General features: G+C 59.9%; 109 protein-coding genes, 4 tRNA genes and 1 riboswitch (2 of these 114 cut by a window edge). Of the genes, 72 read left to right on the top strand and 41 right to left on the bottom strand.

What is annotated here, in order from left to right; genetic code table 11:
* A protein-coding gene (locus tag BLR16_RS22960; protein WP_003434388.1) for a DMT family transporter crosses the window boundary here: on the top strand, positions 1-229 show its final stretch. The gene continues 731 nt to the left of window position 1, outside the view; 229 of the gene's 960 nt are visible here — the last part of the coding sequence; the start codon falls outside the window, past its left edge; the stop codon is at positions 227-229.
* A 20-nt stretch (positions 230-249) separates the two neighbouring features.
* Here the strand turns inward: BLR16_RS22960 and BLR16_RS22955 are convergent, their stop codons facing one another.
* Both BLR16_RS22955 and BLR16_RS22950 read right to left on the bottom strand, forming a co-directional pair.
* Positions 250-864: an NAD(P)H-dependent oxidoreductase gene (locus BLR16_RS22955; RefSeq protein WP_003369682.1), complete on the bottom strand. Its 615-nt coding sequence runs from the start codon at positions 862-864 to the stop codon at positions 250-252.
* A complete protein-coding gene (locus BLR16_RS22950; RefSeq protein WP_003434389.1) occupies positions 857-2,251 on the bottom strand; it encodes a class II fumarate hydratase in 1,395 nt (464 codons plus the stop codon). Before BLR16_RS22950 ends, BLR16_RS22955 begins: the two co-directional genes overlap by 8 nt.
* A 169-nt stretch (positions 2,252-2,420) precedes the next feature.
* Between BLR16_RS22950 and BLR16_RS22945 the strand changes: the two genes are divergently transcribed.
* From BLR16_RS22945 to BLR16_RS22915, 7 genes are all read left to right on the top strand, one after another.
* The gene (locus BLR16_RS22945; RefSeq protein WP_003314637.1) at positions 2,421-2,948 is read left to right on the top strand and encodes a DUF2059 domain-containing protein; all 528 of its coding nucleotides are present in this window, start codon (positions 2,421-2,423) and stop codon (positions 2,946-2,948) included.
* 15 nt (positions 2,949-2,963) lie between these two features.
* Complete coding sequence (locus BLR16_RS22940; protein WP_003369688.1) at positions 2,964-3,257, top strand: BolA family protein; 294 nt, start codon at positions 2,964-2,966, stop codon at positions 3,255-3,257.
* Positions 3,258-3,430: 173 nt separating this feature from the next.
* Positions 3,431-4,384, top strand: a complete 954-nt coding sequence (locus BLR16_RS22935; protein ID WP_003369690.1) for an oxygen-dependent tRNA uridine(34) hydroxylase TrhO — start codon at positions 3,431-3,433, stop codon at positions 4,382-4,384.
* A 3-nt stretch (positions 4,385-4,387) separates the two neighbouring features.
* Positions 4,388-5,020, top strand: a complete 633-nt coding sequence (locus BLR16_RS22930) for a DsbA family protein (protein ID WP_003434392.1) — start codon at positions 4,388-4,390, stop codon at positions 5,018-5,020.
* Positions 5,013-6,839, top strand: coding sequence for an ABC transporter ATP-binding protein (locus BLR16_RS22925; protein ID WP_003369696.1), 1,827 nt, complete (start codon positions 5,013-5,015; stop codon positions 6,837-6,839). Before BLR16_RS22930 ends, BLR16_RS22925 begins: the two co-directional genes overlap by 8 nt.
* 123 nt (positions 6,840-6,962) lie before the next feature.
* On the top strand, positions 6,963-9,425 hold the full coding sequence (locus tag BLR16_RS22920; RefSeq protein ID WP_003369698.1) for an EAL domain-containing protein: 2,463 nt from the start codon (positions 6,963-6,965) through the stop codon (positions 9,423-9,425).
* A 30-nt stretch (positions 9,426-9,455) separates the two neighbouring features.
* Complete coding sequence (locus BLR16_RS22915) at positions 9,456-10,238, top strand: iron-containing redox enzyme family protein (RefSeq protein ID WP_003369700.1); 783 nt, start codon at positions 9,456-9,458, stop codon at positions 10,236-10,238.
* Between the two features lie 26 nt (positions 10,239-10,264).
* Here the strand turns inward: BLR16_RS22915 and BLR16_RS22910 are convergent, their stop codons facing one another.
* The 5 genes from BLR16_RS22910 to BLR16_RS22890 form a co-directional block, all read right to left on the bottom strand.
* Positions 10,265-11,191, bottom strand: coding sequence for a GGDEF domain-containing protein (locus BLR16_RS22910; RefSeq protein ID WP_003369702.1), 927 nt, complete (start codon positions 11,189-11,191; stop codon positions 10,265-10,267).
* A 207-nt stretch (positions 11,192-11,398) separates the two neighbouring features.
* Entirely contained in the window at positions 11,399-12,139 is a 741-nt protein-coding gene (locus tag BLR16_RS22905) for a YciK family oxidoreductase (RefSeq protein ID WP_074808932.1), read from the bottom strand.
* Positions 12,140-12,151: 12 nt separating this feature from the next.
* Complete coding sequence (gene mupP / locus BLR16_RS22900; protein ID WP_003434396.1) at positions 12,152-12,823, bottom strand: N-acetylmuramic acid 6-phosphate phosphatase MupP; 672 nt, start codon at positions 12,821-12,823, stop codon at positions 12,152-12,154.
* A 3-nt stretch (positions 12,824-12,826) separates the two neighbouring features.
* Entirely contained in the window at positions 12,827-13,525 is a 699-nt protein-coding gene (ubiG, locus tag BLR16_RS22895) for a bifunctional 2-polyprenyl-6-hydroxyphenol methylase/3-demethylubiquinol 3-O-methyltransferase UbiG (RefSeq protein WP_074808930.1), read from the bottom strand.
* 85 nt (positions 13,526-13,610) lie between these two features.
* A complete protein-coding gene (locus tag BLR16_RS22890; RefSeq protein WP_003434399.1) occupies positions 13,611-14,942 on the bottom strand; it encodes a TRZ/ATZ family hydrolase in 1,332 nt (443 codons plus the stop codon).
* Between the two features lie 120 nt (positions 14,943-15,062).
* Between BLR16_RS22890 and mtnA the strand changes: the two genes are divergently transcribed.
* The 14 genes from mtnA to BLR16_RS22820 all read left to right on the top strand — a co-directional run bounded on the left by mtnA (position 15,063) and on the right by BLR16_RS22820 (position 33,310).
* Complete coding sequence (gene mtnA, locus BLR16_RS22885) at positions 15,063-16,139, top strand: S-methyl-5-thioribose-1-phosphate isomerase (RefSeq protein ID WP_003434400.1); 1,077 nt, start codon at positions 15,063-15,065, stop codon at positions 16,137-16,139.
* Positions 16,140-16,443: 304 nt separating this feature from the next.
* A complete protein-coding gene (gene gyrA, locus BLR16_RS22880; protein WP_074808929.1) occupies positions 16,444-19,230 on the top strand; it encodes a DNA gyrase subunit A in 2,787 nt (928 codons plus the stop codon).
* 204 nt (positions 19,231-19,434) lie between these two features.
* On the top strand, positions 19,435-20,520 hold the full coding sequence (serC, locus tag BLR16_RS22875; protein WP_003369720.1) for a 3-phosphoserine/phosphohydroxythreonine transaminase: 1,086 nt from the start codon (positions 19,435-19,437) through the stop codon (positions 20,518-20,520).
* Positions 20,520-21,614, top strand: a complete 1,095-nt coding sequence (pheA, locus tag BLR16_RS22870; RefSeq protein WP_003369723.1) for a prephenate dehydratase — start codon at positions 20,520-20,522, stop codon at positions 21,612-21,614. Before serC ends, pheA begins: the two co-directional genes overlap by 1 nt.
* Positions 21,615-21,671: 57 nt before the next feature.
* The gene (locus BLR16_RS22865; protein ID WP_044309742.1) at positions 21,672-23,276 is read left to right on the top strand and encodes a prephenate dehydrogenase/arogenate dehydrogenase family protein; all 1,605 of its coding nucleotides are present in this window, start codon (positions 21,672-21,674) and stop codon (positions 23,274-23,276) included.
* Complete coding sequence (cmk, locus tag BLR16_RS22860; RefSeq protein WP_002554563.1) at positions 23,273-23,962, top strand: (d)CMP kinase; 690 nt, start codon at positions 23,273-23,275, stop codon at positions 23,960-23,962. The genes BLR16_RS22865 and cmk overlap by 4 nt, the downstream gene beginning before the upstream one ends.
* Positions 23,963-24,083: 121 nt before the next feature.
* A complete protein-coding gene (gene rpsA, locus BLR16_RS22855; RefSeq protein WP_002554562.1) occupies positions 24,084-25,775 on the top strand; it encodes a 30S ribosomal protein S1 in 1,692 nt (563 codons plus the stop codon).
* 322 nt (positions 25,776-26,097) lie between these two features.
* The gene (ihfB, locus tag BLR16_RS22850) at positions 26,098-26,394 is read left to right on the top strand and encodes an integration host factor subunit beta (protein ID WP_003369729.1); all 297 of its coding nucleotides are present in this window, start codon (positions 26,098-26,100) and stop codon (positions 26,392-26,394) included.
* Positions 26,395-26,418: 24 nt separating this feature from the next.
* Complete coding sequence (locus tag BLR16_RS22845; RefSeq protein ID WP_003369732.1) at positions 26,419-26,661, top strand: lipopolysaccharide assembly protein LapA domain-containing protein; 243 nt, start codon at positions 26,419-26,421, stop codon at positions 26,659-26,661.
* 413 nt (positions 26,662-27,074) lie between these two features.
* Positions 27,075-28,508 carry an MBL fold metallo-hydrolase RNA specificity domain-containing protein gene (locus BLR16_RS22840; RefSeq protein ID WP_058417422.1) on the top strand — a complete coding sequence of 478 codons (1,434 nt, stop codon included), beginning with the start codon at positions 27,075-27,077 and terminating at the stop codon, positions 28,506-28,508.
* Between the two features lie 198 nt (positions 28,509-28,706).
* Positions 28,707-29,687: a UDP-glucose 4-epimerase family protein gene (locus tag BLR16_RS22835; protein ID WP_072364836.1), complete on the top strand. Its 981-nt coding sequence runs from the start codon at positions 28,707-28,709 to the stop codon at positions 29,685-29,687.
* Positions 29,680-30,690: an MraY family glycosyltransferase gene (locus tag BLR16_RS22830; RefSeq protein WP_074808925.1), complete on the top strand. Its 1,011-nt coding sequence runs from the start codon at positions 29,680-29,682 to the stop codon at positions 30,688-30,690. Before BLR16_RS22835 ends, BLR16_RS22830 begins: the two co-directional genes overlap by 8 nt.
* 104 nt (positions 30,691-30,794) lie before the next feature.
* The gene (locus tag BLR16_RS22825; RefSeq protein WP_003434424.1) at positions 30,795-32,789 is read left to right on the top strand and encodes a polysaccharide biosynthesis protein; all 1,995 of its coding nucleotides are present in this window, start codon (positions 30,795-30,797) and stop codon (positions 32,787-32,789) included.
* Between the two features lie 158 nt (positions 32,790-32,947).
* Positions 32,948-33,310: a ComEA family DNA-binding protein gene (locus BLR16_RS22820; protein WP_003369742.1), complete on the top strand. Its 363-nt coding sequence runs from the start codon at positions 32,948-32,950 to the stop codon at positions 33,308-33,310.
* A 102-nt stretch (positions 33,311-33,412) separates the two neighbouring features.
* On the opposite strand, the gene BLR16_RS22815 is transcribed toward BLR16_RS22820, so the two are convergent.
* Together BLR16_RS22815 and BLR16_RS22810 are read right to left on the bottom strand one after the other, a co-directional pair.
* Positions 33,413-33,982, bottom strand: coding sequence for a TetR/AcrR family transcriptional regulator (locus tag BLR16_RS22815; protein WP_003369744.1), 570 nt, complete (start codon positions 33,980-33,982; stop codon positions 33,413-33,415).
* Positions 33,983-34,102: 120 nt separating this feature from the next.
* The gene (locus tag BLR16_RS22810; RefSeq protein WP_074808923.1) at positions 34,103-34,894 is read right to left on the bottom strand and encodes a TlpA disulfide reductase family protein; all 792 of its coding nucleotides are present in this window, start codon (positions 34,892-34,894) and stop codon (positions 34,103-34,105) included.
* Between the two features lie 415 nt (positions 34,895-35,309).
* On the opposite strand from BLR16_RS22810, the gene BLR16_RS22805 reads away from it, so the two are divergent.
* Positions 35,310-36,587 carry an aromatic amino acid transport family protein gene (locus tag BLR16_RS22805; RefSeq protein ID WP_003369750.1) on the top strand — a complete coding sequence of 426 codons (1,278 nt, stop codon included), beginning with the start codon at positions 35,310-35,312 and terminating at the stop codon, positions 36,585-36,587.
* Positions 36,588-36,659: 72 nt separating this feature from the next.
* Here BLR16_RS22805 and BLR16_RS22800 read toward each other — a convergent pair whose 3' ends face one another.
* The 3 genes from BLR16_RS22800 to BLR16_RS22790 all read right to left on the bottom strand — a co-directional run bounded on the left by BLR16_RS22800 (position 36,660) and on the right by BLR16_RS22790 (position 37,874).
* Positions 36,660-36,866: a hypothetical protein gene (locus BLR16_RS22800; protein ID WP_002554553.1), complete on the bottom strand. Its 207-nt coding sequence runs from the start codon at positions 36,864-36,866 to the stop codon at positions 36,660-36,662.
* 123 nt (positions 36,867-36,989) lie between these two features.
* Positions 36,990-37,472 carry a GreA/GreB family elongation factor gene (locus tag BLR16_RS22795; protein ID WP_003369752.1) on the bottom strand — a complete coding sequence of 161 codons (483 nt, stop codon included), beginning with the start codon at positions 37,470-37,472 and terminating at the stop codon, positions 36,990-36,992.
* 3 nt (positions 37,473-37,475) lie between these two features.
* Positions 37,476-37,874: a hypothetical protein gene (locus tag BLR16_RS22790; protein ID WP_074808922.1), complete on the bottom strand. Its 399-nt coding sequence runs from the start codon at positions 37,872-37,874 to the stop codon at positions 37,476-37,478.
* 159 nt (positions 37,875-38,033) lie between these two features.
* Between BLR16_RS22790 and earP the strand changes: the two genes are divergently transcribed.
* Together earP and BLR16_RS22780 are read left to right on the top strand one after the other, a co-directional pair.
* Positions 38,034-39,170, top strand: coding sequence for an elongation factor P maturation arginine rhamnosyltransferase EarP (gene earP / locus BLR16_RS22785; RefSeq protein ID WP_074808918.1), 1,137 nt, complete (start codon positions 38,034-38,036; stop codon positions 39,168-39,170).
* A gap of 99 nt (positions 39,171-39,269) precedes the next feature.
* A complete protein-coding gene (locus tag BLR16_RS22780) occupies positions 39,270-39,839 on the top strand; it encodes an elongation factor P (protein ID WP_002554550.1) in 570 nt (189 codons plus the stop codon).
* A gap of 102 nt (positions 39,840-39,941) precedes the next feature.
* On the opposite strand, the gene BLR16_RS22775 is transcribed toward BLR16_RS22780, so the two are convergent.
* Both BLR16_RS22775 and BLR16_RS22770 read right to left on the bottom strand, forming a co-directional pair.
* Complete coding sequence (locus BLR16_RS22775; protein WP_074808917.1) at positions 39,942-40,361, bottom strand: organic hydroperoxide resistance protein; 420 nt, start codon at positions 40,359-40,361, stop codon at positions 39,942-39,944.
* Between the two features lie 212 nt (positions 40,362-40,573).
* Positions 40,574-41,047, bottom strand: a complete 474-nt coding sequence (locus tag BLR16_RS22770) for a MarR family winged helix-turn-helix transcriptional regulator (RefSeq protein ID WP_074808915.1) — start codon at positions 41,045-41,047, stop codon at positions 40,574-40,576.
* 188 nt (positions 41,048-41,235) lie between these two features.
* On the opposite strand from BLR16_RS22770, the gene BLR16_RS22765 reads away from it, so the two are divergent.
* Positions 41,236-41,982, top strand: a complete 747-nt coding sequence (locus tag BLR16_RS22765) for a sulfite exporter TauE/SafE family protein (RefSeq protein ID WP_042930760.1) — start codon at positions 41,236-41,238, stop codon at positions 41,980-41,982.
* Here the strand turns inward: BLR16_RS22765 and BLR16_RS22760 are convergent.
* The gene (locus BLR16_RS22760; RefSeq protein WP_206734971.1) at positions 41,972-42,826 is read right to left on the bottom strand and encodes a LysR family transcriptional regulator; all 855 of its coding nucleotides are present in this window, start codon (positions 42,824-42,826) and stop codon (positions 41,972-41,974) included. The genes BLR16_RS22765 and BLR16_RS22760 overlap by 11 nt on opposite strands.
* Positions 42,827-42,920: 94 nt before the next feature.
* On the opposite strand from BLR16_RS22760, the gene BLR16_RS22755 reads away from it, so the two are divergent.
* Complete coding sequence (locus BLR16_RS22755; RefSeq protein WP_065349388.1) at positions 42,921-43,154, top strand: DUF1127 domain-containing protein; 234 nt, start codon at positions 42,921-42,923, stop codon at positions 43,152-43,154.
* 27 nt (positions 43,155-43,181) lie between these two features.
* Here BLR16_RS22755 and BLR16_RS22750 read toward each other — a convergent pair whose 3' ends face one another.
* Positions 43,182-44,528 carry a class II 3-deoxy-7-phosphoheptulonate synthase gene (locus tag BLR16_RS22750; protein WP_003434448.1) on the bottom strand — a complete coding sequence of 449 codons (1,347 nt, stop codon included), beginning with the start codon at positions 44,526-44,528 and terminating at the stop codon, positions 43,182-43,184.
* Positions 44,529-44,697: 169 nt separating this feature from the next.
* Here BLR16_RS22750 and BLR16_RS22745 point away from each other — a divergent pair, with 169 nt between their 5' ends.
* On the top strand, positions 44,698-45,459 hold the full coding sequence (locus tag BLR16_RS22745; protein ID WP_003369776.1) for a spermidine synthase: 762 nt from the start codon (positions 44,698-44,700) through the stop codon (positions 45,457-45,459).
* A gap of 420 nt (positions 45,460-45,879) precedes the next feature.
* Entirely contained in the window at positions 45,880-47,586 is a 1,707-nt protein-coding gene (locus BLR16_RS22735) for a DEAD/DEAH box helicase (protein WP_170846046.1), read from the top strand.
* A 90-nt stretch (positions 47,587-47,676) separates the two neighbouring features.
* Here BLR16_RS22735 and BLR16_RS22730 read toward each other — a convergent pair whose 3' ends face one another.
* Positions 47,677-48,444, bottom strand: a complete 768-nt coding sequence (locus BLR16_RS22730; protein WP_072364847.1) for a DODA-type extradiol aromatic ring-opening family dioxygenase — start codon at positions 48,442-48,444, stop codon at positions 47,677-47,679.
* Positions 48,445-48,545: 101 nt separating this feature from the next.
* Between BLR16_RS22730 and BLR16_RS22725 the strand changes: the two genes are divergently transcribed.
* Entirely contained in the window at positions 48,546-49,202 is a 657-nt protein-coding gene (locus BLR16_RS22725) for a thiopurine S-methyltransferase (RefSeq protein WP_074808909.1), read from the top strand.
* A gap of 430 nt (positions 49,203-49,632) precedes the next feature.
* On the opposite strand, the gene htpX is transcribed toward BLR16_RS22725, so the two are convergent.
* Together htpX and BLR16_RS22705 are read right to left on the bottom strand one after the other, a co-directional pair.
* Complete coding sequence (gene htpX / locus BLR16_RS22710; protein WP_003369784.1) at positions 49,633-50,520, bottom strand: protease HtpX; 888 nt, start codon at positions 50,518-50,520, stop codon at positions 49,633-49,635.
* A 265-nt stretch (positions 50,521-50,785) separates the two neighbouring features.
* On the bottom strand, positions 50,786-51,997 hold the full coding sequence (locus BLR16_RS22705) for a pyridoxal phosphate-dependent aminotransferase (protein WP_003314686.1): 1,212 nt from the start codon (positions 51,995-51,997) through the stop codon (positions 50,786-50,788).
* Positions 51,998-52,185: 188 nt separating this feature from the next.
* Between BLR16_RS22705 and msrB the strand changes: the two genes are divergently transcribed.
* Together msrB and BLR16_RS22695 are read left to right on the top strand one after the other, a co-directional pair.
* Positions 52,186-52,581: a peptide-methionine (R)-S-oxide reductase MsrB gene (msrB, locus tag BLR16_RS22700; RefSeq protein ID WP_003434456.1), complete on the top strand. Its 396-nt coding sequence runs from the start codon at positions 52,186-52,188 to the stop codon at positions 52,579-52,581.
* Between the two features lie 57 nt (positions 52,582-52,638).
* Complete coding sequence (locus BLR16_RS22695; protein WP_003369788.1) at positions 52,639-53,124, top strand: glutathione peroxidase; 486 nt, start codon at positions 52,639-52,641, stop codon at positions 53,122-53,124.
* Positions 53,125-53,128: 4 nt separating this feature from the next.
* Here the strand turns inward: BLR16_RS22695 and BLR16_RS22690 are convergent, their stop codons facing one another.
* Positions 53,129-55,480 carry a hybrid sensor histidine kinase/response regulator gene (locus BLR16_RS22690; protein WP_003369790.1) on the bottom strand — a complete coding sequence of 784 codons (2,352 nt, stop codon included), beginning with the start codon at positions 55,478-55,480 and terminating at the stop codon, positions 53,129-53,131.
* An 85-nt stretch (positions 55,481-55,565) separates the two neighbouring features.
* On the opposite strand from BLR16_RS22690, the gene BLR16_RS22685 reads away from it, so the two are divergent.
* Together BLR16_RS22685 and BLR16_RS22680 are read left to right on the top strand one after the other, a co-directional pair.
* Positions 55,566-56,456 (top strand): ATP-binding protein, encoded by an 891-nt coding sequence (locus BLR16_RS22685; RefSeq protein ID WP_003418057.1) that lies wholly within the window; start codon positions 55,566-55,568, stop codon positions 56,454-56,456.
* Positions 56,453-56,935, top strand: a complete 483-nt coding sequence (locus tag BLR16_RS22680) for a GAF domain-containing protein (RefSeq protein ID WP_003369796.1) — start codon at positions 56,453-56,455, stop codon at positions 56,933-56,935. Before BLR16_RS22685 ends, BLR16_RS22680 begins: the two co-directional genes overlap by 4 nt.
* 55 nt (positions 56,936-56,990) lie before the next feature.
* Here BLR16_RS22680 and BLR16_RS22675 read toward each other — a convergent pair whose 3' ends face one another.
* On the bottom strand, positions 56,991-57,749 hold the full coding sequence (locus BLR16_RS22675; RefSeq protein WP_054081671.1) for a hypothetical protein: 759 nt from the start codon (positions 57,747-57,749) through the stop codon (positions 56,991-56,993).
* A 304-nt stretch (positions 57,750-58,053) separates the two neighbouring features.
* Here BLR16_RS22675 and BLR16_RS22670 point away from each other — a divergent pair.
* From BLR16_RS22670 to BLR16_RS22655, 4 genes are all read left to right on the top strand, one after another.
* Positions 58,054-58,129, top strand: a tRNA-Glu gene (locus BLR16_RS22670).
* Positions 58,130-58,131: 2 nt separating this feature from the next.
* Positions 58,132-58,207 (top strand) — tRNA-Gly (locus BLR16_RS22665).
* A gap of 100 nt (positions 58,208-58,307) precedes the next feature.
* Positions 58,308-58,383: transfer RNA gene (locus BLR16_RS22660), tRNA-Glu, on the top strand.
* A 4-nt stretch (positions 58,384-58,387) separates the two neighbouring features.
* A tRNA-Gly gene (locus BLR16_RS22655) sits at positions 58,388-58,463 on the top strand.
* 110 nt (positions 58,464-58,573) lie between these two features.
* On the opposite strand, the gene BLR16_RS22650 is transcribed toward BLR16_RS22655, so the two are convergent.
* Positions 58,574-59,302 (bottom strand): pirin family protein, encoded by a 729-nt coding sequence (locus BLR16_RS22650; protein WP_003369800.1) that lies wholly within the window; start codon positions 59,300-59,302, stop codon positions 58,574-58,576.
* 183 nt (positions 59,303-59,485) lie between these two features.
* Here BLR16_RS22650 and BLR16_RS22645 point away from each other — a divergent pair, with 183 nt between their 5' ends.
* From BLR16_RS22645 to BLR16_RS22635, 3 genes are all read left to right on the top strand, one after another.
* Positions 59,486-60,394: a LysR family transcriptional regulator gene (locus BLR16_RS22645; RefSeq protein ID WP_044309954.1), complete on the top strand. Its 909-nt coding sequence runs from the start codon at positions 59,486-59,488 to the stop codon at positions 60,392-60,394.
* A gap of 117 nt (positions 60,395-60,511) precedes the next feature.
* Entirely contained in the window at positions 60,512-61,504 is a 993-nt protein-coding gene (locus BLR16_RS22640) for an ABC transporter substrate-binding protein (RefSeq protein ID WP_170846045.1), read from the top strand.
* Positions 61,505-61,543: 39 nt separating this feature from the next.
* Positions 61,544-63,814, top strand: a complete 2,271-nt coding sequence (locus tag BLR16_RS22635) for a molybdopterin guanine dinucleotide-containing S/N-oxide reductase (protein ID WP_074808906.1) — start codon at positions 61,544-61,546, stop codon at positions 63,812-63,814.
* 7 nt (positions 63,815-63,821) lie between these two features.
* Here BLR16_RS22635 and BLR16_RS22630 read toward each other — a convergent pair whose 3' ends face one another.
* From BLR16_RS22630 to BLR16_RS22615, 4 genes are all read right to left on the bottom strand, one after another.
* Positions 63,822-65,015: an acyl-CoA dehydrogenase family protein gene (locus tag BLR16_RS22630; protein ID WP_074808905.1), complete on the bottom strand. Its 1,194-nt coding sequence runs from the start codon at positions 65,013-65,015 to the stop codon at positions 63,822-63,824.
* A 21-nt stretch (positions 65,016-65,036) separates the two neighbouring features.
* Entirely contained in the window at positions 65,037-66,026 is a 990-nt protein-coding gene (locus BLR16_RS22625; protein WP_003434486.1) for an ABC transporter substrate-binding protein, read from the bottom strand.
* Between the two features lie 86 nt (positions 66,027-66,112).
* The gene (locus BLR16_RS22620) at positions 66,113-67,696 is read right to left on the bottom strand and encodes a rhodanese-related sulfurtransferase (protein WP_072364861.1); all 1,584 of its coding nucleotides are present in this window, start codon (positions 67,694-67,696) and stop codon (positions 66,113-66,115) included.
* Positions 67,693-68,301, bottom strand: a complete 609-nt coding sequence (locus tag BLR16_RS22615; RefSeq protein ID WP_161437939.1) for a cysteine dioxygenase family protein — start codon at positions 68,299-68,301, stop codon at positions 67,693-67,695. The genes BLR16_RS22620 and BLR16_RS22615 overlap by 4 nt, the downstream gene beginning before the upstream one ends.
* A 207-nt stretch (positions 68,302-68,508) precedes the next feature.
* Here BLR16_RS22615 and BLR16_RS22610 point away from each other — a divergent pair, with 207 nt between their 5' ends.
* Positions 68,509-69,414 carry a LysR family transcriptional regulator gene (locus tag BLR16_RS22610; RefSeq protein WP_074808901.1) on the top strand — a complete coding sequence of 302 codons (906 nt, stop codon included), beginning with the start codon at positions 68,509-68,511 and terminating at the stop codon, positions 69,412-69,414.
* Positions 69,415-69,479: 65 nt separating this feature from the next.
* Here the strand turns inward: BLR16_RS22610 and BLR16_RS22605 are convergent, their stop codons facing one another.
* Positions 69,480-70,568 (bottom strand): LLM class flavin-dependent oxidoreductase, encoded by a 1,089-nt coding sequence (locus BLR16_RS22605; RefSeq protein WP_003434496.1) that lies wholly within the window; start codon positions 70,566-70,568, stop codon positions 69,480-69,482.
* A 257-nt stretch (positions 70,569-70,825) separates the two neighbouring features.
* On the opposite strand from BLR16_RS22605, the gene BLR16_RS22600 reads away from it, so the two are divergent.
* The 4 genes from BLR16_RS22600 (at position 70,826) to BLR16_RS22585 (ending at position 73,780) form a co-directional block, all read left to right on the top strand.
* Positions 70,826-71,683, top strand: coding sequence for an ABC transporter permease (locus BLR16_RS22600; RefSeq protein ID WP_058417437.1), 858 nt, complete (start codon positions 70,826-70,828; stop codon positions 71,681-71,683).
* Positions 71,684-71,687: 4 nt separating this feature from the next.
* Positions 71,688-72,512 (top strand): ABC transporter ATP-binding protein, encoded by an 825-nt coding sequence (locus BLR16_RS22595; RefSeq protein ID WP_058417438.1) that lies wholly within the window; start codon positions 71,688-71,690, stop codon positions 72,510-72,512.
* A 51-nt stretch (positions 72,513-72,563) separates the two neighbouring features.
* Positions 72,564-72,866 (top strand): Rdx family protein, encoded by a 303-nt coding sequence (locus BLR16_RS22590; RefSeq protein WP_003434512.1) that lies wholly within the window; start codon positions 72,564-72,566, stop codon positions 72,864-72,866.
* A 92-nt stretch (positions 72,867-72,958) separates the two neighbouring features.
* A complete protein-coding gene (locus tag BLR16_RS22585) occupies positions 72,959-73,780 on the top strand; it encodes a UDP-2,3-diacylglucosamine diphosphatase (RefSeq protein WP_003342638.1) in 822 nt (273 codons plus the stop codon).
* A 10-nt stretch (positions 73,781-73,790) separates the two neighbouring features.
* Here BLR16_RS22585 and BLR16_RS22580 read toward each other — a convergent pair whose 3' ends face one another.
* Positions 73,791-74,102, bottom strand: coding sequence for an Mpo1-like protein (locus BLR16_RS22580; RefSeq protein WP_003393857.1), 312 nt, complete (start codon positions 74,100-74,102; stop codon positions 73,791-73,793).
* A 191-nt stretch (positions 74,103-74,293) separates the two neighbouring features.
* Positions 74,294-75,748 (bottom strand): TrkH family potassium uptake protein, encoded by a 1,455-nt coding sequence (locus BLR16_RS22575; protein WP_003369828.1) that lies wholly within the window; start codon positions 75,746-75,748, stop codon positions 74,294-74,296.
* A gap of 173 nt (positions 75,749-75,921) precedes the next feature.
* Here BLR16_RS22575 and BLR16_RS22570 point away from each other — a divergent pair, with 173 nt between their 5' ends.
* The gene (locus BLR16_RS22570; protein ID WP_003369830.1) at positions 75,922-76,482 is read left to right on the top strand and encodes a nitroreductase family protein; all 561 of its coding nucleotides are present in this window, start codon (positions 75,922-75,924) and stop codon (positions 76,480-76,482) included.
* Here BLR16_RS22570 and BLR16_RS22565 read toward each other — a convergent pair whose 3' ends face one another.
* The 6 genes from BLR16_RS22565 to BLR16_RS22535 form a co-directional block, all read right to left on the bottom strand.
* Positions 76,483-77,832 (bottom strand): sensor histidine kinase, encoded by a 1,350-nt coding sequence (locus BLR16_RS22565; protein WP_074808898.1) that lies wholly within the window; start codon positions 77,830-77,832, stop codon positions 76,483-76,485.
* 86 nt (positions 77,833-77,918) lie between these two features.
* Entirely contained in the window at positions 77,919-78,398 is a 480-nt protein-coding gene (locus BLR16_RS22555; RefSeq protein WP_074808896.1) for an LTXXQ domain-containing protein, read from the bottom strand.
* Positions 78,399-78,584: 186 nt separating this feature from the next.
* Positions 78,585-79,262, bottom strand: coding sequence for a response regulator transcription factor (locus BLR16_RS22550; RefSeq protein ID WP_003434516.1), 678 nt, complete (start codon positions 79,260-79,262; stop codon positions 78,585-78,587).
* Between the two features lie 7 nt (positions 79,263-79,269).
* Positions 79,270-79,683: an SH3 domain-containing protein gene (locus BLR16_RS22545; RefSeq protein ID WP_054080870.1), complete on the bottom strand. Its 414-nt coding sequence runs from the start codon at positions 79,681-79,683 to the stop codon at positions 79,270-79,272.
* A gap of 146 nt (positions 79,684-79,829) precedes the next feature.
* A complete protein-coding gene (locus BLR16_RS22540; protein ID WP_003369841.1) occupies positions 79,830-80,129 on the bottom strand; it encodes a YciI family protein in 300 nt (99 codons plus the stop codon).
* Between the two features lies 1 nt (position 80,130).
* Positions 80,131-80,727 carry a septation protein A gene (locus BLR16_RS22535; RefSeq protein ID WP_063314180.1) on the bottom strand — a complete coding sequence of 199 codons (597 nt, stop codon included), beginning with the start codon at positions 80,725-80,727 and terminating at the stop codon, positions 80,131-80,133.
* Positions 80,728-80,792: 65 nt separating this feature from the next.
* Between BLR16_RS22535 and BLR16_RS22530 the strand changes: the two genes are divergently transcribed.
* From BLR16_RS22530 to arfB, 8 genes are all read left to right on the top strand, one after another.
* The gene (locus tag BLR16_RS22530) at positions 80,793-81,656 is read left to right on the top strand and encodes a PHP domain-containing protein (protein WP_003434521.1); all 864 of its coding nucleotides are present in this window, start codon (positions 80,793-80,795) and stop codon (positions 81,654-81,656) included.
* 13 nt (positions 81,657-81,669) lie between these two features.
* Positions 81,670-82,299: an L-threonylcarbamoyladenylate synthase gene (locus BLR16_RS22525; protein WP_003434523.1), complete on the top strand. Its 630-nt coding sequence runs from the start codon at positions 81,670-81,672 to the stop codon at positions 82,297-82,299.
* A 119-nt stretch (positions 82,300-82,418) separates the two neighbouring features.
* Positions 82,419-83,117: a segregation and condensation protein A gene (locus tag BLR16_RS22520; protein WP_170846047.1), complete on the top strand. Its 699-nt coding sequence runs from the start codon at positions 82,419-82,421 to the stop codon at positions 83,115-83,117.
* A 15-nt stretch (positions 83,118-83,132) separates the two neighbouring features.
* Positions 83,133-83,900: an SMC-Scp complex subunit ScpB gene (gene scpB, locus BLR16_RS22515; protein ID WP_003404130.1), complete on the top strand. Its 768-nt coding sequence runs from the start codon at positions 83,133-83,135 to the stop codon at positions 83,898-83,900.
* 304 nt (positions 83,901-84,204) lie between these two features.
* Complete coding sequence (locus BLR16_RS22510) at positions 84,205-84,396, top strand: DUF1289 domain-containing protein (RefSeq protein ID WP_002554453.1); 192 nt, start codon at positions 84,205-84,207, stop codon at positions 84,394-84,396.
* Positions 84,397-84,580: 184 nt separating this feature from the next.
* The gene (gene rluB, locus BLR16_RS22505) at positions 84,581-85,810 is read left to right on the top strand and encodes a 23S rRNA pseudouridine(2605) synthase RluB (protein ID WP_003314721.1); all 1,230 of its coding nucleotides are present in this window, start codon (positions 84,581-84,583) and stop codon (positions 85,808-85,810) included.
* 271 nt (positions 85,811-86,081) lie between these two features.
* Positions 86,082-87,491, top strand: coding sequence for an amino acid permease (locus BLR16_RS22495; protein WP_054080874.1), 1,410 nt, complete (start codon positions 86,082-86,084; stop codon positions 87,489-87,491).
* 31 nt (positions 87,492-87,522) lie between these two features.
* Complete coding sequence (gene arfB, locus BLR16_RS22490; RefSeq protein WP_003314723.1) at positions 87,523-87,936, top strand: alternative ribosome rescue aminoacyl-tRNA hydrolase ArfB; 414 nt, start codon at positions 87,523-87,525, stop codon at positions 87,934-87,936.
* A gap of 232 nt (positions 87,937-88,168) precedes the next feature.
* Here the strand turns inward: arfB and BLR16_RS22485 are convergent, their stop codons facing one another.
* The 4 genes from BLR16_RS22485 to phhA all read right to left on the bottom strand — a co-directional run bounded on the left by BLR16_RS22485 (position 88,169) and on the right by phhA (position 91,331).
* Positions 88,169-89,371 (bottom strand): MFS transporter, encoded by a 1,203-nt coding sequence (locus BLR16_RS22485; RefSeq protein WP_054080875.1) that lies wholly within the window; start codon positions 89,369-89,371, stop codon positions 88,169-88,171.
* Between the two features lie 137 nt (positions 89,372-89,508).
* The gene (locus BLR16_RS22480; RefSeq protein WP_092194487.1) at positions 89,509-89,688 is read right to left on the bottom strand and encodes a hypothetical protein; all 180 of its coding nucleotides are present in this window, start codon (positions 89,686-89,688) and stop codon (positions 89,509-89,511) included.
* A 453-nt stretch (positions 89,689-90,141) separates the two neighbouring features.
* Positions 90,142-90,498: a 4a-hydroxytetrahydrobiopterin dehydratase gene (locus tag BLR16_RS22475; protein ID WP_003369864.1), complete on the bottom strand. Its 357-nt coding sequence runs from the start codon at positions 90,496-90,498 to the stop codon at positions 90,142-90,144.
* Between the two features lie 35 nt (positions 90,499-90,533).
* Entirely contained in the window at positions 90,534-91,331 is a 798-nt protein-coding gene (phhA, locus tag BLR16_RS22470) for a phenylalanine 4-monooxygenase (protein ID WP_054080877.1), read from the bottom strand.
* 265 nt (positions 91,332-91,596) lie between these two features.
* Between phhA and BLR16_RS22465 the strand changes: the two genes are divergently transcribed.
* A complete protein-coding gene (locus BLR16_RS22465) occupies positions 91,597-93,174 on the top strand; it encodes a sigma-54-dependent transcriptional regulator (protein WP_054080878.1) in 1,578 nt (525 codons plus the stop codon).
* 97 nt (positions 93,175-93,271) lie between these two features.
* Here the strand turns inward: BLR16_RS22465 and BLR16_RS22460 are convergent, their stop codons facing one another.
* Positions 93,272-93,538 carry a DUF2790 domain-containing protein gene (locus BLR16_RS22460; protein ID WP_032609668.1) on the bottom strand — a complete coding sequence of 89 codons (267 nt, stop codon included), beginning with the start codon at positions 93,536-93,538 and terminating at the stop codon, positions 93,272-93,274.
* A gap of 342 nt (positions 93,539-93,880) precedes the next feature.
* Here BLR16_RS22460 and acs point away from each other — a divergent pair, with 342 nt between their 5' ends.
* The 14 genes from acs (at position 93,881) to astE (ending at position 109,577) form a co-directional block, all read left to right on the top strand.
* Complete coding sequence (gene acs / locus BLR16_RS22455) at positions 93,881-95,836, top strand: acetate--CoA ligase (RefSeq protein ID WP_003434545.1); 1,956 nt, start codon at positions 93,881-93,883, stop codon at positions 95,834-95,836.
* Positions 95,837-96,367: 531 nt separating this feature from the next.
* Positions 96,368-97,144, top strand: a complete 777-nt coding sequence (locus BLR16_RS22450) for an ABC transporter substrate-binding protein (RefSeq protein ID WP_003434548.1) — start codon at positions 96,368-96,370, stop codon at positions 97,142-97,144.
* Between the two features lie 84 nt (positions 97,145-97,228).
* A complete protein-coding gene (locus BLR16_RS22445; RefSeq protein WP_003369874.1) occupies positions 97,229-97,918 on the top strand; it encodes an ABC transporter permease in 690 nt (229 codons plus the stop codon).
* Positions 97,915-98,613 carry an ABC transporter permease gene (locus BLR16_RS22440; protein WP_003314733.1) on the top strand — a complete coding sequence of 233 codons (699 nt, stop codon included), beginning with the start codon at positions 97,915-97,917 and terminating at the stop codon, positions 98,611-98,613. Before BLR16_RS22445 ends, BLR16_RS22440 begins: the two co-directional genes overlap by 4 nt.
* Before the next feature lies 1 nt (position 98,614).
* Positions 98,615-99,727, top strand: coding sequence for a succinylglutamate desuccinylase/aspartoacylase family protein (locus tag BLR16_RS22435; protein WP_003434558.1), 1,113 nt, complete (start codon positions 98,615-98,617; stop codon positions 99,725-99,727).
* A 22-nt stretch (positions 99,728-99,749) separates the two neighbouring features.
* Positions 99,750-100,514 carry an ABC transporter ATP-binding protein gene (locus tag BLR16_RS22430; RefSeq protein ID WP_003434561.1) on the top strand — a complete coding sequence of 255 codons (765 nt, stop codon included), beginning with the start codon at positions 99,750-99,752 and terminating at the stop codon, positions 100,512-100,514.
* A gap of 135 nt (positions 100,515-100,649) precedes the next feature.
* Positions 100,650-101,642 (top strand): transcriptional regulator ArgR, encoded by a 993-nt coding sequence (gene argR, locus BLR16_RS22425; protein WP_161437938.1) that lies wholly within the window; start codon positions 100,650-100,652, stop codon positions 101,640-101,642.
* 236 nt (positions 101,643-101,878) lie between these two features.
* Positions 101,879-103,096, top strand: coding sequence for an aspartate aminotransferase family protein (locus BLR16_RS22415; protein ID WP_004416903.1), 1,218 nt, complete (start codon positions 101,879-101,881; stop codon positions 103,094-103,096).
* 133 nt (positions 103,097-103,229) lie between these two features.
* Positions 103,230-104,261: an arginine/ornithine succinyltransferase subunit alpha gene (aruF, locus tag BLR16_RS22410; protein WP_003369882.1), complete on the top strand. Its 1,032-nt coding sequence runs from the start codon at positions 103,230-103,232 to the stop codon at positions 104,259-104,261.
* Positions 104,262-104,324: 63 nt separating this feature from the next.
* Positions 104,325-105,350: an arginine N-succinyltransferase gene (gene astA, locus BLR16_RS22405; RefSeq protein WP_044309931.1), complete on the top strand. Its 1,026-nt coding sequence runs from the start codon at positions 104,325-104,327 to the stop codon at positions 105,348-105,350.
* Positions 105,347-106,816, top strand: coding sequence for a succinylglutamate-semialdehyde dehydrogenase (astD, locus tag BLR16_RS22400; RefSeq protein ID WP_161437937.1), 1,470 nt, complete (start codon positions 105,347-105,349; stop codon positions 106,814-106,816). Before astA ends, astD begins: the two co-directional genes overlap by 4 nt.
* Before the next feature lie 46 nt (positions 106,817-106,862).
* Positions 106,863-108,209, top strand: coding sequence for an N-succinylarginine dihydrolase (gene astB / locus BLR16_RS22395; protein ID WP_003434576.1), 1,347 nt, complete (start codon positions 106,863-106,865; stop codon positions 108,207-108,209).
* A 61-nt stretch (positions 108,210-108,270) separates the two neighbouring features.
* Positions 108,271-108,558, top strand: coding sequence for a hypothetical protein (locus tag BLR16_RS22390; RefSeq protein ID WP_003314741.1), 288 nt, complete (start codon positions 108,271-108,273; stop codon positions 108,556-108,558).
* A gap of 11 nt (positions 108,559-108,569) precedes the next feature.
* On the top strand, positions 108,570-109,577 hold the full coding sequence (gene astE / locus BLR16_RS22385; protein ID WP_058397094.1) for a succinylglutamate desuccinylase: 1,008 nt from the start codon (positions 108,570-108,572) through the stop codon (positions 109,575-109,577).
* Positions 109,578-109,683: 106 nt separating this feature from the next.
* Here the strand turns inward: astE and BLR16_RS22380 are convergent, their stop codons facing one another.
* On the bottom strand, positions 109,684-110,196 hold the full coding sequence (locus BLR16_RS22380; RefSeq protein ID WP_003369893.1) for a 6,7-dimethyl-8-ribityllumazine synthase: 513 nt from the start codon (positions 110,194-110,196) through the stop codon (positions 109,684-109,686).
* A 126-nt stretch (positions 110,197-110,322) separates the two neighbouring features.
* A riboswitch (FMN riboswitch) is annotated at positions 110,323-110,488 on the bottom strand.
* Positions 110,489-110,700: 212 nt separating this feature from the next.
* Between BLR16_RS22380 and ltaE the strand changes: the two genes are divergently transcribed.
* Positions 110,701-111,705, top strand: coding sequence for a low-specificity L-threonine aldolase (gene ltaE, locus BLR16_RS22375; RefSeq protein WP_060708062.1), 1,005 nt, complete (start codon positions 110,701-110,703; stop codon positions 111,703-111,705).
* Between the two features lie 144 nt (positions 111,706-111,849).
* Positions 111,850-112,070, top strand: partial view of an alanine--tRNA ligase gene (alaS, locus tag BLR16_RS22370; RefSeq protein ID WP_074808886.1) — the beginning only. 2,404 nt of this gene lie beyond the right edge of the window; 221 of the gene's 2,625 nt are visible here — the first part of the coding sequence; it begins with the start codon at positions 111,850-111,852; the stop codon falls past the right edge of the window.

The following is a 112,070-nucleotide window of genomic DNA, read 5'->3' as shown; positions in this document are numbered from 1 at the left end:
CTGGGAGGCCTCGCGGGTCAGTGCGACGCTCGCGCTGACGCCCTTGGTCACACTGACCGCCGTGGCGGTTGCCGCCTGGCTGTGGCCGGATTACGTGCAGGCTGAAGAGTTGAACATGCTGGGTTATGGCGGTGCGCTGCTGGTGGTGGCCGGATCGGCGCTGACCGCGCTTGGCCCCTCGCTGGTCGCCGGGCTTAGGGCCCGCAAGGCGCGGCTGGCGCAGGCCTGACTTGCGGGTGGTGGGGCAGATCAGCGTCTGCCCAGCCCCTGCGCCTGAATAATCCACTCCTGACGCTGCTGTTCGCTGGCGCTGTGTACCGGGGCAAACTCGGTCAGACGTTTGGTCTTTATCCCGCAAAAGCCGAGTATGGTCCGCACCATCTGCCGGTGAGCCGGCGCGCCGTATATCCAGTGAAAGTAGCGTGGCGGCGTGTCCATGGCGACCATCAGCTCCGCCGTCCGGCCTCGGAGCAGCTCATTGGATGAATGCTTGCGACCATGCACCTTGAACGCAAAACCGGGTGTCAGCACCCGGTCGAAAAAGCCCGTCAGTAATGCCGGCAAACCGCCCCACCAGACCGGATAGACGAAGACCAGATGCTCGGCCCAGTGGATCTGGCGCTGGGCTTCGAGCAGGTCGGGCTCAAGTGTCTGAGTCTGATCGTAGCCGTTGTGCAGAATCGGATCGAAGTCCAGTTCGCCGAGCTTGATAACCCGCACTACATGCCCTTCGCCCCGTGCCGTCTGCGCATACGCGTCACCCAGCGCGTGGCAGAAACTGATGGCCTTCGGCGTGCCGTAGACCATCAGGATTCGTTTGCCATTGCCCTCCAGAGGCGTTGCGCCGCTTCTGGCATCAGCCATTACTGCCTGCCTCGAGCATTTTGTCCGGCCGCACCCAGGCGTCGAACTCTTCATCGGTCAGGTAGCCGAGGGCCAATGCCGCTTCGCGCAGGGTCAGCCCCTCGGTGTAGGCTTTCTTGGCAATCTGCGCCGACTTGTCATAGCCGATATGCGGATTGAGTGCGGTGACCAGCATCAGGCCGCGCTCCAGGTGTTCAGCCATTTTTTCGCCATCCGGCTCCATGCCCGCGATGCAGTGCTCGTTGAAATTGCTGCAGCCATCGGCCAGCAGGCGAATCGACTGCAGAATGTTATGAATGATCACCGGTTTGTACACGTTGAGTTGCAGGTGACCCTGACTGGCGGCGAAACCGATGGTCACGTCGTTGCCCATGACCTGGCAGGCCAGCATCGACAAAGCCTCGCACTGGGTCGGGTTGACCTTGCCGGGCATGATCGAACTGCCGGGCTCGTTGGCGGGCAGTCTGACTTCTGCCAGCCCTGCACGCGGGCCTGAGCCCAGCAGGCGCAGGTCGTTGGCAATCTTCATCAACGTACCGGCCAGCGTCTTCAGTGCGCCGGACAGCGCTGCGAGCGGCTCATGACCGGCCAGCGCGGCGAACTTGTTGGGCGCCGTGACGAACGGCAGACCGGAGAGGGCGGCGAGTTCTGCGGCAATGGCCTCGGCAAAGCCCTTGGGCGCATTGAGTCCGGTGCCGACTGCTGTCCCGCCCTGAGCCAGCTCGTAAACGGCAGGCAGGGCGGCGCGAATGGCTTTTTCCGCGTAATCGAGTTGCGCGACAAACCCGGACAGCTCCTGACCGAAGGTGATCGGCGTTGCGTCCATCATGTGCGTGCGCCCGGTCTTGACCAGCTTCATGTGCCGCGCGGCCTGTTCGGCCAGCCCGCTGGACAATTCGGCGATGGCGGGCAGCAGCTGCGCCTTGACCGCCTGAGCTGTGGCGATGTGCATGGCTGTCGGGAAGCAGTCATTGGAGCTTTGCGAGCGATTGACATGGTCGTTGGGGTGGACCGGCGACTTGCCGCCACGACCCTGGCCAGCCAGTTCGTTGGCGCGGCCTGCGATCACCTCGTTGACGTTCATGTTGCTTTGCGTGCCACTGCCGGTCTGCCAGACCACCAGCGGAAACTGCGCGTCATGCTGACCATCGAGCACTTCATCGGCGGCCTGTTCGATCAGGCGGGCGATGTCGGCAGGCAAGTCGCCATTTCGATCGTTGACACGTGCTGCGGCTTTCTTGATCAGGGTCAGCGCGTGCAGGACGGGCAACGGCATTCGCTGGTCGCCAATCGCAAAATTGATCAGTGAGCGTTGGGTCTGCGCGCCCCAGTAGGCATCTTCGGGGACTTCGATCGGGCCAATGCTATCGGTTTCGGTGCGGCTCACTGGTCTTACTCCTTTAAGTGCGTTGCAGGGTTAGGTGTCCATATGCCCACAGGGTTCCCGCGCAGTGCTTTTTAACCGCTGGGTGAACCGGGGGTTGAGCCAAAAGCCCAGATAAGCGCAGAATGGTCGGCCCTGGGGTAATGCCTCGTTTGCTAGATAAGGAAACTCGATGACCCGTCTTCGTGCCATTTGTACCGCGGTAGCCCTGGTCTGTGCCAGCGGCCAGGTCTTCGCCGACACCGCCAGTCACAACGCGAGCGCCGAAACGTTCCTGAAGCTTGCCAACGCCGATCGCCTGGGCGCTCCGGTCTACGCTCAGGTTCAGCAGATGTTCGCTCAGCGTTTTGCTGAAACCAAGGCACCTGCATCGAAAAAAGCCCTGCTTGAAACCTATCAGGCCAAGGCCAACACCGCTCTGGACCAAGCCATTGGCTGGAACAAGCTCAAGCCCGAGATGGTCAAGCTGTACACCGCCAACTTCACCGAAAGCGAGCTGAAGGATCTGGTTGCGTTCTACCAGTCGCCACTGGGCAAGAAAGTGATGACCAAGATGCCTGAGCTGGCTCAGCAGTCGGCCCAACTGACCCAGAGCAAGCTGGAAAGCGCTGTTCCGGTCGTCAACAAGCTGCTGGCTGACATGACTGCCGAACTGGAACCTGCCAAGGCAGCTGCTCCGGCTCCGGCCAAAAAGCCCTGACAGGCGATTTCCATCATGACCATGCAACAACGAATCGAGTCGGCGCTTGCGCTGCTGCAACCGCATCATCTGCAAGTGCTCGACGAGAGTCATATGCACAGTCGTGGCCAGCAGACCCATTACAAGGCTGTTCTGGTCAGTGATCAGTTTCAGGGCTTGAACTCGGTCAAGCGGCATCAGAAGGTCTACGCCACGCTGGGCCCGCTCATGGGCGAGTTTCATGCGCTGGCGTTGCACACTTACACGCCTGAAGAATGGTCGAAGGTCGGTGCAGCGCCTGCTTCGCCGACCTGCGCCGGCGGGCACTGATCAGGGCTTTTTACTGATCCGACCCCCTTGCCGGGGGCGATTGCCCCGCCGAGCTGTCTGCTGTACTCCGGTTTTTGCTAGAATCCGCACCGCGCCGCCTGGCCGGTGCGTTTTTTTGGTCCGCAATTTTTTACCCGGTAGGCCCTTTGCGAGGGTCGCCACTGGAGAGATACATGACTCAAGAGCCGATGACTCAGCCGATCGTCGTGGCCGCGCTGTACAAGTTCGTCACCCTCAGCGATTACGTGCAGCTGCGCGAGCCGCTGTTGCAGGCGATGGTCGACAATGGCATCAAGGGCACGTTGTTGATCGCCGACGAGGGCATCAACGGCACCGTGTCCGGCAGCCGCGAAGGCATCGATGGTTTGATGGCGTGGTTGAAGAACGACCCGCGTCTGATCGACATCGATCACAAGGAATCCTACTGCGACGAGCAGCCGTTCTATCGCACCAAGGTCAAACTCAAGAAAGAGATCGTGACCCTTGGTGTCGAAGGCGTCGACCCGAACAAGAGCGTCGGTACTTACGTCGAGCCCAAGGACTGGAACGACCTGATCAGCGATCCCGAAGTGCTGCTGATCGATACTCGCAACGATTACGAAGTCTCGATCGGCACCTTTGAGGGCGCCATCGATCCGAAGACCACGTCGTTTCGAGAGTTCCCGGAATACATCAAGGCGCATTTCGACCCGGCAGTACACAAGAAGGTCGCTATGTTCTGTACCGGCGGCATCCGTTGCGAAAAAGCCTCGAGTTACATGCTTGGCGAAGGCTTCGAAGAGGTCTATCACCTCAAGGGCGGCATTCTCAAGTACCTGGAAGAGGTCCCCGAGCAGGAAAGTCACTGGCGCGGCGAGTGTTTCGTGTTCGACAATCGGGTCACGGTGCGTCATGACCTGACCGAAGGCGATTATGATCAGTGCCACGCGTGTCGCACGCCCATCAGTGCCGAGGACCGCGCCAGCGAGCATTACTCGCCTGGCGTCAGTTGCCCGCATTGCTGGGATTCGCTGAGCGAGAAGACGCGACGTAGCGCCATCGACCGGCAAAAGCAGATCGAACTGGCCAAGGCACGTAACCAGCCTCATCCGATCGGTCGCAACTATCGTTTACCCTCCGAGGCCTGAGCCATGTCTGCCCGCCTGATCTATGTCATGGACCCGATGTGCTCCTGGTGCTGGGGCTTCGCCCCGGTTGCCGACGCGTTGGTGCAACAGGCTCGGGCGGCGGGTGTGCCGCTGCATCTGGTCATGGGCGGTCTGCGCTCCGAAGGTGCTGCGCTGGAGCCGGCCAAGCGTCGTTACATTCTTGAGCACTGGCAGGCGGTCGAAGAGGCCACCGGCCAGCCGTTTCTTCGTGAAGGTGCGCTGCCGGAAGGGTTTGTCTATGACACCACACCCGCTTGTCTGGCCGTCACTGCAGCGAGGCAGCTGGACCCTGACCGCGCCTGGGCACTGGTCGGGCTCATTCAGCGTGCTTTCTACAGCGAGGCCCGGGACGTGACGCGTCCGTCAGTGCTGGCCGAACTCGCCGAGCAGACAGGGCTGTCGCGTCAGGCATTTGCCGATGAGTTCGAAAGTCCGCAGCGGCAGGCGGCCACCGCCGCCGATTTCGCCTGGGCACAGGATCTGGGCATCGCCGGCTTCCCCACCCTGCTGGCCGAGCGCAACGGTCAGTTGGCGCTGCTGACCAACGGTTATCAGCCACTGAGCAGCCTTTCGCCCTTGCTGGGTCGATGGCTGGAGCGTGCAGCCAGTGCATGATGAAGTGCCTGAGGCTGCCCGACAGTCGCACACCACGCGCAGCGATGCGCTGAGCTGGGCCGAGATCCGTCGTCTCGCCCTGCGGCATAAAAAAGCCCTGTGGCTGGCCAATGGTGTCGCAGTGCTGGCCACGCTGTGCAGCGTGCCTATCCCGTTGCTGCTGCCGTTGCTGGTCGACGAGGTGTTGCTGGGCCGTGGCGATGCTGCGCTCAAGGTCATGGATCACTTGCTGCCTGGCAACTGGCAAAAGGCGGCGGGCTACATTGGTCTGATGCTGTCGTTGACACTGGTGCTGCGGGTCGGGGCGCTGGTGTTCAACGTGCTGCAGGCGCGGCTGTTCGCCGGGCTGGCCAAGGACATCGTCTATCGTATCCGGCTGCGGCTGATCGAACGGCTCAAGCGTATTTCCCTGCGTGAATACGAAAGCCTGGGCAGTGGCACGGTGACCACACACCTGGTCACCGATCTGGATACGCTGGACAAGTTCGTCGGTGAAACCCTCAGTCGTCTTCTGGTGGCCACGCTGACGCTGGCAGGCACTGCAGGCATTCTGATGTGGATGCACTGGAAGCTGGCGCTGCTGATCATGCTGTTCAACCCGCTGGTCATCCTGCTCACGGTGAAACTGGGCAAGCGTGTCAAGCACCTCAAGAAGCTGGAGAACGACAGTACGTCGCGGTTCACCCAGGCACTGAGCGAGACGCTGGATGCGATTCAGGAAGTTCGGGCGGGTAACAGACAAGGCTTCTTTCTGGGACGCCTGGGCGTACGTGCGCAGGAAGTGCGTGATTACGCGATCAATTCACAATGGAAAAGCGACGCCTCGGGCCGTGCCAGCGGGCTGCTGTTCCAGTTCGGTATCGATATCTTCCGCGCCGCAGCAATGCTTACCGTGCTGTTCTCGGACCTGTCCATCGGGCAGATGCTCGCGGTGTTCAGCTACCTGTGGTTCATGATGACGCCAGTCGAGCAATTGCTGAACCTGCAATACGCCTACTATGCGGCAGGCGCTGCCCTGACACGCGTCAATGAGTTACTGGCGCGCGCCGACGAGCCGCAATATGCCGGCGGTACTGATCCGTTCGAGGGTAAGGAAACCGTCGGGGTCGAAGTGCGTGGCCTGACTTTCGGTTATGGCGAAGACCTGGTCCTGGACCAGTTGAACCTGAACATCGCGCCGGGAGAAAAGGTCGCCATTGTCGGTGCCAGTGGTGGCGGCAAGAGCACGTTGGTGCAGTTGCTGCTGGGGCTCTATACAGCGCGCACCGGGGTGATCCGTTTTGGCGGTGTCAGCCAGCAGGATATCGGCCTGGAAACCGTGCGCGAGAACGTCGCCGTGGTACTGCAGCATCCGGCGCTGTTCAATGACACCGTGCGCGCCAACCTGACCATGGGCCGCGACTGCAGCGATGAAGCCTGCTGGCGTGCGCTGGAAGTTGCGCAACTCGATTCTGCGATCCGCGATCTGCCACAAGGTCTGGACAGCGTGGTCGGACGCTCCGGGGTCAGAATGTCGGGTGGCCAGCGCCAGCGCATGGCTATCGCGCGCATGGTGCTGTCCGACCCCAAAGTAGTGATCCTCGATGAGGCCACCTCGGCGCTGGACGCTGCCACCGAATACAACCTGCATCAGGCGCTCGCACGTTTTCTGCGCAGTCGCACGACGCTGATCATTGCCCACCGCCTCTCGGCCGTGAAGCAGGCCGACCGGGTACTGGTGTTCGATGGCGGGCGTATTGTGGAAGATGGTGACCATCAGCAGTTGATTGCCGATGGAGGTCTGTACGCCAAACTGTACGGACATTTGCAACAAATCTGATGCGCGAAGCCTCTATCAGCGCACAGGTTGGCTCGATTGCGGGAGAATCACCTGCCATCATGGGCGAATTTAGCCTAGTCTCTGCGCTAGACGTTTATTCAGGCATGTGGTGACGTGAAACCCATGAAGCAACCATGGATCTTCTCCAAGCCCCGTCTGTTGGGCATCGTATGGCCTTTCATTGCCGTCGCGCTGTTTCAGGCGTTGCTGGGATGCGTCAGTCTCTACACCATGTCTGCCGTGCGCAGCTATGTGGCGGGGGAGAGTCTCTGGTCCAAGGGGCAGAAGGACGCCATCCACTACTTGAGCCTGTACGCCAACCGGCATGATGAGCGTGACTACCTCAAGTATCAAAAAGCCTTTTCCGTCCCCCAGGGCGGCCATGCGCTGCGCAAGGCTCTCGATCAGCCCAATCCGTCCCTGGCCGAGGCCAGAAGTGGAATCATTCAGGGCGGCAATCACCCGGATGACGTAAACGGCATCATCTGGATGTACCTGAATTTCCACAACTTCAGTTTCATGAAGCAGGTCATTCATTTCTGGGAAGTGGGTGACGGCTACCTCATGCAGCTCGACGAACTGGCCCGGCGCATCCATGAGCGGGTTGGGCAGGGCGCTGTGAGCGCCGCCGAAGTCGATCAATGGCGCGAGCAGATCAATGTCATCAATGAAGGCGTAACGCCTGCTGCGCGAGCGTTCAGTGATGCGCTGGGCGAAGGCTCCAGACTGATTCTCAACCTGTTGATAGCGGTCAACCTGGTCACCGCTGTGGTATTGATTCTTCTGGCGCTGCTGCGTGTGCGTCGTCTGATCGTCCAGCGACGTGTGTTTGCCGATGCCCTGCAACTCGAAAAGGAGCGCGCGCAGATCACGCTGGAGTCCATCGGCGACGGCGTGATCACTATCGATGTGGCCGGCGCCATCGTCTACATGAACCCCGCCGCCGAGGGTCTTACCCACTGGAAAAGCACTCAGGCCAGCGGGCTTCCGCTGGCTGCGCTGTTCAATCTGCTGGATGAAAACGATCAGAAGGACCAGTCAACGCTGGTCGAGCAGATCATCACCGGCAAGCTCAAGGGCGGCAGCGCCAACAGCAAGCTGATCCAGCGGCTTGATGGCAGCACGGTGCCGGTCGCGCTGGTCGGCACGCCGATCTACACCGAAGGCGTGATCAGTGGTGCGGTGCTGGTGTTGCATGACATGACCCAGGAGCAGCAATACATCGCCGATCTGTCGTGGCAGGCTGCCCATGATCCGCTGACGGGCTTGGTCAACCGCAGTGAATTCGAACGCCGCTTGCAGCGAGTGCTCGACGAAGACTGCGGTCAGGGCCGCAGCCACTGCCTGATGTTTCTCGATCTGGATCAGTTCAAGCTGGTCAATGATACCGGTGGCCATGCGGCGGGTGATGAACTGCTGCGTCAGCTGTGCCGGGCCTTGCCGCAGGGCTTGCGTGACGGGGATACGCTGGCCCGGCTGGGAGGTGACGAGTTCGGTGTTTTGCTGGTTGATTGTCCCGCCGAAACAGCGCTGGATATTGCCGAGGCGTTGCGCGAGGTGGTGCAGCATCTGCATTTCATGTGGAAAGGTCGGCCATTCATGACTACCGTCAGTATTGGCCTGGTGCACCTCGGCGACACGCCTGCTTCTCTGGAGGGTTCATTGTCTGCCGCTGACATGGCCTGTTATATGGCCAAGGAAAGGGGGCGCAATCGGGTTCAGGCCTACAGTGTGGATGATCTCACGCTGTCGATGCGTTTCGGCGAAATGGCCTGGATACAGCGGCTGCACATGGCAATGGACGAGAATCGCTTTTGTCTTTACGCGCAGGAAATCGCGTCGATAAAGGGCGAAGTGGGCGAGGTGAGGCACATTGAAATCCTCTTGCGTCTGCGCGATGAGTCTGGGCGAATGGTCGTACCGGACAATTTCATTCCGGCCGCCGAGCGCTACGGACTCATGACCACGCTGGATCGCTGGGTGGTACACAATGTGTTCAAAGTCATAGCCCAGTGCCAGAGTGATGATCGGCATCAGGTACCGCAGGCACTATGTGCTATAAATTTGTCTGGATCGAGTATCGGTGATGATACGTTCCTCGAATATTTGAAACAGCAATTCAGCACGTTTGCCGTGTCGCCCGGGATGATCTGCTTCGAGATCACCGAGACCAGTGCGATTGCCGACCTGCAAAGTGCGATCAGATTCATCAACGAGTTGAAGGGATTGGGGTGTCAGTTTTCCCTTGATGATTTCTGCTCGGGTATGTCGTCTTTTGCCTATCTCAAGCACCTGCCGGTGGATTTCCTGAAGATTGATGGCAGTTTTGTAAAGGACATGCTCGATAACCCGATCAACAAGGCGATGGTCGAGGTGATCAATAACATCGGCCATGTCATGGGCAAACGCACCATTGCAGAGTACGTTGAAACGCCGCAGATCGAATCTGCATTGCAGGAAATGGGCGTGGATTTTGCACAGGGCTATCTGATTTCCCGCCCTGAATTGTTCACTTGCGAGAGTCTTTATATTCAGCCCGTACGGCCTGACCCCCTGATGTTCGGCGCGCCAGGAACGCTACGTTAATCAGTTGAAACCCTCATAAGGAGATACCCAGTGATCGACGCTTTCGATAGAACCGGTCCGCTCATGGAAGCCAGCAGTTATCCGGCCTGGGCGCAGCAGTTGATCAAGGATTGCAGCGCTGCAAAAGCACGCGTGGTCGAGCACGAGTTGTACCAGCAGATGCGTGACGCGAAGTTGAGTCCGCAGATCATGCGCCACTACCTGATCGGCGGCTGGCCAGTGGTCGAGCAATTCGCGGTGTACATGGCCAAGAACCTCACCAAGACCCGCTTCGGTCGTCACCCTGGTGAGGACATGGCACGCCGCTGGCTGATGCGCAATATCCGAGTCGAACTCAATCACGCCGACTACTGGGTCAACTGGTGTGCGGCCCATGGCGTGACGCTTGAGGACTTGCATGATCAGCGGGTAGCGCCCGAGTTGCATGCGCTGAGCCATTGGTGCTGGCAGACCAGCTCGTCGGATTCGCTGGCTGTGGCGATGGCGGCTACCAACTATGCCATTGAAGGGGCGACCGGCGAATGGTCGGCCGTGGTCTGCTCCAGCGGTGTATACGCCGAAGCGTTTCCTGAAGAGACCCGCAAGAAAGCCATGAAGTGGCTCAAGATGCATGCACAGTATGACGACGCGCACCCTTGGGAGGCGCTCGAGATCATTTGTACGTTGGTGGGTAACAAGCCGAGTGTGCAATTGCAGGCCGAGCTGCGTCAGGCCGTTACCAAAAGCTACGACTACATGTACCTGTTTCTTGAGCGTTGCATGCAGCTGGACAGGGTCAAGCCGCGAGGACGTGTTGCCGCGCTGGAGGCGTAGGGGCGGGCGAGAAGGCAGGAAGAGTGCTAGCTGGCCATGGCGATACGATTGCGGCCTTCGCGTTTGGCGACGTACAGGGCATTATCGGCACGGCGCAGCAGGCTGTCGGCTGTTTCAGTCGGCAGCAGTGTCGAGCAACCCAGGCTGACGGTCATGGTCAAGGCCGGGCTGAGCTCGCGAAACTCGAGGTTTCGCACGGCCTGGCACAGCCGCTGACCAATCAGTTCAGCGGACTCTGCGCCAGTGTTGGACAGAATCACCACGAACTCTTCACCGCCATAGCGGAATACCCGATCAATATTGCGCAGTTGCGCCTTCAGGCTCTGCGCGACAGTCTTTAGCACATCGTCGCCGGTGTGATGACCGTACTCATCATTCACTTTCTTGAAGTGGTCGATATCCAGCATCAGCAAGGACAGGGGCTGTTTGTGGCGACGTGAAATCTCGATTTCACGGGCCAGGCCCTGATCCATGGCGATGCGGTTGCCGGTGCTGGTCAGTGGGTCACGCAGGGCAGTCTGTGTGGCAATGCGGTACAGCAGCGCATTCAGCAGCGGGTACACCAGGCAGACCAGCAGCGACTCAAGGTCGCTCAGTTGTCGGGTGTCGAATGGCCTGGCGCCCTGAAACTCCAGTTCGCCGATGCACTTGCCTTCATGACGCAGATGAAAACTGGCGCTGTCGGATGACATCTCGCCCAGACGCAGATGCAAGTCGCTCTCGATATGCCGATACATCAAGCCGCTCAATGGCAGGAAGCGTTGTACGCCCTGAAAAAACAGGGTCAGTATCCGCTCGGCTTCCAGACTGGTCTGCAGTTGTCGCCCAAGCTGATAGACCAGCTCGGGCAGTGACGGGGGTGGAAGTACTGCGTCAGGTCGATTTCTAAAACCGAGGCGTTGCAGTTCAGCCGTATCGAAGTCGATTGCATGGGTCTGGGTAGGAAAATTCATCTCTTCGCTCCTCAGCACATATTGCTGGCTTGGCTGGGTTAGAGGGGACGTGGTGCCATTCGGTTCATTTTTGGCCAGACTTATTAAAATCAGTGGTTTAGCTGACGCCATCTCTCTGACAGTGGCGCCGGATCGGCAATTCCTTGACTTGGAAAGCCGCTCGAAACAGCCTTTTTGACGGTTTTCCGTCACAACGGCCTTCTCCCTTCACTGGGCATTCAACGCCTGTCCGTTGATGCCTTTGCTGTCCGGCCCCATCAGGTACAGATACACCGGCATGATAGCTTCTGGCGTCGGATTATTCTGCGGATTTTCATCCGGGTAGGCCTGTGCGCGCATGCCGGTGCGGGTTGCGCCGGGGTTGATGCTGTTGGCGCGGACCGTACTGACGCCTTCCAGCTCGTCAGCGAGGGTTTGCATCAAGCCTTCGGTGGCAAACTTCGACACCCCGTAAGCTCCCCACTGTGCGCGTCCCTTGCGGCCCACGCTGCTGGAGGTGAAGGCTATCGATGCATCCGTCGAACGCTGCAGCAGGGGCAGCAGTGCCTGGGTGAGCATGAAGGTAGCATTGACGTTGACGTGCATGACCTGCATGAAGTCTTCGCCTGGCAGGTGTTCCACTGAAGTGCGCGGTCCGATGATCGAGGCGTTGTGCAGCAGCCCGTCCAGATGGCCGACCGTGCGCTCGACCATGGTCGCCAAGTCGTGATACTGCGCTGGGTCGGCGCTTTCCAGATCGAAGGGTATGACCAGTGGCTGCAGGTGACCTGCTGCCTTTATCTCGTCATGGACCTGAGCCAGGCTGGCCTCGGTCCTACCCAGCAGCAGGACAGTGGCGCCATGTGCTGCGTAGGTTTTGGCGGCTGCGGCACCGATGCCGCGAGCGGCGCCAGTGACCAGAATGACCCGGCCCTCGAGGAGTTCCGGGTGCGCGGAGTAATCAAACATGTAAAGCCTCGTTCAGCAGCTGCACAGAGCGTTATCCAGCACTTTGCGCAATTCCAGCGGATGATCGACCACCACGTCGGCACCCCAATGATCGGGGTTGTCGTCGGGGTGAATATAGCCGTAGCGCACGGCGGCGGTTTTTGTGCCGGCGTCGCGTCCGGACTCGATGTCGCGCAGGTCGTCGCCTACGAACAGAACGCTGGCCGGGTCGAGGTCAAGCATCCGGCAGGCCAGAATCATCGGCTCCGGGTGTGGCTTGCTGTGCGTGACATGGTCAGGGCAGATCAGCAGCGCCGAGCGTTCCGCCAGGCCGAGCCGCTCCATGATGGGCTGGGCGAATCGCACCGGCTTGTTGGTGACCACGCCCCAGATCAGACCCGCCTTCTCGATGTCGGTCAGCAGTTCGTCCATGCCGTCGAACAGTTTGCTGTGAACGGCGCAGTCACGCTGATAGCGCTCCAGAAACTCCAGGCGCAATGCCTCGAATTGTGGATCTTCAGGGGGCATTGCAAAGGTGGCCGCCACCATGGCTCTGGCACCGCCGGAAACTTCGTCACGGATCAGTTTGTCCGGTACTGCAGGCAGGTTGCGGTCGGCAAGCATTGCCTGGGCAATGGCGATGAAGTCCGGTGCGGTGTCGAGCAGGGTGCCGTCCATGTCGAATAAAACCGCTCTCAGGCGCATCTTTCATGCCTCCCGCAGGGTCTGGATCATGTAGTTGACGCCGACGTCGGAGGTCAGCTTGTAATGCTTGGTCAGCGGATTGTAGGTCAGGCCGATAACGTCCTTGACTTGCAGACCGGCGTCACGGCTCCAGGCGCCCAACTCGGAAGGGCGGATGAATTTCTTGAAATCGTGGGTGCCACGTGGCAGCAGATTGAGGATGTATTCGGCGCCGACCACGGCGAACAGGTACGCTTTCGGGTTGCGGTTGATGGTCGAGAAGAACACCTGGCCGCCTGGCTTGACCATGCGGTAGCAGGCGCGGATCACCGAGGAGGGGTCCGGCACGTGCTCGAGCATTTCCAGGCAGGTCACCACATCGTACTGCTCGGGCATTTCTTCGGCCATGTCCTCGGCGGTGATCTGCCGATACTCGACGCTGACACCCGATTCGAGCTGATGCAGTTGTGCGACGGCCAGAGGCGCTTCGCCCATGTCGATGCCGGTCACCGTTGCGCCGCGCAGGGCCATCGCCTCGCTGAGAATGCCGCCGCCGCAGCCGACGTCGAGCACCTTCTTGCCTACCAGGCCGACACGCTCGTCGATCCAGTTGACGCGCAGCGGGTTGATGTCATGCAGCGGCTTGAATTCGCTTTCGCGGTCCCACCAGCGATGGGCCAGGGCCTCGAATTTAGCGATTTCTGCGCGGTCGACGTTGCTCATGGGTGTCCCTCTTGAACTCAAAATTCTTTTTCATCAGTCAGGCTTATAGATAAGCCTGACTGGCATGTGTTCGGTCCGAATCGAATTATTCGGCTTTACCGGAAATACGCTGGCCCCACGCAATCGCGGTGTCGCGCAGTGCGGGTTCATCCATGCGAGTCAGCCGGCGAGCGTCGAGCAACTGCTTGCCGGCCACCCAGACATGGCTCACGCAATCGCGGCCAGTGGCATATATAAGCTGCGATACCGGGTCGTAGATCGGTTGCTGGGCCAGACCCGACAGGTCGAACGCGACCATGTCCGCCGCCTTGCCGATCTCCAGCGAGCCGGTCTCGGCCTGAATACCCAGGGCGCGAGCGCCGTTCAGCGTCGCCATGCGCAGCGCGCGGTGTGCGTCCAGCGCCGTGGCCGAGCCGGCAACAGCCTTGGCCAGCAAGGCGGCGGTGCGGGTTTCGCCGAGCAGGTCCAGGTCATTGTTGCTGGCGGCACCGTCGGTGCCTACCGCAACGTTCACACCGGCCTGCCACAATCGTTCGACCGGGCAGAAACCGCTGGCCAGCTTGAGATTGGATTCGGGGCAATGAATGACGTTGGTATTGCTTTCCACCAGCAGGGCCAGATCGTCGTCGCTGATCTGCGTCATGTGCACGGCCTGGAAGCGCGGCCCGAGCATACCCAGCCGGTTGAGGCGGGCGAGGGGGCGTTCCTGGCGCTGTTCGACAGCCTGCTCGACTTCAAATGCGGTCTCGTGGACGTGCATCTGGATCATGGCGTCCAGCTCGTCGGCGATCACCCGGACCTTCTCCAGGTTTTCGTCGCCCACGGTGTAGGGCGCATGCGGGCCAAAGGCGATCTTGATGCGTGGATGATGAGCGAGGTCGTTGAACAGTTCGATGCCGTTGTGCAGGGCTTCAGCCGTGGTGTGGGCACCTGGAATCGGAAAATCCAGCACCGGGACGGTGATCTGCGCGCGCATGCCGCTGGCGTGGACACGTTCGGCGGCCACCTTGGGGTAGAAATACATGTCGGAGAAACAGGTGATGCCGCCCTTGAGCTGCTCGGCGATGGCCAGGTCTGTGCCGTCACGCACGAAGTCTTCATCGACCCACTTGCCTTCGGCGGGCCAGATGTGGTCCTGCAGCCAGGTCATCAGTGGCAGGTCGTCGGCCAGCCCGCGAAACAGCGTCATCGCCGCATGGCCGTGGGCGTTGATCAGGCCGGGGCTGAGCAGCATGCCGGGCAGTTCCTGCACCTGCACGGCGTTTTGCCGCAGCGCTTCGGCGCGTGGACCGATATAGACGATACAGCCATCGCGGATGCCGATGCCGTGGTCCTTGAGCACGACGCCTGCGGGCTCGACCGGCACCAGCCAGGCGGGCAGGAGCAAAAGGTCGAGCGGTGCTGTAGCGTTCGGCATGAGAAGGTTTCCATCGTTTATTACGTTGATGACGAAGTATACCCGAGCGTCTTCGCAGGCGGCTCGCTATAATCAGCGGCTTTTGATGCTGGGTTTCGGATGTTCAAGATGGAGTTGGCGATGCGCGATCGACTGTTGGCTGCGGAGAAGGTTAAGGCCATCGATTGGCGGGACGACGCTCTGTACCTGCTGGACCAGCGGGTACTGCCGTTCGAGGAAGTCTGGCACCGCTATACCACCGCCGAGGGAGTCGCCGAAGCGATTCGCACGATGGTCGTGCGCGGGGCTCCGGCTATCGGCATCAGTGCCGCCTATGGTGCGGTGCTGGGCGCACGTGCGCGTATTGCGCAAGGTGGAGACTGGTATCCGGCGCTGGAAGAGGACATGCAGTTGCTGGCCGATTCGCGCCCGACTGCAGTGAACCTGTTCTGGGCGCTGAACCGGATGCGTGATCGTCTGATGCGCGTGAAGGACGGCGATGACCCGCTGGCGGCCCTCGAGGCCGAAGCCGTGGCGATTCACCTGAGCGACCGCGAGGCCAATCTGACCATGGCGCAGCTGGGCGCCGACCTGATCCGCAAGCACCAGGGCAATCTGCAGACGGTGCTCACCCACTGCAATACCGGGGCGCTGGCCACGGGCGGCTTCGGCACGGCGCTGGGCGTGATTCGTGCGGCGCATCTGGAAGGCATGATCGAACGGGTCTACGCCGACGAAACCCGGCCCTGGCTGCAGGGCTCGCGGCTTACCGCATGGGAGCTGGCCAACGAGGGCATCCCGGTGACGCTGAACGCAGATTCCGCCGCCGCGCACCTGATGCGCACCAAGGGCATCACCTGGGTCATCGTCGGCGCCGACCGCATCACGGCCAACGGCGACGTGGCGAACAAGATCGGCACCTATCAGCTCGCCGTTGCCGCCATGCATCACGGGGTGCGCTTCATGGTGGTCGCGCCGAGTTCGACCATCGACATGGAAATGGCCAGTGGCGACGACATCATCATTGAAGAGCGCGACGGCCGCGAATTGCTCGAAGTGGGCGGCCAGCGGGTCGGCGCCGAGGTCGAGGCTTTCAATCCGGTATTCGATGTGACGCCGGCAGACCTGATCGACGCCATCGTGACCGAAAAGGGTATTGTCGAGCGTCCCGATACCGCGCGCATGGCTCAATTGATGAGCCGCAAACACCTTCACTGAGGCCGGCAGGCCCACCCCATCGCCGCTGTGCAATGCGGCTGGACGGGCCTGTAAGCCTTTCTCAGGCGTGTTATGCGTGTGCGGCTCGCTTTCAGCGCCTGCAAAGGATGTGAGCGCCTCGGCGATTGTGGTAATATCCGGCGGTTATCGGGGACACTGATTGTGGTCGCCCATGCTGCGTAGATTCATGGCATAACTCGTTGATTTGTCGTAAGTCGCTGCCCTGCACATGCTGGCAGCGGCGAGCTTCGTATACCCCGAATGGGTTTGCGAGGTTTCACCAGAAAAAGGAATCAGGCTTCTCATGGGCGAACTGGCCAAAGAAATCCTCCCGGTCAATATCGAAGACGAGCTGAAGCAGTCCTACCTCGACTACGCAATGAGCGTAATCGTCGGTCGCGCACTGCCCGATGCACGCGATGGCTTGAAGCCCGTGCACCGGCGCGTGTTGTTCGCAATGAGCGAGCTGGGTAACGACTGGAACAAGCCGTACAAGAAATCCGCCCGTGTGGTTGGTGACGTGATCGGTAAGTATCACCCGCACGGCGACACGGCGGTGTACGACACCATCGTTCGTATGGCTCAGCCATTCTCGCTGCGCTACCTGCTGGTAGACGGTCAGGGCAACTTCGGTTCGGTCGACGGCGACAACGCCGCCGCCATGCGATACACCGAAGTGCGTATGACCAAGCTGGCGCACGAGTTGCTGGCCGACCTGCACAAGGAAACCGTGGACTGGGTGCCGAACTACGACGGCACCGAGATGATCCCGGCGGTCATGCCGACCCGTATTCCCAACCTGCTGGTCAACGGTTCCAGCGGTATCGCCGTGGGCATGGCGACCAACATTCCGCCGCACAACCTCGGTGAAGTCATCGACGGCTGCCTGGCGCTGATCGACAACCCCGAGTTGACGGTCGACGAGTTGATGCAATACATCCCCGGCCCGGATTTCCCGACGGCGGCGATCATCAACGGTCGCGCTGGCATCATCGAGGCCTATCGCACAGGCCGCGGACGCATTTACATGCGTGCCCGCTCCATCGTCGAAGACATCGACAAGGTTGGCGGTCGCCAGCAGATCGTCATCACCGAGCTGCCTTACCAGCTGAACAAGGCGCGTCTGATCGAGAAGATCGCCGAGCTGGTCAAGGAAAAGAAACTCGAAGGCATCACCGAACTGCGCGACGAGTCCGACAAGGACGGTATGCGCGTGGTCATCGAGCTGCGTCGTGGCGAAGTGCCTGAGGTTATCCTCAACAACCTGTATGCCCAGACCCAGCTGCAAAGCGTTTTCGGCATCAACATCGTTGCCCTGATCGACGGTCGCCCGCGCATCCTGAACCTCAAGGACCTGCTGGAAGCCTTTGTTCGTCACCGCCGCGAAGTGGTGACCCGTCGTACCGTGTTCGAACTGCGCAAGGCGCGCGAACGTGGCCACATCCTTGAAGGTCAGGCGGTTGCGCTGTCCAACATCGACCCGGTCATCGCCCTCATCAAGGCATCACCGACACCTGCCGAAGCCAAGGAAGCGCTGATCAAGACGCCTTGGGAGTCGAGCGCAGTGGTCGAGATGGTCGAGCGTGCCGGTGCCGATTCGTGCCGCCCCGAGAACCTCGATCCGCAATACGGTCTGCGTGAAGGCAAGTACTTCCTGTCGCCGGAACAGGCTCAGGCCATTCTGGAACTGCGTCTGCACCGCCTGACCGGTCTGGAACACGAGAAGCTGCTGGGCGAGTACCAGGAAATCCTCAATCAGATCGGCGAGCTGATCCGCATCCTCAACAGCGCGACGCGCCTGATGGAAGTGATCCGCGAAGAGCTGGAACTGATCCGCTCCGAATACGGCGATGCCCGTCGCACCGAAATTCTCGATGCGCGTCTGGACCTGACGCTGGGTGACCTGATCACCGAAGAAGAGCGCGTGGTCACCATTTCCCACGGCGGTTATGCCAAGACTCAGCCACTGGCGGTCTATCAGGCTCAGCGTCGTGGCGGCAAGGGCAAGTCGGCCACCGGCATCAAGGATGAGGACTACATCGCTCACCTGCTGGTCGCCAACAGCCACACCACGCTGCTGATGTTCTCCAGCAAGGGCAAGGTCTACTGGCTCAAGACCTACGAGATTCCGGAAGCGTCGCGCGCTGCCCGTGGTCGTCCGCTGGTCAACCTGTTGCCGTTGAGCGACGGCGAATACATCACCACCATGCTGCCGGTCGATCTCGAAGCCATGCGCAAGCGTGCCGATGAAGAAGGCGAGGCCCTGGAAGGCGAGCTGGACGACGCGGAAAACAGCAGCGAGACCGAAGAGGAGCGCAAGGCCCGTATCAAGGCTGCCGACAAGAAGAAGGCTCCGTTCATCTTCATGTCCACCGCCAACGGTACTGTCAAGAAGACCCCACTGGTTGCATTCAGCCGTCAGCGCAGCTCGGGCCTCATCGCCCTTGAGCTGGACGAGGGCGACATCCTGATCTCTGCGGCCATTACCGATGGCGAGCAGGAAATCATGCTGTTCTCCGACGGTGGCAAGGTGACCCGCTTCAAGGAATCCGACGTGCGCGCCATGGGCCGTACCGCTCGCGGTGTTCGTGGCATGCGTCTGCCAGAAGGGCAAAAGCTGATTTCGATGCTGATCCCGGAAGAGGGCAGCCAGATTCTGACCGCTTCCGAGCGCGGCTACGGCAAGCGTACGGCCATCTCCGAGTTCCCCGAGTACAAGCGTGGTGGTCAGGGCGTCATCGCCATGGTCAGCAACGAGCGTAACGGCCGTCTGGTCGGTGCGGTTCAAGTGCTCGACGGCGAAGAAATCATGCTGATTTCCGACCAGGGCACGCTGGTTCGTACCCGCGTCGGCGAAGTCTCCAGTCTGGGTCGTAACACCCAGGGCGTTACCCTGATCAAGCTGGCCAGCGACGAGAAGCTGGTCGGTCTGGAGCGTGTTCAGGAGCCGTCGGAAGCCGAAGGCGAAGAGCTTGAAGGCGAAGAAGTTATCGATGGCGTGATCGTCGATGCCGCTGAAGCTGAAGTGGACGATGCCGGTGAAGACCTGCAGGCAGATGCTGCGTCAGACGAAGACGAACCACAGAACTAAGCGGTAACGTAAATCAGGTAAGGGCTGGCTCGTCTGTGCATGCATCTGCATTCCAGGCAAGTCCAGCCCTTGCGGTATTCGGCCAGCCCTGCGGCCGGAGCAAGATTCCCGCAAGGAGCTGCCAGTCGCTGCGGCGTCTGTCTGCTCGTGGCAAGCAACCAGAAACAAGCGCGTACAGACCCAACGTATTTGACGAGAGTGGATATGAGCAAGCGAGCCTTTAACTTCTGCGCAGGTCCTGCTGCGCTTCCTGAAGCTGTTCTGCTGCGTGCCCAGGCGGAACTCCTCGACTGGCACGGCAAAGGCCTTTCCGTCATGGAAATGAGCCACCGCAGTGATGAGTTCGTCTCCATTGCCACCAAGGCCGAGCAGGATCTGCGTGACCTGCTGTCCATTCCTTCGAATTACAAGGTGTTGTTCCTGCAAGGCGGTGCCAGCCAGCAGTTCGCCCAGATTGCGCTGAACCTGCTGCCTGAAAACGGCAAGGCCGATTACATCGACACCGGCATCTGGTCGCAGAAGGCTATCGACGAGGCGTCACGCTATGGCGCAATCAACGTCGCGGCCAGCGCCAAGGCCTACGATTACTTTGCCATTCCCGGCCAGAACGAGTGGAAGCTGTCCAAGGACGCGGCTTACGTCCACTACGCGCCGAACGAAACCATTGGCGGTCTGGAATTCAACTGGATTCCGGACACCGGCGACGTTCCGCTGGTTGCCGACATGTCTTCGGACATCCTCTCGCGTCCAGTGGACATCTCGCGTTTCGGCATGATCTACGCTGGCGCCCAGAAGAACATCGGCCCCAGCGGCATCGTGGTGGTGATCATTCGCGAAGACCTGCTGGGCCGCGCGCGCTCGCTGTGCCCGACCATGCTCGACTACAAGGTCGCTGCCGACAATGGCTCGATGTACAACACGCCGCCGACCCTGGCCTGGTACCTGTCCGGGCTGGTCTTCGAATGGCTGAAAGAGCAGGGCGGTGTCGAAGCGATCGGCAAGCGCAACGAAATCAAACAGCGCGCGCTCTATGACTTCATCGACGCCAGCGAGCTGTACAGCAACCCGATCAACAAGCCTGATCGTTCGTGGATGAACGTACCGTTCCGTCTGGCTGACGATCGTCTCGACAAACCGTTCCTGGCCGGTGCCGATGCAAACGGCCTGCTCAACCTCAAGGGCCATCGCTCGGTAGGCGGCATGCGTGCATCCATCTACAACGCGATCGATATCAACGCCATCAACGCGCTGGTGGCCTACATGAAAGACTTCGAGAAGGAGCACGGCTGATGTCCGAGCAAGAACTCAAGGCGCTTCGCGTCCGTATCGACAGCCTCGATGAAAAGGTTCTGGAACTGATCAGCGAGCGTGCCCGCTGTGCCCAGGAAGTGGCCAGGGTCAAGATGTCCTCGCTGGCGGAAGGCGAAGTGCCTGTGTTCTACCGTCCGGAGCGCGAAGCTGCGGTGCTCAGGCGAGTCATGGACCGCAATCGTGGTCCGTTGAGCAACGAAGAGATGGCGCGTCTGTTCCGCGAAATCATGTCTTCCTGCCTCGCATTGGAGCAGCCGCTCAAGGTCGCCTATCTCGGGCCTGAGGGGACGTTCACCCAGGCCGCGGCGATGAAGCATTTCGGTCACGCCGTCATCAGTCTGCCGATGGCTGCAATTGACGAAGTGTTCCGCGAAGTGGTCGCTGGTGCCGTGAATTTCGGTGTGGTTCCGGTGGAAAACTCCACCGAAGGCGCGGTCAATCACACCCTCGACAGCTTTCTCGAACACGACATGGTGATCTGCGGCGAAGTCGAACTGCGCATTCACCACCATCTGCTGGTGGGCGAAAGCACCAAGACGGAAAGCATCACGCGCATTTATTCCCATGCCCAGTCACTGGCCCAGTGCCGTAAATGGCTGGATGCCCATTACCCGAATGTCGAGCGCGTCGCCGTTGCCAGCAACGCCGAAGCCGCCAAGCGGGTCAAGGGCGAGTGGAACTCGGCGGCCATCGCTGGCGATATGGCGGCAGGTCTGTATGGCCTGACCCGTCTGGCGGAAAAGATCGAAGATCGTCCGGACAACTCCACACGCTTTCTCATTATCGGCAATCAGGAAGTCCCGCCGACCGGCGATGACAAGACCTCGATCATTGTGTCGATGAGCAACAAGCCGGGCGCGCTGCACGAGTTGCTGGTGCCGTTCCACGAGAATGGCCTGGACCTGACGCGTATCGAGACCCGTCCTTCGCGCAGTGGCAAGTGGACCTACGTGTTCTTCATCGACTTCGTCGGCCATCACAAGGATCCGCTGGTCAAGGCCGTGCTGGAGCAAATCAGCAGCGAAGCCGTGGCCTTGAAGGTGTTGGGTTCCTACCCGAAGGCGGTTCTCTGAAGGTGCGGTCCATGATTCGTTTGTTTTTTACCTTGGCAGGCTGTCAGGTGTGTTCGCGTGGTTGATGTGATTGCAGAACAGTCGGTACGGCCCGTGATCGGTCGTCTGGTGGTTGTCGGGCTCGGGCTGATCGGCGGTTCCTTTGCCAAGGGTGTGCGTGAAAGCGGCCTGTGCCGCGAGGTAGTCGGCGTCGACCTTGACCCGCAGTCGCGACACCTGGCGGTCGAGCTGGGGGTTGTGGACCGTTGCGAGGCAGACCTTGCCACCGCTTGCCGTGGCGCTGATGTGATTCAGCTGGCGGTGCCGATACTGGCAATGGAAAAGCTGCTTGCCCTGCTGGCACCGATCGATCTGGGTCATGCCATTCTGACCGATGTCGGCAGCGCCAAAGGCAATGTGGTGAGGGCTGCGCGTCAGGCGTTCGGGCACATGCCGTCGCGCTTCGTGCCCGGCCATCCGATTGCCGGTTCCGAGCAGAGCGGCGTCGAGGCCTCCAATGCGGCGCTGTTTCGTCGCCATAAGGTCATTCTCACGCCGCTGGCTGAAACCGATCCTCACGCGGTGGCGATTGTCGACCAGTTGTGGTCAGCCCTGGGGGCCGATGTCGAGCACATGCAGGTCGAGCGCCACGACGAGGTGCTGGCTGCCACCAGCCATCTGCCGCACCTGCTGGCATTCGGTCTGGTCGATTCGCTGGCCAAGCGCAATGAAAACCTGGACATATTCAGGTATGCAGCAGGCGGGTTTCGTGACTTCACGCGCATCGCAGGCAGCGATCCGACCATGTGGCATGACATTTTCATGGCCAATCGTGATGCCGTACTGCGCACTCTGGACAGCTTTCGCACCGATCTCGACGCCTTGCGCGACGCTGTGGATGCTGGCGACGGCGCGCAGTTGATGGACGTATTTACCCGTGCGCGCGCAGCGAGGGAGCACTTCGGCAGAATCCTCGCCAGCCGTGCCCGTGTCGACACCGCACCCGGCGAGCCTCGTGCCATTCACGGCGGGTCTGCGGAGGGTGTCAGTCATCGCATCAAGGGGCCGGTGGATGTGACGTCTGCGGTGCTGTTCATGGTCGCGACGTCGATCAGTGAAGGCTGCGACCTGTTGCTGGAGGACGTTCCCGTCAGTTCATCGTGCGAGGGTGCAATCGATATTTTGCGCCTGATGGGCGGCGATATCGTGCTGCAGAACGTCCGCAAACTGGCGGGTGAAACGGTCGCTGATCTGCACGTTCGCTCGACCCGGCTCAAAGGCGCTGACATCCCCGAAGCGCTGGTGCCGCTGGCACTGAATGCATTTCCGGTGCTTCTGGTTGCCGCAGCCTGTGCAGAAGGGCGTACCATTCTGCGCGGCGCGCAGGCCCTGCAAGCCGATGAGTCGGAGTGCGTCAGGCTGATGGCTGACGGTTTGCTGGCTCTCGGCATCGAGGCCGAGCCCGTGCTGGATGGCATCATTATCGAAGGCGGTGTGCCGGGTGGCGGCGAGGTTGATGCTCGCGGTGATCAGCGTATCGTCATGGCGTTTCGCGTTGCATCGTTGAGGGCTTCGGCGCCCATCCGTATTCAGGCGTGCGCGGATGCCGCCGCATTGTTTCCCCATTTTCTGGCGCTGTGCGCTCAAGTTGGCATGCGTGTAGCGCAAGAGGACAAAAAGTGAAAATCAAAGCTCCTGTTATTACCATCGACGGACCCAGCGGTTCCGGAAAGGGCACGGTCGCCGGATTGCTGGCCAGGAAACTCGGTTGGTGCCTGCTCGACTCCGGTGCGTTGTATCGCCTGCTGGCTTTCGCGGCGCGCAATCACGGTGTCGACCTGACCAATGAAGAAGCGCTCAAGCTCCTGGCCGCTCATCTGGATGTTCAGTTCGAGGCGACTGCGGCAGGGCAGGGGCAGCGCATCATTCTTGAAGGCGAGGACGTCACTCACGCCATTCGCAACGAGCAGGTCGGCAGCGGCGCATCGCAGGTGGCCTCGCTGCCGGCGGTGCGCGATGCGTTGCTGTTGCGCCAGCGCGCGTTTCAGGAAGAGCCGGGTCTGGTCGCGGACGGTCGCGACATGGGCACCGTGGTCTTCCCGGATGCACCGCTGAAGATATTCCTTACCGCCAGTGCCGAGGAGCGTGCGCGTCGACGTTACTTGCAGTTGAAGGCCAAGGGCGATGATGTTAGTCTGTCGAGTCTGCTAGATGAGATATGTGCACGCGACGAGCGTGACACCCAGCGAGCGGTAGCCCCGCTGAAGCCGGCGCATGACGCCATACAGCTGGATTCCACTGAATTGTCCATCGAACAGGTGCTGGAACGCATTCTGAGTGAAATCGCGCTTCGCGGTATTGCCGGATGACGAAGAAGCGTGTGGGAGACCAGTCATAGTCCCGCAGGCTTTCTTTTACTTGAACGAAACCCACGTTGTCTGGAGCGTGGCAGATGGGCGTATCCTTCGCCCTTGATCAACAGGAATTAAAATGAGCGAAAGCTTTGCAGAACTTTTTGAAGAAAGCCTAAAGACCCTCAACCTTCAGGCCGGTTCGATCATCACCGCGATCATCGTTGATATCGATTACCAGGCAGGTTGGGTTACGGTTCACGCCGGTCTGAAATCTGAAGGCCTCATCCCGCTGGAACAGTTCCACAACGACGCTGGCGAGCTGACCATCAAGATCGGTGATGAAGTTCACGTTGCGCTGGACGCGGTCGAAGATGGCTTTGGCGAAACCAAGCTGTCCCGCGAAAAAGCCAAGCGTGCCGAGTGCTGGATCGTTCTGGAAGCGGCTTTCGCAGCTGAAGAAGTGGTCAAGGGCGTTATCAACGGTAAGGTTAAAGGCGGCTTCACTGTCGACGTTAACGGCATCCGTGCGTTCCTGCCTGGTTCTCTGGTTGACGTCCGCCCTGTGCGTGACACGACTCACCTGGAAGGCAAAGAGCTCGAGTTCAAGGTCATCAAGCTGGACCAGAAGCGCAACAACGTTGTCGTTTCCCGTCGCAGTGTCCTGGAAGCCGAGAACAGTGCCGAGCGCGAAGCTCTGCTCGAGTCCCTGCAGGAAGGTCAGCAAGTCAAGGGTATCGTCAAGAACCTCACCGATTACGGCGCATTCGTCGATCTGGGTGGCGTCGATGGCCTGCTGCACATCACCGACATGGCCTGGAAGCGTATCAAGCATCCATCGGAAATCGTCAACGTTGGCGACGAGATCGATGTCAAGGTCCTGAAGTACGATCGCGAGCGCAATCGTGTTTCCCTGGGTCTGAAGCAACTGGGTGAAGACCCATGGGTTGCTATCAAGGCTCGCTACCCGGAAAGCACCCGCGTTACCGCGCGTGTTACCAACCTGACCGACTACGGCTGCTTCGCAGAGCTGGAAGAAGGCGTGGAAGGCCTGGTACACGTTTCCGAAATGGACTGGACCAACAAGAACATCCACCCTTCGAAAGTCGTTCAGGTTGGCGACGAAGTGGAAGTCATGGTTCTGGACATCGACGAAGAGCGTCGTCGTATCTCCCTCGGCATCAAGCAGTGCAAATCCAACCCATGGGAAGATTTCTCTGGCCAGTTCAACAAGGGCGATAAAATCTCCGGCACCATCAAGTCGATCACCGATTTCGGTATCTTCATTGGTCTGGACGGCGGCATCGACGGTCTGGTTCACCTGTCCGACATCTCCTGGAACGAAGTGGGCGAAGAAGCCGTACGTCGCTTCAAGAAGGGCGACGAGCTCGACACTGTGATCCTGTCGGTTGATCCTGAGCGTGAGCGTATCTCGCTGGGTATCAAGCAGCTGGAAAGCGATCCGTTCTCCGAGTACGTCACTGTCAATGACAAGGGCGCGATCGTTCGCGGTATCGTTAAGGAAGTTGACGCCAAAGGCGCCATCATCACTCTGGCCGACGACATCGAAGCGACCCTCAAGGCTTCCGAAATCAGCCGTGACCGCGTTGAAGACGCGCGTAACGTTCTGAAGGAAGGCGAAGAGATCGAAGCCAAGATCATCAGCGTTGACCGCAAGAGCCGCGTAATCAGCTTGTCCATCAAGTCGAAAGACGTTGAAGACGAGAAAGAAGCGATCCAGAGCCTGCGTAGCAAGCCTGAAGTCGCTGAAAGCACTGGTCCTACCACTATCGGTGACCTGCTGCGCGCGCAAATGGAAAAACAGAACTAAGTTCTGCTTGACCAAAAAAAGGACGACTTCGGTCGTCCTTTTTCGTTTCTGCCGTTCAGGCCCTACAGGTTCGGGTGCGCCTCGCTTGCTCTTACCGCACAGTGTGAGTCGCTAAACGTCTCCAGTAGCCTCTCAGGCCGTCTCGTTTCGCCTATTGCTCAAGCTCCCTTCCCGTATCTGTCTCCTGTCATGTCGCTGTAATCTGTTCATGCCTGGTTAGACGGTATTGAACATAAGTCAATAGATGGGCTGTTCAAATTCATCCGGTCATGCTAAAACCTTCCAAGCGCTGATCTAGCTGCTTGAAAAAGAAGGGAAAAATATGACGAAGTCGGAGTTGATCGAACGAATTGTCACCCATCAAGGGCTGCTCTCATCCAAGGATGTCGAGCTGGCCATCAAGACCATGCTTGAACAAATGTCCCAGTGCCTGGCAACCGGTGACCGAATCGAGATTCGGGGCTTTGGCAGCTTTTCGCTGCATTACCGTGCACCACGGGTAGGGCGCAACCCGAAGACCGGACAATCGGTCAGTCTCGATGGCAAGTTTGTTCCGCATTTCAAGCCGGGCAAGGAGCTGCGGGATCGGGTCAACGAGGATGAAGAAGAGGGCCTTTAAAGCCATCCACCACAGGATTACCAGATGCGTATCTTCAAACGAGTCATTCTGATCGTCGCCGTGTTGCTCGCTGTTTTGGCAACAACCGTGTTTGTGCTTGAGAACCGGCAGTCTGTTGCCGTGACGTTTTTCGGTTGGTCGGCGCCTCAGCTCCCTCTGGCATTGCCTGTTGTCCTTGCGTTGCTCTTGGGCATGGTCATCGGCCCGATACTGGCATGGATAGCCAGTCTTCGTAAAAAGCGCACACCTTCCCCTCGCTCTGTCTGAGCAGCGTCGATCATGCGTCGTCGGAGATTGATCTGGCGACACGATAGCGCGCGTTTTTTACCCCTTTCTGTTCAATAAAGCCGCATGCGATGCTTCGGGGCTGGCGTGCTTCGTTGTGCCTTCGCGCGTTTTTATCGAAAAAAGAGCCTTATAGTTTTGTCAGTTTATTCTTCGCTTATATAGAGAATAGTTGCTCAGGCGTGTAGGAATATTCGCTTTTTTAATTCGTGTACCCATTTTAAAGGGGGTGCGGGTTATATTCATTTTCAGTGTTGATTACTGCTGCCCTGACTGCCTTGTGTCAAGGCTTGAAAATGAATCGTTCAAGTGCAGAATGCGCCGAAACTTAATGTTCAGACCTGCTGCCGGATGTACCGCGTATTCAGAGCAGGCTGGCAAGAAAAGGTGACTGCATGTCTTATCCGCAAATCATTCATCACGGCGCTGTCGATACAGTCACGGGTTCGTGTCATCAATTGCACATGGATGCATCGAGCAGCCTGCTGATTGACTGCGGGTCGGTGCAGGAGCGCGGCAGGCAGTCCGGGACCGCTTCATTCGGATTCGACCCGGAGGCTGTCAGAGCGTTATTGATCAGCCATGTGCACAATGACCATGTCGGGCGCATTCCAGAGTTGCTGGCATCCGGTTACAAGGGGCCGATACTGTGCAGTGAGCCCAGTGCCCACCTGTTGCCACTGGTCATGGAAGATCTTCTGAAAATCGAATTTGCACACGACCCCGGGCAAGTCGGACGCTACCTGGATGTCATCAACAAGAGAATCATCGCTCTGCCATTCGATGAATGGTTCAGCCTGGTCGACAACGAATCCCTGCATTGCCGGGTCCGTTTGCAGCGTGCCGGGCACATACTGGGATCTGCCTATATAGAATGCGATCTTCAATACCCTGCACAAACGCGTTCTGTGCGCGTGGTGTTTTCCGGTGACCTGGGGGCGAGTCATACGCCGTTTCTGCCTGCGCCGAAGCCGCCCGAGCGCGCGGATGTGCTGGTGCTGGAAAGCACCTATGGCAATCGTGTTCACGAAGATCGCAGCACTCGTCAGCAAGGGCTTGAGCGCATCATAGACAAGGCGCTGGAGGATAACGGCACCGTCCTGATACCGGCATTCAGCATCGGCCGAACCCAGGAATTGCTCTACGAGCTGGAAGACATACTGCGACGCAAGATGCCATCGAATCATGCCGTCGAAAACGGTAGGCAGCCGGGTGACGGTGATCCGGACTGGTCGAGGTTGCCGATCATCCTTGATTCGCCTCTGGCGAGTCGCTTTACCAAGGTCTATCAGTCGTTTGAAGACTACTGGGATGAGGGCGCGCGGTTAAGGCTCGACGTCGGCAGAAAGCCGTTGGGCTTCGAACAACTGGTTACCGTCGACACCCATGAGGAACATCTGCGCACTGTCAATTACCTGGCCAGTACGGCGCGTCCGGCCATCGTGATTGCCGGTAACGGTATGTGTGCCGGAGGCAGGATCGTCAATTACCTGAAAGCCATGCTCGGTGACACACGGCATAACGTGGTATTTGTCGGCTATCAGGGCAAGGGAACGCCGGGCGAGGCCATTCAGTTGCACGGCCCGTCGGGCGGCTATGTAGAGCTGGACCGCGAGCGCTTCGATATAAATGCCGGGGTCCACACCGCAAAAGGCTATTCTGCCCACGCTGATCAGGTCGAACTGGTCGAGTTCGTGACGGGGATGAAAGAGTGGCCGACGCAGATCAGGCTGGTGCATGGCGAGGCGGCCGCGAAAAAGGTTCTGGGCAATATTCTGAGTCGCAAGTACTCGCTCAAGAAACGCCCGTTGGAACTGTTTATCCCTTGAAGGCGCGATGAGCACGTTAGTTGTCGGCTGATGCGGTAATCGAATTCTTGCAAGTGAGTGCCAATGCATGATTATCGTGCATTGTCCCTGGGGTACGTTGAACGTCATCGTGAAAGTTATAAAATGGTTTGAACATATTTCAGTTGTCAAAACGCGTTACTTAAGCAATATTTGGCCGATTTGGAAGGGCGTGTTTGCATGAGCGGTGATGTTGCATTGGTTGCAATAACAGGTGCGACAGGTTTCGTGGGCAGTGCTGTGGTTCGCCGACTGATCGAACGCACAGGCTGCTCTGTGCGGGTTGCGGTCCGGGGCGCCTATGCTGCTTCCGACTCGCGCATCGATGTTGTCAGTGCACAATCATTGGCGCCGGACAATCAATGGGCAAGTTTTGTAACCGGCGCGGACGTGGTGATTCATTGTGCTGCCCGGGTGCATGTACTCAACGAGACCGCTGACGCTCCGGATCAGGAATACTTCCGCGCCAATGTCACCGCAACGCTGAATCTGGCCGAGCAGGCCGCAGCGGCAGGCGTCAGACGCTTTATCTTTATCAGTTCCATCAAGGCCAATGGCGAGTCTACGCTTCCGGGCGCGCCATTCAATGCGAGCGACCCGTGCAATCCACTGGATGCCTATGGCGTGTCAAAGCACAGGGCCGAAGAGGGCTTGCGCGAGTTGTCTGCCCGCACCGGTATGCAGGTGGTGATCATTCGACCGGTATTGGTCTATGGTCCGGGGGTCAAGGCGAACTTCAGAAGCATGATGCGCTGGCTGGACAAAGGGCTGCCGTTGCCGCTCGGGGCCATCGATAATCGTAGAAGCCTGGTGGCGGTGGATAACCTGGCAGACCTGGTGACGGTCTGTGTCGATCATCCTGCTGCGGCTGACCAGACGTTTCTGGTCAGTGACGGTGATGATCTGTCCACGGCCAGGCTGCTGCGCGAAATGGGCAAGGCTCTGGGCAAACCTGCCCGGCTGCTGCCGGTGCCGACCGTGCTGTTGAACGCGGCTGCAGCACTGTTGGGCAAGAAGGCTTTTTCACAACGGCTGTGCAACTCGCTGCAGGTCGATATCAGTAAAACCTGTACGATGCTGGATTGGCTTCCACCTGTGAGTATTGAACACGCCATGCAGGACACCGCTCGATATTATCTGGAACACGACAAGCATGATTGAGTGGCTGTCGGTCATCGCTATTGCCTTTCTGTCTCTGATTCTAACGGCGTTGTTGCGCAAGTATGCGCTCGCCAAAAGTCTGATCGACATTCCAAACGCTCGAAGTTCGCATTCCATACCCACGCCCAGAGGTGGCGGCGTTGCCATCGTCATCACTTTCGTCATGGCGATGGCTTTGCTGGGGTGGGCCGGCTATCTGCCTTGCTCTGCGCTTGTTGCCATCGTCGGTTCGGGCGGCTTGGTGGCGGTGATCGGTTTCATGGACGATCACGGGCATATCGCCGCACGATGGCGCCTGCTGGGGCATTTTGCTGCGGCTGCATGGGCCTTGTTCTGGCTGGACGGTCTTGCCCCGCTTGACGTCATGGGCTGGACGGTCGACCTGGGGCCATTCTGGCAAGTACTCGCGGCGTTCTATCTGGTGTGGATGCTCAACCTTTACAACTTCATGGACGGAATAGACGGTATCGCCGGTATCGAGGCGGTCACTGTATGCCTGGGCATGAGCATCATCTATGCCTTGGATGGCCACGCCGGACTGTCCTGGGAAGTGCTCATGCTGGGCGCTGCCGCAGCAGGTTTCCTCTACTGGAACTTCCCGCCGGCGAAGATATTCATGGGCGACGCGGGCAGCGGCTTCCTCGGGATAGTGCTCGGTGTGCTATCCATTCAGGGTTCCTGGGCCTCACCTCAGTTATTCTGGTCCTGGTTGATTCTGCTGGGAGTGTTTATCGTCGACGCGACCGTGACCCTCGTGCGACGCCTGTTACGCAAGGAAAAGCTCTACGAGGCACATCGCAGCCACGCGTATCAGTTTGCGTCGCGTCATTACGGCCGGCATGTGCCGATTACGCTTGCAGTGGGGCTGATCAATCTTGTCTGGTTGCTGCCGATTGCACTATGGGTTGCGCTGGGCGATGGAGAAGGGCTTATATGGGCGGTAGTTGCTTACTGCCCGCTGATTCTACTGGCGCTGAGGTTCCGCGCCGGCAAGGCAGAATAAGGTAACGAAGTGTTTTTCTGGTTGTCTCAGACACGTAGCTGTTTCACAGGTACCGATTTCAGATCATGTTGCAACCGGTAGCATAACGGAGCATTAAAAAATTGATGAGCAGGTTGCGGACCAGATTACTGGCTCTACCACGCCGCAAAAAACGAATAATTCAGGTGGCTGCCGACGTCCTGTTGGTCTGGCTGGCTCTATGGATGGCGTTTGTCGTACGACTGGGTATCGATGAGCTGATCAATCCGCTCGAGAAGCACACGTGGCTGTTCATCAGTGCGCCCGTTGCGGCTATCCCGCTGTTCATCCGGTTCGGCATGTATCGCGCAGTGATGCGCTATTTCGGCAATGATGCGCTGATTGCCATCATCAAGGCCGTGACGATGTCGTCGCTGATCCTTGGGTGCATGGTCTACGTTTACAGTAACCACCAGCAATTGGTCCCGCGTTCGGTGATCTTCAATTACTGGTGGCTGAGCATGGTCATGATCGGCGGTCTGCGACTGGCCATGCGGCAGTATTTTCTCGGCGACTGGTTCGCTGCGGCGCAGCACGTACCTTTCGCCAAGAGCGACAACGGTTTGCAGAAGGTTGCCATCTACGGCGCTGGCGCTGCGGGAAACCAGTTGGTCGCCGCATTGCGCATGGGCCGTCTGATGCATCCGGTGGCGTTCATCGATGATGATGAATCGATTTCCAACCGGGTTATTTCCGGTCTTCAGGTCTACAAACCGCGAAACATCCAGCGAATGATCGATTCCACGGGGGCTCAGGAAATCCTCCTGGCAATCCCTTCATCGTCGCGTGGACGTCGTCGGGAAATCCTCGGTTTTCTGGAAGGCTTTCCGCTGCACGTACGAAGCGTTCCGGGCTTCATGGATCTGGCCGCTGGCAGGGTCAAGGTCGATGACCTTCAGGAAGTCGACATTGCAGACCTTCTGGGGCGCGATGCAGTCCCGGCCCGCGATAACCTGCTTGAGCACTGCATCAAGGGCAAAACGGTGCTGGTGACCGGCGCTGGCGGCTCCATCGGCTCCGAGCTGTGCCGACAGATATTGCTGCTGCAGCCTACCCAGTTACTGTTGCTGGACCACAGCGAGTTCAATCTCTACAGCATTCTTTCCGAGCTTGAACAGCGCTCGGCCCGTGAGTCACTTTCGGTGAAATTGCTGCCCATACTCGGTTCGGTGCGCAACCACCCCAAATTGCTGTCGATCATGAAAACCTGGAAGGTCGACACGGTCTATCACGCTGCGGCCTACAAGCATGTGCCCATGGTCGAGCACAATATCGCCGAAGGCGTCATCAACAACGTTGTGGGCACGCTCAATACCGCCCAGGCGGCGTTGCAGGCAGGCGTGTCCAACTTTGTCCTGATCTCTACCGACAAGGCGGTCCGCCCGACCAATGTAATGGGCAGTACCAAGCGTCTCGCCGAATTGATATTGCAGGCACTGAGCCGCGAAACCGCACCAGTGATCTTCGGCGACAAGGCCAATGTCTATCAGGTCAACAAGACCCGCTTTACCATGGTTCGCTTTGGCAATGTGCTTGGCTCGTCCGGTTCGGTGATCCCGCTGTTCCACAAGCAGATCCAGTCAGGCGGGCCGCTGACGGTGACGCATCCCAAAATCACCCGCTACTTCATGACCATCCCCGAAGCCGCTCAGTTGGTCATTCAGGCGGGCTCCATGGGGCATGGCGGCGACGTTTTCGTTCTCGATATGGGTGAGCCGGTCAAGATTGTCGAACTGGCCGAGAAGATGATCCACCTGTCCGGTCTGGCCATTCGCTCGGAGAAAAATCCGCACGGTGATATCTCCATTGAGTTCACCGGGCTGCGTCCTGGCGAAAAACTCTATGAAGAGCTGTTGATCGGCGACAACGTGGTTGCCACCGAGCACCCGATGATCATGAGTGCAAACGAAGATTGCCTGCCGTGGGATGTGTTGAAAGGCCGCCTGACAAAACTGCTGGACGCGGTCGACCGCGACGATTACACCAGTGTGCGTCAGTTGCTGCGCGAAACGGTAAACGGTTATACGCCAGAGGGCGAAATCGTTGACTGGATGTATCAGGAACGCAGCGGCGAAACGTGATTTCATCAGCACCGCCGGGGCTCTGGGCAGAGGCGGAAATACGTTGAACGATCCGGCAACAGGCAGCAACGCTCGAGTGCTTTTCCAGGAGGGGACGCTGGTCTAAGTTTCAGGCACAGCATGTGGATGCTGCCTTGAACTGCTATGGAGCTTTATCTATGCGAACCCCTATTTTCAGTGCCCTGATCTTTGCCTTGCTCACCAGTGCCTCGGTTGCGGTCAATGCCGCCCCTGTGTCTCAGCCCGCCACATCGGCGCCCTCGGTATCCCATTTGCCGATGATGGAGGACACCGCGCCCACTGCGGCGCATGAGCAACGCAAGGACAGGGTCAATCTCAATACTGCCGATGCGCAAACACTGCAGAAAGAACTGGCGGGTATCGGGAAGAACAAGGCCGATGCCATTGTGGCTTACCGGGAAGCCAACGGTGAGTTCACGTCGATTGATGAGTTGATAGAGGTCAAGGGGATCGGCAAGGCCATTCTGGAGAGGAATCGCGAAAAACTTGCGATCGACTGAACAGCGTTTCAGCCAGTAAAAACACAGGCCGATCAATGATTGGCCTGTGTTTTTATAAACTCTCGCTGAGACGCTCCCCGCGAAAGTGTCTGTACCAGAGGGTCAGTTGGTGCTCTTTTTTATCTCCTGTTTGAGATAGTCGCGGGTCGTGTCCAGAATGCGCTGTGACAGCTCCTCGTCAAAAGCGCTGCGGGCGAGTGCCAGACCACCCACCAGTGCGGACAGCACCGGCAGGCTTTTGGACTCCATTCCATTCTCCGCGAGGGGCTTGTCGAACTGCTCCAGCAGGTGAAGGATGATTTTATCCGTCGTCATGCTGGGCTGATCGCGCTGGCCCAGTTCCAGGCACATGGTCGGTAACGGGCACCCCCCGTCCTCCGCATCGCGGCTGGCTATCGATAGGTAGAGATCAATGAATTCACTGAGCGAGTCCTGTCTGGCGAAAACGTCGCTGGTGATTCCTTTTACATTGTCGAGGGCGTGACTCAATGCCTGTTCAACAAGATCATCCTTGGATTTGAAATGCGCGTAGAACCCGCCATGGGTCAAGCCAAGTGCCTTCATCAAAGGTTGCAAGCCCGTAGCACCAATGCCGTCACGACGGAAGCGCATGGACGCTTCCTTGACAATGCGTTGGTGCGTTTGGGCCTTATGATCGAGCGCGTAACGCATGCGCTGAGTCTCCAGAGAGGGCCAATGTGTCAGCGCATTTATACATGGATAGGTGAAACGTTGCAGCAGGCTTTCGCTCGCAATGAGAACTTCAGCTCAATCAGTCAGGTGAATACCTGACTATTTATCCAGATAATGAGTGAGGCTGGCTCTGGACAATTCGCCCAGATGGCTACCGATCAGGCGTCCGTCCGGCGAATAGAAGAGAGTGGTGGGCAGCGCCGCCGAACCGACCTGGCGGGCGAACTCGCCTTCCGGATCCAGAAAACTGTTGCTCAGCACCAGTTGCTGTTTGGACAGATAGTCGCTGACTGTCCCGGCGCTTTCGGCCTGATTGACGAACAGAAACGTAATGTCCTTGCGTTCCCGTTGCATATCGCGCAGCACCGGCATTTCGCGGCGACACGGAGGGCACCAGGTGGCCCACAGGTTGATGACCACCGATTTGCCCCGGTAGTCGGACGCCCTGACCGGCTCGCCAGTCAGCGTCCGAAGTGTTGTATCAGGCAGTGAAATACGCTTTTGATAATGATCCAGAATCAAGCCGCCCGATACCCAGATCACCAGTCCGATGCCCATCCCGAACGTCAGGGCGCGACGCTGTTCGGGACGGCGCCAGCCGATGATCAAGGCGCCCAGCAGGGCGCAGATAACCCCGGGCCAGACCAGAAAGCCGCCATCACGGATGTCCAGTGCCTTCCAGGGAGTGTCGCTGTACTGTGCGAAATAGGTCAGGACGAACGCGATACGTGCGCTGGCTACACCCAGAATGAAGAGTCCGAACACGGCGGTCTTTCTGGACAGGGTATGCCGGACAAGCCGCGCCTCTATCCAGGTGGCCGTCATCAAGGCGCCCAACAACAACAGGTGGGGTATCGCGAGGGCGAACGGCCCGGCGTTGATGCTCAACATCGTTTTGGGTCCTTGAAGGGGTTTTTGCCGGGATCACATTCAGCTGCCGGTGCGCTTATCTGCCTGACGACCATCCATTGCGCACTGCACAGGCGCGGCATGGTATCGCTGTCGGCCCCTCCAGGAAAACGCAGAACTGTTCCCGGATGTTAGGCCGCGTGGGCGGCTTGATTGAGCCTGTAAGCTGTTGAAACACTAATTCCTCGACAAGAGGTCGACCGTCCTCCAGCCCTTTGTACAAAAGGCGTGCGCTCGAATGCCGACTTGTTGTGGAAGAAACTATTGTCCTACAAGCCTTTGACTTCTGGCGTCAATCCCGGAGAATCTCGCCCGCTGTTTTCGAGGGGGGCGCTGAACTGCCGGTTTTTTCGATGCGTTTCCCTTTTTGATAAACCGGCCACGGAGAGTCGACCGGATGAATGATCAGGCTAATGGCGTCGTAGAACGTCTGGATGTAGCTCCCGAGAGCATCGCGTCGTGGAATCGTAATGACACGACCTGGATGCTCGGATTGTTCGGTACCGCCATCGGTGCGGGTACCCTGTTTTTGCCAATCAACGCAGGTATCGGCGGTTTCTGGCCATTGATGGCGCTGGCGCTGCTGGCGTTTCCCATGACCTTCTACGCCCACCGCGGGTTGACGCGCTTTGTGCTGTCAGGGCGTGAAGGTGCCGACATCACCGATGTGGTCGAACAGCATTTCGGCAAGAGTGCCGGTGCGATGATCACCTTGTTGTACTTCTTCGCAATCTTCCCGATCCTGCTGATCTACAGCGTGGCCCTCACCAACACCGTTGGCAGTTTTCTTGAGCATCAGTTGCACATCACGCCACCGCCACGCGCCGCACTGGCGTTCGTGCTGATCATGGGCCTGCTGGCCGTGGTGCGTTGCGGCGAGCGGTTCATCGTCAAGGCCATGAGCCTGATGGTTTACCCGTTCATCGTCGCTCTGTTGTTTCTCGCGGTATTCCTCATCCCGCACTGGACCGGCGGCATTCTGAGTACCGCTACGACGTTCCCCGAGCTATCGGCGTTCATACCTACGCTGTGGCTGGCCATCCCGGTGATGGTGTTCTCTTTCAACCACACACCGATCATCTCGGCCTTTGCCGTTGATCAGAAGCGCCAGTATGGTGAAAACGCAGAGGTACGCAGCTCGCAGATTCTGGCCCGCGCCCACGGTCTGATGGTGGTGATGGTGCTGTTCTTCGTGTTCAGTTGCGTGTTGACACTGTCACCTGCTCAACTGGCCGAGGCCAAGGCGCAGAACATTTCAATCCTGTCCTACCTGGCCAACCACTTCAATAACCCGACCATCGCCTTTGTCGCACCGCTGATTGCGTTCGTGGCTATTTCCAAGTCGTTTCTGGGTCATTACATCGGTGCAAGCGAGGGCTTGAAAGGCCTGGTTCTGAAAGCGGGTCGTCGTCCTGCACCCAAGGCGCTGGACCGTATGACCGCGGCGTTCATGCTGGTGGTGTGCTGGCTGGTGGCAACGCTTAACCCAAGCATTCTGGGCATGATCGAAACCCTGGGCGGGCCGGTGATTTCGGCTCTGCTGTTCCTGATGCCGATGTACGCTATTCACAAAGTCCCGGCCATGCGCAAATACGCTGGCGCATGGTCCAACTACTTTGTGGTTGCCGCCGGTGTGGTGGCGATTTCGGCACTGATCTTCTCGCTGGCCCGCTGAATCCGGCAAGCGAAACCTCCTGGTCTGCGCCGATTCAACGGCGCAGACTTTGATCAGGTTATGCGATCGTGATCAATCCACTGGCTCGGGATACAGCGGCCTGGACAAGTGCATGATGCTCGCATAGTCGTAAACGTACTGCCGTCCCGCATGGCTGGTCGAACGCAGTTGGTCGATCAGTTGTCGTTCTTTCTTGTTCAAGTATCTCAACGCCGGATCTTGGCTGGACTTCAGGCGATCACGTTCATGGGCGTCAGGGAATGCGATGACGTTCGTCATGAAAAATCTCCTTGGGTTTTAGTCCTTGTTTGCTTTGATGTTGCCCCGGTTGCGGTGGTGATGGCGACGGTTCACCTTACCCACAAAAACTTGATGCGATCAACCCTGTAGATGGCGGGTGTGTCACAACGTTTGTGTGATCTCGTAGGATTGTCGGCTGCCGTTGATGACAATCTGTACAGCATCGTCTTCGAATTTGCCCAGCAGGTTCTGCCCGAGGGGGGCTCTGGCAGTAATGACGGTGACCAGTTGATCACCTGCGCTGACCTTCAGCCCGGCAGCATCGGGGCCGAGGAACAGATAGTGTGTCTGCCCGCCCGCATCCTCGACAACTATCAGATCACCGGTCTGAATACCGCGCGATTCATCGAATGGCTTGAGCGACCATTTTCGATAAAGTGCCAGCGACTGACGAATTTCCTCGACGCGGCGTGCCTGTCCGGCTGCCAGATAAGAGGCCTCCAGCCCTAGCGTGTCGTACTTGTTCTCGGCGATGTTCTCTTCGTGGGTTGCCGTTTCGTAGGCGGTCTGCGCCGCTCGTTCGGCGATGTCCAGATCGATGTTCAGTTTATCGATGATCAGTTGCAGTACATCCCGTTTATTCATGGTTCATCCGCAGTACTGATCGATGCTGGCACGGCTTTTCTCGCTTGGTGCGGTGCGATCCTGCTGTATCCAGAAATCACACTTCGAACGGTTGAAGGTACGCTGTTGTTGCTCCTGAGCCTGTTCACGCGCCTGACGGGCCTCGCTTTCACGCAGGCTTTGCTCATATTTGCGAAACATCTCGGTCTCCGGCGCAGACGGGGAGGCGGCATTTTGCGCGGGCGGTGCAGTCAACTGCGCGGCGGCATTGTCCAGCGCCTGGGCCTGGGTCGGTGGCAGGCTTTTGTAGTAGAGCAGGGCGGTCAGAAACACCGCCAGGGCGCCCAGCCAGATGCCCAGCGCAATGCACACGATCAATTTCAACGACACGTACAGGTCGCGACGGCGGGTGGGAAATGACATGGCTGAACTCCTTGCAGGCCAACAGATGTGATTGTGCCATGCCTGATGCCCAGGCATGAAAACTGTGCAGCATGTTTGCCTGGCGGCACCAGGCTGGTGACAACGTGCCGTTCTGAACGACAATCAGCGTTTTTTGCCATCCAGCCTCAGGGAGTCAGGATGAAAGCCTCGTGGGATATTTTTTGCAGCGTAGTCGACAACTACGGTGATGCGGGTGTGACTTGGCGGCTGGCGCGCCAGCTGGCTGCCGAGCACGGCCTGCAGGTGCGTTTATGGATCGATGATCTGTCGGCTTTCGTTCGCTTGTGCCCCGGTGCAGATCCACAGGCCCGGCAACAGTGGCAAGAGGGCGTGAGCGTCTGCCAGTGGCCGACCGACTGGGTGAGTACCGATATTCCTGACGTGGTCATCGAAGCCTTCGCCTGCCGCTTGCCGACGCGCTACACCGAATCGATGCTGCAGCGTTCGCCAAGGCCGCTGTGGCTGAATATCGATTACCTCAGCGCCGAAGACTGGGTGTCCGGCTGCCACGGCCTGCCTTCGCCACAGTCGAACGGTTTGAAGAAGTTCTTTTTCTTCCCGGGCTTTTCCGAGGCCACGGGTGGGTTGCTGCGCGAAGCAAACCTGATCGAGCAGCGTCAGGTGTTTCAGCGAGACATGGCTGCGAAACAGGGCTTTCTGAAGGGGTTGGGTATCGAAGCGTTGGCCGAGGCGCGGTTGATCTCGGTATTTGCCTATGAAAACCCCGCGCTCGGCAGTTGGCTTGACGTCCTGGCCAGCGACAACCGGCCGACGCATCTTCTGGTGCCGGAGGGACGCATTCTCGGCGACCTGCAGCGCTGGCTGGGTATCGACGATCCGCTGTACGCCGGGTTCATTCAGGTCCGCGGGGGGCTGACGGTTCAGGTCCTGCCGTTCATCCGTCAGGAGCTTTACGACCAACTGCTCTGGAGCTGTGATTTCAACATTGTGCGCGGCGAGGACTCGTTCGTGCGTGCGCAGTGGGCGGGGCGGCCGATGCTCTGGCACATCTATCAGCAGGAAGAAGACGCGCATCTGCCCAAGCTCGATGCGTTTTTAACGCTCTACCTCGCGGGTCTTTCCCCGGCGGCCGCTCAAGCGGTGAATCAGTTCTGGCAGCGCTGGAATGTCGGCGGCGACCTTGGCGAGTGTTGGACGGCACTGGCAGAACACTGGCCGCAGATCGAGCGACATGCCGAACGCTGGTGCCAGCAACAAGCCGCACAGACTGATCTTGCCACGGCGCTGGTGCAGTTTTATGTAAATTCGCTATGATACGCGGCCTTGATACAAGGCTCTGTACGAAAAAGGCCTGCGCAGGTTGTTTCTCGTACAGAGCCTTTGGTTAATTCCATCCAAATTCGGATATATGCAATGAAAACTGGTAAAGAGCTGAAACCCGGTACCGTGATCCGTCTCGAAAACGATCCTTGGCTGGTTCAGAAAGCTGAATTCACCAAATCCGGTCGTAACAGCGCGATCATGAAGACCAAGCTGAAAAACCTGCTGACCGGTTACAAGACCGAGATCGTTTACAGCGCCGACGACAAGCTGGACGACGTGATCCTGGATCGCAAGGAAGCCACCCTGTCGTTCATCAGCGGTGACACCTACACGTTCATGGACACCACTGACTACACCATGTACGAGCTGAACGCCGAAGACATCGAAAGCGTTCTGCCTTTCGTCGAAGAAGGCATGACCGATGTCTGCGAAGCCGTGTTCTTCGAAGACCGTCTGGTTTCCGTAGAACTGCCGACCACTATCGTGCGTCAGGTCGACTACACCGAAGGCTCCGCTCGTGGCGACACGTCGGGCAAGGTCATGAAGCCTGCCAAACTGAAAAACGGCACCGAGCTGAGCGTTGCTGACTTCATCGAAATCGGCGACATGATCGAGATCGATACCCGTGAAGGCGGTTCCTACAAAGGCCGTGCGAAGTAAGCATGGTTTTGTAACCCCGTTATGCAAAAAACCCGCATCACTGCGGGTTTTTTTGTGCCTGGGATTCTTGCCGGACAGCGGTCACTCAGGCGTCCGACAGGATCAGACCGTTACATGCAGGCGCACATCGACGTTACCGCGAGTGGCGTTGGAGTAAGGGCAGACCACGTGAGCGGCATCGACCAGTTGCTGAGCGTCGGCTTGTTCCAGACCTGGCAGGCTGACATGCAGATCGATGTCCAGACCGAAACCGCCCGGGATCTGGCCGATGCCTACATGGGCGGTGATCGAGGTGTCTGTAGGAATGCTGCGTTTGCTCTGGCCGGCCACGAACTTCAATGCACCGATGAAACAGGCCGAATAACCGGCAGCAAACAGCTGCTCAGGGTTGGTGGCTGCGCCGCCAGCACCGCCGAGCTCTTTCGGGGTCGCCAGCTTGACGTCGAGAATCTTGTCGTTGGAGACAGCACGACCATCACGGCCGCCGGTGGCGGTTGCAACTGCGGTGTAAAGAGTGTCCATGATCTTTCCTCGTTCGATGAAGGTTTGATTGCGCTAAATACTTGCGCGCTAACTAATCGCAGGACAAAGGTAGTCTAAGGATAGTTTGCGCGCAAGCTAATTTTGCAAAAAAGTTCGAGGCTGGTCGTTGGCGGGCGAGGCAACAGGCTTGAAGGGCCTGTCAGACTTCACGCGTGGTGGCCGGGTATGACGAGAGCCGGGTAACGCTTTTTCTAGAGACTATGGTGCAGGTGCTCGCGCAGCTCCAGCAACTGGGTCTGCAGGTCGCGAAGCTTTTCCATGGTCAGCCCGCTCGACGAGAGAATGCAACCAGGTACGCTCAAGGCCTTTTGTTGCAATTCGCGTCCCTGTGCGGTGAGGTGAAGCAACACCACCCGTTCGTCTTCCTTGCTGCGCGTACGGCTGATGAAGCCTTCGCCTTCGAGGCGTTTGAGCAGCGGCGTCAATGAGCCCGGATCGGTAAGCAGACGCGTGCTGACGTCCCCTACAGTAAGCCCGTCCTTTTCCCACAGCACCATCATCGCCAGATACTGTGGATAGGTCAGCCCGAGCGCCTGCAGCAGCGGCTTGTAAACCTTGGTCATCATCAACGAGGTGGAATACAGGGCAAAACACAATTGGTTATCCAGCAGCAGCGAATCGCAATCGGCAGGTGCGGAGCGGGTCGGGCTTTCGTCGGCACTCATATCAGGTCCTCAAACTCAGTCGAATGAGTTTAACTTAGTGTTGCACTCTTTAATGCGCCAGATAATTTCGCTCGTGCATGCTCGAAGCGCCGGCATTGTGCGTGACGCGTGAAAAAAACGGCGTCATCGGGTGTCGGTCCAGAGCAGGACTGCGTAGCATTTGGTCATTGACCGGGTGGGGACGCAGTGTGATTGAAATTGTGATGTTTGTATTGCTGGGTGCAGCGATGGGCACCCTGGGAGGGTTGTTCGGCATCGGTGGTGGTCTGGTGGCAATTCCCGCGCTCGGGGTGCTGTTCGGTCTGGATCAGCAACTCGCTCAAGGGACCGCCTTGTTGATGGTCCTGCCCAATGTGTTGCTTGCCTTGTGGCGTTACAACCAGCGCAACCGGATTCTGCTGCGTAATGCGCTGATGTTGATCATCCCCAGTTTCATTTTTGCCTGGCTGACCTCACTGCTGGCGGTCCGCGTCGACCCGCAGGGCATGCGCCTGGGCTTCGTCGGTTTTCTGGTGGTGCTGACCGTGTTCAACGTTGCGCAGATGTATTGGCGCAGCAAGCAGGCCGCTGGCGGGTTGCGTCATGAGAAGTGGTTATGGCTGCTGGGCGTCGGGTCCGGCGTGACCGGTGGCTTGTTTGGCGTTGGCGGCGGGGTAGTGGCGACGCCGATCCTTACCAGTGTCTTCGGCACGACCCAGGTCGTGGCCCAGGGGCTGGCGCTGTCCCTGGCGGCGCCGAGCACCGGCATCACGCTGGTCACCTACGCGCTGCACGATCACGTCAACTGGTCGATGGGCATTCCGCTGGCCATCGGCGGCCTGGCCAGCATCAGTTGGGGCGTGAAACTGGCGCATTCGTTACCCGAGCGAACCCTGCGCCTGATGTTCTGCGTGTTTCTGGTGTTCTGTGCGGTCATTCTCGCGCTCAAGGTTTGAAACCGGCGATGATGTAATCGGCCATGCATTCGGTGATGGGCGAGGGATTTTCAGGGTTGCGCAGCAGGACGATGCTGGCGGTCGGCAACTGTGGCAATTGTTCCGCCTCGCCGAGGATACGCAAATCCGCTGTGGCCAGGCTCTGGAACTGTGCGGTGACTGCCAGGCCCGCGCTGACCACTGCGGTGATCGCTGCCATGCTCGAGCTGCTGTAGGCGATGCGGTAATCGCGCCCCGCACCGTCCAGCGCATTGCAGGCCCAGTCACGACAGAAGCAGTGGGTGTTGAACATCGCCAGCGGAATGGGCGTTTGCTCATGTGGGGAAAAGCCGATGGCTTCCATCCACATCAGACGCTCCTGACGCAGCAGTGTGCCGATCTCAGTGCCGGGCTTGCGCGTGACGATGGTCAGATCAAGGTCGCGGCGTTGCAGCAGAAGGTCCGATGGCTCGCAATGCACTTCCACCTGAACCAGCGGATAGGCCTGGGCGAACTGCGCCAGAATGCCGGGCAGGAAGCGCATCACGTAATCGTCCGGCGAGCCGATTTTTACCACGCCGATCATGTGCGGCTCGCGCAAGGTGTTGAACACCTCGCTGTGCAGCTTGAGGATCCGTCGTGCGTAACCGAGCAGTACCTGGCCCTCGGCAGTCAGGTTCAGAACCCGGCCTTCACGCTGAAACAGCGGGCGCTGCACGACGTCTTCCTCAAGACGCTTCATCTGCATGCTGACCGCCGACTGCGTGCGATTGACGGCTTCGCCTGCACGGGTAAAACCGCCGTGATCGGCAATCGCCACGAAGGTGCGCAACAGTTCGGTATCAATGCTCGGGTAGTTGGCCAATACATCAATCTCCCGGATGGAAGGCATAAGAAACATTCGTTGGATTGATCCTACGCCCGGCGAGAGACTTTCGTCATCTCAAATGGAGGGCAGGATGATGAAAGGTCAGAAACAATGCGTGTTGGTGGATGGGGTCAATGGAAGGGCGCGGTCAGGCGCAGTGTTCTCAGTGCTTAAGCGTCATCTGCAACGCTGGCTTGAACTGCACCGCCAGCGTCACTTGCTGGCGCAGATGAGTGACGGAACACTGAAGGACCTGGGTTTGAGCCGTGCCGACATTCAGCAGGAAGCCGAGCGTCCTTTCTGGGACGACCCGCTCAAGCATTGAGCGGGCCGTTGCACCGAGGTTTTTTGTTTAGCGCCTGACCTGCTTGAGGGTCTCGGCAATCAGGAAGGCCAGTTCCAGTGACTGATCGGCGTTCATGCGTGGGTCACAATGCGTGTGATAGCGATCCGAAAGGCCGTCTTCAGTGATCGGACGGGCGCCACCGATGCATTCGGTGACGTTCTGTCCGGTCATTTCGATGTGGATGCCTCCGGCGTAAGTGCCCTCGGCCTGATGCACCTGAAAGAACTGCTTCACTTCGCCAAGGATCTGCGCAAAGTCACGGGTCTTGTAGCCACTGCTGGCCTTGATCGTGTTGCCGTGCATCGGGTCCGAGCTCCACAGCACCTTTCGGCCTTCGCGCTCGACGGCGCGGATCAGCTGCGGCAAGTGATCACCCACCTTGTTGGCACCCATGCGCGCGATCAGGTTCAGGCGGCCCGGGTCGTTGTCCGGGTTGAGGATGTCGATCAGGCGAACCAGGTCGTCGGTGTTCATGCTCGGGCCGACCTTGACGCCGATCGGGTTGTTGACCCCACGCAGGAACTCGACATGCGCGCCGTCCAGTTGGCGGGTACGGTCGCCTATCCACAGCATGTGCGCCGAGCAGTCGTAGTAATCGTTAGTCAGGCTGTCGCGTCGCACGAAGGCTTCTTCGTAATTGAGCAGCAGCGCCTCGTGAGCGGTGAAGAAGCTGGTTTCGCGCAGTTGCGGCGAGCTGTCCATGCCGCAGGCGCGCATGAACGCCAGGGTTTCATCGATACGCCCCGCCAGTTGGCTGTATTTCTCGGCCAGCGCCGAGTTGGCGATGAAGTCCAGGTTCCATTTATGGACCTGATGCAAGTCGGCGAAACCGCCCTGAGCGAAGGCGCGCAGCAGGTTCAGGGTGGCGGTGGACTGGTTATAGGCCTGCAGCAGGCGCTCCGGGTCCGGTACACGGCTCTTTTCGTCGAACCCGATACCGTTGACGATATCGCCGCGGTACGCCGGGAGCGTCACGCCGTCGATGATTTCGTCGTTGGCCGAGCGTGGCTTGGCAAATTGCCCGGCCATGCGTCCGACTTTCACCACTGGGCAGCCGGCGGCAAACGTCATCACGATTGCCATCTGCAGCAGAACCTTGAACGTATCGCGAATCTTGGCGGCGGAAAACTCCATGAAGCTTTCCGCGCAGTCGCCGCCCTGCAGCAAGAACGCACGCCCCTGGGTTACTTCGGCAAACTGACGGCGCAACTCCCGGGCCTCGCCGGCGAATACCAGCGGCGGATAACTGGCCAGCGTCTGTTCGACCCTGTGCAGGTGCTCGGCATCAGGGTAGTGAGGTTGCTGCTGAATCGGCAGTGCCCGCCAGCTGTCGGGGCTCCAGGGTTGGCTCATTATTGGCTCTAGGGTTGTGCAATCGGATCGGCATGTTAGCAGTTCGTCGTTGCTCTGCCAGTCTGGGGCGGACCATTGGAGCGGCGCCGCACGCCACAACGTGTGACAAAGCCGCGCGCTTGCCCGACAATTCGTATTTTGCGCTCAGCGCAGACAACCAGGAACGGTGATGACGGAAGAGCGTGAGCGCGTAGAGCGGATCCTGGCCGAGGTCCACGACGACTTCGGCATGATTCGCGTGCTGGAAGTGGAGGACTACCGCTTTCTGGAGTTTGGCGATGCCATCGAGCAAAGCTGCACCTTTACAGCCGATCCGAGCTGGCTGGAGTACGACTACACCCGGGCGATGCTGATCGGCGCGCTGTGCCATGACGCGCCGGAAAGCGCGCTGTTTCTGGGGTTGGGTGCCGGCACGCTGACCCAGGCCTGCATGAAGTTCCTGCCGCTTGAAGACGTGGAGGTCATCGAGCTGCGCCCGGATGTGCCACGTCTGGCCATGGAGTTCATGGGGCTCGACGACGATCCGCGTCTGTATATTCGCATCGGCGATGCGCTGGACCTGCTGGACAGTACAGAGCCTGCCGACCTGATCTTTGTCGACCTGTACACCGATGTCGGGCCGGGGGTCGGGCACCTGGCCTGGAATTTCCTGCAGAGCTGTCAGCAGCGTCTGAATCCGGGCGGCTGGCTGATCATCAATCAGTGGGCCACCGACGACGGCAAGCCGCTCGGAGCTGCCCTGCTGCGCGGCTTGTACCACCGTCATTACTGGGAGCTGCCGGTGAAGGAGGGCAACGTCATTCTGCTCGTGCCGGCCGACCTGGATCAGACGCTGGATATCGACGCGTTGAGCGGGCGAGCCGAGGCACTTGCGGCGCATCTGGGTTACTCGCTGGCGTCGTTGATCGGGGCGATTCGTTCCGCGACCTGAGCAGGCGAAAAGTGAGGCGATTGTGCCGAAAACGGGGTGGGACAATTCGCCACACCTCGAAGGTCGGGATGCTGGCGATGCGCAGGAATAGGTTAAACGTTTAAGCAGTAATGCCCGCAATCTCGGGCCCGCGCCCCGATCAGGCGGCCTTCTGCCCGGCCTCAGGGCCTGCCGCCGCTCAAGAATGGCGCAACGTTTCGTAAAAAAAGACTCACTAAGGTGCGTATTTCCGGTATAGTGCGCGCCGGCCTTAACACGGCCCTCGTCAAGGTATTGCAGTTCCCCGAAGCCAGCTTCGGTTGCTTGTTCGCACAACGGACTAGCCTGGACGATCCATTCATCAAACGTTTTCGCAAATCCCCGCCGACAAAGCAGCCAGGGTGACCTCAAGGTCGTACACGGCACGCGCAGCTTTGAAGCATGGGTCTTTGCGGATGCACTAGAGGCAGACCCATGACCCAGGAAATCGGCGGCTTCGCCGCTCTCGAACTTCATCCCAATATCGTTGCAGCAGTCGTCGCCACTGGCTACGAAGAGCCTTCGGCCATTCAGCAGCAATCGATCCCGATTATTCTCGCCGGTCACGACATGATTGGTCAGGCGCAAACCGGTACGGGTAAAACCGCCGCGTTCGCACTGCCTATCCTGCATCGTATCGACCCGAGCAAGCGCGAGCCGCAAGCACTGATCCTGGCCCCGACCCGCGAACTGGCACTTCAGGTTGCCACCGCGTTCGAGACCTACGCAAAACAAATGCCGGGCGTGACCGTTGTAGCGGTCTACGGCGGCGCGCCGATGGGCCCTCAGCTCAAGGCTATCCGCAACGGCGCACAAATCGTCGTCGCTACCCCGGGCCGTCTCTGCGACCACCTGCGTCGTGACGAGAAAGTCCTGGCGACCGTGAACCATCTGGTTCTCGACGAAGCGGACGAAATGCTCAAACTGGGCTTCATGGACGACCTCGAAGTCATCTTCAAGGCCATGCCTGAGTCCCGTCAGACCGTACTGTTCTCGGCCACGCTGCCACAGTCGATCCGTGCCATCGCCGAACGCCATCTGCGCGATCCGAAGCACGTCAAGATCCAGACCAAGACCCAGACCGTTACCGCGATCGAGCAGGCTCACCTGCTGGTTCACGCTGACCAGAAGACCTCGGCCGTACTGAGCCTGCTGGAAGTCGAAGACTTCGACGCCCTGATCATGTTCGTCCGCACCAAGCAGGCGACCCTGGATCTGGCCAGCGCCCTTGAAGCCAAAGGCTACAAGGCTGCCGCACTGAACGGCGACATCGCCCAGAACCAGCGCGAGCGCGTTATCGAATCCCTCAAGGATGGCCGTCTGGACATCGTTGTGGCGACCGACGTTGCTGCCCGTGGCCTTGACGTTCCGCGTATTACCCACGTGTTCAACGTGGACATGCCGTACGATCCAGAGTCCTACGTTCACCGTATCGGCCGTACCGGTCGTGCCGGTCGCGAAGGTCGCGCACTGCTGCTGGTGACGCCTCGTGAGCGCCGCATGCTGCAAGTGATCGAGCGTGTTACCGGTCAGAAGGTTGCGGAAGTCCGCCTGCCGGATGCCCAGGCCGTTCTGGATGCACGCATCAAGAAACTGACCAACAGCCTGTCGCCACTGGTCGCTGATGCCGAATCGACTCACGGTGATCTGCTCGATCGTCTGACTGCCGACATCGGCTGCAGCCCTCGTGCCCTTGCCGCTGCACTGCTGCGCAAGGCTACCAACGGTCAGGCACTGACCCTGGCAGCCATCGAGCGCGAGCGTCCACTGGTTCCGAACAACGCCCCGCGCGGTGATCGTCCAGAGCGCAGCAGCGACCGTGGTGATCGTCCTGAGCGTGAGCGTCGTGCGCCGGTTCCATTGGCCGAAGGCCGTGCTCGTTGCCGTACCGCGCTGGGTGCGCGTGATGGTATCGCTGCCAAGAACCTGCTGGGTGCCATTCTCAACGAAGGCGGCCTGGCCCGCGAAGCGATCGGCCGTATCCAGGTTCGTGACAGCTTCAGCCTGGTCGAACTGCCGGAAGATGGTCTTGAGCGTCTGCTGACCAAACTCAAGGACACCCGCGTTGCTGGCAAGCAGCTCAAGCTGCGTCGCTATCGCGAAGACTGATCGGCTCTTGAGCTGATCGGCCAATAAAAAATCCCCGACTGGTTCGGGGATTTTTTTGCTTCGAATTCGGGCGGTCGGATGCTTTCGGGATCAATCGAAGCGGTAGATATCCATCCCTAGCGCGCCCATGGTAAAGCCCTGATAGGCAATGCCGAAGGCACCGCCAGCGCCGCGTGCGAAATACAGCGGTAGCAGGTGTTCGTCACTGGGGTGCGCTCTGGCCGCATGAGGAGCCAGGCTGCGGTAGTCGTGCAGTGCGGCTTCATCGTCGTCTTGCAACTTGTCGATCATCCAGTCACGAAAGGTTGCAGCCCAAGGCTCGATACTTTCGGGGCCGGCGTTCCAGTCAAGGTCGCGCAGGTTATGCGTGATGCTGCCTGAACCGATGATCAGCACACCCTGTTCACGCAGGCTGGCCAGTGCCCGGCCTACGCGGGTCTGCAATTGCGGCCCCTGGCGGCTGGGTAGCGAAACCTGCACCACCGGAATATCGGCGTCCGGGTACATAAGCGACAACGGCACCCAGACGCCGTGGTCGAAGGGACGTCTGCTGTCGATGCGTGCAGGCAGGTCACTGGCGGCAAGCAGTTCAACCACCTCGCGCGTCAGCTCCGGCAGCCCTTGCGCCGGGTACTGAACTGCAAACAGTTCGGGCGGAAAGCCACCGAAGTCATGCCATGTCTCGGGTTGTGGATTGCCGTTGACGATCAGTTCATGACTTTCCCAGTGGGCAGACACCATCACGATGGCGCGAGGCCGCGGCAGGCTGGCAGCCAGTCGCTTCAGGGCCGGGCCGCTTTCGCCGGGTTCCAGCGCCAGCATGGGGGAGCCATGGGAAATAAACAGGCTGGGGAACATTTAAAGCTCCAGAATAGAGGGATCACTCATAGTCGGTCATTTTTATGATCTAAATCTAATATAAGTTCTGGCGCTTTTTTATCGAATTTTCAGGAGGTTTCATGCAGGCGGATTTTTGGCTGCAGCGCTGGGGTGCCGGGCAGATCGGCTTTCACCAGTCAGAGGTCAATAAGGACCTGCAACAATATTGGTCCTCGTTGAATGTTGCGCCAGGAGCGCGGGTTCTGGTGCCGTTATGTGGCAAGAGCCAGGACATGAGCTGGCTGAGGGGGCAGGGGTATCACGTGGTGGGCGCAGAGCTCTCCGAGGCGGCGGTAGAGAGCTATTTCACTGAGCGTAGTGAGCGGCCGCACATTACGTCACATGGCGACTTCAAGGTCTACGCTGCGCCGGGTATCGAAATCTGGTGCGGTGATTTCTTCGCGCTGACTGTGCGCGATATCGGTCACTGCGCGGCGTTTTACGACCGCGCCGCGATGATCGCTTTGCCAGCGGACATGCGTGAACGCTATGTGCGGCAGCTTGAAGCGCTGATGCCGCAGGCGTGCAGTGGTTTGCTGATCACCCTGGAATACGATCAGACCCTGCTCGAAGGCCCGCCCTTCTCCGTGCCGCACACATGGCTGCACAGGGTCATGTCAGGGAACTGGGAGGTTACCAAGGTTGGTGGGCAGGATACGCTGCACAGCAGTGCCAAGGGGTTGAGGGCCGGATTGGAGCGTATGGATGAGCATGTTTATGTGTTGGAGCGTCTGTAACTCTGAGAGCGCAGGCCTCCCGACTCTCACTTCCGTTGCTGTGCGTTGAGTCAATTCTTGGAGGCAGCACAACGTCATGCCTTGTCCATAGTCACTGCACACAAAAGCGCTTTTTTATCGCGATCGCACTGACGACGCAAATTGCGACGTTAGTGACGGCTGAGTCCTGGCGCTGATCCGGGGGTAACTCGGCAGGACGCCGAGTTAGCCGCACCGGGCCATGGATGGCCCGTTGCGGCGACCCCCGGATCAGTGATAGGGCGAAGGAACCCGACGAAGTCGGGCCGGAAACAGGAGCGAGGGGATTTGCCTACTTTGGCCCCATCAAAGTAGGTCGCCGAGGGGCGAAAAGGTGACCTGAGTCGAACCTCATTTCCCCTGACAAAGAAAAACCAGCGTCTCACGCGGAGCGTGGGTGCGACCATCTGATTCAACCGCGGCGGCGCAGGGCCTCGATGCGTTGCTCCAGCGGCGGGTGGCTCATGAACAGGCCAGCGAGGCCTTTCTTGAGGCCGGCGTTGATACCGAAGGCAGTCAGGCTGTCGGGCATGTTCACCGGTACGCCCTGTTCGGAGCGCAGGCGTTGCAGCGCACCGATCATGGCACCTGTACCCGCCAGTCGCGCACCGGCATCGTCAGCGCGGAATTCGCGTTTGCGCGAGAACCACATGACGATGGCGCTGGCCAGAAAGCCCAGTACCAGCTCGGCAAAGATCGTCGTGATGTAGTAAGCGATGCCCTGACCGTTTTCAGTCTTGAAGATCACCTTGTCGACGAAATTACCGATGATGCGGGCGAAGAACATCACGAAGGTGTTCACCACACCCTGCACCAGCGCCAGCGTCACCATGTCGCCGTTGGCAACATGGCCGATTTCGTGCGCCAGTACGGCTTTCACCTCATCCGGCGAAAAGCGTTCGAGCAGGCCCTGGCTGACCGCGACCAGTGCATCGTTCTTGTTCCAGCCCGTGGCGAACGCATTGGCTTCGTACGCCGGGAAAATACCGACTTCCGGCATCTTGATGCCCGCGTCGCGGGACAGTTGTTCCACGGTCTGCAGCAACCATTGCTCATGGCGGGTGCGAGGCTGGCTGATGATCTGAGTACCGGTGCTCATCTTCGCCATCCACTTGGAGATGAACAGCGAGAACAGCGAGCCCGCGAAACCGAACACAGCGCAGAAAACCAGCAGCTGATTGAGGTTCAGATCAACCCCGTTGGCCGCCATGAACCCATTGAAGCCAAAAAGGCTCAGGGTGATGCTGGCAATCAGCACGACCGCAAGGTTAGTGGCCAAAAACAGCAAAATGCGCATCATGGTCGAAACGTTCTCCTCAGGTAAATATGTAACTCGATGCCGGGTATATAAGGTGATGCTTGCTGCTATTCAACAGAGGGACTATTTCAAACTGTGTCCTCTGGTCGCAATCAATGCTAATCCCGCAAGGCTGAACGGCGCCTGAGCCAGAGTGGTCGATGCCTGAAGCGTTTACGGCAGGAGGTTCATACTGTTTCGGGCAGACAGAAATAAACTGCCCCGAGCGGGTCGGGGCAGAGAGGTCAGGCGAGAGGGCTCTGGCTGTTTACTGCCGATAACCCTTCAGGAAATTGCCGATGCGACCAATGGCCTGCTCCAGCTCATCGACGCGGGGCAGGGTCACGACGCGGAAGTGGTCAGGGTACGGCCAATTGAACGCAGTACCCTGAACCACCAGCAGCTTCTCGGAAAGCAGCAGGTCGAGGACGAACTTCTCGTCGTTGAGGATCGGGCAGACCTTCGGGTCAATGCGCGGGAACGCATACAGCGCGCCCATCGGCTTCACGCAGCTGACACCGGGAATGTCGTTGAGCAGTTCCCAGGTGCGGTTGCGCTGTTCCAGCAGGCGGCCAGGAGGAAGAATCAGGTCGTTGATACTCTGATAGCCGCCCAGTGCAGTCTGAATGGCGTGCTGGCTCGGTACGTTGGCACACAGGCGCATGTTGGCCAGAATGTCGATGCCTTCGATGTAGCTCTGCGCGTTGTGTTTCGGCCCGGAAATGGCGATCCAGCCGGAACGGAAGCCCGCAACCCGATACGACTTGGACAGACCGTTGAAGGTCAGACACAGCAGGTCCGGTGCCAGCGAGGCGGTGCAGATGTGCACTGCGTCGTCATAGAGGATCTTGTCGTAGATTTCGTCGGAGAACACCACCAGATTATGCTGGCGAGCCAGCTCCAGCATGCCCAGCAGTACTTCGCGCGAGTACACCGCACCCGTCGGGTTGTTCGGGTTGATGATGACCATCGCCTTGGTGTTCGGGGTGATCTTGGCCTTGATGTCTTCAAGATCCGGCCACCAGTTGGCCTGCTCGTCGCACAGATAATGCACCGGGCTGCCACCGGACAAGGCGACAGCAGCGGTCCACAGCGGATAGTCGGGGGCCGGAACCAGCACTTCGTCGCCATTGTTGAGCAGCGCCTGCATCGACATCACGATCAGCTCGGACACGCCGTTGCCCAGGTAGATGTCTTCGATGCCGACGCCTTCGACCTGCTTCTGCTGGTAATACTGCATTACCGCCTTGCGGGCGCTGAACAGGCCCTTGGAGTCGCTGTAGCCCTGCGCAGTCGGCAAGTTGCGGATCACGTCCTGCAGGATTTCGTCCGGCGCCTCGAAACCAAACGGTGCCGGGTTGCCGATGTTCAGCTTGAGGATGCGATGGCCTTCCTCTTCCAGGCGTTTGGCGTGCTTGAGCACTGGCCCGCGAATGTCATAGCAGACGTTTGCGAGCTTGTTCGATTTGTTGAACTGCATGGTGATGATCCCGAAAATGGACGAGCTGTCGCCGGCTTGCAATGAAGGTCGCTACATTCGCCATGAAAATGGGTTTGTGTACGACAAACGCGGGTGCCAGACTGACGTCTGACCTGGCGCAATGATACGTGCCACCTGATCTGCGGAAAAGGTACAGATCAGGGTTTTTCGAATTCGGAGGTGTACCTGTGGAAAAGTTGCAGAAAACGCTGGAAGAGTGGAAACAGATGCTCGACCCGGAGCAGTACAACGTCTGCCGTCTGAAAGGCACCGAGCGGCCGTTCTCCGGCAAGTACAACGAGACAAAGACCGACGGCATCTATCACTGCATTTGCTGCAATGAGCCGCTGTTTGATTCCACCACCAAGTTCGATTCAGGCTGCGGCTGGCCCAGCTTCTATGCGCCGCTCGAGGGCAGTGCGGTGGTCGAGGTTCGCGATATGAGCCACGGCATGATTCGTACCGAAGTGGTCTGCGCCAAATGTGATGCGCACCTGGGCCACGTGTTTCCGGATGGACCGCCACCCACCGGCCTGCGTTATTGCATCAATTCGGTATGCCTGGATCTGGTGCCACGCACCTAGACGCCTTGCAGATTCAGTCACCGCCCTGTTCCAATTTCAGTATCGAGGCCTCCTTTGATGAGTGAAAACCTGCTGAGCATCCCGGTCACGACGATCAAGGGCGAACAGAAAACCCTCGCTGATTTTTCCGGCAAGGCGTTGCTGGTGGTCAATACCGCCAGCAAATGTGGCTTTACCCCTCAATACAAGGGGCTGGAGAAGCTCTGGCAGGACTATCGGGATCAGGGGCTGGTGGTGCTGGGCTTTCCCTGCAACCAGTTCGGCAAGCAGGAGCCAGGTGACGAGGGAGCGATTTCCGGCTTTTGCGAGCTGAACTACGGCGTCAGCTTCCCGCTGTTCAAGAAGATTGATGTGAACGGCGAGCAGGCCCATCCATTGTTCGTGCAGCTCAAGCAGCAGGCTCCCGGTTTGCTGGGTACGGAGCGCATCAAGTGGAATTTCACCAAGTTCCTGATTGGCCAGGATGGCCGGCTGGTCAAACGTTTTGCGCCACTGACCAAGCCCGAGGAACTGACGGGAGACATCGAGGCGCTGTTGCGTTGAGCCTTCAGTCGATGCCGGTAATGGGTATCCACTGATCCAGAATGCTGACCAGTTCGGCACGCCGGAACGGCTTGGCCAGATAGTCATTCATGCCCGCCGCCTTGCAGCGCTCGCGTTCATCGGGCATGGCATTGGCGGTAAGGGCGACGATCGGCAGGTTCGGCCAGCGGCCACTGCTGCGGATCTGGCGGCTGGCTTCATAGCCGTCCATGACCGGCATGTTGCAGTCCATCAATACCAGGTCGAAATGGCCCTGCTCCAGCTGTTCCAGGGCTTCGCCGCCATGGCTGCTGATGATCACTTCGCAACCCAGCTTGCCGAGGATGCCCTTGGCGACCAGTTGATTGACCGGGTTGTCCTCCACCAGTAACACCCGCGCCAGACGTGGCGCAGTGTGTTCGAGCGCCTGTGTGTCCTTGAGGCCCGTTTCTTCCTGACCCAGTATGCGCCGCAGCGTGTGGTAAAGCGCATTGCGCGCCAATGGCCGGGCCTGCTGTTGCAGCGGGGCCAGGGCGGCGACCTGTTCGCCAGGCATGAAGTTGCCATAGGCGGTTACCAGCAGGATCGGCACGGGCGTGGTGGGGCGAATCGCGAACAGGCACTCGGGGCAGTCGGTAATCACCAGGTCCGGGCTGCTGTCGAGATCCACGGCTTCCGGGCGATCATCGATGCTGCGTCGCTTGAGGTCGACGCCCCAGAACGGCAGCAGACTGCCAAGCAGCTCCACCAGGCCGCTGCCTGCCGAACTGACCACGGTCACCCGGCCTTTGAGCGGGGTCTGAGTGACCGCGGCCACGTGCACCGGCAGCGGCAGTTCGGCGCAGAACTGGCTGCCGAAGCCGGACTGTGACTGGATGCTCAGCGTGCCATTCATGGCCTCGCAGAGGTTATTGGTCAGCGCCAGGCCGAGTCCGGTGCCGCCGTACTGGCGGGTGATGGCGGTTTCAGCCTGGGTGAACGGCTGGAAGATTCGGGTCTGCGCGTCCTGCGCAATGCCGATGCCGGTGTCGCGGACTTCGATGCGCACCCGGTTTTCACCGGAGCTGGCGTCCCGATGGTGAGTCAGACGCACATCCACACGCCCGAAACGGGTGAATTTGAGGGCATTGGACAGCAGGTTGCTGACGATTTGTCGCACCCTGGTCGGATCGCCGGTGACCATAGCCGGGAAGTCCGGGGCGATCAGGCAGGTCAGTTCCACGCTGGGCGCTGCGTTCTGCGACAGCAGGTTGGCGGTGTCCTCGATCAACATCCCCAGGTCGAAAGGAATGCGTTCGATCTCCAGGTGACCGGCATCGAACTTTGACATGTCGAGAATATCGTTGAGCAGCTCGACCAGCACCTTGCCGGAGTCGTGGGCGATCATCAGTTGCTGGCGCTGTTCGGCACTCAGCGGACTGTCCAGCGACAGTGCCAGCATGCCCAGCAGGCCGTTGAGCGGGGTGCGAATCTCATGGCTCATGTGCGCCAGAAACGCAGAGCGCGCGTGAGCCATGTCCAGTGCGGTACTGCGCGCTATCTGCAGTTCTTCATTGGACTCGCGCAGGCGCAGGTTGCTGGCCTTGAGCTCGTTGGTGCGCGCCGAGACGATGTTTTCCAGTTCGTTGAGGTGGTCGGTCAGCCGGTCCTCGGCCGCGCGTCGCCTGGAAAACTCGCTGCTCATGGTTTCAAACTGGCGGTTGAACGTCTCGACCAGCACGCCGATTTCATCCTGGGCATGGTAGGGCGGGCAGGTTATTTTCCCCTGGTCAGGGTTGCGCGGATCGCGACTGCTCAATTCGCGGATCACCCTCACCAGTGGCTTGGTCAGGGTCGCGTAAAACAGAATGGTCAGAATCCCGGCCAGCGCCAAGCTGCGGACAAAGCCATTGAGCAGGGTGATTTCAGCGCGTTGCAGAAAATGGCTGCCGAACGCGAAGGTGTCCACGGTCAGGTACAGTGTGCCGATGGTTTCATTGGGCAGGTGATTGAGGTGCAGCTTTTCCTGAAACTGCCGGCTTTCGCCGAACAGCCAGTCGCTGAACACCCGATAACGCCCGGTGGCCATCGGACGCTCGACGCTGGAGAGCACGGCGTCGTTGTTATCGGTAAGCCTGGCGCTGACCACGGCAGGGGAGCGCAGCAGGCCGAGTGTGAGTTCCTGGGCCAGCTCGGAGTCGATGTTGTAGGCGATGCGCGACGCCGGGTTCTGGATGATTTCCAGCAGTGACTTGATTTCACGATTGATGGAAGCGTCTTCGCTGGCATAATCGATTGCAATCTGAAACAGGCTCAGCAAGGTCCCCAGCACGAAGCCGATCGATACAGCCAGGCGCGCCTGCTTGAACGACAGCCTGTTTTTGAGCGATATATCCATGAGTACTGCCACTTCTGGTGCCCGGTGCCGGCCAAGCATAGCTGATCGGCACCGCTGACTAATCAGTTAAATATAAGGAGATCCCGTGGATTCTCGGTTGGATGCTTTTCTGCAGCGCGCCGACGCCGTGCTGGCCCGACTGGAACCCTTGCTGCCAGCGCTGCGCGAGCCGGTCGACTGGTCGCAGGCACTGGCCGCGCGCTGGGTGCGAGAAGGCCGCAGCGGTTACCTGATGCCTTTGCAGGTGAGCCTGGATACACGCCTGACCGATCTGATCGGCGTCGACCTGCAACGTGATCAGTTGGGGCGCAATACCCGTCAGTTTATCGATGGGCTGCCTGCCAACCATGCCTTGCTGTGGGGTTCGCGCGGTACCGGCAAGTCGTCCTTGATCCGCGCGCTGCTGGCCGAGTACGCCCCGGCCGGCCTGCGTCTGATCGAGATCGAGCGTGATCATCTGGGCGACTTGCCGCGTGTGGTCGAGCAACTGCACAAGCTGCCGCAGCGCTTTGTACTGTTCTGCGATGACCTGTCGTTCGAGTCGGGCGAGGGCGATTATCGCGTACTGAAAAGTGTGCTCGACGGCTCGCTGGAGCAGGCACCGGACAACGTGCTGCTGTACGCGACCTCCAACCGTCGTCACCTGGTGCCCGAGAAGGAAAGTGACAACGTTGACTGGAAGCACGTTGACGGCGAACTGCACCCCAGTGAGGCCGTCGAAGACAAGATCGCCTTGTCTGACCGGTTCGGGCTGTGGCTGTCGTTTTATCCGTTCACTCAGGAACATTATCTGAACGTGGTCGAACACTGGATCACGCAATTGGCGCAAAAAGCCGGATTGCAGTGGCAGCGTGACGAAAACCTGGAAAAAGCCGCGATTCGCTGGGCAACCGCGCGCGGCAATCGCAACGGCCGCTGCGCCTATCAATTTGCACGTTACTGGGTAGGACTTGAATTGTTGGAGCAACACACATGATTGATTTGCAAAACACCGGTGCGGGCCTGGACGGCTACGGTCTGTTGGCCGCCCAGCTCGAAGCCCTGCTGGCCGACGAGCGCGATTTCATCGCCAATGCGGCGCAGTTCTCGGCGTTTCTCTATACCCAGCTCGACGATCTGAACTGGGCGGGCTTTTACCTCAATCGCAATGAAGAGCTGGTACTGGGGCCGTTTCAGGGGCAGATCGCCTGCGTGCGCATTCCTTTCGGTCGGGGCGTTTGCGGGGCGGCCGCGCAGAGTCGGCAAACCCAGCGCGTTGAGGACGTTCACGAGTTTCCCGGACACATTGCCTGCGACAGCGCATCGAACAGCGAGTTGGTGGTGCCATTGATCAAGGACGGGCGTCTGATCGGCGTTCTGGACCTGGACAGTCCAAGCGTGGGGCGTTTCAAGGAGGGGGATCAGGCAGGGATCGAGCGTCTCGCGGCTATCTTTCTGGCATCGACCGACTGCTGAGCCAGTCGGCCTGCCGCTGCCGGAGCACAGTTCCGGCAGCGGCGCGGGTCAGTCATCAATCGTAGATGACTTTCTTCTTCCATTCCGACTCGGTGTCGTCCTGCTTCAGGCCTTCGGTCAGTGCGTTGTCGTCGTCTTCGGTCGGTGCGGTGTTGGTCAGCACTACCGAGTTGGCACGGGCCAGTTGTTTTTCCATCGCCAGCAGCTGCTGTTGATAAGTAACCGGGTCCGGCTGGTTGCGCAAATACTGTACGCCGCGCTCGAACGCCAGACGTGCCTGGCCTGGCTGATCCTGAGAAAGTGCGGTCTGGCCAAGGTTGTTGAAGAACTCGATGTGCAGATTGACCAGAATCGTGCGGATTTCACGGATCCAGTGTTTCGCTTCGCTGGTCTGCAGGAAACCGTCATGTGCAGCGCGCGTCACCTGACCATGCAGGGCTTCCAGCAGAAAACGCACGTCCTTGGCCTTGGCTTCGGTCTGGATCGGTGTGACCGGGTTGGGTATGTCGATGCCTTCGCCCTTGGCAATCTGCTGTTCCAGTTCGCCGATGCGGTGCTTGAGCTGAGCGTTGCCTTTCTCCATGTTCAGCATGCGCTGTACAACGTTCAGCTCCAGCCGCGTCAGCAACAGCTTCAAGGCGGGTGACATCAGCTGACCCGGGAACACTTCGGTGATCTCGCTGCAGCGACGCAGGCGATCCCCGAGTTCGACCTTGGTGCGAGCCTTCTCCAGTTTGCCGTTTTCAGCGACGTGATTCAGGTAGCCGATCGCGATGAGCAGTGCGATACCTGCTACTACCATCAGCGTGATCATGAGTGGAGTCACTGTGCAAACCTCATTCGTTCAATTAGTTTTAGTGCGAGTGTAGTGGCTAAGCACTACTGCGCATAGATGTCCCTCTCGGAGTTTGTCGGCATCTCTTCTATATAGATTAGGGGAGATTGATCAGCCGGGCGCCTGGCGACAGCCGGTCAGCGTCAGAACGGCATCGAAGTTATTGATTTCAATAAATTTTCACATGGGGGTTGACGACCCCTCAATCCATCCATAGAATGCGCGCCACTTACAGCGTAAAGCACACAGCGTAGCGCAAATAAGTAGTGAATGTTGTACGTGTGTCCCCTTCGTCTAGTGGCCTAGGACACCGCCCTTTCACGGCGGTAACAGGGGTTCGAGTCCCCTAGGGGACGCCATTGCGGGAATAGCTCAGTTGGTAGAGCACGACCTTGCCAAGGTCGGGGTCGCGAGTTCGAGTCTCGTTTCCCGCTCCAATTTTAAGCAGCTTTGCCTTAGGGCAGGGTTGAGTGAAACCAGAACACGTCTTCGGATGATGTCTGGAACTGAAACACACACCATTGTGTTTCAGGCAGTGTCCCCTTCGTCTAGTGGCCTAGGACACCGCCCTTTCACGGCGGTAACAGGGGTTCGAGTCCCCTAGGGGACGCCATATTGCGGGAATAGCTCAGTTGGTAGAGCACGACCTTGCCAAGGTCGGGGTCGCGAGTTCGAGTCTCGTTTCCCGCTCCAAATTCACAAAAACGCCGCTCAACAGAGCGGCGTTTTTGTTTGTGCGTTTTAAGCCATATGTTTTAACGTTATATAAAGGAACGCCACTCTAAGAGCGGCGTTTTTTCATTTCAGGCTCGAGGCATCTGCGGCAATTCGTTTGCTCGCATGTCGAACACCAACACCTCTGCGTCAACCCCTGCGCTCAGGCTCAGAATCTGTTCGTCGCGTACACGCACGCCATCCCCTTCACCCAGTTGCTCGCCGTTGAGCACCACACTGCCACGGGCAACGTGTACGTAGGCATAGCGGTTGGCTGCCAGCTTCAGGGTCGCGCTTTCATCGCCATCGAACAGACCGGCATACACTCGAGCATCCTGGCGCACCTTGAGCGCACCGTTCTCGCCTTCGGGCGAAATGATCAGTTGCAAGCGGCCGCGTTTCTGCTCCGGGCTGAAATGCCTCTCCTGATAGTCGGGCGCCGCGCCTGCAACATTCGGCACGATCCAGATCTGCAGAAAATGCACGCCCTCGGTCTGCGAATGGTTGAACTCGCTGTGTGCCACACCCGTGCCGGCGCTCATCAACTGCACGTCGCCAGGGCGAATCACCGAGCCAGTGCCCAGTGTATCCTTGTGTTCCAGCGCGCCTTCCAGCACATAGGAAAAGATCTCCATGTCCCGGTGAGGATGCTGACCGAAGCCTTTGCCTGCACTGACACGGTCGTCGTTGATCACCAGCAGGTCGGAAAAACCCTGTTCCTGCGGATTGCGATAGCCGGCAAAGGAAAAGGTGTGAAAGGATTTCAACCAGCCGTGGTCGGCTGCACCACGATCAGAGGCTTTGCGAAGAGTCAGCATGATTCTTTCTCCATCTATCGACGCTGCACATTCAGCAATCGATCACGTAGGAGCAAGAGTACGGCTTATCGACTGTCGCAATAAGTAGCTGAAATATGAATAACTGTCTCGCTGAGGTTGACAGTACCCAGCGCTGCGTTACGCTCTGCCGAACGCCATTAGCGCTTGATCAGGTCGTAACATATGAACCCTTTCGAAGACATGCGGATGTTCTGCCAGGTGATGGAGTCAGGCAGCCTGACCGCCGCGTCCGATAAGCTGGGCCTGTCCAAGCAGTTTGTCAGCCGGCGCCTGATGCAACTGGAGGAGCGGCTGGGCGTACGCCTGCTCAACCGTTCGACGCGACGTCTGGATGTCACGCCGTTGGGGCAGAGTTACTACGAATCCGCCCTGCGCCTGCTGGCCGAGCTGGAACAGGTGGAGCAGGGCATCGCCGGGCAGAACAACGAACCGCGTGGCACCCTGCGCGTGAGTGCGCCGCTGTCGTTTGCCGTTACGCACCTGGCGTGCCTGCTACCGCTGTTTTTGCAGCGCTATCGCGACGTGGCGGTGGAAGTGGACCTGAGTGATCGTCCGGTGGATGTGATCAGCGAAGGCTACGACGTGGTGCTGCGTATCGGGGTGCTGGAAGATTCCAGTCTGATCGCCCGGCGCATTGCCTCGATCGACCGGGTATATTGCGCCAGTCCGGCGTACCTGGCCGAGCGCGGCACACCACAAAGGCCCGAAGACCTGCACACCCATGATTGCCTGCCCTATGGCCACAGCCGTCAGGCGCAATGGCGTTTTCAGGGGCACGACAAGCCTTTGACCCTCAATGTCAGCGGGCGCATGCGTGCCAATAATGGCGAGTTGCTGAGGGAATCGGCGATTGCCGGGCTGGGCATCACCTATTTGCCAACCTTCATTGTTGGCGCGGCGTTGCGCGACGGCAGACTGGTGCGGGTGCTGGACGAGCTGCGCCCCGAGCCCTTGACGCTGTCAGCGGTTTACCCGCAACACCGTCAGGCGTCGCGACCGGTGCAGGCATTCATCGAGTTCCTGCGCGAGCGTCTGGAGTCAGGCATTGAGCTGAATGATCGGCCAGCTTGAAGCAGGCTGGCGGCCGATCTGTTGATGATTAATTTGCATCTTAGGCTAGAACAAAAATGAATTTAGCTAATTTTTGTTTGGGTGTTAGGGTCGTTGCCGATCATTTCGATTTGCCCAATGCCTGTGGAGAACATACCTGTGCCAACGACCCTCGTCCTTTGGAGCCAACGCTTGCTGAAGGGGCTGGCGCTGGGCCTTGTGGCCTCGCTCAATACCCAGGCGGCCAATCTGATCGTCGGCGATCAGAGCTACAGCGCGCGTACCGTGATGGAAGCCGCCGGGGTGCTTGAGAATTTGCCTTACGAACTGGAATGGAAGCAGTTCACCGCAGGCTCGCCGGTCGCCGAGGCCTTGAACGTCGGCAGCCTGGACATCGGCTTGCTGGGTGATTCGCCTGCGCTGTTCATGGGCGCGCTGGGCGCTCCGATCAAGGTGATCGGAGTGTCACGGCAGAACCTCGACGGCGTTGCCATCGTTGTGCGCAAGGACTCGCCGATCAAGACCGTGGCGGATCTGGCGGGCAAGAAAGTCGCCATCTGGAAAGGTTCGTTCAGCCAGCAACTGATGCTCACTGCACTGGACAAGGCAGGTGTCGCCCGCGATGCCGTTGAATATCGCTACCTCAGCGCACTGGATTCCTCCCACGCGCTGGATGGCGGCTCGGTGGATGCGATTGCCACCTGGGAACCCTATGTGACTCAACAGGAGCGGCAGGGCGCGCGGATTATCGCCACTGCCGAGGGCTTGATTCCTGCGCAAAGCTTCATCGTCGCCAACGATCAGGCGATCAAGGACAAGCGTGCGCAGATCAGTGATTTCCTGCAGCGCCTGCAGGCCGCCCGCGCCTGGTCGGTCAGCGATCCGCAGCACAATGAACGCTATGCCAACGCCTGGGCCGCGCTGACCAAGGCCGATGCCGAGGTGGCTCGGCGCTGGTTTTCCCGTGCTCAGGTGGTGGTCGTGCCGATCACTGCACAAGTAGTTGCCGGTGCGCAGCAGACCATCGATTTTTTCAACAACGCGGGGCTCACCAAGCGTTATCCTGCTGCCAGCGTGTTTGACGAGTCGTTCAGTGCAGCGCTGGCCGATCAGGCGCAGGCAGCGCGCTGACCGAGCGCCTGCCACTGCGCTTATCCGGGGGCCTTCACCATGAGTTTCACATCACTGCATTGGGGCGCTTATCGTCCACAAGTCGAGGACGGCAAGTTGGCCGGGCTGCTGCCCGCAGAATGGGACAAGGACCCTTCTCCGATAGGCGATTCGGTTGCCGACGCCATTACCTCACCGACCCGCATCAGGCGCCCGGCGATACGCCGCAGTTTTCTTCAGCAGGCCGGTGGACGACCCGATCTGCGTGGTCAGGAGCCGTTTGTCGAGGTCTCCTGGGACGTCACGCTGGATCTGGTCGCCAGCGAGTTGCAGCGAGTCAGGCACGAACACGGCAATCAGGCTATTTTTGGCGGCAGCTACGGCTGGGGCAGCGCGGGGCGCTTTCATCACGCACAAAGCCAGTTGCATCGCTTCCTCAACTGCATCGGCGGTTATGTGTTCAGCGCCGACAGCTACAGCCTGGGTGCCGGGCGGGTGCTGATGCCGCACATCGTCGGCAACATGGACTGGCTGCTGGCGGCGCATACCTCCTGGAAGAACCTGGCCGAGCATTGTGAGCTGTTCGTCGCGTTCGGTGGCTTGCCCGCCAAGAATGCGCAGACCAGCCCCGGCGGTGCCAGCGACCATCTGTTGGGCGACGCGCTGCGACGCATGTCCGACGCGGGCGTGCAGTTCGTCAATGTCAGCCCGCTGCGTGACGATCTGGTTGGCCCGACGCATAACCAGTGGCTTGCGGTACGTCCCGGCAGCGACACGGCGTTGATGATGGCGCTGTCCTGGGTGTTGATCAGCGAAGGGCTGCACAACGAGGATTTCGTCCAGCGCTATACCGTGGGCTATGAGCGTTTTCGCGATTATCTGCTGGGCCACACCGATGGCCAGCCGAAAGACCCGCGCTGGGCCGAGGCGTTGACCGATATTCCTGCGCAGCAGATTGTCGAGCTGGCACGACGCATGGCCAGCAAGCGCACCATGATCAACGTCGCCTATTCATTGCAGCGCTCGATACACGGCGAGCAACCCTTCTGGATGACGGTGACCCTGGCCGCGCTGTTGGGGCAGATCGGTTTGCCCGGTGCCGGTTTCGGCCTGGGGTATGGTTGCATGAACAACACCGGCAGTGGCCGCAAGGCGTTCTCGGGGCCGCGCTTTTCCCAAGGCAGCAACCCGGTCACGGACTTCATTCCGGTCGCGCGGGTGACGGATATGCTGCTCAATCCCGGCACACCCTTCGATTACAACGGACAGCAGCGCACGTACCCGGACATTCGCCTGGTGTACTGGGCGGGTGGCAATATCTTTCACCATCATCAGGACCTCAATCGGCTGCTGGAGGCGTGGCAGCGGCCGCAAACCATCATCGTTCACGAACAGTTCTGGACCGCTCAGGCGCGCTATGCCGACATCGTACTGCCGGCCACCACGGCTCTGGAGCGCAATGACATCGGCAGTTCGGCCTCCGACCGCTTCATGATCGCCATGCAGCAGGCGATCGAGCCGGTGGGCGAATCGCGTGACGACTACTCGATCCTGGCCGCGCTGGCCGAGCGACTGGGGGTGGCACAGGCGTTTACCGAAGGCCGGGATGCCCAGGAATGGCTGCACTTTATCTACGACGAGTCTCGGCAACGGGCCGAAACGTTTGGCATCACCCTGCCGGAGTTTGAGCAGTTCTGGCGTGAAGGTGTACTGGAAATAGACTACCCGCACACCGACAACATACTGCTCGAATCCTTTCGCCAAGACCCAGACGCGTATCCGTTGCCGACACCGTCCGGGCGCATCGAAATTTTCTCCGAGCGCATCGCAGGCTTTGGCTATGCCGATTGCCCCGGTCACCCGGTGTGGCTGGAGAAGCCTAGGCCAACCCACGCGCTGCACATGCTGTCCAACCAACCGAAAACCCGTCTGCACAGCCAGTACGACCACGGCAGCTACAGTCGCTCCTCGAAAATTCAGGCGCGCGAGCCGCTGACCCTTAATCCGCTGGATGCTCGCGCACGCGGACTGGTCGATGGCGATGTGGTCAAGGTGTTCAACGAGCGGGGCGCGTTTCTGGCCGGGGTGATCGTCTCGGACGGCATTCGCCCCGGCGTAGTGCAGATTGCCACCGGGGCCTGGTTCGACCCGCTGGTGCACGGCGAACGGGGCAGCCTGGAAAAACACGGCAACCCGAATGTGATCACCGAAGATGTAGGCGCCTCCAGCCTGTCACAGGGCTGTGCAGCGCAGACGGCATCGGTGGACATCGTCAAATGGGACCAGGATCTGCCGCCGGTGACGGCGTTCGAACCGCCGTCACTGCTCTGACAGGGGGTTAATGGTCTTTGCTGCGCGCCGCAAAGGCCGCCCTGCCCACGCCCGTCAGTACTGCGTCGTTCTGTGGGGTGTGCACCCGACCGCACAGGACGTTGCGGTAGTGGCGCTGTAATGGGTTGCTGCGTGACAGTCCCGGATTCCCCGAAGCCTCGATGGCCAGCTCTACCGCGCGGATGGCGTTGCCGGTCACCAGGTATTTGATCTGCCCGGCGTGCTGGGCAGGTGTGTGCCCGTGGGCAGCCGATTGCAACAGGCTGCGATTGGCGAACAGCAGGGTATCGATCTGCCCGACGGTTTCCTGAAAGCGCGGCAAGGTCGACAGCGACGCGCCGAGGTTGGAGGGCGTGCGCTGTTCCAGCCAGTGCACCAGCCAGTCGCGGGCGGATTGAGCGATGCCGTCGTAGACCGACGACAGCAGCACCGACATCCACAGCAGGCCCGATCCATCCAGTTCGGATTGTGGGGCGCTCCACGGGCTGACGCTGACGGCGTGATCAAGTGGCACCAGCACGTTGTCGAATCTGACTTCGTGGCTGCTGGAGGCGCGCATGCCCAGATGATCCCAGTCCTCAATGACGGTGATGCCCGGCGTGTCCTTGTGAACCAGCCAGCTGCCCACCAGCGGGTCATCGTCATCGCTGCGCGCCCACACGGCAAACCAGGTCAGACCGTGGCTGCCGGTGGAGTAGATCTTGCTGCCGCTGATGCGCCAGCCTTGAGCGGTGCGGCGCGCGATGGTGCCTGGCAGGCCACCCCGCGCGGGCGTTCCCAGATCGGGCTCGACGCGCAGAGCGTTGATCAACGCGCCCTCGCGCACGGCTTGTTCGGCCACTTGCACGCGCAGATGGCTTGGCCAGTTGCGGTTCTCCTGCAGCCTTGAATGCTGCAGGTATTGCATGACCAGAATCAGCGCCGTCGACGGCTCTCCCCTGGCCACCGCACTGATCACCTGTTGAGCACGGGGCAAGTCGGCACCGCCGCCGCCCAGTTCGGTCGGAACGGTCAGGCCAAGCAGGCCGTGAGCGTGCAGCAACTGGAAGTTGGCATGGGGAAATTGCGCGCTGATGTCGTATTGCTCGGCGGTTTCGGCCAGTGCTGCGGTCAGTTCCGCCAGCCGTTTGCTGAAGTCCTCGTCGGACTCGGGCGCGTTATGCAACTGGCGCTGGATAGGGCGCAGGGGCGAGAGTGTCATGCGGTGTCCTTGTCGCAGCGTTTATGGGGCGGTGGCCTGCGCGATCTGCGCGCGCGATGCGTTGAAGCTTTTGTCGAAGCCTGTCGAAACGTCGATCCGTTTGCTCAGGATGCCTTCAGCCAGGTAAGTGTCGGCCGTGTTTTGCAGGCCCTGGACAATCTGATCGTCAATCGGCGTACGTTGCATTTTCGTCGCCTTGGCTACCGCCAGATGCACCGCCAGGGGCAGGCCGGTGACTTTCGCCTGGGCCGCTGCGTACTCCTCGGGATGGGCGTTGGACCAATTGAAGGCGCGTTCCACACGCGCAACGAAATCGTCCAGTTGCGCGCGTTTGCCTTCGATGGCCTTGCTGGTTGCGGCAAGGTAGAGGTGGTTGCTCAGCAGCTCGCTGCCGCTGACCAGCACCCGCGCGTCGCTTTGCGTGATGGAGATCGTGGTGTACGGGTCCCAGGTCGCCCAGGCGTCCGCATCGCCACTGTCCAGCAGCAGACGCGATTCACTGGGTAGCAGATTGATGAAAGTGACGTCACTGGTTTTCAGCCCGGCTTCATGCAGGGCGCGGATCGCCAGAAAATGGCCGATGGAACCGCGTCCGGTAACGATACGCTTGCCCTTGAGGTCGGCAACGGTCTTGATCGGCGAGTCCTTGGGCACCAGCACAGCGGTGGTGAAGCGGCCCTGAGCATGGGTGATGCTGACCACTTTCAAGGGTGCACCCGCGCCCAGAGCGAATACATAAGGCGCATCACCCAGCGCACCGATATCCACCGCGCCCGCATTCAGTGCCTCTCCCAGCGGGGCTGCCGAGGGGAATTCGGAAAACTGGATCTCGTAAGGCACGTCTTTGAGCTCTCCGGAGACCTGCAGCAGGATTTTCAGCAGCGACTTCTGATTGGCGACCAGCAGCGGCGCCTGCTCGGCAGCCAGCACCTGCTGACCTGCCAGCAGGCTGAGCAGTGCGCCCAGCAGCAGGCTTTTAAAGGGGCGGGCGGATTTGAAAAAAGGCAGCATCGAGGTGTTTCTCCATTGAGTTGATTGGTCGTCCAGACACCCATCGTTCCTCACGCAGAGCATTGGCACGATGGTCGTTTATCCGCTCAAATCACATAAAACCCGTGTGTGCCGTCACGTCCCAGTTGCTCCACCAGGCCGAATTCCCAGTCCAGATACGCCTGCATGGCTTCGCGCGGTGCGTCGGTGCCTTCGTACGGGCGGCGGTAGCGATCGATGCGTGGCGAGGCCAGTCGGCTTTCGCCGTGTTCCAGCGGCAGACCGGCCTTGATCCAGCTTGCGGTGCCGCCTTCGAGCAGAAACACCGGCTTGTCGGTCAACGCTTCGAGGTCGGCTACGGCAAAGCGCGCCAGACGGCTGCTGCCGCAGGTCAGAACATAACGGTCAGCGGGTGGCAGCTTGCCCAGCGCCTGTTTGAGGTCGGCGCGCAAGGTCCACCAGGCACCGGGAATGTGCTGTTTGACATAGTTGGCGCTGGCGGTGAAATCCAGCACCGCCACGTTGACCTGTGTCTGCCAGTGGGCGAGGGTCTCGACGCTGATCGCCTCCACCTGCGGTGGCGTCGGGAAGGGCGCGTCCCAGTCGCCCTGTTCGCTGAAGTCTGCTGCATCCAGGTCATCGAGCACCGACACGTCCCAACCCAATTGCGCCAGCCAGGACGCCGACATGTTGGCGCGTACGCCGTCGTCGTCCAGCAGAGCGATTCGCGCACCGCGTACGCTGGCGAAATGATCGGTTTCCTGCACCAGTTGCCCGCCCGGTGTAGAGCGCGCGCCTGGCAGATGGCCTTTGGCAAACTCTTCCGGGGTGCGGACATCGAACAGGTAAGTGGTGCGTGAAGCCTCGGCTTGCCAGCGTTGCAGATCAGCACGGCTGGCACGTTTGACCTTGGCGCGATCGGCCACCTTGCGGGCATCGGCACTGGCGGTTTCGCGGGTCTCTTCACTGACTGCCGCAAAGCGCCGGTTCTGGCCATGGTCCAGCGTCTGGCCGGCCAACAGCCAGCCAATCGTTCCATTGCGCAGCGCGTTGATCGGATTGGGCAGGCCCGCGTTGACCAGCGACTGGGTGCCGATGATGCTGCGCGTACGACCGGCACAATTGACGATGATTCGAGTAGAGGGATCTGGTGCCAGCTCACGTGCCCGCAGCACCAGTTCGGCGCCCGGTACGCTGATGCCGCCGGGAATGCTCATGGTCTGGTATTCGTCATAGCGCCGGGCATCGAGCACCACCACGTCGGCATTGCTGTCGAGCAGGCGCTTGACCTCTTCTGCGGCCAGCGACGGGGTGGCGCGGTGATGCTCCACCAGCTCGCCAAACGCCTTGCTCGGCACATTCACGTCGATGAACAGTTCGCCGCCAGCCGTGCGCCAGCCCTGCAGGCCGCCGTCGAGCAGCTTCACGTTGCTGTAGCCCAGTGTCTGCAGGCGTTGCAGGGCGACCTGCGCCAAGCCTTCGCCATCGTCGTACAGGGTCACGGCAGTGTCGCGTCGCGGAATGCGGGAGAAAACCTCCAGCTCCAGCTTCGACAGCGGGATGTTCACGGCAAACAGTGGATGAGCCTGGGCAAAGGGGGCCTCTTCGCGGACATCTACCAAGGCCAGCTCCTGGCGGTCCAGCAAGGCCTGGCGAATATCGGCGAATGATCGGGTGGCAGATGTGGTCATGGGGTCGAGCTCCCTGTTGGCTGATCCTGATGGGCAGTGGCTGCGGCGTTCGAATAGCCGGAAATGAACAGTTTTTCGGTGCCGTCGAGGTCATAGACCGCACGCTTCACGGTGCCGATATCGGCGCCGTAAACGTGGATGCTGATCGACACCTGATCGCTGAAGGCGTTGCTGACTTGATGAACATCGTTGCTGTGCGGTGACAGCGCCTCGACCTGGCCGGGTTGCAGGCGAATCGCCGCGCCGCTGGTTTCCAGGCGTCCTTGCGCGTTGCGAAGGTAACCCTGGGAATCTTCCGCGCCGCGCAACATGCCGATCAGCCCCCACACGCGATGGTCGTGAATCGGCGTGCGTTGCCCTAGCCCCCAGACGAAACTGACTACCGAAAAGCGCTGCTGTGGATCGACATGCAGCAAAAATTGCTGGTAGCGATTGGCATCGGGTACGGCGAACTCTTCTGCCAGCCAGTCATCGTGGCTGACCAGTTGCGCCAGCAGCTTGCCGCCGCGGCGCAACAGATCGCCTTCGTGCGGTTCGCTGCCAAGCAGTTCGGTGAGTGCATCGATAAAGGCCCCGAGTCGTTCCGGGTGTCGGTTCTGAGTCATGTCCATTTCCAGATCAAGGTCGGGCAATGGTTTGATATAAGCATAATATGGATATTTAATATGCTATTTTTTAATGATTAGGTTATAACGAAAACGTCTTTTACTTCTTTGTGGTAATCCGCGAAATCTACGCTCGGGCTATCCATGAGCGCCTGCTGGTACTATGCTTTTTGCCTATGTTTAATCTCTTCTTTATGTGCGGTCCGAATGAAAATTGATGATATCGATGCGTTCGTTGCAGTCATCCGCTGCCAGTCGATCAGCCACGCCGCTGAATCGCTGGACCTGACCCAGCCCGCCATCACGCGCCGGGTGCAGAATTTCGAGCAAGCCCTCGGGGTCGAGCTGTTCGACCGCAATACCAAGCCGCTCAAGCCGACCCCGATGGGTCTTCAGGTGTACCAGAAGTGCCTGGCGATCCTGCGCGAGATGGATTCGTTGCGCGAGCTGGTGGCCAGTGACACGCCGCCCAGCGGTCTGCTGCGTCTGGGCGTGCCACAAACCATCGGTGACGTGGTGCTGCTCGATGCGTTCAGGCAGTTGCGTGGGGAATTTCCCGACCTGCGTGCTCAGGTCAGCACCGGTTGGGGCAGCCACCTGATCGGCAAGATCGAAAACGGCGAGCTGGATGCGGCGGCTGCACTGTTTCCGGCAGGCAAGATATTTCCGGACAACATCATTGGTCAGTCGATTGGCAAGATGGAGCTGGTGGTGGTCTGCGCCAAGGGCCTGGTGCCGAAAAAGCCCGGCAAGCTGGCAGACTGTTATGAGCAGGGCTGGGTGCTGAATCCGGACGGTTGCGGCTTTCGTGCAGGTTTGCAGCGCACGCTGACCGATCAGGGCCTGAGCATGAAGGTCAATCTGGAAACCTTCGGCACCGAGCTGCAACTGGGGCTGGTGGCCGATGGCATGGGGCTTGGCCTGGTGCCCAGGCCGTTGCTGGAACGAAGCGCGCACCGCGAGCAGTTGGTGGCGTTGCCGCTCAAGGACTTCAAGCCGGTGATGGACTTGTGGCTGTTCTACCCGCGCTTCCTGGGTAACCTGCAAGCGCCGGTCGAAGCCTTTGGCGCACTGGTGGCCCGGTCGCTCAAGCCGGTCTCGGCCGCCGCCTGAACACCGCATCGCGGGCAGGCGGTCTGGCGCTGGGCGTCAGACCGGCCCGCAGGATATAGGTTGAATCAGGCGACCTGTTCACGAGCCTGCTGTTCACGCTGCGCCACCAATGCGCGAGTCAGCGGGATCAGCTTCTTGCCGTAGTCGATGGCATCTTCCAATGGATCGAAGCCGCGAATCAGGAAAGTGGTAATCCCCAGATCGTAGTAATCCAGCAGCGCTTCAGCGACCTGTTCCGGGGTACCGACCAGCGAGGTCGAGTTGCCCTGTGCGCCGAGCAGGCCGGCGATGCCTGTCCACAGGCGCTTGTCCAGGCGCGATCCTTGTGCTGCGGCGGCCAGCAGGCGGCGTGATCCTTCATTCGGCGGTTCGCGACGTACGAAGCCATTGCGGTCTGCCAGGGCCTTGGCCTTTTCCAGAATACTGTCGGCACGTGCCCAGGCCTGTTCCTCGGTCTCGGCCAGAATCGGACGCAATGACAGGCTGAAACGAATGGTCCGCCCATGTCTGGCGGCTTCGGCGCGAACCTGTTTCACCACGTCACGCACCTGTTCGTATGTCTCGCCCCACAACGCATAGACATCGGCGTGTTTGCCGGCCACAGCAATTGCCGCTGCCGAGGAACCGCCGAAGTACAGAGGGATATGTGGCTGCTGCGGGGATTTGACCAGTGAGTGCGCACCCTCGAACTGATAGTAGGTGCCGTTATGATCGAACGGCTTGTCGCTGGTCCATTCCTGACGCACCACGCTGAGGTACTCGTCGCTGCGTGCGTAGCGTTCGTCCTTGCCGATGTGGCTGCCGTCGGCACGCAGTTCCTTGTCGTCACCGCCGGTGATGATATGCACGGCAGTGCGGCCGCCATTGAACACGTCCAGCGTCGCGAACTGCCGTGCCGCCACTGTAGGGGCGATGAAGCCCGGGCGATGGGCGACCAGGAACTTCAGTCTGGTGGTGACGCTGGCGGCATGCGCTGCGACCAGCGTGCTGTCCGGGCTGTTGGAGTGGTAGGCGATCAGTGCGCGATCAAAACCGGCATCTTCATGAGCCTTGGCCACGGTCTTCACGTAGTCGGGCTGGATGGTCGCGCCGCTGCGCGGGTGGATTTCAGAACCGGGTTGCGTGGCGATATAGCCAATGAATTCGATGCTCATGAAAACTCCTGCCAATGGTTGAGGTCCGTTCGACCTTGTCGAGAGGCACCATAAAGGCAAGGAGCAGACGATGTGAAATTCGATTTCGGTCTAAGTTAATTATAAAAAATATGCATTATCGTATCGGTTGGTGATCAAATATTTTAACTATTAGCTTAGGTCTAAATCGAATTTCACGTGGCGTTCTTATGCTCATAACATGGCCTTCATAATGCATCGGGTGCGCCTTGCCCGATTTGTCCAGGAAGGATGTACCCATGTCTGACACAACACTCATCCCCGCGGAACCCGGTTTTCTGGTGGTCAATAAACCCGCACAGGGCCGCGCCTCGCAACCGGGTCGCCCGCGCTGGCAAGTGCCGGGCTCTGTCTTGCGCCTGCTCAGCCCGCTGGCGCTGTTGCTGCTCTGGGAACTGGCCTCACACACCGGGCTGCTGCCAGTCCGCGTGATTGCCGCGCCGTCGCAGATCGGCGGTACGCTCTGGTCGATGATCGTCTCGGGCGAACTGGCTCACCACTTGTGGGTTTCATTGCAACGGGCGCTGTTGGGCTTGAGCATCGGCGTCAGTATTGGCGTGGTGGCTGCGCTGGTGACCGGGCTTTCCCGACGCGGCGAAATCGTTCTCGACTCGCCCATGCAGATGATGCGCACCGTTCCTTCGCTGGCACTGGTGCCACTGTTCATCCTCTGGTTCGGCATTGGCGAGTTCACCAAAGTGGCGCTGATCGTCATGGGCACCACCTTTCCGGTGTACCTGAACCTGTTCTCCGGCATCCGCAATATCGACCCGAAACTGATCGAGGCTGCCAACACGCTCGGGCTGAGCCGCCGAGAGCTGATCTGGCACGTCATCCTGCCCGGCTCGTTGCCTGCGTTTTTTGTCGGGCTGCGTTATTCACTGGGGATTTCGTGGCTGGCCCTGGTCTTTGTCGAGCAAATCAACACCACCGCTGGCATCGGTTATCTGGCCAGCGATGCGCGGGACTTCATGCGCACTGATGTAATCGTTATCTGTCTGTTGATCTACAGCGTCCTTGGCCTGGTGATCGACGGCATCATTCGTACGCTGGAGCGCTATGCGCTGGCCTGGCGGCCGACCTTCGTGAGGCATTGAAAACATGGCGACTCTCGATTTGCGCAACACTTCAACTGTCGCGCCCGAGGCAGGGCAGGCACCTGTGCAACTGCGCAGCGTGGTGCGTCAGTTTGGCCGGCAACGGGTCATCGACGGGCTGAATCTGGACATTGCTCCAGGGGAATTTGTCGCCTTGCTCGGCGCCAGTGGCTCTGGCAAGACCACCTTGCTGCGCACCCTGGCCGGGCTGGACGAGATCGACAGTGGCGAACTGCGTGTGCCGGTGGCGCGGGCGGCGGTGTTTCAGGAGCCGCGCCTGATGCCGTGGAAAAGCGCATGGAAAAACGTGGTTCTCGGCCTGCGCATCAACGATGCCAAGGCTCGGGCCGAAGCGGCCTTGACCGAAGTTGGCCTGGCGCATCGGCTGAATGCCTTTCCGGCCACCTTGTCCGGTGGCGAAGCGCAGCGTGTGGCGCTGGCGCGGGGGCTGGTCCGTGAGCCAAAACTGTTGCTGCTCGACGAGCCTTTCGCTGCACTCGATGCCCTGACGCGCATTCGCATGCATCAGCTGATCATCGACCTGTGGCGCAAGCACACCCCGGCAGTGCTGTTGGTGACGCACGATGTCGATGAGGCGATCCTGCTCGCGGACCGGGTCATCGTGCTGGCCGATGGCAGGATTGCCGATGACATTCGCGTCGACCTGCCGCGCCAGCGTGACAGCGGGCAGGCCGGGTTCCAGCTGATTCGCAGCCGCTTGCTGGGCTTGCTGGGCGTCAAGGTGCGCGCGGCTGCCGATACTGCTCCGCAAGCGCCGGAACAGGATGTGACCCTCAGTGCGCTGCGTCGCTTCGCCAGCGCTCGTTGATTCGGCGCACGCTGCGTATCATGGCCGTCTGAATTTCCGAAGGGGACGCCCATGTCTGCCGAAAAACCTGAAGTCATCATCACTTATTGCATTCAATGCCAGTGGCTATTGCGCGCTGCCTGGCTGGCCCAGGAACTGCTGAGCACGTTCAGCGACGATCTGGGTAAAGTCTCGCTGCAGCCAGGCACCGGCGGCGTGTTCCACATTACCTGCGACGGCGTACAACTCTGGGAACGCAAGGCCGATGGCGGCTTTCCCGAAGCCAAAGTGCTCAAGCAGCGGCTGCGTGACCAGATCGACCCGGCCCGCGATCTGGGCCACAACGACCGCCATACTCCGGAAAGTCCTCAGTAATACAGGCGACTGTCACGACATCGCCATGCACGTGTCACATTCGGTTAACCGGCATGCTCCACTCTTCTGGAAACCCTGCCGGAGGTCGTCACATGACCAGTGCTCAGCTCGCCACACCCAGCCGCAAACAACGCGTGCGCACCTTGTGGATTTCCGACGTTCACCTGGGCACGCGCGATTGCCAGGCCGAGCACCTCTCCGCGTTTCTCAAGCGCTATCAGGCTGACAAGGTGTATCTGGTCGGCGACATCATCGATGGCTGGAAACTGCGCGGCGGCATGTACTGGCCACAAGCACACACCAACGTGATTCGCCGCTTGCTGACCATGAGCAAGCGCGGTACTGAAGTCATTTACGTCACCGGCAATCACGATGAATTCCTGCGCCGCTACTCCAAGCTGGTGCTGGGCAACATCCAACTGGTCGACGAAGTCGAACACGTGACGGCCGATGGACGTCGCTTTCTGGTCATTCACGGCGACCAGTTCGACGTGATCACCCGTTACCATCGCTGGCTGGCCTTTCTGGGCGACTCGGCCTATGAATTCACCCTGACCCTCAACCGCTGGCTCAACCACTGGCGCGCCAAGTACGGCTATGGCTACTGGTCGCTGTCGGCGTACCTCAAGCACAAGGTCAAAAGTGCGGTGAATTTCATCAGCGATTTCGAGGAAGCCATCGCCCATGAATGCGTGAAGCGCGGGCTGGACGGGGTGGTCTGTGGGCACATCCACCATGCGGAAATCCGTCAGGTGGGCGGCGTGGAATACCTCAACTGCGGCGACTGGGTCGAATCCTGTACCGCCCTGATCGAACACCTGGACGGCAACATCGAGCTATTCCGCCTGGCGGATGCGCATTTGAAGGCGCAACAGGTTGCGGTCGAGGAACCCGCCAGCGAAACGCTTGCCTGAAGCAAGCGGCTTAGAACGGCACCTTGCCCAGGAGCATGTCGCGGTACATCACGAAGTCGCCGAGCAGGCTGTAAAACGGATGCTTGAATGTGGCCGGACGATTCTTCTCGAAAAAGAAATGCCCGGCCCAGGCAAAGCCGTAACCCGCGACCGGCAACAGCCACAACAACCCCCACCGGCCGCTGCCCACACCAAACGCCAGCAGGAAAATCACCAGCGATGTACCGACAAAATGCAGACGCCGACTGGTAGCGCTGCTGTGCTCGGCAAGATAGAAAGGATAGAACTCGGCAAAGCTCGAAAAACGCCTGATGGTATCCACGGTGCCTGTCCTCGTGTGGGTTCTTATTGTTATACACAAATTTAGCCGGCTGTCGTGCCGATGTGGAGTATTCGAGTCCTGCTCATGTTTACGACTATCGTGCCAACGCTCCGCGTGGGAACGATAAATCAAATGCCGTCTTCGCGAATAAGCGAAGCGTCGCTCGGTCCGCTCCGACGCCCAGCCAGACCTCAATGCCGCCAGAATGCCGGTACACAGAGCACCAGCACAGTAATGATTTCCAGACGGCCAAGCAGCATGCCGCCGGACAGAATCCATTTGGCCGCATCCGGCAGGGTAGAGAAATTGCCCGCTGGCCCGATGACCTCACCCAGCCCTGGCCCTACACCCGATACCGTACTGGCAGCGCCGGTCAGCGCCGTCATCCAGTCCAGCCCGAGCAGCGACAGCATCAGCGCGATCAGACAGATAGTAATCGTAAAGAAAAACGAAAAGGTCAGGATCGAGCGCACGATCTCATCGTCCAGCCGATGGCCATTGTATTTCTGCTTCATCACCGCGCGCGGATGGATCAGTTGATTGAGGTTGGTCTTGAGCAGAATGTAGGCCACCTGAAAACGGAAGATCTTCACGCCGCCCGCTGTCGAGCCGGAACAGCCGCCGATAAAGCCCAGATAAAAGAACAGCATCAGCGAGAAATTGCCCCACAGGCTGTAGTCACCCAGTGCAAAACCCGTCGTCGTCACCACCGAGGTCACGTTCAGCGCGACATGGCGCAGCGCTTCGGTCCACGGCAGGTCCGTGGTGTTGGCGTACCAGACCGTCATGACCAGCCAGGTGATCAACAGCAGCCCGATCAGCCCCTGAACCTGCTCATCCTTGATCAACGCCTTGCGATTGCCGCGCAGGGTGGCGACATACAGGGTAAAGGGCAGACTGCCGAGGATCATCACCACGATCGCCACCCAGTGCACCGCCGGTTGCGGCCATTTGGCCAGCGACTGGTCGGACGTGGAGAAGCCGCCGGTGGAAATCGCCGACATCGCATGGTTGATCGCGTCGAACAGACTCATGCCCGCCGCCCAGAAGGCCAGGCTGCCCAGCGCGGTAAAGCCGACATAGGCGAGCACGATGAACTTGGCCACCATGTGCGAGCGGGGCATGACCTTTTCCGAGCGATCCGAGGACTCGGTCTGAAACAGACGCATGCCGCCGATGCGCAGCAAGGGCAGAATCGCCACGGCCATACCGATGAAGCCGATGCCGCCCAGCCAGTGCAGCATCGAACGCCAGATCAGAATGCCCGGTGACATGCTGTCCAGGTTGCTGAGTACTGTCGAACCGGTGGCCGTGATGCCGGACATGCTCTCGAAGAACGAGTCGGTGTAACTGATGTGCTGGGTCAGCAGAAAGGGCAGGGCGGCGAAAATGCACACCACGATCCAGCTGGAGACGGTCAGCATGTACATGTCCCGCGGGCGCAACTGAACGTTGTCGGGACGTCCGGGCACCACCAGCGCCAGGCCGGCGATAAAGGTAATGGCGCTGGCCCACAGGAACTCGCGCAGGTCCTCGAAACGGTCGTAGATGACCAGCGTGGCCATGGGCACGATCATGGCGACAGCCAGGGTGATCAGGAAGATGCCGATAATGAAACCGATGATACGCAAGGTCGGCAACGACATGACAGGCTCTGGCTGGTGTGAGGAAAGGCGCCATTCTACCTGCGCTTGAGGGCATGTAAACCGGCGCCGCCGAGGACCGGCTGCGAGCGCAGAGGTAACGAATTGTCCGTCGCACTCGTTATTGACGCTAAACAGGCTCTAGAATGCTCGATCACTTTTCAAGGAGACAGTCCATGCAGGCGCTCGACGTTTTGCTCAATCGTGTATCGGTTCCACGACTGGTCGACCCGGCCCCGGACGCTGCGCAGCGGGAAATCCTGTTCGGTGCTGCATTGCGCGCGCCGGACCATGGACAGCTCAAGCCGTATCGTTTTCTGACGGTCGAAGGCGCGGCCCGTGACCGCATGGGCGAGATGCTGGCGCAGGCGCTGCAGGAGAGTGGCGCTGAAGTTACCCCGCAGGCGCTGGAAAAGGCCCGTCTTGGCCCATTGCGTGCACCCTTGGTGGTGGTCGTGATCGCGCGCTTGCAGGACCACTTCAAAGTCCCGCACTCGGAACAGCGGATCACCGCCGGATGCGCCGCACATGGCGTGTTGCTGGCAGCGTATGCACTGGGTATCGGTGCGGTCTGGAGGACTGGCGAGCTGTCCTATGCGCCGCAGGTGGCCAAGGGCTTCGGCCTTGAAGCCGGCGAAGAAGTGCTCGGCTTTCTGTACCTGGGCACCCCGCTGAACCCGCCGCGCGAAGCGCCAAAAGTCGATGTGGGCGGGTTTGTCAGCGAGTGGCAGGGCTGATCAGACAGACGATAAACTCAGCGGCTCTCTGGGCAGATCCAGCGCGGCGATAAACCCGCCTTCCGGGTGATTGCCCAGCATCAGGGTGCCGCCATGTCGCTCCGCTGCGCGTTTGGCGATCGCCAGCCCCAGGCCGTGACCGGGCGTGGTCTGGCCGGGGGCGCGGTAAAACGGCTCGCCCAGTTGTGCCAGATGTTCGTCGGCAACCCCCGGACCATGATCGCGGACGCTCAGACGGACGTGATCGCCGACCTGAGTTGCCTGCAGATCGATGCGCTGACCGGAGGGGTTGAAGCGCAGCGCGTTGCGCAGCAGGTTGTCCAGCGCACGTTCGATCATGTCCGGCCAGCCTTTGAACTGCAGGTTGTCCTGCACCTCGACGCGAATGTTCTGGTCGATACCGTCCAGTTGGGTGTCGTTCTTCAGGCGCTGCAGCAGCGCTTCGAGGTCGACAGGCTCAGGGCCGCGAAGCTCGGCGTCGAGGCGCGCCAGGGCCAGGATCTCGCTGATCAGCGCCTCCAGCCGGTCACACTCACGGCCCAACCGTGGCCAGAGCTTTTCACGCTCGGCAGGCTCCGCACGTTCAGCCAGCGCCAGGGCGATGCGCAATCGGGCCAGCGGTGAGCGCAATTCATGAGACACATCGCGCAGCAACTGGCGCTGACTGCCTATCAGGCTTTGCAGGCGCGCGCCCATGCGGTTGAAGTCCTTGGCCAGCACGCCGAACTCGTCACGCCGGTTGGCCAGCTGTCCGAGGCTGTGCTGTTGATAGCTGGTTTGCCCCAGGTCGTGCACTGCACCGCGCAGGCGACTCAGCGGTCGGGTAATCGACAGCGTCACGAACAGGCTGAACAGGGTCAGCACCACCAGCGCAATGCCCAGCGCGCTCAGCGGCCACATCAGACTCTGACGGTGCCATTCGTCGAGCTCCGGGTGCGGAACGCGGTAGATGAACAGGTAGGTTTCGCCGGTCTTCGGGCTGCTGTACTCGGTGGCCAGACGGCGCCAGGGCAGTTTGCGCCCCTGATCGTCGTCTTCCCGCTGCCGCGCTTCCAGAGCTGCGGCGCGCGGCGGGAAGGTGCCACGCACCATCGGCTCGCCGCTGTCGCTGAGCACTTGTGTGTCGATACGATTGCGACGTTTGATGTCCTGAAGAAATTCCTGAGCGTTATCCGCGCCCTTGTCCTCGAAGCGTTGCGTCCACTGCTCGGGCAACGAGTTGAGCACCGGGTGACGACTGAGGATCCACGCATCCTGATTGAGCATGTGCCCCATGAGCACCGACAGGCCGCCTACCAGAGCGATGGCCAGCCAGAAGCTGGCCAGGATTCGCCAGAACAATGAACGCACGGGATTTCCTCGGTCTCAGTAAAAAAGCCCGGCATGCGCGTGCATGCCGGGTTGTGTTCAGCTCATCGGGCCGCGAGGCCTGATGGTTACAGCGCTTTTGCTGCTTTTGCCGCTTTCCAGGCCTTGAATTCGGCCCATTCGGCGCGACGCTCATCTTCTTTCTTCTTGATCTCGTCAAACAGCTTCTGCTGGTCAGGCCTCAGCAGTGCACGAACTTCGCTGTCGGTCTTGGAGCGTTTGGCTTCGATTTCGTCGTGCATTGCTTTCTGGTCGGCAGCAGGCATTTTTTCCAGGTAGCTTTGAGTGATTTCGCGACGCTCGTGCCGTTGCTCGCGCATCAAGCGTTCGATCTGCTGACGCTGTTCACGTGTCAGGTCCAGCTCGGCCATCGGTCCCATCGGGCCAGGGCCGCGATCCATACGTGGGCCAGGGCCGCGGTCATCGCGATCCATGTGCATGGCAGGTGCGTCAGCATCCGGGCCACCGGCAGGTGGCGCTGGTGGTGCGGCCATAGCAATGGTCGGCAGGGCAGTGGCAAACATCAAAGCGATCAGGGTCTTGCGCATTGTGTATCTCCTTGTCTCTAGTGCGGCTCGATGCCGATGAGCCCAGTTTAGGGAGATCAAGGTCAAGCGCAGTCAGCGCTTGGTAAAGCTTGTGTAAGGAGACCGTTGCAAGTTGTCAGCTTAAGGCTACACGCCAGAAGCGCCGGGCTTTCAGCTTGCTGCGTCAGGCTTGCCACGTGAAGCGACTCAAAGCGCGTAGTAATAGCCGCGGCTGCGCAGCGCGACGATGCGTGGGCGGCCATCGGCGTGCGGGCCGATTTTCTTGCGCAGGTTGCTGACGTGCATGTCCAGACTGCGGTCGTACAGGGTCAGTTTGCGGCCCAGGGCCAGTTGCGCCAGTTCCTGCTTGTCCAGCGGTTCGCCGGGCTGGCGCATCAGCGCTTCCAGCAAGCGGCTTTCGGACACCGTGAGGGTCAGCTCCTTTTCGTCGACACTGACCACACCGCGCATCGGGCTGAAGGTCAGGTCGCCCAGTTCTAGCTGGCTGGATGATGCGACCGGATGACTGCGGCGCAGCACGGCGCGCAGGCGGGCAGTGAGTTCGCGAGGGTCGCAGGGCTTTGCCAGGTAATCGTCAGCGCCCAGTTCCAGACCCAGAATGCGGTCCAGCGGCTCGCCGCGTGCCGAGAGCATGACCACCGGCAGGTCGGGGTGGTCGGCACGTAATTGCTTGAGCAACTCCAGACCGCTGCCGTCAGGCAGCATCACGTCCAGCACCACGGCAGCGGGTGCGGCGTCGGCCAATGCCTGACGCGCGCTGGTCCCGTCGTGACAGGCGCGCACCTGAAAGCCTTCCTGGCTCAGCCAACTGCTCAGCAGTTCGCACAGTTCCTGATCATCATCAATTAGTAACAGCTCGCTCATGACTCACTCAATTTAGCCACTGCCGACGTTGCCTACGCCAACCGCTGACCAATATACCGCACAGAAGGGCGAACATCGCAACGCCACCGCCTGCGATGAACCATTGTTGCTGCTCGGTCAGCAGGCGCGGGGGCGCTGCGGACAGTGCTTCTTTGAGCTGCAACTTGAGCTTTTGGTTCTCCTGACGCAAACGTGTCAGCAAGGCGTTGTTGCGTTCCGGATCGGCGTTCTGCAACTGCCGGGTCAATTCTTCGCGCTGCCGCTCGCTGTCCTTGAGACGCACCTGGAGGTCGGCCATCTGGCTGGCGGTGCCTGGCTGATGCAAAGGCTGTACTGCGCCACCTTCACCGACCGTCTCGGCGTTTACCTGCACACTCGCCGTCATCAATATCGCCAACAGACACCACGTCGCTGAACGCATCAGAACTCCCTTTTACCGAGCCGTGTAAATTCGCACATTGAGCAGGTTATCGGCAGGCAGGCGGGAATGATGAATGAAGGGCGGGGCGGCAGGACGGCCCTGCTTCGCTGGAAGCAGGGCGTGCAGGTGTTGTCGGAGGGCGGGGATTAGGGCAGGACTTGCTTGAACGGCTTGACCACGACGTTGGCATAGACGCCAGCGGCAACAAATGGATCGGCTTCGGCCCACGTCTTGGCGGCGCTTTGCGATTCGAACTCGGCAACGATCAGGCTGCCGCTGAAACCGGCAGCGCCGGGGTCGTTGCTGTCGACTGCCGGGTGTGGACCGGCCAGCACCAGACGGCCTTCATCCTTGAGCGCGTTGAGGCGATCGAGGTGCGCCGGGCGAACGCTGAGGCGTTTTTCCAGCGAGTTTTCGACGTCGGTGGCGATGATTGCGTAGAGCATGTCAGTCCTCGGATTTGGTCGTATTGGGAGCGGTATCGTGCAGGTGGCGTGACAGGTAGATTCCCTGGCCGACCAGGAAGATCAGGGTCATGCCCAGGCTGCCGAATACTTTGAAGTCGACCCAGAATTCCTGATAAGTGAAGGCCACATACAGGTTGGCTGCGCCACAGAACAGGAAGAATATGATCCAGGCGATGTTGAGCCGGGTCCAGATCGCTGCCGGCAGGGTCAATGCATGACCCATGATGCGCTGGATAAGCGGACGGTCGCCGATGAAATGACTGCCGGCGAAGGCGATGGCAAACAGCCAGTTGACCACCGGGGCTTTCCATTTCAGGAAGGTTTCGCTGTGGAAGGCCAGGGTCAGGCTGCCGAACACCAGGCACGCCACCAGCGTGAGCCACTGGCTTTTTTCCAGCTTGCGTTGTTTGACGTAGAGAATGCCGTAGACCACCACCGAACTGATGATCAGCATCGCCGTTGCACTGAAAATGCCGCCTACCATATAGGTATTGCCGAGGATATCCACGGCACGCGGCTCGGTTTTGTAAACGATGAAGAACAGGAGCAGCGGGATGAAGTCGATGAATTGTTTCACAATGGCAGCCAGAAGCAGGATGTGGCGGCATAATAACAAACATCAATGAACACGAAAGCATCACTATGAATGTAGACCTGCACTGCCACAGCACCGCTTCCGACGGGGCGCTCTCGCCTACGGCACTGGTTGCGCGTGCTCATGAAAACGGCGTGCGCGTCCTTTCGCTGACCGACCACGATACCCTCGAAGGGCTTGAAGAGGCCCGTGCGGCGGCGCATTCATTGGGTATGCAACTGGTCAACGGGGTGGAGCTGTCCTGCACCTGGGGCGGCGCGACCATCCATATTCTGGGTTACGGATTCGATACCCAGGCCCCGGCGCTGACCGAAGCCATCGGCCGTTTGCATGAAGGACGCTGGCTGCGTGCGGAAGAAATCAGCCGTAAATTGGCGATCAAAGGTATGCCTGGCGCGCTGGAAGGCGCTCGCGCGATTCAGCAGGAGCTGGGTGACAGCGGTAATGCGCCTGCGCGTCCGCACTTTGCCGACTTCATGGTGCGCTCGGGTTTCGTCAAGGATCGCGCCGAGGCATTTCGCAAATGGCTGGGGGCGGGCAAACTGGGCGATGTGAAGCAGCATTGGCCGACGCTGGAGGACACGGTCGCCACCTTGCGGGCGTCGGGTGCGTGGGTCAGCCTTGCGCATCCTTCACATTATGACTTTACCCGCAGCAAACGGCGTAAACTGGTCGGCGATTTCGTCCAGGCCGGTGGGCACGCCATAGAAGTGGTCAATGGCATGCAGCCTGCCGATCAGGTCGGAACCCTGGCCATCCTTGCACGCGAGTTCGGTCTGCTGGTCTCTGCCGGCAGCGACTTCCACGGTCCTGGCACCTGGGGCGAGATCGGTACTTATCGTCCCGTGCCTGAAGATCTACCGCCTTTGTGGTGCAGATTCAAACATGAACAGCCTACTGCCGCCGTCTGAACAGGAAGTAATCGTGAGTCAATTTTTCCAGGTCCATCCGGAAAACCCGCAGCCGCGCCTGATCAAACAGGCCGCTGAAATCATCAAGGCCGGCGGGCTGGTGGTGTACCCGACAGATTCGTCCTATGCACTGGGCTGCCAGATCGGTGACAAGAGCGCCATCGAGCGCATCCGCCGCCTGCGCCAGCTGGACGACAAGCACAACTTCACCCTGATGTGCTGCGACCTGTCGCAGTTGGGGCTGTTTGCCAAGGTCGACACCGGCGCGTTCCGTGCACTGAAGGCACACACGCCCGGGCCGTACACCTTCATTCTCAATGCCACCCGTGAGGTGCCGCGCCTGGTGCTGCACCCCAAGCGCCGCACCATCGGCCTGCGGGTGCCAAGCCATCCCATCGCCCAGGCCCTGCTGGAGCAATTGGGTGAGCCGCTGATGAGCGTCAGCCTGATCATGCCGGGCGACAGCGTGCCGCTCAGCGATCCCTACGAGATGCGCCAGATTCTCGAGCATCAGGTCGACCTGATCATCGACGGCGGGATCGGCGGTATTTCGGCGTCCACGGTCATTAACCTGGCCGAGGGTGAACCTCAGGTCGTTCGGGTCGGCTGTGGTGATCCGACGCCGTTCGGTGAACGCGCCTGATGACAGCCGTCGAGGCAGTGGACAGCCAGGCAGACGCCCAGCAGGAACTGCCGTTCGCGCTGGTCTACGGGCGTGCTGTCACGCAGATGCCGCTCGACCTGTACATCCCGCCCGACGCGCTGGAGGTCTTTCTCGAAGCGTTCGAAGGCCCGCTTGACCTGCTGTTGTACCTGATCCGCAAACAGAACATCGACATCCTCGATATTCCCGTTGCCGAGATCACCAAGCAGTACATGGGTTACGTCGAGCTGATGAAAACCGTGCGCCTGGAGCTGGCTGCCGAGTATCTGGTCATGGCCGCCATGCTGGCCGAGATCAAATCGCGCATGCTGTTGCCGCGCTCGGCGGAAGTCGAAGAGGAAGAAGGCGATCCACGCGCCGAGCTGATTCGCCGCTTGCAGGAATACGAACGCTTCAAGGTCGCCGCCGAGGGTATCGACGGGCTGAGCCGGGTGGGCCGCGATGTCATCGTGCCGAAACTGGACGCTCCCGAAGCCCGCGCACGCAAGTTGCTGCCGGATGTCAGCCTTGAAGAAGTGCTGATGTCGATGGCCGAAGTACTGCACCGTGGCGACATGTTCGAAAGCCACCAGGTCAGCCGCGAGGCACTGTCCACCCGCGAGCGCATGAGCGATGTCCTGGAACGTCTCAAGGGCGGCGGTTTTGTGCCGTTCGCCGAGCTGTTTACCGCCGAAGAGGGGCGTCTGGGTGTGGTCGTGACGTTCATGGCGGTGCTTGAGCTGGTCAAGGAGTCACTTGTCGAACTGGTCCAAAACGAGCCCTTTGCGGCGATCCATGTCCGGGCGCGAGCCGAGTAGAGCAAGAACACACCCATGAACCTCAACGAACCCCGCGAACTGGCCCCGCTGCTTGAAGCATTTCTGCTGGCCTCCGGAAAACCGCAGACGCTGGAGCGCCTTTATGAGTTGTTCGAGGAAGGTGAGCGCCCTGAGCCTCCGGTGTTCAAAAAGGCACTCGAGGTGTTGCGCAAGTCCTGTGAGGGGCGCGCCTTCGAGCTCAAGGAAGTGGCATCGGGTTATCGCCTGCAGATTCGTGACCGCTTCTCGCCGTGGGTCGGGCGGTTGTGGGAAGAGCGGCCGCAGCGTTACTCCCGAGCCATGCTTGAGACCCTCGCGCTGATCGCTTACCGCCAGCCGATCACGCGGGGCGAGATCGAAGATGTCCGTGGTGTCGCGGTCAACAGCCACATCGTCAAGACTCTGCTCGAGCGCGAGTGGATTCGTGTGGTGGGCTACCGGGATGTGCCCGGCAAACCGGCCATGTTCGCGACCACCAAAGGCTTTCTCGACCACTTCAATCTCAAAAGCCTCGACGAGCTGCCGCCGCTGGCCGACCTGCGCGAGATGGAAACCGAGCCGGTGCTGGATTTCGAAGAGGCACCGGTGCCTGCGCACCTGCAAGCCCTGGCCGACGCCAGCCTCGACCCGGACGCAGAGCCGGAAGCCCCGCGTGACGAAACCAGCTTCCGCAGCCTGCTGGTGGAACTGGACTCGATGGAGCAGGGCCTCAAGACCGACTTCGACGACCTGCTGCGCGCGGAGCCAGAGCCTGAAGACGACAAAGGCGACGATGAGGTCTGATTGACTCGCGCTCACACGCTGAAGCGTTCAGCGTGATACACAAGTCTCGTGGGAGCGAGCTTGCTCGCGAAGGCGATGGTGCAGGCTCGCTATTTTCGGATTCTGTGCGGGCCCTTTCGCGAGCAAGCTCGCTCCCACATGACCTGTATGTAGCCATGAGCGCTCTGCGTCCTATTGATACCTCGTCCTGGGGCGTGCAGAACGATAATCAGGACTGTCGTGCCAACGCCCAGCGCATTTCGGTCGAATTCATACGCCAGCCCAGGGTCACATCTGATACCACTCGCCATGAGATTCGCTGCCCATGAGTTCGACCAAGAACCCCTGCATCAGCCTGTGCAAGTTCGATGATGACATTTGTCTGGGATGCGGCCGCAGCAAGCGCGAAATCAAGGCCTGGAAGAAACTCGACAAGGACGACAAGCGCACGGTGCTCGAGGAGTCTGCCAAGCGGCTGGCCAAGCTCAAGACCGCCGGTCGTAAAAAGAAGAAGTGATTCGGGCATTTGCCGTTGACGCCGGATGCGTAAACCGGCGCAGGGGCGTATGATGGCCGACCCTCGGCGATCAAGTGTCGCCCGGGCTTTCAAGTATTTCGCCTTGCCGCTATCCACAGCGCGCCGGGCACAGGTCTTGCCGGTTCTCGGCCAGCCCTGATTCGACACACCGGGAGGTGCCCAGATGAGTGAAAAAGACAAGCAGGACAGCCAGGAAATCGGACCCGCAGGCGAAAAGCTGCAGAAGGTTCTGGCGCGCATTGGCGTGGGTTCACGCCGTGACGTGGAAGCCTGGATTACCCAAGGCCGTATCAAGGTCAACGGCAAGGACGCGACCCTCGGTCAACGCGTCGACCTGCATGACGCCATCAGTGTCGATGGTCGCGTCATCAAGCGCGAAGAAGCGGCCGAAACGGTCCGTCGCGTCATCATGTACAACAAGCCCGATGGTGAAATCTGCACCCGTGACGACCCGGAAGGCCGTCCGACCGTGTTCGACCGTCTGCCGCGTCCGAAGGAAGGCCGCTGGATCAACATCGGTCGTCTCGACATCAACACCACCGGCCTGCTGATGTTCACCACCGACGGTGAACTCGCCAACCGCCTGATGCACCCGTCGTTTGAAATGGACCGTGAATACGCGGTTCGTGTGCGTGGCGAAGTCGATGACGACATGCTGCTGCGCCTCAAGAATGGCGTGATTCTCGAAGACGGTCCTGCACGCTTCACCGATATCCAGCAGGCACCGGGCGGCGAAGGCTTCAACCACTGGTATCACTGCGTGGTGATGGAAGGCCGTAACCGCGAAGTGCGTCGTCTCTGGGAATCCCAGGGGCTGGTGGTCAGCCGCCTGAAGCGCGTGCGTTACGGACCGGTGTTCCTCAACTCCGACCTGCCGATGGGCCGCTGGCGCGAAATGAGCCAGTACGAAGTCGATATTCTGGCAGCTGAAGTTGGTCTGCAACCTGTGGCCCAGCCGCAGATGAATGCCAAGACCAAAGACAAGATGGAGCGTCTGCAGCGTCAATCGTCGCGCCCTCTGGGCAAAGGCGAGCGTGTTCGTACCTTGCGTCCGGCGGCTGGTGCTCCGGCGACCGGCGGCGAGCGCGCACCGCGTCAGCCGCAGATCACCGGCAGCGAGCGCGATCGTCCGCGCGGTGGCGATTCGACTCAGCGTCCTTCGCCGCGCAAGGATTCGGGCAAGCCCGGTTCACGCGCGCCGCGTCCGGCCGACAACAGCCGTGGTACGCCGGTCGCCGAGCGTCCGAGCGACATGAACAAGCGTCCGGCCAAGCCGGGCCCGAAGCGTGTCGGCATCAAGCTGGTCAACGATGATGCGCCGTCAGGCAAACGTCGTGGCCCACCGGCAGGTTCAGGTCAGCGTCCAGGCTTCGGTCGTCGCAAGCCTGAGTGATCGCTCGGTGTGAATGAATGGCAACGCCAGTCCACAGGGCTGGCGTTGTCGTTTTCGGCGCTCTGAAAAGCGCTGTCACACTGCGGTCACGCATCGACCTTCCGGTTTTGAACCTCAGCCGGAATGCCCGTGTACAATGCTGCGCTTTTTTCTGTGAAACAGTGCTGTTCAACGCTCCGGGCCATCCGCCTCGAACGCTGCAATTCTGTTGCGTCACAAGCGCAGCAGGTTCTATTTCGTCACAGCACAAGATCGATCAGGTGGCTATTGAATGAGTGAAACAACCTCACCCTCGGGCGAACTGAAACGCGGCCTGAAGAATCGACACATCCAGTTGATCGCCTTGGGCGGTGCCATCGGGACGGGCCTGTTTCTCGGCTCGGCGGGCGTGCTGAAATCAGCCGGGCCGTCGATGATTCTCGGTTATGCCATCTGCGGCTTCATCGCCTTCATGATCATGCGCCAGCTGGGCGAGATGATCGTCGAAGAGCCGGTCGCCGGGTCGTTCAGCCACTTCGCGCACAACTACTGGGGCGGTTTCGCCGGGTTCCTGTCGGGCTGGAATTGCTGGCTGCTGTACATTTTGGTCGGCATGTCCGAGTTGACCGCTGTCGGCAAATACATCCATTACTGGTTGCCGGACATCCCGGGCTGGGTATCCGCAGCGGCCTTCTTCGTGCTGATCAATGCCATCAACCTGACCAACGTCAAGGTGTTCGGCGAGACCGAGTTCTGGTTCGCGATCATCAAGGTGGTGGCGATCATCGGCATGATCGCGCTGGGCAGTTACATGCTGGTCAGTGGCAGCGGTGGCCCGCAGGCCTCGGTGACTAACCTCTGGGAGCATGGCGGGTTTTTCCCTAACGGCGTCGGCGGCTTGGTGATGGCGCTGGCAATCATCATGTTCTCCTTCGGCGGGCTGGAGATGCTCGGTTTCACCGCTGCCGAAGCCGAACAGCCGAAGACCGTGATCCCCAAGGCAATCAACCAGGTCATCTACCGCATCCTGATTTTCTACATCGGCGCGCTGGTGGTGCTGTTGTCGCTGACGCCCTGGGACAGCCTGCTGGCCAGTCTCAATGCGTCTGGCGATTCCTACAGCGGCAGCCCGTTCGTGCAGGTGTTCTCGATGCTGGGCAGCGACACGGCGGCGCATATTCTTAACTTCGTGGTGCTCACAGCGGCACTGTCTGTGTACAACAGCGGCACCTACTGCAACAGCCGCATGCTGGTGGGCATGGCCGAGCAGGGCGATGCACCCAGGGCGTTGGCCCAGGTCGACAGGCGCGGGGTGCCGGTCAAGGCGATTTTCGCCTCTGCCGCGGTGACACTGGTTGCGGTGCTGCTCAACTATTTCGTGCCGCAGCAGGCGCTGGAACTGTTGATGTCGCTGGTGGTGGCCACGCTGGTGATCAACTGGGCGATGATCAGCTACTCGCACCTGAAATTCCGCCAGCACATGAATCGGACCGCGCAAGTGCCGCTGTTCAAGGCGCTGTGGTATCCCTATGGCAACTATGTGTGCCTGGCGTTTGTGGTGTTTATCCTCGGCATCATGCTGATGATCCCCGGCATCCGCATATCGGTGTACGCGATACCAGTCTGGCTGGCGGTGATGTGGGTCTGTTATCGGGCCAAAAACAGGCGTAGCGTTATCGTGCCTGCCCAGTCCGGCAAGTAGCCTTGCCCGTTGCCGAGAAGAAGATAACCCGATGCTGGTGATTTCCAACAACGTCCATCTGCCTGACGCCGAGATCGAATTGACTGCTATCCGTGCCCAGGGCGCAGGAGGGCAGAACGTCAACAAGGTCTCCAGCGCCGTGCATTTGCGTTTCGACATCAATGCCTCGTCGCTGCCGCCGTTCTACAAGGAACGGCTGCTGGCGTTGAGTGACAGCCGGATTACCAGCGACGGCGTGATCGTGCTCAAAGCCCAGCAGTATCGAACCCAGGAGCAGAACCGTGCCGATGCGTTGCTGCGTTTGAGTGAGCTGATCGTCAACGCGGCCAAGGTCGAAAAGAAGCGCCGCCCGACCCGCCCGACCCTCGGCTCCAAGACCCGACGCCTGGAGTCCAAGAGCAAACGCGGCTCGATCAAGGCCGGACGCGGGAAAGTGGATTTCTGAAGTGTTTTTCAGTCTCGTGCCACGCTGGAGCGCTTATCGCTATACATAAGTCCGCTCTTGATTCTGGCCGCAGGCCGTGCGGACTTGTTCGCGAAAGGGCCCGTGCCGTCGCAGAAAATTTAGCGTTCAAAACAATGCCTTCGCGAACAAGTTCGCTCCCACGCCCTGTGGGCAGAAGCCTGAAAACTCCGCTTTCCGGGCTATTCAGGACCTGTATAGCTATGAGCACCGATCATCGCTGGCGCAACACCTGCGCCTGCTTGTAGAGATAAACGCTCAACGCCAGCCCGGTAAGTGACGCCAGTGCCGCGAACAGGAAGATCGAGACGAAGCCGAAGCCGGCAGCAATCGCGCCTGCCAGTGGCCCGGTGATGCCCAGTGACAGGTCGATGAACAGCGAATAAGCGCCTACTGCTGCGCCTCGGCTTGACGCCGGGACCAGATTGACCGCTTCCACACCCAGCGCCGGGAACACCAGCGAGAACCCGAAACCGGTCAGCGCCGCGCCAGCCAGTGCCAGGTTTGGAGTGGGTGCCAGCCACAGCAGCAACAGGCCCAGGCTTTCCACCGATAGACAGACAATCGCCACTCGAAAGCCGCCCAGGCGATTGATCAGGTTGCCGAACAGCAGGCGCGCGGCGATGAAGCTGCCGCCAAACAGCGTCAGGCACAGCGCGGCATTCGGCCAGTGGTTGCTGGCGTAATACAGGGTGATGAACGTCGCGATAGTGCCGAAACCGATACCGCCCAGCGCGAGGCCCATGCCATGCGGAAACACTCGCCCCAGCACATGCATGAACGGCAGTCGCTCACCCTGCACAATCGGCGCGGGCTCTTTGTGCCATGTCAGGTAAAGCCCCAGCGCGCACAGCAGCATGATGCTCACGCCCACTGTCCACAGGCCGAGTTCGTCAACCATCCACACACCTAATGGCGCACCAATGGCCAGCGCGCCGTAGCTGGCGATACCATTCCAGGAAATGACCTTGGCGGTGTTCTGCGCGCCGACCCGGCCTATGCCCCAGCCAATCGAACCCGAACCGACCAGGCTTTCCGCGGCACCGAGGATCACCCGGCCAATCAGCAGAATCACCAGGCTCGCCATCGGCCAACTGTCCAGCCATACCGGCACCAGCATGAACACACCGCTCAGCCCGCAGCCGGTCAGCCCGATCTGCACGGCCTTCTTGCTGCCCAGATTGTCGATGATGCGACTTGCCCAGGGCCGACTGATCAGCGTGGCCAGGTATTGCACGCTGATGACCAGTCCTGCGATGACTGCACCGAAGCCCAGATCACTGTGGACGTAGCCGGGCAGAACGGCGAGGGGAATGCCGATGTTCAGGTAGCCGATGAAGGTGAACATCACAATGGAAACGACGGTCAGGGTGACGGCCATCGGGGTTTGCGGTGTGTTTTTCGGTGTCTCGGACATGGGGCGGGCTTTCATTCTGTGCGGGCATGGCGTTCGAGCGGGCAGGGAAAAACCCTTAGCAAGCTCTCGAAGTGCTCATCATACCGATGCATCGGGTGATGCAGGTGCAACAGATTGAAATAAACGTGAATGGAAGGTTATTCGTGCCTGGGTGCCACAAGGTGTGTGGTCACGAGGGCGGCCAGGGCGTTTTCCTGAGTACCGAAGCGGGCGAGCAGGGCGCTCTGTTTTTCCGGGCTGAGGCGTGACCAGATCTCGATCATTTTCTCGGCGGTGCCAATCAGGGCGCTGGTTTGCGTTTCAGTGAAGTCGCTCATAAGAATCTGCTGTTTGCCTGTTGCTGGTTTTCCAGGCGTATTGAAAACCGGCAAAACCGTTTTTCGATACGCCTGAAAACAATCGCCTTCAGTCTTTGCGTCCGGCTTTCTGGCTGTCTTGAGCCGAGGGTGCTGCTTTCATTGCGACAGGTTGACCAAGCTCTTGCTGAGCCAGAGTCGACTGTTGTGGTTCCTGTTGGCCTGGTGGGAAGTTAGGGATTTCATGCATCGTCGTCGCTCCTCGCAAGGGGTTGCAGATAGAACCGTGCTTTAAAAAGCCTGCGCAGGATAACCCACCGAAAATGACAATCAGGATATTTTTTTACCCCGATTGCCCTGATCGTGAAACAAAATGGCTTTTTTACTGTCCGGCTTTTTATCTCGCGAGGCGCTGACGAGCTTGATTTCATTGGGCCGGACCGCGTGAGCAGGGGCCGCGGCCCGTTGAACATTTTATTTTCGGCCTTCTGCATCCTTGGCCACTTCGTCAGTGCGCGCGGCCATGATGAAATCGTTGCGGTGCAGGCCCTTGATCGAGTGGCTCCACCAGGTCACGGTCACTTTGCCCCACTCGGTCAACAGGCCCGGGTGATGGCCTTCCGCTTCGGCAATTTCGCCCACCGCGTTGGTGAACGCCAGCGCCCATTTGAAATTCTTGAACAGAAACACTTTTTCCAGCTGCATCACCGCGTCGCGGACCTCGATGTTCCAGTCCGGGATCTGCTTGAGCAGTTCCGGCAATTCGGCTTCGCTGACCTGCGGCGCGTCGGCACGGCAGGCTTCACAGTGAGCTTGATTCAAGGTGGTCATAAGCAGAGGGTCCTTTTCGGATAGCGGGCCGAGGGTCAGGCGGCGTGGCTTTTGGTTTTAGGTGGAAATTTGGGAGCGTGCAAGCCCAACTGCATGCCTTGCCCGACCAGCGCCATGATGTCTTGCTGCGCCAGATCGAACAGACGCTTCAAATCCGGCAGGACAAAGTACAGCGGTTGCAGAATGTCGATGCGATACGGTGTGCGCATCGCTTCAAGCGGATCGAAAGGCTGGTGTTCGGGGGCTGACGACAAGCTGTAAACCGCCTCTTTTGGCGAAGAAAGAATACCGCCGCCGTAGATTTTCCGTCCTTGTGGTGTGTCGACCAGGCCGAACTCGATGGTCATCCAGTACAGCCGGGCCAGGTACACGCGTTGTTCCTTGCTCGCGCTCAGGCCGAGTTTGCCGTAGGTGTGGGTGAATTCGGCAAACCATGGATTGGTCAGCAGCGGGCAGTGGCCAAATATTTCATGAAAGATGTCCGGTTCCTGCAGGTAGTCCAGTTCTTCTGCGGTACGAATGAACGTCGCCACCGGAAAACGCTTGCTGGCCAGCAGCTCAAAGAACGTCTGGAAGGGGATCAGCGCGGGCACTCGCTCGACCTGCCAGCCAGTGGTCGCGCCCAGAACCTTGTTGATTTCGCCTAGCTGCGGGATGCGGTCGAGCGGCAGGCCCAGTTGTTCGATGCCGTCCAGATACTCCTGACAGGCACGCCCTTCGATGATGCTCATCTGCCGGGTGATCAGGGTGTTCCAAACCGCATGTTCGTCCGCCGTGTAATCGATGAAACCCGAAGCGTCCGGCTCGCGTGCCACGTAAAGCGTCTGGGCCATGCTGATGTCCTCGAAAGGCTGCTGTTTTTAAAGTGTTCTTGTCAAAGCCTGTGGTCAGGAATAACCCGGTTTCGAAGGTACGTCAGCGGCTGTGAGCGGGGTGGCGCGAGGATTTGATCACTGGTTCGTAACGAAAATTTTACGCTTACGATAGGCGGGGCCTGAAATCAGCCATTCTGTCGCTCGCGAAGTGTGAATGCGTAACGTATTGTTGACATTAATTTTGCTGCCTCACAAAAAACTACCCTCACAGGGGCGATGACTCATGCGCATCAAGGTGCACTGCCAGAACCGCATCGGCATTCTTCGCGACATTCTCGATCTGCTGGTGGCTTACGGCGTCAACGTGGCGCGCGGTGAAGTGGGGGGCGAGCACGGTGATGCGATCTATCTGCATTGCCCGAACCTGATCAACCTTCAGTTTCAGGCCCTGCGCCCGAAGTTCGAGGCGATCACCGGGGTGTTCGGCATCAAGCGTGTCGGGCTGATGCCCAGCGAACGCCGGCACATGGAGCTCAATGCCTTGCTCGGCGCGCTGGAATTCCCGGTGTTGTCCATCGACATGGGCGGGGCCATCGTTGCGGCCAATCGTGCCGCCGCGCAGTTGCTGGGTGTGCGGGTCGATGAAGTGCCGGGCATGCCCTTGTCGCGTTACGCCGAAGATTTCGACCTGCCTGAGCTGGTGCGCGCCAGCCAGTCGCGGATCAATGGCCTGCGGGTCAAGGTATGCGGCGACGTGTTTCTTGCCGACATCGCGCCTCTGCAATCGGAACATGACGACAGCGAGGCGATGGCCGGGGCCGTGCTGACGCTGCACCGCGCTGATCGGGTCGGTGAGCGCATTTACCATGTGCGCAAGCAAGAGCTGCGTGGCTTCGACAGCATTTTTCAAAGCTCGAAGGTCATGGCTGCTGTGGTTCGCGAGGCGCGGCGCATGGCGCCCCTGGATGCGCCGCTGCTGATCGAAGGGGAAACCGGTACCGGCAAGGAATTGCTGGCCCGCGCCTGTCACCTGGCCAGCCCACGCGGCCAGTCACCGCTGATGGCGCTCAACTGCGCCGGGTTGTCGGAGTCCATGGCCGAGATCGAGCTGTTCGGCTATGACCCCGGCGCGTTCGAAGGCGCGCGTGCGGAAGGGCGGCTGGGGCTGTTGGAACTGACTGCGGGCGGCACGCTGTTTCTTGATGGCGTGGGTGAGCTGAGCGCGCGCATGCAGGCCAAGCTGCTGCGCTTCATTCAGGACGGAAGCTTTCGCCGGGTCGGCAGTGACGAGGACATGTTTCTCGATGTACGGGTGATGTGTTCGACCCAGGTCGATCTGTCGGAGCTGTGCGCCAAAGGCATGTTCAGGCAGGACCTTTATCATCGCCTTAACGTGCTGTCGCTGCATATACCGCCACTGCGCGACTGTCTGGACGGTCTTGAGCCTCTGGTGGAGCATTTTCTCGATCAGGCCAGCCGGCAGATCGGCTGTTCGCTGCCCGGCATATCACCTGCGGCCATCAAGCGTCTGAGTCAGTACCACTGGCCCGGCAATGTGCGGCAACTGGAAAACGTATTGTTTCAGGCCGTATCGCTGTGTGACGGCGGCAAGGTGCAGGCCGAACACATTCGTTTGCCGGATTACGGCGTGCGACAGGGATTGAGTGAGGTGTCGCTGGAGGGCGGGCTGGGCGCAATTATCGGGCGCTTTGAAAAGTCGGTGCTGGAACAACTGTATGCGCAATATCCCAGCAGTCGCCAATTAGGCAAACGCCTGGGGGTGTCTCATACAACGATTGCCAACAAGTTGCGCGACTATGAAGTGGGGCGCGAATCAGATCCGCATTCAGTCGATAAATAACTCGCTGATTGATGACTCTGCAACTTAACGTCGTGCATGCGCCTCGCACCTTATAGAGCGGCGAGGCGTCGTGCACAGGCTGTGACAGCGAAAAGCCTCAACCGTTGCTGCAGCCGTTGCCCATCACCTGATAGCTCATAATGTGGCGTGCGCCTTGCGAGTCCTCATACACCATGCGTGCCGGGACCACTTCGCAGACATTGGGGATCTGGCTGATGGAGATAACCCGGGCGATATCCAGATGCGTGCCGTAGGTATATTGCTCGACACGCGCCTGTTGCGCCGCCACTTTGGTCTGCGATTCTTCGGCCATGGCGAAACTGCTGATGCCGCACAGGGCCAGGGCCATTAATAAAGCTTTCATTGTCGTTTACCTTTTTGAAAGTGAGCGCCGTCGCATCACGTTTTTGACGTCATGGGCTCAGGCGGTCTGATGCGTTTTTCGAGTTGGAACAACACTGCGTGGGGGCAGTTGATGTTTGCCTTGTTGGCGGATCGAATTCTATGCCTGTTGCAACAGCGCATATATAAAGACTTTGGATAAGCGCTTTTATCAAAATGGTAATAATCTGACGTACTGCTTCACGCGTGCGGCTTGTCGTCATGGCCCCGGTCCCGCCGGTAAGACCAACGTCGAATGGCCCCTGCGGGTGGGGCGGGATACAACAGGGGCATAAAACAACAACTATCCACCGAGGTAACCAAGATGAGTGCAGCTTCCCTGTACCCCGTCCGCCCAGAAGTCGCAGCGACTACGCTGACGGATGAAGCGACCTACAAGGCCATGTACCAGCAGTCGGTGGTCAACCCTGATGGTTTCTGGCGTGAACAGGCTCAGCGCCTCGACTGGATCAAACCTTTCACCGTGGTCAAGCAGACCTCGTTCGATGATCACCGTGTCGATATCAAATGGTTCGCCGATGGCACGCTGAACGTCGCCTATAACTGTCTGGATCGCCATCTGGAAGAACGCGGCGACAGCATCGCCATCATCTGGGAGGGCGACGACCCTTCCGAGCACCGGGAAATCACCTACCGCGAACTGCACGCCGAAGTGTGCAAGTTCGCCAACGCGCTGCGTGGCCAGGACGTGCACCGTGGCGACGTCGTGACGATCTACATGCCGATGATCCCCGAGGCTGTGGTCGCCATGCTGGCGTGCGCCCGGATCGGTGCGATTCACTCGGTGGTGTTCGGCGGTTTCTCGCCCGAAGCGCTGGCTGGCCGGATCATCGATTGCAGTTCCAAAGTGGTTATCACCGCCGACGAAGGTCTGCGTGGCGGCAAGAAGACTGCGCTCAAGGCCAACGTCGACCGCGCCCTGACCAACCCGGAAACCAGCAGCGTGCAGAAGGTTATCGTCTGCAAGCGCACCGGGGGCGAGATCGAATGGAACCGTCACCGTGATATCTGGTACCACTCGCTTCTGGAAGTGGCGTCCAGCACCTGCGCGCCGAAAGAGATGGGCGCCGAAGAGTCGCTGTTCATTCTCTACACCTCGGGCTCGACCGGCAAACCCAAGGGCGTGTTGCACACCACCGCAGGTTATCTGCTGTATGCGGCGCTGACCCACGAGCGCGTGTTCGACTACAAGCCTGGCGAAATCTACTGGTGCACCGCTGACGTCGGCTGGGTGACCGGGCACAGTTATATTGTCTACGGCCCTCTGGCCAATGGTGCGACCACGTTGCTGTTCGAAGGCGTGCCGAACTATCCGGACATCACCCGTGTGTCGAAAATCATCGACAAGCACAAGGTCAATATTCTCTACACCGCGCCGACCGCGATCCGCGCCATGATGGCTGAAGGCACCAAGTCCGTTGAAGGCGCCGACGGTTCCAGCCTGCGCCTGCTGGGTTCGGTGGGCGAGCCGATCAACCCGGAAGCCTGGGCCTGGTACTACAACACGGTCGGCAAGCAGAACTGCCCGATTGTCGATACCTGGTGGCAGACCGAAACCGGCGGCATCCTGATCAGCCCGTTGCCAGGCGCGACCGCCCTGAAGCCGGGCTCGGCGACACGTCCGTTCTTTGGCGTGATCCCGGCGCTGGTGGACAACCTGGGCAACCTCATCGAGGGTGCTGCCGAGGGTAATCTGGTAATCCTCGATTCGTGGCCGGGCCAGTCGCGCTCGCTGTACGGCGATCACGACCGTTTCGTCGATACGTACTTCAAGACCTTCCGCGGCATGTACTTCACCGGTGACGGTGCCCGTCGTGACGAGGACGGTTATTTCTGGATCACCGGGCGTGTGGACGACGTGCTCAACGTTTCCGGGCACCGCATGGGTACCGCGGAAATCGAAAGCGCGATGGTTGCGCACCCGAAAGTCGCCGAGGCGGCCGTGGTCGGTGTGCCGCATGACCTGAAGGGGCAGGGCATCTACGTCTACGTCACCCTCAACGGCGGTGAAGAACCAAGCGACGCGTTGCGTACCGAATTGCGCAACTGGGTGCGCAAGGAGATCGGCCCGATTGCCTCGCCTGACTTCATTCAGTGGGCGCCCGGCCTGCCGAAGACCCGTTCGGGCAAAATCATGCGCCGTATCCTGCGCAAGATTGCGACTGCCGAGTACGATGCGCTGGGTGACATCTCCACCCTGGCTGACCCGGGCGTGGTGCAGCATCTGATCGACACGCACAAGACCATGAATGCTGCCTGAGCGATCCTGTGACTGAAGCGCCCCGTTCGGTGAGAGCCGAACGGGGCGCTTTTGTTTCAAGTGTCTGACTTGGAAAACGGGATATATATCGGGTTGTTACCGGTCTACACGGTGTTGTCGAACGCTGCTTCGTTGTAGGACACGTCCGAGATTTCTGTGTAGGAAGGTGCGACACCGCAGGGCTTTTAAACCGCCATGTGACACGCTGGGCTTGCCGGATTAAAAGGGTTTGCCAATAATGGGCGCGCTTTTTGCTGTTATGACAGGTTGAGTCTGTGTTGCTGGATCAGCAGATACAGGCCCCGTCAATACCGTGTAGTGGGTTTTCATGCGCTTCTGTAACTAGTTGTCGCATTGAAGAAATATCGACTTCGAGCCTGTCGTTAAAATGCCCCTCATTCGCCGAAGGGCTGTGAGCCGCCTGCGCGGTGTCACGTACCCGGCGTCGCTTTTCCCCGAGGTTGTCCTCTCGCACATTGGGCGCTTGCTCACTTTGCCACTTGTCGTGCTTTACCGATGGAGTCCCTGGAAATGAAAAAGCTCATGCTTATTGGCGCGATGGCGTTGTCCGTGCTCGCCCAGCCGATCTTTGCTGATGAAAAACCACTGAAAATCGGTATCGAAGCGGCTTACCCTCCGTTCGCGTCCAAGGCCCCGGACGGCAGCATCGTCGGCTTTGACTACGACATCGGCAATGCGCTGTGTGAAGAAATGAAGGTCAAGTGCACCTGGGTCGAGCAGGAGTTCGACGGCCTTATCCCGGCGCTGAAAGTGCGCAAGATCGATGCGATCCTGTCGTCGATGTCCATCACTGACGACCGCAAGAAGTCCGTGGACTTCACCGGCAAGTATTACAATTCCCCGGCGCGTCTGGTCATGAAGGACGGCACTACGGTCAGCGACAGCCTGGCAGAACTCAAGGGCAAGAAGATCGGCGTGCAGCGTGGCTCGATCCACGAGCGGTTCGCCCGCGAAGTGCTCGCTCCCAAAGGTGTCGAAGTGACGCCGTACGGTTCGCAGAACGAAATCTACCTGGACATCGGTGCAGGCCGCCTCGACGGTACTGTCGCCGACGCCACGCTGTTGCAGGATGGCTTCCTGAAAACCGACGCTGGCAAAGGCTATGCGTTCGTAGGCCCGTCGTTCGTCGATCCGAAATACTTCGGTGACGGCATCGGCATTGCCGTGCGCAAGGGCGACAAGGCCAACCTTGACCGTCTCAACGCCGCCATCGCCGCGATTCGTGCCAACGGCAAGTACAAGGCCATCCAGGACAAGTATTTCGATTTCGACATCTACGGCAAATAAGTCGTCGTCCTTACCCTGACCAATGGCGCAAACAGAATTGCCTGGATTGCGCCATTTTTATTCCATGCTTGAGGACCGCACATCATGTTGAAAGGTTACGGAGCTGTCATCCTCGAAGGTGCCTGGCTGACGTTGCAGCTGGCCCTGTCGTCGATGGCTCTGGCGATCGTTCTCGGTCTGATCGGCGTGGCGCTGAGGCTGTCTCCGGTACGCTGGATTGCCTGGCTGGGCGATCTGTACAGCACGGTGATTCGTGGCATTCCCGATCTGGTCCTGATTCTGCTGATCTTCTACGGCGGCCAGGACCTGCTCAACCGCGTTGCCCCCTTGCTGGGGTTTGACGACTACATCGACCTTGATCCGTTGATGGCCGGCATCTGCACGCTGGGCTTCATCTTCGGCGCGTATCTCTCGGAAACCTTTCGCGGCGCATTCATGGCCATCCCCAAAGGGCAGGCCGAGGCAGGCATGGCGTATGGCCTGAGCAGTGGCAAGGTGTTCTTCCGCATTCTGGTGCCGCAGATGATTCGTCTGGCGATTCCCGGCTTCACCAACAACTGGCTGGTGCTGACCAAGGCCACCGCGCTGATTTCCGTGGTCGGTCTGCAGGACATGATGTTCAAGGCCAAGCAGGCGGCCGATGCCACCCGCGAGCCTTTCACCTTCTTTCTGGCGGTTGCGGCGATGTACCTGGTGATCACCAGTGTGTCGCTGCTCGCCTTGCGTTACCTCGAAAAACGCTACTCGGTAGGCGTGAGGGCGGCTGACCTATGATCTTTGACTACAACGTGATCTGGGACAGCCTGCCGCTGTACTTCGGCGGCCTGCTGACCACCCTCAAGCTATTGGCGATTTCGCTCGCGTTCGGGCTGCTCGCGGCATTGCCGCTGGGCCTGATGCGGGTCTCGAAAAACCCCTGGGTGAACATGCCTGCCTGGCTGTACACCTACGTGATTCGCGGCACGCCGATGCTGGTGCAACTGTTCCTGATCTACTACGGGCTGGCCCAGTTCGATGCGGTGCGCGAAAGCTTTTTGTGGCCCTGGCTGTCCAGCGCTACCTTTTGTGCCTGCCTGGCGTTCACCATCAACACCAGCGCCTACACGGCGGAGATCATCGCCGGCAGCCTCAAGGCCACACCGGCCGGTGAAATCGAGGCCGCGCGGGCCATGGGCATGTCGAAAGCCAAGATGTACCGGCGCATTCTGCTGCCCTCGGCCTTGCGCCGGGCGCTGCCGCAGTACAGCAACGAGGTCATCATGATGCTGCAGACTACCAGTCTGGCGTCCATCGTGACCCTGATCGACATCACCGGCGCGGCGCGTACGGTCAATGCGCAGTTCTACCTGCCTTTCGAGGCTTATATCACCGCAGGCGTTTTCTATCTGGGCCTGACATTCATTCTGGTGCGGCTGTTCAAGATCGCCGAACGTCGCTGGCTGGGCTACCTCGCCCCACGGAAGGTCTGAAATGCAAAGAACCGATCATGTATTGCCGTGGAGTACCCTCGGCACCGAACGCACGCTGAGTGTCTTTCGCTTCGGCACCGGTGAGCGCAAGGCCTACATCCAGGCCAGCCTGCATGCCGACGAACTGCCCGGCATGCGCACAGCCTGGGAGCTGAAAAAGCGTCTGACCGAACTTGAGCAGCAAGGCCTTCTCAAAGGTGTCGTCGAACTGGTGCCGGTGGCCAATCCACTGGGCCTGGGGCAGTTGCTGCAAGGCGCGCATCAGGGCCGTTTCGAGTTCGGCAGTGGCAAGAACTTCAACCGTGACTTCACCGAGCTGAGCGAACCGGTCGCCGAGTTGCTGGAAGGACAGTTGGGCGATGACCCGCGTGCCAACACCCGGCTGATTCGTCAGGCAATGAGCGCTGCGCTCGAGGCTCTGCCTGCGCCGCAGAGCGAACTGCAAGGCATGCAACGCATCCTGCTCAGTCATGCCTGTGTCGCTGATGTGGTGCTCGATCTGCACTGTGATGCCGATGCCGCGCTGCACATGTACGCCTTGCCGCAGCACTGGCCACAATGGCGTTCGCTGTCGGCGCATCTGAATATCCAGGTGGCGCTGCTTGCCGAAGATTCCGGTGGCAGCTCCTTCGATGAGGCCTGCTCGCTGCCGTGGCTGCGTCTTTCGCGGATTTTCCCGCAGGCGCAGATCCCGCTGGCCTGCCTCGCGACCACTCTTGAGCTGGGCGGTCAGGCCGACACCGGCAAGCCGCAGGCACTCGCGCACGCCGAGGGTATTCTGGCGTTCCTCGCCGAACAGGGTTTTATCAGCGGCGACTGGCCGCAGCCGACGCACGAAGCCTGCGAGGGCTTGCCGTTCGAAGGCACCGAATTGCTCTATGCGCCGCACCCAGGCGTGGTGACGTACCTGCGCGCTGCAGGCGACAGGGTCGAGGTGGGCGATCCGCTGTTCGAAGTGATCGACCCACTGTCCGATCAGGTCAGTACCATTTGTGCGAATACTGCCGGGGTGTTGTTCGCCATCGAGCGGCTTCGTTACGCTCAACCCGGTTTCTGGCTGGCCAAGGTGGCGGGGCGCACGGCGCTGCGTCACGGACGTCTGCTCAGTGATTGACCGTTCTGTGGAAACCCAAAGCATGAACAAACTGGAAGTGCAGGATCTGCACAAGCGCTATGGCAGTCACGAAGTGATCAAGGGCGTGTCCCTGACCGCAAAAGCCGGCGATGTCATCAGCATCATTGGCTCCAGCGGCTCGGGCAAAAGCACCTTTCTGCGCTGCATCAACCTGCTCGAACAGCCCCATGCCGGCAAGATCCTGCTCAACAACGAAGAGTTGAAGCTGGTGCCGAACAAGGACGGCGGCCTGAAGGCTGCCGACGCCAAACAGTTGCAGCGCATGCGCTCGCGTCTGTCGATGGTGTTTCAGCACTTCAATCTGTGGTCGCACATGACTGCACTGCAGAACATCATCGAAGCGCCGGTCCATGTGCTGGGCGTGTCAAAAAAGGAAGCGCTGGAGAAGGCCGAGCACTATCTGGCCAAAGTCGGCGTGTCCCATCGCAAGGACGCTTACCCTGGGCACATGTCCGGCGGTGAGCAGCAGCGCGTGGCGATTGCCCGCGCACTGGCGATGGAGCCCGAGGTGATGCTGTTCGATGAGCCGACCTCGGCGCTGGACCCGGAGCTGGTCGGTGATGTGCTCAAGGTCATGCAAGGCCTGGCTCAGGAAGGCCGCACCATGGTGGTGGTGACTCACGAAATGGGTTTTGCCCGTGAGGTCTCCAACCAGCTGGTTTTCCTGCATCAGGGTGTCGTCCTGGAGCGTGGCGATCCGCGCGAAGTGCTGGCCAATCCGCAGACCGAGCGTTTGCAGCAATTCCTGTCCGGCAGCCTGAAGTGACGATCGGCAGCGCATGACGATGCCTTTTTATGCCAGAACAGGGCATGCTGCGCGACGCGCGACACGACCTGGATGTTCCAGACCGAGCTATCTTTCCAGACTCGGCTTTTGCGGCGATACGTATCGGATGTCCCAATGACTGCCCATCGAATAGGTTTCCTCGTCTGGCCTGGCACCAAAGCCCTGACCCTGGCACTGGCCGAGGAAGCCTTGCGCGTTGCGCAGCGCGTTCATCCCGAAGTGGTCTATGAACTGTCGTTCCTGCAGGCCGAGGCCCCAGAGCCTTCGGCGGTTGCCGGTGCGTGGCAGTTGCCGGGTGAGCCTTGGGCGGGGCGGCTGGAAGGCTTTCAGAAGCTGTTTTTACTCGCTGACGAGCCTCCGGCAGGTGTGGCTCCGGCGCTGGGCAGCGCGCTCAAGCAGCTGGTGCGTGCCGGTTGTTCGATTGGCGGGCTGTCGGCGGGCGTCTATCCGCTTGCGCAACTGGGCCTGCTGGATGGCTACCGGGCCGCTGTGCACTGGCGCTGGCAGGACGACTTCGCCGAGCGCTTCCCCAAGGTCATCGCCACCAGCCATTTGTTCGATTGGGACCGGGATCGCCTGACTGCCTGTGGTGGCATGTCGGTGCTCGACCTGCTGCTGGCGGTGCTGTCCCGTGATCATGGGGCCGAACTGGCCGGGGCGGTTTCCGAGGAGCTGGTGGTCGAGCGCATTCGCGAAGGCGGCGAGCGTCAGCGCATTCCGCTGCAGAACCGTCTGGGCTCCAGCCATCCCAAGCTGACCCAAGCGGTACTGTTGATGGAGGCCAACATCGAAGAGCCGTTGACCACCGACGAAATCGCCCAGCACGTGTGCGTGTCTCGTCGTCAATTGGAACGGATCTTCAAGCAGTACCTTAACCGTGTGCCCAGTCAGTATTATCTGGAGCTGCGCTTGAACAAGGCGCGCCAGATGCTGATGCAGACCAGCAAGTCGATCATTCAGATCGGCCTTTCGTGCGGTTTTTCCTCGGGGCCGCACTTCTCCAGCGCTTACCGCAATTTCTTCGGTGCCACGCCGCGTGAAGACCGCAATCAGCGACGCAGCAGCAGCCCGTTCGAACTTTCCCCTGTGCCTGCCGAACGCGGTTGATTGCCTTGTCGCGATAGAAGTGCTGCCGCGACAGCTCTGGTCCAGACAGGCCAGCCTCAATCCGTTTAAACTGCGCCTTTGTGACGCAAATTGTCGCATTGCCGAAAACCTTGAAAAAACCCGGTTTTGCGCTGTAACAAGTTGTCGCCTGGCGGCAAGGCCGAACACAATTCAGTCCTTACAATCTTTCCATCGCTCGCCAGTTTCAGGCAGGCGTTCCTCATCAGGAGACTCCGATGTCCGTTGAGCATGCTGCGGTGCAACGCGCCGATTTCGACCAGGTAATGGTCCCCAATTACGCCCCGGCCGGGTTCATCCCCGTGCGCGGTGCGGGCTCCCGGGTCTGGGATCAGGCGGGGCGCGAACTGGTGGATTTCTCGGGCGGGATCGCCGTCAACGTATTGGGCCACTGCCACCCGGCGCTGGTCGGTGCCTTGACCGAGCAGGCCAACAACCTCTGGCATGTGTCCAACGTCTTCACCAACGAGCCGACCCTGCGTCTGGCGAAAAAACTGGTGGATGCGACGTTCGCCGAGCGCGTGTTCTTCTGTAACTCCGGTGCTGAAGCCAACGAAGCCGCTTTCAAGCTGGCGCGTCGTGTGGCGCATGATCAGTACGGCCCGGAAAAGTACGAAATCATCGCGGCCCTGAACAGTTTTCATGGCCGTACCCTGTTCACTGTCAGCGTGGGTGGGCAGCCGAAGTACTCCGATGGTTTCGGGCCGAAGATCACCGGCATCAGCCATGTGCCGTACAACGACCTCGACGCACTGAAGGCCGCCGTTACCGACAAGACCTGTGCCGTGGTGCTGGAGCCGATCCAGGGCGAGGGCGGTGTGCTGCCGGGTCAGCTTGAGTACCTGCAAGGTGCGCGCAAGCTGTGTGACGAGCACAACGCGCTGCTGGTGTTTGATGAAGTGCAGAGCGGCATGGGCCGCAGCGGTCATCTGTTCGCCTACATGCATTACGGCGTGACCCCGGACATCCTTTCCAGCGCCAAGAGCATCGGCGGCGGTTTCCCGCTGGCGGCCATGCTCACCACTGAAAAGCTCGCCAAGCACTTTGCGGTCGGCGTCCATGGCACCACCTATGGCGGTAACCCGCTGGCTTGCGCGGTCGGTGAAGCGGTCATTGATGTCGTCAATACGCCTGAAGTGCTGGCTGGCGTGCAGCGCAAGCATCAACAGTTCAAGACCCGTCTGGAAAGCATCGGCCAGCAGTATGGCGTGTTCAGCGAAGTGCGCGGTCTGGGCTTGCTGATCGGTTGCGTGTTATCCGATGCCTGGAAAGGCAAGGCCAAGGACATCTTCAATGCGGCCGAGGCCCAGGACCTGATGATTCTGCAGGCCGGCCCTGACGTGATTCGTTTCGCGCCGAGCCTGGTGATTGAAGACGCAGACATCGAAGAGGGCCTGAACCGCTTCGAACGCGCCATCGCCAAACTGACATCCTGACTCGATTGCAACCTTGCGGTGCCCGCCTGATGGCGGGCGCCGAACCTGTTTCCTGCGCCATGTGGCCTGACGCCGCGTGGTGCTCTTACTAGCGCCGGTCGTAAAGGCTGGTCGATCTACAAGGAGTGGCACCATGCTGGTAATGCGCCCTGCGCAAATGGCTGACCTGGCCGAGGTTCAACGCCTCGCTGCCGACAGCCCTATCGGTGTCACGTCCTTGCCCGACGATGCTGGCCGCCTGACCGACAAGATTGGCTCGTCGGAGGCGTCGTTTGCCGCCGAGGTCAGCTTCAACGGCGAAGAAACCTATTTCTTCGTGCTCGAAGACAGCGAAAGCGGCAAGCTGGTGGGCTGCTCGGGCATCGTGGCCTCGGCGGGCTACTCCGAGCCGTTCTACAGTTTCCGCAACGAAACCTTCGTGCATGCTTCCCGTGAGCTGAAGATCCATAACAAGATTCATGTGCTGTCGCAGTGTCATGACCTGACCGGCAACAGTCTGCTGACCAGTTTCTACGTGGTCCCGGAGCTGGTCGGCACGGCATGGTCGGAGCTCAATTCGCGCGGCCGTTTGCTGTTTGTCGCCAGTCACCCCGAGCGCTTTGCCGATTCGGTGGTGACCGAGATCGTCGGTTACAGCGATGAGCAGGGCGACTCACCATTCTGGGATGCCATCGGGCGCAACTTCTTCGATATCAATTACGCCGCTGCCGAACGCCTCTGCGGGCTGAAAAGCCGGACCTTCCTCGCCGAGCTGATGCCGCATTACCCGATCTACGTGCCATTGCTGCCTGACGCGGCGCAGGAGGCCATGGGTCAGGTGCATCCGCGTGCGCAGATCACCTTCGACATCCTGATGCGCGAAGGCTTTGAAACCGATCACTACATCGACATTTTCGACGGTGGACCGACGCTGCACGCGCGGGTATCCGGGATCCGTTCGATTGCCCAGAGCCGTCTGGTTCCGGTCAAGGTCGAGCCCGGGCAAACCAGCGATGTCGGCAAGGGCGGGCGTCTGTATCTGATCGCCAATGGCCTGTTGCAGGACTACCGCGCGGTGCTCCTGGAGCTGGACTGGGCGCCCGGCAGGCCGGTGGTGCTGAGCCTCCAGGCTGCCGATGCCCTGGGTGTTGGTGAAGGTGCCAGTGTGCGGATCGTCGCGGTCTGAACCGGACGTTCGATAGCTGATTAGCGAGTTTCAAGGCTCTTGATGAGCCGCTGAGGAGATAACATGATCGTTCGTCCTGTACGCAGCAGCGACCTGCCCGCGTTGATCGAGCTGGCGCGCAGCACCGGCGCCGGTCTGACGACCCTGCCCGCCAATGAGCAGCGTCTGGCGCACCGGGTAGGCTGGGCCGAAAAGACCTTTCGCGGCGAAGCCGAGCGCGGCGACGCCGATTACCTGTTCGTGCTGGAAGATGATGACGGCCGGGTGGTGGGCATTTCCGCCATCGCCGGAGCGGTCGGTCTGCGCGAGCCCTGGTACAACTACCGGGTTGGTCTGACCGTCAGTGCTTCACAGGAGCTGAACATCTACCGGGAAATTCCGACCCTGTTCCTGGCCAACGACCTGACCGGCAATTCCGAGCTGTGCTCACTGTTCCTGCACAGCGATTCGCGCACCGGCCTCAACGGCCGCCTGCTGTCCAAGGCGCGCATGCTGTTCATCGCCGAATTCCCCAGGCTGTTCGGCAACAAGATCATTGCCGAAATGCGCGGCATGTCCGATGAGCAGGGCCGTTCGCCGTTCTGGGAAAGCCTGGGGCGGCACTTCTTCAAGATGGAATTCAGCCAGGCCGATTACCTGACCGGCGTGGGCAACAAGGCATTCATCGCCGAACTGATGCCCAAGTTTCCGTTGTACAGCTGCTTTCTTTCCGAAGACGCACGCAACGTGATCGGTCGGGTGCACGCCGACACCGAGCCTGCGCTGACCATGCTCAAGAGCGAGGGCTTTTCGTATCAGGGTTATGTCGACATCTTCGATGCCGGCCCGGCCATCGAGTGCGAGACCGGCAAGATTCGCGCAATCAAGGACAGCCAGGCGCTGGTGCTGGCCATCGGCACGCCCGGTGACGATGCTCCACAGTTCCTGATCTACAACCGCAAGCGTGAAGACTGCCGCGTGACCGTAGGCGCTGCGCGTTTTGCCGCTGGCACGCTGGTCGTCGCTCCGCAAACCGCCAGGCGGCTGCGCATGAGTGCCGGCGACAACGTACGCGCGGTGCCCTTGTCTGCGGCGCGGGAGGGCGTTTGATGAATAGCCTTTACATCGCAGGTGCCTGGCAGGAAGGGCAGGGTGAGCTGGTCAAGTCGCTGAGCCCCGTGACTCAGCAGGTGCTGTGGTCCGGACGTGGCGCGAGCTCCGCGCAGGTCGAGCAAGCGGTGCAGGCGGCGCGTCAGGCATTTCCCGGCTGGGCGCTGCTGTCTCTGGATCAGCGCATCGCGGTACTGGAAGCCTTCGCTGCACGTCTCAAGCATCATGCCGACGCGCTGGCGCACTGCATCGGTGAAGAAACCGGCAAACCGTTGTGGGAGTCGGCGACCGAAGTGACCAGCATGGTCAACAAGATCGCCATCTCGGTGCAGAGCTATCGCGAACGAACCGGTGAAAAGAGCGGGCCACTGGGCGACGCCACTGCGGTACTGCGCCACAAGCCGCATGGCGTGGTCGCTGTGTTCGGCCCGTACAACTTTCCGGGGCATCTGCCCAACGGCCATATCGTCCCGGCCTTGCTGGCGGGCAACGTGGTGCTGTTCAAACCCAGCGAGCTGACACCGAAGGTCGCTGAGCTGACCGTCAACTGCTGGATCGAAGCCGGGCTGCCTGCCGGTGTCCTGAACCTGCTGCAGGGCGGTCGCGAAACCGGTATCGCGCTGGCGGCCAATCCGGGCATCGACGGCCTGTTCTTCACCGGGTCGAGCCGGACCGGCAATGCGCTGCACCAGCAGTTCGCCGGTCGGCCGGACAAGATTCTTGCGCTGGAAATGGGCGGTAACAATCCGTTGATCGTCGATCAGGTTCAGGACATCGATGCAGCGGTGTACACCATCATTCAGTCGGCCTTTATTTCCGCCGGCCAGCGCTGCACCTGTGCGCGTCGTTTGCTGGTGCCCGAAGGCGACTGGGGGGATGCCTTGCTGGCACGACTGGTTGGCGTCAGCGCGACTATCGAAGCCGGGGCGTTCGATCAACAGCCTGCGCCGTTCATGGGCTCGGTGATTTCGCTGGAGGCCGCACGTGCCTTGCTCGACGCGCAGCGCAAGCTGCTCGCCAACGGCGCGCTGACCCTGTTGGAAATGCGCCAGCCGCAGCCCGGCGCCGCGCTGCTGACACCGGGCATTATCGATGTCAGCGCGGTGCCGGATCGACCCGACGAAGAGCTGTTCGGCCCGCTGCTGCAGGTCATTCGCTACTCCGGTTTTGACGCCGCCATCGCCGAAGCCAACGCCACCCGTTATGGCCTGGCCGCAGGTTTGCTCTCGGACTCCGAAGCGCGTTATCAGCAGTTCTGGCTGCACAGCCGTGCCGGGATCGTCAACTGGAACAAGCCGTTGACCGGAGCCGCCAGCAGCGCTCCGTTCGGCGGGGTCGGTGCCTCGGGCAACCACCGCGCCAGCGCCTATTACGCGGCCGATTATTGCGCCTATCCGGTGGCTTCGCTGGAGGCGGGCAGCCTGACGCTGCCTGCGACACTGACCCCCGGTATCAGGCTGAGCTGACAGTGCGCACGATTGCTTATAAAAACAGATCCACGGAGCCTTGCCGATGAAGTCCTGTGAAGTGAATTTTGACGGTCTGGTCGGGCCAACCCACAACTACGGCGGGTTGTCCTACGGTAACGTTGCCTCCCAGAGTAACAGCCAGCAAAGCGCTAACCCGCGTGAGGCGGCGCTGCAAGGCCTGGCAAAAATGAAGGCGCTGATGGACCTGGGTTTTACCCAGGGCGTGCTGGCACCGCAGGAACGTCCTGATGTGTCCGGCCTGCGCCGTCTGGGCTTCACCGGCAGCGATGAGCAGGTGATTGAAAAGGCGGCCCGTCAGGACATGCCGCTGCTGGTCGCCAGTTGCTCGGCATCCAGCATGTGGGTGGCCAACGCGGCCACGGTCAGCCCCAGTGCCGACACTGCCGATCGGCGCGTGCATTTCACGGCGGCCAACCTCAACTGCAAATACCACCGCAGCATCGAGCATCCGACCACCACTCGCGTGCTGGGCGCCATGTTCGCCGATGCAAAGCATTTCGCTCATCACCCTGCGTTACCGGCTGTCGCGCAGTTCGGTGATGAGGGCGCTGCCAACCACACCCGTTTCTGTCGTGATTACGGCGAGGCTGGGGTCGAGTTTTTCGTGTTCGGTCGCAGTGCGTTCGACACGCGCTACCCGGCGCCGCAGAAGTACCCGGCCCGTCAGACCCTGGAGGCGTCACGCGCCGTTGCGCGGCTGCACGGTCTGAGCGAGGCCGGCGTGGTCTATAGTCAGCAGAACCCGGCGGTCATTGATCAGGGTGTGTTCCATAACGATGTGATTGCGGTCGGCAACGGTGAGGTCTTGTTCTATCACCAGGACGCATTCCTCAATACCGAGCCGATGCTCGATGAGCTGCGCGACAAACTCAGTCGTGTCGGCGGGCAGTTGCGGGCTATTTGCGTACCGCGTGCCGAGGTCTCGGTTCAGGATGCCGTGCGCTCCTATCTGTTCAATAGCCAGCTGTTGTCGCGGGCCGATGGCTCGATGCTGCTGATCGTGCCGCAGGAATGCCAGGCTAATGCGAGCGTCTGGGCTTACCTGCAACGGCTGATTGCCGATGACAGCCCGGTTGCCGAGGTCAAGGTGTTCGACCTCAAGCAAAGCATGCAGAACGGCGGAGGTCCGGCCTGTCTGCGCTTGCGTGTGGCACTCAATGACACCGAGCTGGCGGCGGTGAATCCGGGGGTGATCATGACCGCGCCGTTATACGAAACGTTGACGCAGTGGGTCGACAGGCACTACCGGGACCGCATGAGTGAAAGCGATCTGGCCGACCCCCGATTGCTCAACGAATGTCGCACGGCATTGGATGAACTGACGCAAATCCTTAAACTGGGCGCGGTTTATCCGTTTCAACTGAATTGAAGCACCCTGCGCGTCGGGCAATTGTCCTGCGCACTATTTCATTTATAGAGAGCATTCCTACATGAGCGACGCCCTGCAACTGATCCTTGAAGACACTGATGGCACCCAGCTGGAAACGTCCTGCACCCGCGTTGCCGTCATCTGGCAGGGCAAGGAATTGTGGATTCAGCAGGATGGCCGTGGCCAGTTGCTGATCGGCGTTGACGTCGAAGAAGACGACGCCGAATACGCCAACCTGCTGCTGCGTCCGCTGGCGACCAACCTGGTCAGCCTGCAACTGGAAATGGAGCCAGCCGACATGGGTGTCGAGGAAGACGGTCACGTTCACGGCCCTGACTGCAACCACTAAGGAAGCGCGCCATGCTCGCCCTCGGCAAACTGCTTGAACTGACCCTGGCTGGACGTGAGCCAGCGGAGAAGACTCAACTGACCGTCGAAGGCGTGCGCATGCGCTGGATGGGCGAGGGCGCGCTGGAAGTCCGCCCGCCAGAAGTTCGTGACAATGGCACCGATCTGCTGCTGTCTGCCGGTATCCATGGCAACGAGACGGCACCCATCGAGCTGCTGGATGAACTGATCCGCAGCATCGCGCGCGGCGACCTGAAACCGCGCGCACGTATTCTGTTCCTGTTCGGCAATCCCGACGCCATGCGACGCGGGACGCGTTTTGTCGAGCAGGATGTCAATCGGCTGTTCAATGGCCGGCACGAGCAGAGTGGTGGCGCCGAGGCCTTGCGCGCTTGCGAGCTGGAGCGACTGGCAGCCACTTTCTTCAGCCTGCCGGACCGCTACCGCCTGCATTACGACCTGCACACGGCCATTCGTGGCTCGACGATCGAGCAATTCGCGCTGTACCCGTGGAAGGAAGGACGTAATCATTCGCGGCTTGAACTGGCCCGGCTGCGGGCTGCGGGTATGAGTGCGGTGTTGCTGCAAAACAAGCCGTCCATTGTGTTCAGCGCCTACACCTACGATCAGTTGGGTGCCGAGGCCTTCACTCTGGAACTGGGCAAGGCGCGGCCGTTCGGGCAGAACCAAGAGGTCAATCTTGGGCCACTGCGCTTGTGTCTCGAGCAGCTCATCGAGGGCACCGAGCCCGAGCGGGATGACGATCTTGAAGGGTTGCAGCTGTTCAGCGTGGCGCGGGAAGTGATCAAGCGTACCGATGCGTTCACGTTCAACCTGGCCGATGACGTCGAGAACTTCTCGCCGCTGGAAAAAGGCTACGTGCTGGCCGAAGACGCGGGTGGTTCACGCTGGTTAGTGGAAGAGGAGGGCGCGAGGATCATCTTCCCCAACCCCAGGGTCAAAAACGGCCTGCGGGCGGGGATTCTGATCGTACCCACTGATGCGGATAGCCTCGGCTGATCGCCAGGCACTTTCAAGACCGGACGCAGAGCGTCCAGAACGGCATTCCCACGCTGAAGCGTGAGGAACGATAGGTGTCCGGGAGAACACCTACCGATGCTTCGTCTTAGCAGGCCGCTTTCTGCTGTGCATCCAGACGGCGCAGACTGCGTACCTTGTTCAGGGTGTCAGCGCAGGTCTTGGCCGCTTCTTCGCCCTTGTGCACGAAGTGATCGAAGAAGAACTTCTGATGCTCTTCGCCTGCATGGAAGTGATGCGGTGTCAGGACCACGGAGAACACCGGTACTTCGGTTTCCAGTTGGACCTGCATCAATGCGCTGACCACTGACTGCGCGACGAATTCGTGACGATAGATGCCTCCGTCCACTACCAGTGCGGCGCCGACGATGCCAGCGTAGCGGCCGGTATTGGCCAGCAGTTTTGCATGCAGCGGGATTTCAAAGGCGCCGCCCACTTCAAAGATGTCGATATCGCTTTCGGCATAGCCCTGATTGGCCATCTCGGCGATAAACCCTTTACGGCTCTGGTCGACGATATCCTTGTGCCAGCAGGCCTGGATGAACGCGACACGCTCGTTTGCGTGGCTTTTGCTTTTGCTGTCGATTGCAGTTGGTTGCACGTGTTCTGACTCCTGTTTATGGAAAAAACAGGGCATTTGGATCGAAAGGGATTCAAGCTGCGTAGGAAAGCCTCCTGAACGATGTCGTTCATGGATAGGTTTTACAGACGTTCTTGCTGACACCAATCCCGCTCTCTCTTCATCCGGACTATGACCGTCGGCCCCGGAATCACACCGGGTCTGCTGACCTTGCAGATAGCAGCCAAAGCCGCGATCCCCAAGCGCTCGCGGGCTAGACGCATTGCGCGTCATTACCGCCGGTGGGGAATTGCACCCCGCCCTGAGAACGTTGCCGTCACTTTACGTGGCCGGCGCGAGATTTTTATCATAGTTCGCTGGATCATGCATGGACACTTTCGTACGGTACACCTACCTTTTTCTTATAAGGGCACGGAGTATCGAGAGCGGCGGTGCTTGATTATCATGTACCGCGGCCTCAGTAATGCCTTGTTGCAAGCCAAAGGTTGCATGCATTATCGATCTTCAACTTCAGGGAGCTTTTTCGTGACTGTCATCGATCTGCGCAGCGACACAGTGACTCTGCCTACGGCCGGCATGCTCGATGCCATGGCACGTGCGCCCGTTGGCGATGACGTCTACGGTGAGGACCCTACGGTCAATCTGCTCGAAGCAACGCTCGCCGGGCGTCTCGGGTTCGACGCCGCGCTGTTCGTGCCGTCGGGCACCATGAGCAATCTGCTGGCGCTGATGGCGCACTGTGAACGCGGCGATGAGTACATCGTCGGCCAGCAGGCCCACACCTATAAGTACGAAGGTGGCGGTGCGGCAGTGCTGGGCTCCATTCAGCCGCAGCCACTGGAGGTACAGGCCGACGGTTCTCTGGACCTGCAGCAGGTGCTCGACGCCATCAAGCCCGATGACTTTCACTTCGCTCGTACGCGCCTGCTGGCCCTGGAAAACACCATGCAGGGCAAGGTGCTGCCCCTGGACTACCTGGCTGCCGCGCGTACCCTGACCCTGGAAAAGGGGCTCGCTCTCCACCTTGACGGCGCACGGCTGTACAACGCTTCGGTCAGGCTGGGTGTCGATGTTCGCGAGATTACCCGGCACTTCGATTCTGTTTCGGTCTGCCTCTCCAAGGGGCTGGGCGCGCCGATCGGCTCGGTGCTCTGCGGTTCGCACCCGTTGATCGCCAAGGCCCGCCGCTTGCGCAAGATGCTGGGCGGTGGCATGCGTCAGGCTGGAGGGCTGGCTGCGGCAGGGCTCTACGCGCTGGATCATCAGGTCGAGCGGTTGGCGGATGACCATGCCAACGCGGCGTTTCTGGCTGAAGGCCTGAGCGGGCTCGGCTACGCTGTCGAGCCGGTACAGACCAATATGGTCTATGTGCCGATCGGCGAGCGCGCGGCATCGCTCAAGGCGTTCTGCGCCGAGCGGGGCATCGTACTCACGGCCGCACCGCGGCTGCGTATGGTGACCCACATGAACGTGTCGCGCGCTCAGATCGAACAGGTCATCGCCGCATTCGCAGCCTTTGAACACTCATGACATGCCGATAATCCAGTTACTTGTTTCTATCGCACAAACACACTGTACCGAGGGCGCAACGCCTATATAATGCGGCCCTTTGCCGTCGCTACGTCATTTGACGTTTTGCACTTGCCTCTGGCCGCAGTCTCCGTGGAAGAACCTATGAAAAGCGCAGAAATCCGTGAAGCCTTCCTTGGCTTCTTCGAAGAGCAAGGCCACACTCGTGTCGCTTCAAGCTCCTTGATTCCGGGCAACGACCCAACCCTGCTGTTCACCAACGCAGGCATGAACCAGTTCAAGGATTGCTTCCTGGGCCAGGAAAAGCGCGCCTACACCCGCGCCGTTACCAGTCAGAAATGCGTGCGTGCCGGTGGCAAGCACAA

It is taken from the genome of Pseudomonas sp. BS3767, from assembly GCF_900099665.1.
Lineage (GTDB): Bacteria > Pseudomonadota > Gammaproteobacteria > Pseudomonadales > Pseudomonadaceae > Aquipseudomonas > Aquipseudomonas cerasi.
Note: the sequence above shows the minus strand (reverse complement) of the source record. Positions and strands in the feature narration are given on the sequence as shown.

Excerpts from the sequence above, each read along its gene's own strand:
- BLR16_RS22955 (WP_003369682.1), bottom strand. The coding sequence starts at position 864 with ATGGCTGATGCCAGAAGCGGCGCAACGCCTCTGGAGGGCAATGGCAAA.
- BLR16_RS22945 (WP_003314637.1), top strand. The coding sequence starts at position 2,421 with ATGACCCGTCTTCGTGCCATTTGTACCGCGGTAGCCCTGGTCTGTGCC.
- BLR16_RS22940 (WP_003369688.1), top strand. The coding sequence starts at position 2,964 with ATGACCATGCAACAACGAATCGAGTCGGCGCTTGCGCTGCTGCAACCG.
- BLR16_RS22935 (WP_003369690.1), top strand. The coding sequence starts at position 3,431 with ATGACTCAAGAGCCGATGACTCAGCCGATCGTCGTGGCCGCGCTGTAC.
- BLR16_RS22930 (WP_003434392.1), top strand. The coding sequence starts at position 4,388 with ATGTCTGCCCGCCTGATCTATGTCATGGACCCGATGTGCTCCTGGTGC.
- BLR16_RS22920 (WP_003369698.1), top strand. The coding sequence starts at position 6,963 with ATGAAGCAACCATGGATCTTCTCCAAGCCCCGTCTGTTGGGCATCGTA.
- BLR16_RS22910 (WP_003369702.1), bottom strand. The coding sequence starts at position 11,191 with ATGAATTTTCCTACCCAGACCCATGCAATCGACTTCGATACGGCTGAA.
- BLR16_RS22905 (WP_074808932.1), bottom strand. The coding sequence starts at position 12,139 with ATGTTTGATTACTCCGCGCACCCGGAACTCCTCGAGGGCCGGGTCATT.
- mupP (WP_003434396.1), bottom strand. The coding sequence starts at position 12,823 with ATGCGCCTGAGAGCGGTTTTATTCGACATGGACGGCACCCTGCTCGAC.
- ubiG (WP_074808930.1), bottom strand. The coding sequence starts at position 13,525 with ATGAGCAACGTCGACCGCGCAGAAATCGCTAAATTCGAGGCCCTGGCC.
- BLR16_RS22890 (WP_003434399.1), bottom strand. The coding sequence starts at position 14,942 with ATGCCGAACGCTACAGCACCGCTCGACCTTTTGCTCCTGCCCGCCTGG.
- mtnA (WP_003434400.1), top strand. The coding sequence starts at position 15,063 with ATGCGCGATCGACTGTTGGCTGCGGAGAAGGTTAAGGCCATCGATTGG.
- gyrA (WP_074808929.1), top strand. The coding sequence starts at position 16,444 with ATGGGCGAACTGGCCAAAGAAATCCTCCCGGTCAATATCGAAGACGAG.
- serC (WP_003369720.1), top strand. The coding sequence starts at position 19,435 with ATGAGCAAGCGAGCCTTTAACTTCTGCGCAGGTCCTGCTGCGCTTCCT.
- pheA (WP_003369723.1), top strand. The coding sequence starts at position 20,520 with ATGTCCGAGCAAGAACTCAAGGCGCTTCGCGTCCGTATCGACAGCCTC.
- rpsA (WP_002554562.1), top strand. The coding sequence starts at position 24,084 with ATGAGCGAAAGCTTTGCAGAACTTTTTGAAGAAAGCCTAAAGACCCTC.
- ihfB (WP_003369729.1), top strand. The coding sequence starts at position 26,098 with ATGACGAAGTCGGAGTTGATCGAACGAATTGTCACCCATCAAGGGCTG.
- BLR16_RS22845 (WP_003369732.1), top strand. The coding sequence starts at position 26,419 with ATGCGTATCTTCAAACGAGTCATTCTGATCGTCGCCGTGTTGCTCGCT.
- BLR16_RS22840 (WP_058417422.1), top strand. The coding sequence starts at position 27,075 with ATGTCTTATCCGCAAATCATTCATCACGGCGCTGTCGATACAGTCACG.
- BLR16_RS22835 (WP_072364836.1), top strand. The coding sequence starts at position 28,707 with ATGAGCGGTGATGTTGCATTGGTTGCAATAACAGGTGCGACAGGTTTC.
- BLR16_RS22830 (WP_074808925.1), top strand. The coding sequence starts at position 29,680 with ATGATTGAGTGGCTGTCGGTCATCGCTATTGCCTTTCTGTCTCTGATT.
- BLR16_RS22825 (WP_003434424.1), top strand. The coding sequence starts at position 30,795 with ATGAGCAGGTTGCGGACCAGATTACTGGCTCTACCACGCCGCAAAAAA.
- BLR16_RS22820 (WP_003369742.1), top strand. The coding sequence starts at position 32,948 with ATGCGAACCCCTATTTTCAGTGCCCTGATCTTTGCCTTGCTCACCAGT.
- BLR16_RS22815 (WP_003369744.1), bottom strand. The coding sequence starts at position 33,982 with ATGCGTTACGCGCTCGATCATAAGGCCCAAACGCACCAACGCATTGTC.
- BLR16_RS22810 (WP_074808923.1), bottom strand. The coding sequence starts at position 34,894 with ATGTTGAGCATCAACGCCGGGCCGTTCGCCCTCGCGATACCCCACCTG.
- BLR16_RS22805 (WP_003369750.1), top strand. The coding sequence starts at position 35,310 with ATGAATGATCAGGCTAATGGCGTCGTAGAACGTCTGGATGTAGCTCCC.
- BLR16_RS22800 (WP_002554553.1), bottom strand. The coding sequence starts at position 36,866 with ATGACGAACGTCATCGCATTCCCTGACGCCCATGAACGTGATCGCCTG.
- BLR16_RS22795 (WP_003369752.1), bottom strand. The coding sequence starts at position 37,472 with ATGAATAAACGGGATGTACTGCAACTGATCATCGATAAACTGAACATC.
- BLR16_RS22790 (WP_074808922.1), bottom strand. The coding sequence starts at position 37,874 with ATGTCATTTCCCACCCGCCGTCGCGACCTGTACGTGTCGTTGAAATTG.
- earP (WP_074808918.1), top strand. The coding sequence starts at position 38,034 with ATGAAAGCCTCGTGGGATATTTTTTGCAGCGTAGTCGACAACTACGGT.
- BLR16_RS22780 (WP_002554550.1), top strand. The coding sequence starts at position 39,270 with ATGAAAACTGGTAAAGAGCTGAAACCCGGTACCGTGATCCGTCTCGAA.
- BLR16_RS22775 (WP_074808917.1), bottom strand. The coding sequence starts at position 40,361 with ATGGACACTCTTTACACCGCAGTTGCAACCGCCACCGGCGGCCGTGAT.
- BLR16_RS22770 (WP_074808915.1), bottom strand. The coding sequence starts at position 41,047 with ATGAGTGCCGACGAAAGCCCGACCCGCTCCGCACCTGCCGATTGCGAT.
- BLR16_RS22755 (WP_065349388.1), top strand. The coding sequence starts at position 42,921 with ATGATGAAAGGTCAGAAACAATGCGTGTTGGTGGATGGGGTCAATGGA.
- BLR16_RS22750 (WP_003434448.1), bottom strand. The coding sequence starts at position 44,528 with ATGAGCCAACCCTGGAGCCCCGACAGCTGGCGGGCACTGCCGATTCAG.
- BLR16_RS22745 (WP_003369776.1), top strand. The coding sequence starts at position 44,698 with ATGACGGAAGAGCGTGAGCGCGTAGAGCGGATCCTGGCCGAGGTCCAC.
- BLR16_RS22735 (WP_170846046.1), top strand. The coding sequence starts at position 45,880 with ATGGGTCTTTGCGGATGCACTAGAGGCAGACCCATGACCCAGGAAATC.
- BLR16_RS22730 (WP_072364847.1), bottom strand. The coding sequence starts at position 48,444 with ATGTTCCCCAGCCTGTTTATTTCCCATGGCTCCCCCATGCTGGCGCTG.
- BLR16_RS22725 (WP_074808909.1), top strand. The coding sequence starts at position 48,546 with ATGCAGGCGGATTTTTGGCTGCAGCGCTGGGGTGCCGGGCAGATCGGC.
- htpX (WP_003369784.1), bottom strand. The coding sequence starts at position 50,520 with ATGATGCGCATTTTGCTGTTTTTGGCCACTAACCTTGCGGTCGTGCTG.
- BLR16_RS22705 (WP_003314686.1), bottom strand. The coding sequence starts at position 51,997 with ATGCAGTTCAACAAATCGAACAAGCTCGCAAACGTCTGCTATGACATT.
- BLR16_RS22695 (WP_003369788.1), top strand. The coding sequence starts at position 52,639 with ATGAGTGAAAACCTGCTGAGCATCCCGGTCACGACGATCAAGGGCGAA.
- BLR16_RS22690 (WP_003369790.1), bottom strand. The coding sequence starts at position 55,480 with ATGGATATATCGCTCAAAAACAGGCTGTCGTTCAAGCAGGCGCGCCTG.
- BLR16_RS22680 (WP_003369796.1), top strand. The coding sequence starts at position 56,453 with ATGATTGATTTGCAAAACACCGGTGCGGGCCTGGACGGCTACGGTCTG.
- BLR16_RS22675 (WP_054081671.1), bottom strand. The coding sequence starts at position 57,749 with ATGATCACGCTGATGGTAGTAGCAGGTATCGCACTGCTCATCGCGATC.
- BLR16_RS22650 (WP_003369800.1), bottom strand. The coding sequence starts at position 59,302 with ATGCTGACTCTTCGCAAAGCCTCTGATCGTGGTGCAGCCGACCACGGC.
- BLR16_RS22645 (WP_044309954.1), top strand. The coding sequence starts at position 59,486 with ATGAACCCTTTCGAAGACATGCGGATGTTCTGCCAGGTGATGGAGTCA.
- BLR16_RS22640 (WP_170846045.1), top strand. The coding sequence starts at position 60,512 with ATGCCTGTGGAGAACATACCTGTGCCAACGACCCTCGTCCTTTGGAGC.
- BLR16_RS22635 (WP_074808906.1), top strand. The coding sequence starts at position 61,544 with ATGAGTTTCACATCACTGCATTGGGGCGCTTATCGTCCACAAGTCGAG.
- BLR16_RS22630 (WP_074808905.1), bottom strand. The coding sequence starts at position 65,015 with ATGACACTCTCGCCCCTGCGCCCTATCCAGCGCCAGTTGCATAACGCG.
- BLR16_RS22625 (WP_003434486.1), bottom strand. The coding sequence starts at position 66,026 with ATGCTGCCTTTTTTCAAATCCGCCCGCCCCTTTAAAAGCCTGCTGCTG.
- BLR16_RS22620 (WP_072364861.1), bottom strand. The coding sequence starts at position 67,696 with ATGACCACATCTGCCACCCGATCATTCGCCGATATTCGCCAGGCCTTG.
- BLR16_RS22615 (WP_161437939.1), bottom strand. The coding sequence starts at position 68,301 with ATGACTCAGAACCGACACCCGGAACGACTCGGGGCCTTTATCGATGCA.
- BLR16_RS22610 (WP_074808901.1), top strand. The coding sequence starts at position 68,509 with ATGAAAATTGATGATATCGATGCGTTCGTTGCAGTCATCCGCTGCCAG.
- BLR16_RS22605 (WP_003434496.1), bottom strand. The coding sequence starts at position 70,568 with ATGAGCATCGAATTCATTGGCTATATCGCCACGCAACCCGGTTCTGAA.
- BLR16_RS22600 (WP_058417437.1), top strand. The coding sequence starts at position 70,826 with ATGTCTGACACAACACTCATCCCCGCGGAACCCGGTTTTCTGGTGGTC.
- BLR16_RS22595 (WP_058417438.1), top strand. The coding sequence starts at position 71,688 with ATGGCGACTCTCGATTTGCGCAACACTTCAACTGTCGCGCCCGAGGCA.
- BLR16_RS22590 (WP_003434512.1), top strand. The coding sequence starts at position 72,564 with ATGTCTGCCGAAAAACCTGAAGTCATCATCACTTATTGCATTCAATGC.
- BLR16_RS22585 (WP_003342638.1), top strand. The coding sequence starts at position 72,959 with ATGACCAGTGCTCAGCTCGCCACACCCAGCCGCAAACAACGCGTGCGC.
- BLR16_RS22575 (WP_003369828.1), bottom strand. The coding sequence starts at position 75,748 with ATGTCGTTGCCGACCTTGCGTATCATCGGTTTCATTATCGGCATCTTC.
- BLR16_RS22570 (WP_003369830.1), top strand. The coding sequence starts at position 75,922 with ATGCAGGCGCTCGACGTTTTGCTCAATCGTGTATCGGTTCCACGACTG.
- BLR16_RS22555 (WP_074808896.1), bottom strand. The coding sequence starts at position 78,398 with ATGCGCAAGACCCTGATCGCTTTGATGTTTGCCACTGCCCTGCCGACC.
- BLR16_RS22550 (WP_003434516.1), bottom strand. The coding sequence starts at position 79,262 with ATGAGCGAGCTGTTACTAATTGATGATGATCAGGAACTGTGCGAACTG.
- BLR16_RS22545 (WP_054080870.1), bottom strand. The coding sequence starts at position 79,683 with ATGCGTTCAGCGACGTGGTGTCTGTTGGCGATATTGATGACGGCGAGT.
- BLR16_RS22540 (WP_003369841.1), bottom strand. The coding sequence starts at position 80,129 with ATGCTCTACGCAATCATCGCCACCGACGTCGAAAACTCGCTGGAAAAA.
- BLR16_RS22530 (WP_003434521.1), top strand. The coding sequence starts at position 80,793 with ATGAATGTAGACCTGCACTGCCACAGCACCGCTTCCGACGGGGCGCTC.
- scpB (WP_003404130.1), top strand. The coding sequence starts at position 83,133 with ATGAACCTCAACGAACCCCGCGAACTGGCCCCGCTGCTTGAAGCATTT.
- BLR16_RS22510 (WP_002554453.1), top strand. The coding sequence starts at position 84,205 with ATGAGTTCGACCAAGAACCCCTGCATCAGCCTGTGCAAGTTCGATGAT.
- rluB (WP_003314721.1), top strand. The coding sequence starts at position 84,581 with ATGAGTGAAAAAGACAAGCAGGACAGCCAGGAAATCGGACCCGCAGGC.
- BLR16_RS22495 (WP_054080874.1), top strand. The coding sequence starts at position 86,082 with ATGAGTGAAACAACCTCACCCTCGGGCGAACTGAAACGCGGCCTGAAG.
- arfB (WP_003314723.1), top strand. The coding sequence starts at position 87,523 with ATGCTGGTGATTTCCAACAACGTCCATCTGCCTGACGCCGAGATCGAA.
- BLR16_RS22485 (WP_054080875.1), bottom strand. The coding sequence starts at position 89,371 with ATGTCCGAGACACCGAAAAACACACCGCAAACCCCGATGGCCGTCACC.
- BLR16_RS22480 (WP_092194487.1), bottom strand. The coding sequence starts at position 89,688 with ATGAGCGACTTCACTGAAACGCAAACCAGCGCCCTGATTGGCACCGCC.
- BLR16_RS22475 (WP_003369864.1), bottom strand. The coding sequence starts at position 90,498 with ATGACCACCTTGAATCAAGCTCACTGTGAAGCCTGCCGTGCCGACGCG.
- phhA (WP_054080877.1), bottom strand. The coding sequence starts at position 91,331 with ATGGCCCAGACGCTTTACGTGGCACGCGAGCCGGACGCTTCGGGTTTC.
- BLR16_RS22465 (WP_054080878.1), top strand. The coding sequence starts at position 91,597 with ATGCGCATCAAGGTGCACTGCCAGAACCGCATCGGCATTCTTCGCGAC.
- BLR16_RS22460 (WP_032609668.1), bottom strand. The coding sequence starts at position 93,538 with ATGAAAGCTTTATTAATGGCCCTGGCCCTGTGCGGCATCAGCAGTTTC.
- acs (WP_003434545.1), top strand. The coding sequence starts at position 93,881 with ATGAGTGCAGCTTCCCTGTACCCCGTCCGCCCAGAAGTCGCAGCGACT.
- BLR16_RS22450 (WP_003434548.1), top strand. The coding sequence starts at position 96,368 with ATGAAAAAGCTCATGCTTATTGGCGCGATGGCGTTGTCCGTGCTCGCC.
- BLR16_RS22445 (WP_003369874.1), top strand. The coding sequence starts at position 97,229 with ATGTTGAAAGGTTACGGAGCTGTCATCCTCGAAGGTGCCTGGCTGACG.
- BLR16_RS22440 (WP_003314733.1), top strand. The coding sequence starts at position 97,915 with ATGATCTTTGACTACAACGTGATCTGGGACAGCCTGCCGCTGTACTTC.
- BLR16_RS22435 (WP_003434558.1), top strand. The coding sequence starts at position 98,615 with ATGCAAAGAACCGATCATGTATTGCCGTGGAGTACCCTCGGCACCGAA.
- BLR16_RS22430 (WP_003434561.1), top strand. The coding sequence starts at position 99,750 with ATGAACAAACTGGAAGTGCAGGATCTGCACAAGCGCTATGGCAGTCAC.
- argR (WP_161437938.1), top strand. The coding sequence starts at position 100,650 with ATGACTGCCCATCGAATAGGTTTCCTCGTCTGGCCTGGCACCAAAGCC.
- BLR16_RS22415 (WP_004416903.1), top strand. The coding sequence starts at position 101,879 with ATGTCCGTTGAGCATGCTGCGGTGCAACGCGCCGATTTCGACCAGGTA.
- aruF (WP_003369882.1), top strand. The coding sequence starts at position 103,230 with ATGCTGGTAATGCGCCCTGCGCAAATGGCTGACCTGGCCGAGGTTCAA.
- astA (WP_044309931.1), top strand. The coding sequence starts at position 104,325 with ATGATCGTTCGTCCTGTACGCAGCAGCGACCTGCCCGCGTTGATCGAG.
- astB (WP_003434576.1), top strand. The coding sequence starts at position 106,863 with ATGAAGTCCTGTGAAGTGAATTTTGACGGTCTGGTCGGGCCAACCCAC.
- BLR16_RS22390 (WP_003314741.1), top strand. The coding sequence starts at position 108,271 with ATGAGCGACGCCCTGCAACTGATCCTTGAAGACACTGATGGCACCCAG.
- astE (WP_058397094.1), top strand. The coding sequence starts at position 108,570 with ATGCTCGCCCTCGGCAAACTGCTTGAACTGACCCTGGCTGGACGTGAG.